This window comes from Oceanobacillus jeddahensis (assembly GCF_000750635.1).
GTDB lineage: Bacteria > Bacillota > Bacilli > Bacillales > Amphibacillaceae > Oceanobacillus > Oceanobacillus jeddahense.
The window spans coordinates 1,384,118-1,499,460 of sequence record NZ_CCDM010000001.1; the positions used below are offsets into that span (position 1 = coordinate 1,384,118).

Annotated in this window: 104 protein-coding genes and 1 pseudogene (2 of these 105 running past the window's edge); 86 read left to right on the top strand and 19 right to left on the bottom strand. The window is 38.0% G+C overall.

Translation table 11 applies throughout. The features are described from left to right. From ilvB to asnB, 15 genes are all read left to right on the top strand, one after another. Positions 1-600 carry the 3' portion of an acetolactate synthase large subunit gene (gene ilvB, locus BN986_RS06045; RefSeq protein WP_040978744.1) on the top strand. It extends 1,122 nt beyond the left edge of the window, so 600 of the gene's 1,722 nt are visible here — the last part of the coding sequence; its start codon lies beyond the left edge, outside the window; it ends in the stop codon at positions 598-600. Continuing rightward, positions 597-1,124, top strand: a complete 528-nt coding sequence (gene ilvN, locus BN986_RS06050; protein WP_040978745.1) for an acetolactate synthase small subunit — start codon at positions 597-599, stop codon at positions 1,122-1,124. Before ilvB ends, ilvN begins: the two co-directional genes overlap by 4 nt. A gap of 101 nt (positions 1,125-1,225) precedes the next feature. Next, complete coding sequence (gene ilvC, locus BN986_RS06055; RefSeq protein WP_040978746.1) at positions 1,226-2,263, top strand: ketol-acid reductoisomerase; 1,038 nt, start codon at positions 1,226-1,228, stop codon at positions 2,261-2,263. Further along, a complete protein-coding gene (locus BN986_RS06060; RefSeq protein WP_040978747.1) occupies positions 2,250-3,794 on the top strand; it encodes a 2-isopropylmalate synthase in 1,545 nt (514 codons plus the stop codon). Before ilvC ends, BN986_RS06060 begins: the two co-directional genes overlap by 14 nt. Positions 3,795-3,815: 21 nt before the next feature. Continuing rightward, positions 3,816-4,922 (top strand): 3-isopropylmalate dehydrogenase, encoded by a 1,107-nt coding sequence (gene leuB, locus BN986_RS06065; RefSeq protein WP_040978748.1) that lies wholly within the window; start codon positions 3,816-3,818, stop codon positions 4,920-4,922. Between the two features lie 51 nt (positions 4,923-4,973). Beyond that, entirely contained in the window at positions 4,974-6,380 is a 1,407-nt protein-coding gene (gene leuC / locus BN986_RS06070) for a 3-isopropylmalate dehydratase large subunit (protein WP_040978749.1), read from the top strand. Positions 6,381-6,397: 17 nt separating this feature from the next. Next, positions 6,398-6,979: a 3-isopropylmalate dehydratase small subunit gene (gene leuD / locus BN986_RS06075; RefSeq protein WP_040978750.1), complete on the top strand. Its 582-nt coding sequence runs from the start codon at positions 6,398-6,400 to the stop codon at positions 6,977-6,979. Between the two features lie 77 nt (positions 6,980-7,056). Next, complete coding sequence (gene ilvA, locus BN986_RS06080) at positions 7,057-8,073, top strand: threonine ammonia-lyase (protein ID WP_052400662.1); 1,017 nt, start codon at positions 7,057-7,059, stop codon at positions 8,071-8,073. Between the two features lie 1,000 nt (positions 8,074-9,073). Then, positions 9,074-10,081 carry an ABC transporter ATP-binding protein gene (locus BN986_RS06085; RefSeq protein ID WP_040978751.1) on the top strand — a complete coding sequence of 336 codons (1,008 nt, stop codon included), beginning with the start codon at positions 9,074-9,076 and terminating at the stop codon, positions 10,079-10,081. Next, positions 10,068-11,000, top strand: coding sequence for an ABC transporter ATP-binding protein (locus BN986_RS06090; protein WP_040978752.1), 933 nt, complete (start codon positions 10,068-10,070; stop codon positions 10,998-11,000). The genes BN986_RS06085 and BN986_RS06090 overlap by 14 nt, the downstream gene beginning before the upstream one ends. Positions 11,001-11,007: 7 nt before the next feature. Then, positions 11,008-11,970 carry an oligopeptide ABC transporter permease gene (opp4B, locus tag BN986_RS06095; RefSeq protein WP_040978753.1) on the top strand — a complete coding sequence of 321 codons (963 nt, stop codon included), beginning with the start codon at positions 11,008-11,010 and terminating at the stop codon, positions 11,968-11,970. A gap of 28 nt (positions 11,971-11,998) precedes the next feature. Then, complete coding sequence (locus BN986_RS06100) at positions 11,999-12,895, top strand: ABC transporter permease (RefSeq protein WP_040978754.1); 897 nt, start codon at positions 11,999-12,001, stop codon at positions 12,893-12,895. 107 nt (positions 12,896-13,002) lie between these two features. Further along, positions 13,003-14,829 (top strand): oligopeptide ABC transporter substrate-binding protein, encoded by a 1,827-nt coding sequence (gene opp4A, locus BN986_RS06105; protein WP_040978755.1) that lies wholly within the window; start codon positions 13,003-13,005, stop codon positions 14,827-14,829. Between the two features lie 395 nt (positions 14,830-15,224). Next, on the top strand, positions 15,225-15,905 hold the full coding sequence (rpiA, locus tag BN986_RS06110) for a ribose-5-phosphate isomerase RpiA (protein ID WP_040978756.1): 681 nt from the start codon (positions 15,225-15,227) through the stop codon (positions 15,903-15,905). Between the two features lie 282 nt (positions 15,906-16,187). Next, complete coding sequence (gene asnB, locus BN986_RS06115) at positions 16,188-18,032, top strand: asparagine synthase (glutamine-hydrolyzing) (protein WP_040978757.1); 1,845 nt, start codon at positions 16,188-16,190, stop codon at positions 18,030-18,032. A 90-nt stretch (positions 18,033-18,122) separates the two neighbouring features. Here the strand turns inward: asnB and BN986_RS26910 are convergent, their stop codons facing one another. After that, positions 18,123-18,341: a hypothetical protein gene (locus BN986_RS26910; RefSeq protein ID WP_040978758.1), complete on the bottom strand. Its 219-nt coding sequence runs from the start codon at positions 18,339-18,341 to the stop codon at positions 18,123-18,125. A gap of 399 nt (positions 18,342-18,740) precedes the next feature. Here BN986_RS26910 and ggt point away from each other — a divergent pair, with 399 nt between their 5' ends. From ggt to BN986_RS06155, 7 genes are all read left to right on the top strand, one after another. After that, the gene (ggt, locus tag BN986_RS06125; protein WP_040978759.1) at positions 18,741-20,351 is read left to right on the top strand and encodes a gamma-glutamyltransferase; all 1,611 of its coding nucleotides are present in this window, start codon (positions 18,741-18,743) and stop codon (positions 20,349-20,351) included. Positions 20,352-20,382: 31 nt separating this feature from the next. Continuing rightward, positions 20,383-20,946 carry a chromate transporter gene (locus BN986_RS06130; protein WP_040978760.1) on the top strand — a complete coding sequence of 188 codons (564 nt, stop codon included), beginning with the start codon at positions 20,383-20,385 and terminating at the stop codon, positions 20,944-20,946. After that, complete coding sequence (locus BN986_RS06135; RefSeq protein ID WP_040978761.1) at positions 20,943-21,470, top strand: chromate transporter; 528 nt, start codon at positions 20,943-20,945, stop codon at positions 21,468-21,470. Before BN986_RS06130 ends, BN986_RS06135 begins: the two co-directional genes overlap by 4 nt. Before the next feature lie 265 nt (positions 21,471-21,735). Next, on the top strand, positions 21,736-23,172 hold the full coding sequence (locus tag BN986_RS06140; RefSeq protein WP_040978762.1) for a PTS mannitol transporter subunit IIBC: 1,437 nt from the start codon (positions 21,736-21,738) through the stop codon (positions 23,170-23,172). 80 nt (positions 23,173-23,252) lie between these two features. After that, positions 23,253-25,346, top strand: a complete 2,094-nt coding sequence (locus BN986_RS06145; protein WP_040978763.1) for a BglG family transcription antiterminator — start codon at positions 23,253-23,255, stop codon at positions 25,344-25,346. Between the two features lie 121 nt (positions 25,347-25,467). Beyond that, positions 25,468-25,908 carry a PTS mannitol transporter subunit IIA gene (locus BN986_RS06150; RefSeq protein ID WP_040978764.1) on the top strand — a complete coding sequence of 147 codons (441 nt, stop codon included), beginning with the start codon at positions 25,468-25,470 and terminating at the stop codon, positions 25,906-25,908. After that, complete coding sequence (locus tag BN986_RS06155) at positions 25,908-27,056, top strand: mannitol-1-phosphate 5-dehydrogenase (RefSeq protein ID WP_040978765.1); 1,149 nt, start codon at positions 25,908-25,910, stop codon at positions 27,054-27,056. Before BN986_RS06150 ends, BN986_RS06155 begins: the two co-directional genes overlap by 1 nt. Positions 27,057-27,159: 103 nt before the next feature. Here the strand turns inward: BN986_RS06155 and BN986_RS06160 are convergent, their stop codons facing one another. Together BN986_RS06160 and BN986_RS06165 are read right to left on the bottom strand one after the other, a co-directional pair. Then, entirely contained in the window at positions 27,160-27,945 is a 786-nt protein-coding gene (locus tag BN986_RS06160) for an HAD family hydrolase (protein ID WP_040978766.1), read from the bottom strand. A gap of 137 nt (positions 27,946-28,082) precedes the next feature. Beyond that, complete coding sequence (locus BN986_RS06165) at positions 28,083-29,780, bottom strand: M3 family oligoendopeptidase (RefSeq protein WP_040978767.1); 1,698 nt, start codon at positions 29,778-29,780, stop codon at positions 28,083-28,085. 325 nt (positions 29,781-30,105) lie between these two features. Between BN986_RS06165 and BN986_RS06170 the strand changes: the two genes are divergently transcribed. Next, on the top strand, positions 30,106-30,390 hold the full coding sequence (locus BN986_RS06170; protein WP_040978768.1) for a hypothetical protein: 285 nt from the start codon (positions 30,106-30,108) through the stop codon (positions 30,388-30,390). A gap of 64 nt (positions 30,391-30,454) precedes the next feature. On the opposite strand, the gene BN986_RS06175 is transcribed toward BN986_RS06170, so the two are convergent. Continuing rightward, the gene (locus BN986_RS06175; RefSeq protein ID WP_040978770.1) at positions 30,455-31,315 is read right to left on the bottom strand and encodes a CvfB family protein; all 861 of its coding nucleotides are present in this window, start codon (positions 31,313-31,315) and stop codon (positions 30,455-30,457) included. Positions 31,316-31,843: 528 nt separating this feature from the next. Here BN986_RS06175 and BN986_RS06180 point away from each other — a divergent pair. Continuing rightward, complete coding sequence (locus BN986_RS06180; protein WP_040978771.1) at positions 31,844-32,740, top strand: AEC family transporter; 897 nt, start codon at positions 31,844-31,846, stop codon at positions 32,738-32,740. Between the two features lie 18 nt (positions 32,741-32,758). Further along, positions 32,759-33,415, top strand: a complete 657-nt coding sequence (locus tag BN986_RS06185) for an HAD family hydrolase (protein WP_040978772.1) — start codon at positions 32,759-32,761, stop codon at positions 33,413-33,415. Between the two features lie 109 nt (positions 33,416-33,524). Here BN986_RS06185 and ytaF read toward each other — a convergent pair whose 3' ends face one another. Then, positions 33,525-34,160, bottom strand: coding sequence for a sporulation membrane protein YtaF (gene ytaF, locus BN986_RS06190; RefSeq protein WP_040978774.1), 636 nt, complete (start codon positions 34,158-34,160; stop codon positions 33,525-33,527). 186 nt (positions 34,161-34,346) lie between these two features. Here ytaF and BN986_RS06195 point away from each other — a divergent pair, with 186 nt between their 5' ends. From BN986_RS06195 to BN986_RS06205, 3 genes are all read left to right on the top strand, one after another. Beyond that, positions 34,347-36,512, top strand: coding sequence for a DNA topoisomerase III (locus BN986_RS06195; protein ID WP_040978776.1), 2,166 nt, complete (start codon positions 34,347-34,349; stop codon positions 36,510-36,512). Positions 36,513-37,018: 506 nt separating this feature from the next. Next, positions 37,019-37,690: a hypothetical protein gene (locus tag BN986_RS06200; protein WP_040978778.1), complete on the top strand. Its 672-nt coding sequence runs from the start codon at positions 37,019-37,021 to the stop codon at positions 37,688-37,690. A 453-nt stretch (positions 37,691-38,143) separates the two neighbouring features. Next, the gene (locus tag BN986_RS06205; RefSeq protein ID WP_040978779.1) at positions 38,144-38,383 is read left to right on the top strand and encodes an indolepyruvate ferredoxin oxidoreductase subunit alpha; all 240 of its coding nucleotides are present in this window, start codon (positions 38,144-38,146) and stop codon (positions 38,381-38,383) included. A 180-nt stretch (positions 38,384-38,563) separates the two neighbouring features. On the opposite strand, the gene BN986_RS27320 is transcribed toward BN986_RS06205, so the two are convergent. Both BN986_RS27320 and BN986_RS06210 read right to left on the bottom strand, forming a co-directional pair. Next, the gene (locus tag BN986_RS27320; RefSeq protein WP_187378524.1) at positions 38,564-38,710 is read right to left on the bottom strand and encodes a hypothetical protein; all 147 of its coding nucleotides are present in this window, start codon (positions 38,708-38,710) and stop codon (positions 38,564-38,566) included. A gap of 126 nt (positions 38,711-38,836) precedes the next feature. Continuing rightward, complete coding sequence (locus BN986_RS06210; protein ID WP_040978780.1) at positions 38,837-40,591, bottom strand: glycoside hydrolase family 13 protein; 1,755 nt, start codon at positions 40,589-40,591, stop codon at positions 38,837-38,839. Between the two features lie 274 nt (positions 40,592-40,865). Here BN986_RS06210 and BN986_RS06215 point away from each other — a divergent pair, with 274 nt between their 5' ends. From BN986_RS06215 to BN986_RS06300, 18 genes are all read left to right on the top strand, one after another. Continuing rightward, the gene (locus BN986_RS06215; protein ID WP_040978781.1) at positions 40,866-42,134 is read left to right on the top strand and encodes a sugar ABC transporter substrate-binding protein; all 1,269 of its coding nucleotides are present in this window, start codon (positions 40,866-40,868) and stop codon (positions 42,132-42,134) included. A 65-nt stretch (positions 42,135-42,199) separates the two neighbouring features. Next, entirely contained in the window at positions 42,200-43,507 is a 1,308-nt protein-coding gene (locus BN986_RS06220; protein WP_040978782.1) for a sugar ABC transporter permease, read from the top strand. After that, positions 43,507-44,346, top strand: coding sequence for a sugar ABC transporter permease (locus BN986_RS06225; RefSeq protein WP_040978783.1), 840 nt, complete (start codon positions 43,507-43,509; stop codon positions 44,344-44,346). The genes BN986_RS06220 and BN986_RS06225 overlap by 1 nt, the downstream gene beginning before the upstream one ends. Before the next feature lie 269 nt (positions 44,347-44,615). Further along, positions 44,616-45,635, top strand: a complete 1,020-nt coding sequence (locus BN986_RS06230; RefSeq protein WP_081922155.1) for a LacI family DNA-binding transcriptional regulator — start codon at positions 44,616-44,618, stop codon at positions 45,633-45,635. A 122-nt stretch (positions 45,636-45,757) separates the two neighbouring features. Beyond that, complete coding sequence (locus BN986_RS06235; RefSeq protein ID WP_040978785.1) at positions 45,758-46,465, top strand: ThuA domain-containing protein; 708 nt, start codon at positions 45,758-45,760, stop codon at positions 46,463-46,465. A 25-nt stretch (positions 46,466-46,490) separates the two neighbouring features. Beyond that, complete coding sequence (locus BN986_RS06240) at positions 46,491-47,519, top strand: Gfo/Idh/MocA family protein (RefSeq protein ID WP_040978786.1); 1,029 nt, start codon at positions 46,491-46,493, stop codon at positions 47,517-47,519. A 6-nt stretch (positions 47,520-47,525) separates the two neighbouring features. Then, the gene (locus tag BN986_RS06245) at positions 47,526-48,560 is read left to right on the top strand and encodes a Gfo/Idh/MocA family protein (RefSeq protein WP_040978787.1); all 1,035 of its coding nucleotides are present in this window, start codon (positions 47,526-47,528) and stop codon (positions 48,558-48,560) included. Positions 48,561-48,580: 20 nt separating this feature from the next. Beyond that, the gene (locus tag BN986_RS06250; protein WP_040978788.1) at positions 48,581-49,549 is read left to right on the top strand and encodes a sugar phosphate isomerase/epimerase family protein; all 969 of its coding nucleotides are present in this window, start codon (positions 48,581-48,583) and stop codon (positions 49,547-49,549) included. 417 nt (positions 49,550-49,966) lie between these two features. Then, positions 49,967-51,622: a glycoside hydrolase family 13 protein gene (locus BN986_RS06255; protein WP_040978789.1), complete on the top strand. Its 1,656-nt coding sequence runs from the start codon at positions 49,967-49,969 to the stop codon at positions 51,620-51,622. A gap of 262 nt (positions 51,623-51,884) precedes the next feature. Continuing rightward, on the top strand, positions 51,885-52,670 hold the full coding sequence (motA, locus tag BN986_RS06260; protein ID WP_040978790.1) for a flagellar motor stator protein MotA: 786 nt from the start codon (positions 51,885-51,887) through the stop codon (positions 52,668-52,670). Further along, on the top strand, positions 52,663-53,490 hold the full coding sequence (gene motB / locus BN986_RS06265) for a flagellar motor protein MotB (protein WP_040978791.1): 828 nt from the start codon (positions 52,663-52,665) through the stop codon (positions 53,488-53,490). The genes motA and motB overlap by 8 nt, the downstream gene beginning before the upstream one ends. A gap of 17 nt (positions 53,491-53,507) precedes the next feature. Continuing rightward, complete coding sequence (locus tag BN986_RS06270; RefSeq protein ID WP_040978792.1) at positions 53,508-55,598, top strand: chemotaxis protein CheA; 2,091 nt, start codon at positions 53,508-53,510, stop codon at positions 55,596-55,598. A 29-nt stretch (positions 55,599-55,627) separates the two neighbouring features. Further along, on the top strand, positions 55,628-56,116 hold the full coding sequence (locus BN986_RS06275; RefSeq protein ID WP_040978793.1) for a chemotaxis protein CheW: 489 nt from the start codon (positions 55,628-55,630) through the stop codon (positions 56,114-56,116). Positions 56,117-56,515: 399 nt separating this feature from the next. Further along, entirely contained in the window at positions 56,516-57,253 is a 738-nt protein-coding gene (locus tag BN986_RS06280; protein ID WP_040978794.1) for a Cof-type HAD-IIB family hydrolase, read from the top strand. Between the two features lie 723 nt (positions 57,254-57,976). Further along, entirely contained in the window at positions 57,977-58,159 is a 183-nt protein-coding gene (locus BN986_RS06285) for a cold-shock protein (protein WP_040978795.1), read from the top strand. 474 nt (positions 58,160-58,633) lie between these two features. After that, entirely contained in the window at positions 58,634-60,154 is a 1,521-nt protein-coding gene (gene exaC, locus BN986_RS06290; protein WP_040978796.1) for an acetaldehyde dehydrogenase ExaC, read from the top strand. Between the two features lie 401 nt (positions 60,155-60,555). Then, entirely contained in the window at positions 60,556-60,921 is a 366-nt protein-coding gene (locus BN986_RS06295) for a DUF779 domain-containing protein (RefSeq protein WP_040978797.1), read from the top strand. Between the two features lie 198 nt (positions 60,922-61,119). Then, positions 61,120-61,572 carry an IDEAL domain-containing protein gene (locus BN986_RS06300; protein ID WP_040978798.1) on the top strand — a complete coding sequence of 151 codons (453 nt, stop codon included), beginning with the start codon at positions 61,120-61,122 and terminating at the stop codon, positions 61,570-61,572. A 135-nt stretch (positions 61,573-61,707) separates the two neighbouring features. Here BN986_RS06300 and BN986_RS06305 read toward each other — a convergent pair whose 3' ends face one another. Next, positions 61,708-63,702: a penicillin-binding transpeptidase domain-containing protein gene (locus tag BN986_RS06305; protein ID WP_040978799.1), complete on the bottom strand. Its 1,995-nt coding sequence runs from the start codon at positions 63,700-63,702 to the stop codon at positions 61,708-61,710. Between the two features lie 305 nt (positions 63,703-64,007). Next, positions 64,008-64,967, bottom strand: coding sequence for an LCP family glycopolymer transferase (locus tag BN986_RS06310; protein WP_316244920.1), 960 nt, complete (start codon positions 64,965-64,967; stop codon positions 64,008-64,010). A gap of 520 nt (positions 64,968-65,487) precedes the next feature. Here BN986_RS06310 and BN986_RS27325 point away from each other — a divergent pair. Next, positions 65,488-65,634 (top strand): hypothetical protein, encoded by a 147-nt coding sequence (locus tag BN986_RS27325; RefSeq protein ID WP_187378525.1) that lies wholly within the window; start codon positions 65,488-65,490, stop codon positions 65,632-65,634. A gap of 113 nt (positions 65,635-65,747) precedes the next feature. Here the strand turns inward: BN986_RS27325 and BN986_RS06315 are convergent, their stop codons facing one another. Beyond that, positions 65,748-66,398, bottom strand: coding sequence for a YigZ family protein (locus tag BN986_RS06315; RefSeq protein WP_040978801.1), 651 nt, complete (start codon positions 66,396-66,398; stop codon positions 65,748-65,750). Between the two features lie 215 nt (positions 66,399-66,613). On the opposite strand from BN986_RS06315, the gene BN986_RS06320 reads away from it, so the two are divergent. The 33 genes from BN986_RS06320 (at position 66,614) to BN986_RS06475 (ending at position 102,090) form a co-directional block, all read left to right on the top strand. Next, the gene (locus BN986_RS06320) at positions 66,614-67,753 is read left to right on the top strand and encodes a sensor histidine kinase (RefSeq protein WP_040978802.1); all 1,140 of its coding nucleotides are present in this window, start codon (positions 66,614-66,616) and stop codon (positions 67,751-67,753) included. A 256-nt stretch (positions 67,754-68,009) separates the two neighbouring features. Next, positions 68,010-68,702 carry a response regulator gene (locus BN986_RS06325; RefSeq protein ID WP_040978803.1) on the top strand — a complete coding sequence of 231 codons (693 nt, stop codon included), beginning with the start codon at positions 68,010-68,012 and terminating at the stop codon, positions 68,700-68,702. A gap of 403 nt (positions 68,703-69,105) precedes the next feature. Continuing rightward, a complete protein-coding gene (locus tag BN986_RS06330; protein ID WP_040978804.1) occupies positions 69,106-69,948 on the top strand; it encodes a DegV family protein in 843 nt (280 codons plus the stop codon). A gap of 359 nt (positions 69,949-70,307) precedes the next feature. Continuing rightward, positions 70,308-71,453, top strand: a complete 1,146-nt coding sequence (locus BN986_RS06335) for an ATP-dependent helicase ComFA (RefSeq protein WP_244444950.1) — start codon at positions 70,308-70,310, stop codon at positions 71,451-71,453. Continuing rightward, the gene (locus BN986_RS06340) at positions 71,450-72,127 is read left to right on the top strand and encodes a ComF family protein (protein ID WP_040978805.1); all 678 of its coding nucleotides are present in this window, start codon (positions 71,450-71,452) and stop codon (positions 72,125-72,127) included. The genes BN986_RS06335 and BN986_RS06340 overlap by 4 nt, the downstream gene beginning before the upstream one ends. Before the next feature lie 217 nt (positions 72,128-72,344). Continuing rightward, positions 72,345-72,770: a TIGR03826 family flagellar region protein gene (locus tag BN986_RS06345; RefSeq protein WP_040978806.1), complete on the top strand. Its 426-nt coding sequence runs from the start codon at positions 72,345-72,347 to the stop codon at positions 72,768-72,770. Between the two features lie 49 nt (positions 72,771-72,819). Further along, entirely contained in the window at positions 72,820-73,083 is a 264-nt protein-coding gene (gene flgM / locus BN986_RS06350; protein WP_040978807.1) for a flagellar biosynthesis anti-sigma factor FlgM, read from the top strand. A gap of 33 nt (positions 73,084-73,116) precedes the next feature. Next, a complete protein-coding gene (locus BN986_RS06355) occupies positions 73,117-73,593 on the top strand; it encodes a flagellar protein FlgN (RefSeq protein ID WP_244444969.1) in 477 nt (158 codons plus the stop codon). A gap of 18 nt (positions 73,594-73,611) precedes the next feature. Continuing rightward, positions 73,612-75,090 carry a flagellar hook-associated protein FlgK gene (gene flgK, locus BN986_RS06360; RefSeq protein ID WP_040978809.1) on the top strand — a complete coding sequence of 493 codons (1,479 nt, stop codon included), beginning with the start codon at positions 73,612-73,614 and terminating at the stop codon, positions 75,088-75,090. Between the two features lie 9 nt (positions 75,091-75,099). Next, the gene (gene flgL, locus BN986_RS06365) at positions 75,100-75,981 is read left to right on the top strand and encodes a flagellar hook-associated protein FlgL (protein WP_040978810.1); all 882 of its coding nucleotides are present in this window, start codon (positions 75,100-75,102) and stop codon (positions 75,979-75,981) included. A 159-nt stretch (positions 75,982-76,140) separates the two neighbouring features. After that, positions 76,141-76,704, top strand: a complete 564-nt coding sequence (locus BN986_RS06370; RefSeq protein WP_040978812.1) for a DUF6470 family protein — start codon at positions 76,141-76,143, stop codon at positions 76,702-76,704. A gap of 12 nt (positions 76,705-76,716) precedes the next feature. Further along, the gene (gene fliW / locus BN986_RS06375) at positions 76,717-77,163 is read left to right on the top strand and encodes a flagellar assembly protein FliW (protein WP_040978815.1); all 447 of its coding nucleotides are present in this window, start codon (positions 76,717-76,719) and stop codon (positions 77,161-77,163) included. Continuing rightward, positions 77,163-77,387 carry a carbon storage regulator CsrA gene (gene csrA, locus BN986_RS06380; protein WP_040978816.1) on the top strand — a complete coding sequence of 75 codons (225 nt, stop codon included), beginning with the start codon at positions 77,163-77,165 and terminating at the stop codon, positions 77,385-77,387. The genes fliW and csrA overlap by 1 nt, the downstream gene beginning before the upstream one ends. A gap of 156 nt (positions 77,388-77,543) precedes the next feature. Continuing rightward, positions 77,544-77,903: a flagellar protein FlaG gene (flaG, locus tag BN986_RS06385; protein WP_040978817.1), complete on the top strand. Its 360-nt coding sequence runs from the start codon at positions 77,544-77,546 to the stop codon at positions 77,901-77,903. 12 nt (positions 77,904-77,915) lie between these two features. Then, positions 77,916-79,421, top strand: a complete 1,506-nt coding sequence (gene fliD, locus BN986_RS06390) for a flagellar filament capping protein FliD (RefSeq protein ID WP_040978819.1) — start codon at positions 77,916-77,918, stop codon at positions 79,419-79,421. Between the two features lie 24 nt (positions 79,422-79,445). Beyond that, positions 79,446-79,847, top strand: coding sequence for a flagellar export chaperone FliS (gene fliS / locus BN986_RS06395; protein WP_040978820.1), 402 nt, complete (start codon positions 79,446-79,448; stop codon positions 79,845-79,847). Beyond that, a complete protein-coding gene (fliT, locus tag BN986_RS06400; protein WP_040978821.1) occupies positions 79,847-80,200 on the top strand; it encodes a flagellar protein FliT in 354 nt (117 codons plus the stop codon). The genes fliS and fliT overlap by 1 nt, the downstream gene beginning before the upstream one ends. A gap of 328 nt (positions 80,201-80,528) precedes the next feature. Beyond that, on the top strand, positions 80,529-81,083 hold the full coding sequence (gene hpf, locus BN986_RS06405; RefSeq protein WP_040978822.1) for a ribosome hibernation-promoting factor, HPF/YfiA family: 555 nt from the start codon (positions 80,529-80,531) through the stop codon (positions 81,081-81,083). A gap of 462 nt (positions 81,084-81,545) precedes the next feature. Then, positions 81,546-81,692, top strand: a complete 147-nt coding sequence (locus BN986_RS26915; protein ID WP_157037065.1) for a hypothetical protein — start codon at positions 81,546-81,548, stop codon at positions 81,690-81,692. Positions 81,693-82,622: 930 nt separating this feature from the next. Further along, positions 82,623-85,139: a preprotein translocase subunit SecA gene (secA, locus tag BN986_RS06410; protein WP_040978824.1), complete on the top strand. Its 2,517-nt coding sequence runs from the start codon at positions 82,623-82,625 to the stop codon at positions 85,137-85,139. Positions 85,140-85,248: 109 nt separating this feature from the next. Next, positions 85,249-86,350, top strand: a protein-coding gene (gene prfB, locus BN986_RS06415; RefSeq protein WP_148417072.1) for a peptide chain release factor 2 whose coding sequence is annotated in 2 segments (ribosomal slippage) — positions 85,249-85,320 and positions 85,322-86,350 — 1,101 coding nt in all. Because the reading frame shifts where the segments join, the coding sequence is not laid out codon by codon here. A gap of 99 nt (positions 86,351-86,449) precedes the next feature. After that, complete coding sequence (locus BN986_RS06420) at positions 86,450-86,767, top strand: c-type cytochrome (protein ID WP_040978825.1); 318 nt, start codon at positions 86,450-86,452, stop codon at positions 86,765-86,767. A gap of 644 nt (positions 86,768-87,411) precedes the next feature. After that, positions 87,412-88,098 carry a cell division ATP-binding protein FtsE gene (gene ftsE / locus BN986_RS06425; RefSeq protein ID WP_040978826.1) on the top strand — a complete coding sequence of 229 codons (687 nt, stop codon included), beginning with the start codon at positions 87,412-87,414 and terminating at the stop codon, positions 88,096-88,098. After that, positions 88,088-88,984 carry a permease-like cell division protein FtsX gene (gene ftsX, locus BN986_RS06430; protein WP_040978828.1) on the top strand — a complete coding sequence of 299 codons (897 nt, stop codon included), beginning with the start codon at positions 88,088-88,090 and terminating at the stop codon, positions 88,982-88,984. Before ftsE ends, ftsX begins: the two co-directional genes overlap by 11 nt. A 219-nt stretch (positions 88,985-89,203) precedes the next feature. Next, positions 89,204-90,832: a murein hydrolase activator EnvC family protein gene (locus tag BN986_RS06435; protein ID WP_074435619.1), complete on the top strand. Its 1,629-nt coding sequence runs from the start codon at positions 89,204-89,206 to the stop codon at positions 90,830-90,832. Between the two features lie 557 nt (positions 90,833-91,389). Then, positions 91,390-92,868 (top strand): S41 family peptidase, encoded by a 1,479-nt coding sequence (locus BN986_RS06440; RefSeq protein ID WP_040978829.1) that lies wholly within the window; start codon positions 91,390-91,392, stop codon positions 92,866-92,868. Between the two features lie 411 nt (positions 92,869-93,279). Further along, positions 93,280-94,479 (top strand): PDZ domain-containing protein, encoded by a 1,200-nt coding sequence (locus BN986_RS06445; protein WP_244444951.1) that lies wholly within the window; start codon positions 93,280-93,282, stop codon positions 94,477-94,479. A gap of 293 nt (positions 94,480-94,772) precedes the next feature. After that, complete coding sequence (gene uvrB / locus BN986_RS06450) at positions 94,773-96,755, top strand: excinuclease ABC subunit UvrB (RefSeq protein WP_040978832.1); 1,983 nt, start codon at positions 94,773-94,775, stop codon at positions 96,753-96,755. A gap of 6 nt (positions 96,756-96,761) precedes the next feature. Then, positions 96,762-99,635 carry an excinuclease ABC subunit UvrA gene (gene uvrA / locus BN986_RS06455; protein ID WP_040978833.1) on the top strand — a complete coding sequence of 958 codons (2,874 nt, stop codon included), beginning with the start codon at positions 96,762-96,764 and terminating at the stop codon, positions 99,633-99,635. 694 nt (positions 99,636-100,329) lie between these two features. After that, the gene (locus BN986_RS06460; RefSeq protein WP_040978834.1) at positions 100,330-100,683 is read left to right on the top strand and encodes a YojF family protein; all 354 of its coding nucleotides are present in this window, start codon (positions 100,330-100,332) and stop codon (positions 100,681-100,683) included. A 43-nt stretch (positions 100,684-100,726) separates the two neighbouring features. After that, positions 100,727-101,410, top strand: a complete 684-nt coding sequence (gene bshB2 / locus BN986_RS06465; RefSeq protein ID WP_040978835.1) for a bacillithiol biosynthesis deacetylase BshB2 — start codon at positions 100,727-100,729, stop codon at positions 101,408-101,410. Positions 101,411-101,545: 135 nt separating this feature from the next. Then, complete coding sequence (locus BN986_RS06470) at positions 101,546-101,737, top strand: PspC domain-containing protein (RefSeq protein WP_040978836.1); 192 nt, start codon at positions 101,546-101,548, stop codon at positions 101,735-101,737. Then, a complete protein-coding gene (locus BN986_RS06475; protein ID WP_040978837.1) occupies positions 101,737-102,090 on the top strand; it encodes a phage holin family protein in 354 nt (117 codons plus the stop codon). Before BN986_RS06470 ends, BN986_RS06475 begins: the two co-directional genes overlap by 1 nt. A gap of 127 nt (positions 102,091-102,217) precedes the next feature. Here the strand turns inward: BN986_RS06475 and BN986_RS06480 are convergent, their stop codons facing one another. The 3 genes from BN986_RS06480 to BN986_RS06490 form a co-directional block, all read right to left on the bottom strand. Continuing rightward, positions 102,218-102,994 (bottom strand): MerR family transcriptional regulator, encoded by a 777-nt coding sequence (locus tag BN986_RS06480; protein WP_040978838.1) that lies wholly within the window; start codon positions 102,992-102,994, stop codon positions 102,218-102,220. 589 nt (positions 102,995-103,583) lie between these two features. Continuing rightward, positions 103,584-104,117: a YolC/YozM family protein gene (locus BN986_RS06485; protein WP_040978839.1), complete on the bottom strand. Its 534-nt coding sequence runs from the start codon at positions 104,115-104,117 to the stop codon at positions 103,584-103,586. A 126-nt stretch (positions 104,118-104,243) separates the two neighbouring features. Then, entirely contained in the window at positions 104,244-104,771 is a 528-nt protein-coding gene (locus BN986_RS06490; RefSeq protein WP_040978841.1) for a YolC/YozM family protein, read from the bottom strand. Between the two features lie 223 nt (positions 104,772-104,994). On the opposite strand from BN986_RS06490, the gene BN986_RS06495 reads away from it, so the two are divergent. Together BN986_RS06495 and rpoD are read left to right on the top strand one after the other, a co-directional pair. Then, a complete protein-coding gene (locus BN986_RS06495; RefSeq protein WP_040978842.1) occupies positions 104,995-105,315 on the top strand; it encodes a hypothetical protein in 321 nt (106 codons plus the stop codon). Positions 105,316-106,101: 786 nt separating this feature from the next. Further along, positions 106,102-107,058 (top strand): annotated as a pseudogene (rpoD, locus tag BN986_RS06500) (RNA polymerase sigma factor RpoD); the annotation flags it as partial. 246 nt (positions 107,059-107,304) lie between these two features. Here rpoD and erm read toward each other — a convergent pair. The 4 genes from erm to BN986_RS06515 form a co-directional block, all read right to left on the bottom strand. Continuing rightward, positions 107,305-108,162, bottom strand: a complete 858-nt coding sequence (gene erm / locus BN986_RS06505) for a 23S ribosomal RNA methyltransferase Erm (RefSeq protein WP_040978845.1) — start codon at positions 108,160-108,162, stop codon at positions 107,305-107,307. 454 nt (positions 108,163-108,616) lie between these two features. Then, on the bottom strand, positions 108,617-108,757 hold the full coding sequence (locus BN986_RS26095; protein WP_074435620.1) for a YvrJ family protein: 141 nt from the start codon (positions 108,755-108,757) through the stop codon (positions 108,617-108,619). A gap of 121 nt (positions 108,758-108,878) precedes the next feature. Next, entirely contained in the window at positions 108,879-109,091 is a 213-nt protein-coding gene (locus BN986_RS06510; protein WP_040978846.1) for a DUF2922 domain-containing protein, read from the bottom strand. 35 nt (positions 109,092-109,126) lie between these two features. After that, the gene (locus BN986_RS06515) at positions 109,127-109,357 is read right to left on the bottom strand and encodes a DUF1659 domain-containing protein (RefSeq protein ID WP_040978847.1); all 231 of its coding nucleotides are present in this window, start codon (positions 109,355-109,357) and stop codon (positions 109,127-109,129) included. A 360-nt stretch (positions 109,358-109,717) separates the two neighbouring features. Between BN986_RS06515 and BN986_RS06520 the strand changes: the two genes are divergently transcribed. The 4 genes from BN986_RS06520 to BN986_RS28065 all read left to right on the top strand — a co-directional run bounded on the left by BN986_RS06520 (position 109,718) and on the right by BN986_RS28065 (position 113,136). Beyond that, positions 109,718-110,281, top strand: a complete 564-nt coding sequence (locus tag BN986_RS06520; protein WP_040978848.1) for an RNA polymerase sigma factor — start codon at positions 109,718-109,720, stop codon at positions 110,279-110,281. A 28-nt stretch (positions 110,282-110,309) separates the two neighbouring features. Next, complete coding sequence (locus tag BN986_RS25690; RefSeq protein WP_052400665.1) at positions 110,310-111,461, top strand: N-acetylmuramoyl-L-alanine amidase; 1,152 nt, start codon at positions 110,310-110,312, stop codon at positions 111,459-111,461. Positions 111,462-111,756: 295 nt separating this feature from the next. Continuing rightward, positions 111,757-112,542, top strand: a complete 786-nt coding sequence (locus BN986_RS06530) for a hypothetical protein (RefSeq protein WP_040978849.1) — start codon at positions 111,757-111,759, stop codon at positions 112,540-112,542. Between the two features lie 276 nt (positions 112,543-112,818). Beyond that, the gene (locus BN986_RS28065; RefSeq protein WP_040978850.1) at positions 112,819-113,136 is read left to right on the top strand and encodes a DUF3784 domain-containing protein; all 318 of its coding nucleotides are present in this window, start codon (positions 112,819-112,821) and stop codon (positions 113,134-113,136) included. A gap of 265 nt (positions 113,137-113,401) precedes the next feature. Here the strand turns inward: BN986_RS28065 and BN986_RS06540 are convergent, their stop codons facing one another. Both BN986_RS06540 and BN986_RS06545 read right to left on the bottom strand, forming a co-directional pair. Continuing rightward, positions 113,402-114,481 (bottom strand): hypothetical protein, encoded by a 1,080-nt coding sequence (locus BN986_RS06540; RefSeq protein WP_040978851.1) that lies wholly within the window; start codon positions 114,479-114,481, stop codon positions 113,402-113,404. Positions 114,482-114,989: 508 nt separating this feature from the next. Then, positions 114,990-115,343 carry the end of an ABC transporter permease gene (locus BN986_RS06545; protein WP_244444952.1) on the bottom strand. 384 nt of this gene lie beyond the right edge of the window, so the window shows 354 of its 738 coding nt (coding positions 385-738); its start codon lies beyond the right edge, outside the window; the stop codon is at positions 114,990-114,992.

Below are 115,343 nucleotides of genomic sequence, written 5' to 3' on the forward strand. Positions count from 1 at the left end.
GATCCGATTAGCCCGCAATGGCTGATTGAGCAGATTCATGAAAAATCGAATGGAGAAGCTGTTGTAACAACGGACGTTGGACAGCATCAAATGTGGGCAGCACAATTCTACACTTTTAAAAACCCGAATAAATGGGTGACTTCCGGAGGACTGGGCACGATGGGCTTTGGTTTCCCGGCGGCAATTGGTGCACAAATCGCCAAGCCAAATGAATTAGTTATATCTGTTGTAGGAGATGGCGGTTTTCAAATGACATTGCAAGAGCTGTCTATCCTGAAAACGCAAAACCTGCCAGTAAAAGTTGTTATTCTAAATAACGATGCGCTTGGAATGGTAAGGCAGTGGCAGGAAACATTTTATGAAGAACGTTATTCGCACTCCTTATTTTCAGAAAACCCTGATTTTGTGAAACTGGCGGAAAGTTATGGAATTAAAGGAATGCGTGTATCGGATGAAAAAAATGTTCCAGAAGCACTTGAGGAAGCTTTCTCACATGATGGTCCGGTAGTTATTGACTGCCGTATCGACAGAGAGACATGTGTATATCCGATGATTGCACCAGGCAAAGGGATGCACGAAATGATTGGGGTGACAAAATGAAACGGATAATCATTGCCACCGTGCAAGATCGCGGCGGCGTGTTAAATCGAATCACTGGTATGCTTCACAGGCGCCAGTTCAATATTGAAAGTATTTCCGTCGGCGCTTCAGATGTAAAAGGTATCTCCAAAATGACATTTGTTGTTGAAATTTCTGATAAGCAGAAGCTGGAGCAATTAACGAAGCAGCTGAATAAACAAATTGATGTGATTAAAGTTTTAGATGTCACAGACAAAGCAATTGTGACCAGGGAGCTCGCTTTAGTAAAAGTGGTAGCAACCAATCAGACAAGAGCTGAAATTATGACATTGATTACTGCATTCCGTGCAGATGTCATTGATATTAGTAAGGATAGTCTGATGATACAGGTTACCGGCAAGCCGGAGAAGGTCGATGCGTTGATTGGCCTGCTCAGACCTTATGGCATTAAAGACTTAACAAAAACTGGATTAACAGCATTTCCAAGGGGTTATCAACCTGAACAAGGTTTTAGTGAGCTGAACAATATTTCAGCTCATGGATAATAAAAAGAAACTTCTACGTTATTCACACTTTGCGGATAACGTAGAAATCATCACATCCTGTGAAAAATAAAAATAAACGAAGATGAGAGGGAGATTACATTATGGCAAAAGTATTGTACAACAAGGATATTAACAAAGAGGTACTAAGAGATAAAAAAATCGCAATCATTGGATATGGTTCCCAAGGTCACGCACATGCGATGAACTTAAGAGATTCCGGTTTTGATGTAGTCGTTGGTTTACGTCCTGGAAAGTCACAGCAAAAAGCGGAAGCAGATGGCTTTGAAGTATATTCAGTAGCAGAAGCAACAGCTCAGGCTGATCTAGTAATGGTATTACTTCCAGATGAATTACAACCGCAAGTATATCAAGAAAGTATTAAAGATAATTTACAAGAAGGAAATGCATTAGCATTCGCACATGGATTTAATATCCATTTTACACAAATCGTGCCTCCATCTAATGTAGATGTTTTCTTAGCAGCACCTAAAGGACCTGGTCATCTGGTACGACGTACTTTTGAAGAAGGCGCTGGCGTACCTGGATTATATGGTATTGAACAAGATTATACTGGCAACGCAAAAGATGTAGCACTTGCTTACTCTTATGGTATTGGTGCAGCAAGAGCTGGTGTATTGGAAACAAGCTTCCAGGAAGAAACAGAAACAGATCTATTTGGAGAGCAAGCTGTATTATGTGGTGGAGCTACAGCACTTGTAAAAGCCGGTTTTGAAACATTGACAGAAGCAGGCTATCAACCAGAAGTAGCATACTTTGAGTGTTTACATGAATTAAAACTGATTGTTGACCTGCTTTATGAAGGTGGATTGGAAAACATGCGTTATTCCATCTCTGATACAGCACAATGGGGAGACTTTGTATCTGGTCCACGCGTTGTAGACGAAGGAACAAAAGAACGTATGAAAGATATTCTTTCTGATATTCAAAATGGTACTTTTGCGAAAAGCTGGATCTCTGAAAACCAAACAGGCCGTCCACAGTTTAACGCAATTAACCGTCGCGAGAATCAACATCAAATCGAAGTTGTCGGAAGAGAATTACGTGCTTTAATGCCATTTGTTAAAAAACCAATTAATGATGGCGCTGAAACAGGTGAAAAGGCAAATGTCCAAAATTAAGTTTTTTGACACAACTCTTAGAGATGGGGAACAATCGCCAGGAGTTAATCTGAATAAAGAAGAAAAATTACAGATCGCCAAGCAGCTTGAAAGATATGGAATGGATCGGATTGAGGCTGGATTTCCAGCCTCCTCCAAAGGCGATTTTGAAGCTGTCCAAGCGATTGCACAAAATATAAAGCAATCCACTGTTCTTGGTTTGGCCCGTACGATTAAATCAGATATTGATGCAGTGTATGATGCGGTCAAAGATGCTGCAAAACCAGCTATCCACGTATTTCTTGCCACCTCTCCTATTCATATGGAATATAAATTAAAAAAGACACCTGCGGAAGTTGTCGAAACAGCTGTCAGCATGGTTCGTTATGCAAAGGAAAAATTCGATCATGTCGAATGGTCTGCAGAGGATGCGACACGTTCCGACAAAGCCTTTTTAGCAGAGATTATAGAAAAAGTAATCGATGCAGGAGCAACCGTTATAAACTTGCCAGACACTGTTGGATATGCAACCCCAGAGGATTATGGAAATATGTTTCGTTATATGAAGGAGCATGTACCAAACATCGATAAAGTAGAATTATCCTGTCACTGTCATAATGACCTGGGATTGGCAACAGCGAATACTCTCGCTGCGATTCAAAATGGTGTGACACAAGTGGAAGGCGCTATTAATGGAATTGGGGAGCGGGCAGGAAATGTTGCTTTAGAAGAAGTTGCCTTAGCATTACATGTACGATCTGACTATTTTTCCTATACGTCCAGCTTGAAATTTGATGAAACGAAACGCACAAGTGATCTTGTAGCAAAATTAACAGGAATGTATGTGCAGGCAAATAAAGCGATTGTAGGTAGAAATGCATTCTCTCACGAATCAGGTATTCATCAAGATGGTGTGCTGAAAAATGCAGAGACCTATGAGATTATTACACCAGCATTGGTTGGTGTTACGCCAAACACGTTATTCCTCGGCAAGCATTCCGGAAGACATGCATTTAAAGATAAAGTAAATGAATTCGGAATTGAATTGACAGACGCAGAGTTGAAAACAGCTTTTGAGCAGTTTAAACAGCTGACGGATCATAAAAAAGAAGTGACCGATGATGATATCTATGCCATTGTAATGGAAATCAAAACAGATTCCTCCAGCATTGATAAATATGAATTGATTCAATTCGGCGTATCCTATGATACAAAAGATACTCCATCTGCAACCGTTGTTTTAAAAGCTCCGAATGGGGTACATGTAGAAGCAACAGAGCAAGGAAGCGGAAGTGTAGAAGCCTTATATAAAACAATTAATTCGTTAATAGCTGAAGAAATTACATTGATAGATTATCAGTTAAACTCCGTTGGCGGAGGGAAAGATGCGTTAGCGGAAGCACATGTTCAAATTAATATCAATGAACAAATCAATAATGGCCGTGGAACTGCACAAGACGTTCTACAGGCTTCAGCAAATGCATTTGTTCAAGCAGTGAACCGTTACTATGTTCAAAAGAATGCAACTATCAAACAACTCGTTCACGAGTAATGAAGAAGAGGAGAAATAATAATGGAAAAGAAAATTGTTCTGTTACCTGGAGATGGAATTGGTAAAGAAATTATGGAGTCAGCAAAGAAAGTACTCGCTGCAATTGAAAGTGAATATCATCATCGGTTTATTCTCCAGGAGTGTGCAATTGGCGGAGATGCTCTTGACCGTTATGGTGTGCCATTGCCGGATGATACACTTCATGCATGTAACGAAGCAGATGCCGTATTGCTCGGGTCAGTGGGAGGTCCTAAATGGGATAATCAGCTCCCGGAATTCAGACCGGAAAAAGGATTACTGGGAATTCGTAAAGGTTTAGGATTATTTGCTAACCTTCGTCCTGTCAAAACATTCCCGACATTGTTACATGCTTCTCCTTTAAAAGAAGAGATTGTCAAAGACTCGGATATGATGATTGTTCGTGAACTAACAGGTGGTTTGTACTTTGGTGAACCTAGTGAACGCAGAAATAACGGGGAAGAAGTGGTAGATACACTTGCTTATTCCAGACATGAGATTGAAAGAATCGTAGAAAAAGGGTTCGAATCTGCCCAAATCCGCAATAAACATTTAACTTCTGTGGATAAAGCAAATGTATTAGAATCCAGCCGTGTTTGGAGAGAAATCGTGAATGAGAAAGCAGCAGATTATCCAGATGTTGAGGTAGAGCATTTGCTGGTAGACGCAGCTGCGATGAAATTAATTACAAATCCAAGCAGTTTTGATGTGGTAGTAACAGAGAATTTATTCGGTGATATTTTGAGTGACGAAGCTTCTGTGTTAACCGGATCCCTGGGGATGCTCCCGTCAGCAAGTGTCCGTACAGATGGTTTAGGGATGTATGAGCCGGTCCATGGTTCGGCACCTGATATTGCAGGAAAAGGAATCGCAAACCCAATTGGTATGATTCTTTCAACGGCATTAATGCTGGAATATTCTCTTGGGATGCAAGAAGAAGCAAAAGCAATCGAAGCAGCTGTAATGGACTGCTTGGAGCAAGGTTATCACACATCAGATTTAAATGTAAAAAATGGCAAACAAATGAATACAGAAGAAATAACAGAGGCGATTATTGAGAATATAACGACAAAGTGTATTTCTGATTCCATTTGTAGTTCTTATGTATAAGGAAGTTCAAATCTTAAAAGGACACTATATATCGTTTCGGAGGTGTAGAAATTGGGAAAGGCTTTGACAGCATTTGAAAAAATTTGGAATAAGCATGTTGTAAAAGAAGAGGAAGGAAAGCCGGCTCTTTTATATATTGATCAGCATCTTGTCCATGAGGTAACGTCTCCGCAGGCGTTTGAAGGTTTAAGATTGAACGGGCGAAAAGTAAGACGTCCTGATTTAACCTTTGCTACAATGGATCATAATGTTCCTACCATTAACAGGGAAAATATGAAAGACGAAATTTCCAAAAAACAAATGGAAGCTCTAAAGAAGAATTGTGCAGATTTTGGTGTGAAGCTGGCTGATATGTATCACCCCGACCAGGGAATTGTGCATGTTATCGGGCCACAATTAGGTTTAACCCAGCCGGGGAAAACCATTGTTTGTGGGGATAGCCACACATCAACACATGGAGCATTTGGAGCATTTGCGTTTGGAATTGGAACGAGTGAAGTAGAGCACGTTCTGGCAACACAGACCATCTGGCAGGATAAACCGAAAACATTGAATGTGCAAGTTGTTGGAGATTTAGGTGTGGGTGTTACAGCAAAAGATTTAATCCTTGCGATTATTGCAAAGTTTGGTGTTCGTTTTGGTACAGGGTACGTAATGGAATATACGGGAGAAGCCATTCGTAAATTAACCATGGAAGAAAGAATGACGATTTGCAATATGTCCATTGAAGCTGGAGCACGTGCCGGTCTAATCAGTCCAGATGAAACAACTGTAGAATTCCTGCGTGGCCGGGAAATGGTTCCAGAAGGAGAAGCTTTTGATGCTTTAGCAGAAGAATGGTTAGCTTTAGCAACTGATGAAGGTGCAGAATATGATCATACAGTGACCATCTATGCAGAGGAAATTGAGCCGCAAGTAAGTTGGGGGACGAATCCAGGTATGGTTGTACCCGTGAATGCTGCGACACCAACGATTGCAGATGCGGAATTTCCTGATGAAGTGGAACGTGCATTGACTTATATGGATTTGGAAGAAAATCAGCCGATCACCTCCATCGAGATTGACCACGTGTTTATTGGTTCTTGTACAAATTCCCGCTTGGGAGACCTGAAAAAAGCGTCGAAAATTGTAGAAGGCAAAAAAGTAAAAGATGGGATTAAAGCGATGGTAGTCCCTGGATCGTTCTTAGTAAAACAGCAGGCCGAGGAAATTGGTCTGGATAAGATTTTTAAAGATGCCGGGTTTGAGTGGAGAAATTCAGGTTGCAGTATGTGTCTGGGAATGAATGACGATATTGTTCCTGCTGGCGGCAGATGTGCATCGACGTCCAACCGGAACTTTGAAGGAAGACAGGGAAATGGCGCACGTACGCATCTGGTAAGTCCGGAAATGGCAGCAGCAGCGGCAATTGAAGGACGTTTTGTTGATGTGAGACAATTTGTCGGAGTACCAAGCTAAGCTAGGAGGAATTTGGGATGGAAGCTTTTAAAGAGCATAAAGGAATTGCTGCTCCATTGAATCGAAGTAACGTGGACACAGATCAGATTATTCCGAAACAATTTTTAAAACGGATTGAACGTACCGGGTTTGGTGAATTTCTATTTTTCCATTGGCGTTTTGACGATGATGGAAATTTACGAGATGACTTTGTTTTAAATCAGCCCAAATATGAAAATGCTACGGTCTTATTAGCAGGTGATAACTTCGGCTGTGGATCATCCCGTGAGCATGCGCCATGGGCATTGGAAGATTACGGGTTTAAAGTTATCATTGCCCCAGACTTCGCTGATATTTTTTATAATAATTCGTTGAAAAACGGCATATTAGTAATAAAGATGAATGAAGAGCAGGTCCAGCAGTGGATGAAAAAAGCGGAAGACGGATTAACCCTGGATGTTGATTTAGAAAAGCAGAAAATTACAGATGCAGATGGTACCGTTGTTTCATTTGATATTCCAGCTTATCATAAGGAAAAACTTCTTAACGGCTGGGATGATATTGCTTTGACATTGCTGGAAGAAGATGCGATTCAGGCATTTGAAGAAAAACGTGCTTAAAGATGATAAGCAGCTTAAATTATGAGAAAATAGAGAGATAAATAGAAAACTATAATGAAAAAGAGGACTGAAGGAGTGTGGATTCACTTGGGGATCGCTTAACTGGTGAAAAAGTATATCAAGCATGGAAGAAATTAAAGCCAATTGTTCATCAAACACCGCTGTTAACGTCACATACAACGGATGAAATCGTAGGAAAACATGTCTATTGTAAGATGGAAAATCAGCAAAAAACAGGTGCATTTAAGTTTCGGGGCGCAAGCTACAAACTCATGCAAATGACGGATGAAGAGCTGGAGAGTGGTGTGATTACCGCATCTGCCGGAAATCATGCGCAAGGAGTTGCGCATGCGGCATCCAAATTGGGTGTGAATGCAACAATATTTATGTCAGAAGGAACACCACTTGCAAAAGTCAATGCAACCAGAAATTATGGTGCAGACGTTATTCTGACAGGGGAAAGCTTTCAAGAAGCTTATCAAGCATCACTGGAACACCAGCTGAAAACCGGTGCAACCTATATTCATCCTTTTGATGATCATGATATTATGGCTGGACAGGGTACCATTGCAATGGAATTATTGCGTCAGGAAGATCGTATTGATACGATTCTAGTACCAATTGGCGGTGGAGGATTAATTAGCGGAATTGCAGTTGCTGCCAAACATATCAATCGCAACATCAAAGTGATTGGTGTACAGGCTGAAGGAGCTGCTGCTATTTATGACAGCTACCGTACCAAACAAGTGAAAAAATGGACCCATGTAGACACCATTGCAGAAGGAATTGCAGTAAAGGAGCCTGGAAAACATACATTGCCAATCATCCGGGAATATGTGGATGATATTGTCACTGTAAATGATGAGCAAATTGCTGCAGCGATTATATATATGCTTGAACGGAATAAAACATTGATGGAAGGAGCTGGGGCAGCTGCTCTGGCAGCCTTATTCGCACATCATCACCAGCTTCGTTCTAGACATTGCGGAGTCATCGTGAGTGGTGGTAACCTCGATATCGGGAACATGCAGCGAATTCAAGAGTTATCCGAAAAGTATAAACCGAAAAAAGTAAAATCATATGTCGCTTTATAAAACAAAACTTCATTTAGTGGGGGAGACCCCATTGAATGAAGTTTTATTTATTTTTAAACGAAAAGAAAAATAGAACGAGCTAATGATATAATAGTGAAAACAGATAAAATCAGTATAACAAAATAAAGGTACCCAATCTTCTTCGTATATCTTCTCCACTAATTTTAAGATTTTTTATCATCAAAGAATAAATATAAAAGAAATATATTAATTATACGAATCAAATTAACCATTTTTATCCTAATTTGAAAGAATATTTTCCTTCTTTGATTGTTAATAAATTCCATTTATAGTAATGTATAGCTAATTTATTTGATAAAACGACACATTAAAAGAGGAAAAAAATGAAAAAGATTTTAAAAATTTTTGTAGTAAATTATTGGAATAACCCCTTGGTTTTAAAGGTTTTTGGTGATGTAAAGAAAAAATGTATATAATTAGTAATATTATTTTTTCTGAAAATCTATTGATTTTAAGCGAGTTATAAACTATAATTTCGAAGTATATTAAGATTTGTTTACGATAAGTTTTCGTAGTCAAATTTTTGAAATGAAAATGCAATATTTTAGCAGAGCTAAAGAATATAGAAAATAGAATAGATTTTACTACATTAAAGCGATAAATCTCATTATTTATTTACAGACAATTTTCAGAAAAATTACAACAATTATACTTTTAACATACTACATATTGCTTTACAGGATAGAGAAAATCGCTTAATCGATGCACTAAATTTATATCATAGATGATTGCTATAAAAAAGCATTAGTGCAGATATAATTTAGTAGATGAGCTGAGCTTAGATTGAATAATGTTTGTGCGGGCACTTAATAATTTATGTAATAGTTAAAATGAATGACCGTTCATGCATTTTTTTATTCAGAAATTACTCAAATTTTTGTCATCTGAATATTCAGATGACAAAGGAGATGGTGCTGAAAGTTAAAGCTGTGATAAACGTACAACATAGAGAAAACAATTTGAGTAAGGGGGATATAGGTTGAGTAATGAACTTTTAAAGATAAAAAACCTTAAAACATCTTTTCGCATTGGAGATGAGTATTACGCAGCAGTGGATGATGTAACACTTACTTTAAATAAAAATGAAGTATTGGGAATTGTTGGAGAGTCTGGTTCGGGAAAAAGTGCTTTAGCGTTTTCTGTCATGCGTTTACACACCCGTGCGAAAATAGAAGGAGAAATCTCGTTAAATAATCAAAATATTGTTGAAATGCTACAATCAAAATTAAATAAAATACGTGGAGACGAGATGGCGATGATCTTCCAAGATCCGCTTACTGCGTTAAATCCACTCATGCCTATTGGCAAACAAATTGAAGAAAATTTATTTTTGCATAATAAGAAACTGGGACAGCAGGGCAGGAAAGAACGTACGATTGAGCTGCTTAATTTAGTCGGCATACCAAGACCAGAACGGGTTTATGAGCAATTTCCGCATGAATTATCAGGTGGAATGAGACAACGGGTTATTATTGCAATTGCAATTGCAAATGATCCACAGCTGTTGATTGCTGATGAGCCGACAACTGCTTTGGATGTGACAATTCAAGCACAAATTTTAGATTTAATTCGTGAATTGAAAAACAAGATACATGCTGGAATTATTTTGATCACCCATGATTTAGGCGTAGTCGCGGAAATGGCTGATCGTGTAGCAGTTATGTATGCAGGACAAATTGTTGAAATTGCCCCTGTAGAGAAGTTATTTGCAAATCCACTGCACCCATATACAAGATCCTTATTAAATTCGGTACCGACAGAAGGACAGGACAGGCTTCATGTGATTCAAGGGGTCGTGCCGACACTAAAAAACCTGCCAAGGACTGGCTGCCGTTTTGCAGATCGTATCCCTTGGGTTGACGTATCTGATCATGAAGACAACCCAATCTTACATGAGGTAGAATCTGGGCATTTTGTCAGGTGTACATGTTATCAGCATTTTTACTTCCCGGATAATAAGGAGGAACAGGAAAATGGCGTTTCTTGAGGTGAAAGGCTTACAAGTATACTTCCCGGTCAAGGGCGGGATTTTAAACCGGACGGTAGATCATGTGAAAGCGGTTGACGGGGTAACTTTTGAAATGGAACAAGGAAAAACTTATGGTTTAGTCGGTGAGTCCGGTTCTGGAAAATCAACCACAGGAAGGGCGATTATTGGACTGGAAGATATAACCTCTGGACAAATTTTATTTGATGGAAAAGATATTACTGATAAAAAATCAAAAAACAAAAATTTCCGAAAAGACGTACAAATGATTTTTCAAGATCCGTATTCTTCCTTAAATCCAAGAAAAAGAGTTTTGGATATTGTTGCGGAACCACTTCGGAACTTTGAAAAATTATCGAAAAAAGAAGAAAGAATACGTGTACAGGAGCTTTTAGATATCGTTAATGTAAGCCCTGACAGTATTTTTAAATATCCACATGAATTTTCTGGCGGTCAAAGACAGCGCATCGGGGTTGCCAGAGCGATTGCGTTAAAACCAAAGCTGATTATTGCAGATGAACCTGTATCTGCTTTAGACGTATCTGTGCAAGCTCAGGTGTTGAATTTCTTAAAGGAAATTCAAAGTGAACTCAACCTGACGTATTTATTTATCAGCCATGATTTAGGAATTGTAAAGCATATGTGTGACAATATTTCGATTATGTATAAAGGCAGATATGTGGAGCAGGGAAGTACTGCAGATATTTTTGAAAATCCACAGCATATTTATACAAAACGCTTAATTGCTGCAATTCCAGATATTGATCCCAAAAATCGTGAAGAGCAATTTCATTATCGGCAAAAGGTTCTGGAAGAGTATACGCAATCCTATAATGACTTTTTTGATCAGGACGGGTTAGCTTTCCAGCTGCAATCTATTTCAGACACACACCGTGTTGCTCTACCGCAGAAAGGTTGATGAATATATGTGGAAATTTACAGTCAGAAGATTATTGATTACGATTCCGCAATTGATTATTTTAAGTATTATCGTTTTTATCTTAGCTCAGATGATGCCTGGAGATGCTTTATCAGGATTAATCGATCCAAGTATTGACCCGGCTGCTATTGAACAACAGCGGGAAAGACTAGGTCTAAATAACCCATGGTACGTACAGTATGTAGATTGGGCTGGCGGTATTCTTCAAGGTGATCTTGGCCAATCATTCCGATTTAAAATGCCCGTGACAGATTTAATTGGTCAACGTATGGTAAATACAGTCCTCCTATCCGTTGTTACCCTTATCTTTACATATTTAATTGCACTTCCTTTAGGACTGCTTAGTGGACGTTTTAATGATTCGCCGCTTGATCAGGCGATTACTGGCTATACCTATATCGGCTTTGCTACGCCTTTATTTATTTTTGCTTTAGTGATGTTATGGGTGTTTGGTTATAATCTCGGCTGGTTCCCAACAAGTGGAAGTGTGTCGCCGGGGTCAGAGCCAGGAACGACAGGCTATTGGTTAAGCAAAGTGTATCACGCACTCTTACCGGGAATATCTATGGCTTTAATTCAGGTAGTTTCAACCGTTCAATATTTACGGAGTGAAATTATTGATACAAAACAAAAAGATTTTATTATTACGGCCCGTGCAAAAGGTGCAGGAGAGCAAAGAGTATATAATAAACATATTTTTAGAAACTCCTTATTGCCGATTGCTGCATTTTTTGGCTGGGAAATTACAACCTTGATCACCGGAACGGTATTTGTGGAACAGATATATGGCTACCCGGGTATGGGGCTTCTATTCTTAGAATCTATTACACAGCGGGATTTCAGTGTTGCGAACTCGCTTGTACTATTGTTTGGTTTTGCTCAAATCATGGGAGCTTTATTATCAGATATTATTTTAAGTATTGTCGATCCGCGAATTCGTATTAAGTAGAATCTTGATAACTTTGAGGTGATTACAGATGGAAACAACTGACGTGAAGGTTTTGGAACAAGCCAAAACGCCTTCAGCTGTAAGTATATTATTAAAAGAATTATACCGGGATAAACTGGCACTTGTTTCATTACTATTTTTAGTTCTTATTTCATTATTTGTATACGGTCTGTCTATATTTTTGGATCAGGACCAGATTGTTTTAGTTGATTTATTTGCCATTCATGAGCCACCTGGCGGAGATTTCATCTTAGGAACAGACTATGGTGGACGAGATGTATTTGGTCAATTGATTATTGGGACTAGAAATTCATTAACCATTGGTATTTTAGTTACAGTACTCAGTGGTGTTTTCGGAATTGCTTATGGTCTGGTATCCGGATATTTTGGAGGGCAAGTGGATAATGTAATGATGCGTATTCTTGATTTTATGAATGTATTACCATTCTTATTTATTATTATTGTTTTTGTGGTGATTGTTCCAAACTATAGTACATTAACATTTTCATTAATTATGTCCACTTTTTCCTGGATGGGCATTGCCAGGTTAATCCGCTCCAAAGCTTTACAGGAAAGTGAACTGGATTATGCACAGGCATCTAAAACATTGGGGACATCCCATTTCAGTATTATATTTAAACAGATCATGCCCAATATTATATCTTTGATCATTGTTACAATGACACTGAATTTGGCAGCAAATATTGGACTAGAGTCTGGATTATCCTTTTTAGGATTTGGATTACCAGAGAGTACACCAAGCTTGGGAACATTAATTTCCTACGCAACAAACCCGCAGACATTAGAGTTTAGATGGTGGATTTGGGTTCCGCCGGCAGTATTGATTTTATTATTGATGTTAGCTGTCCGGAATGTTGGAGAAGCATTAAAACGTGCAGCTGATGCTCGTCAAAGACGAGGGTAATTATTTTTGTTACTTTCATCAATTATTTTAAATAATTTGGTGTGGAGTATAGATAGCCGGAAAAATGGACCGGCATAATAAGCAAAATAAAAGGGGAGGTTTCAAGTATGAGAAAAGCAAGCTTATCGAAGTTATTACTAGCAATGATGCTACTGTTGTTTTTAGTGTTAGCTGCATGTAATAACGGATCAGATGATAGCGCTGAAGGTGGCGATGGCGGATCAGATGAAGGCACAGAAGAAGGAGCAGAAGAAGATGATGATGACGGTGAACCTATTGATGACTTTAACCAGGTTAAAGAAAATGCAGGGGAACCTATTGATGGAGGTACACTAAATTATGGTTTATTATCCTCTACGGTATTTGAAGGCGTTTTAAACTATAATTTCTACTCTATCAGCTCTGATGCAGATGTTATTCAATTCTTTGATGAATCATTGTTAAGTTATGATGAAAACTGGGAGTATACCCAAGATGGTGCTGCCACTTTTGAAGTAAGTGATGATGATAAAACATTTACATTTACCATTCGTGATGAAGTAAATTGGCATGACGGAGAACCGGTAACAGCTGAAGATTGGTTGTTTTCTTATGAAGTAATTGGTCACCCAGATTATACAGGTATCCGTTATGATGCAGGTTTCCGTAACATTGAAGGGATGGATGAATATCATTCTGGAGATGCAGATACGATTTCTGGTATAGAGGTTATTGATGATAAAACATTAGAAATTACGTATAAAGAAGCATGGCCGTCCTTATTAGCCGGTGCTATTTGGACATATGCGATGCCAAAGCATATTTTTGAAGATATTCCAATGGACGAAATGGAAGAATCCCCTGAAATTCGTGAAAACCCAATTGGTATGGGACCATTTATCGTAGAAACGGTTGTTCCAGGAGAATCTGTAACTTTTACAGCAAATGAAGACTATTGGAAGGGTGCTCCAAAATTAGACGGACTTACATTAAAAACTGTTAGTCCACAAACAGCAGTTCAAGCAATTGAATCAGGAGAAGTTGATATTGTAGATTTTCCGAGAGATCAATATGCAGAAGCTGTAGACTCCCTAACAAATGTGGAAGTTTTGGCAAACTATGATAATGCGTATACGTATATCGGCTTTAAATTAGGTGAATGGAATGCAGATGAAGGTCAAGTTGAAATGGATCCAGATAAAAAAATGGCTGATGTAGAGCTTAGAAGAGCGATGTGGTACGCAGTAGACAATGAAGCAGTAGCAGAGAATTTCTTTGATGGCTTGAGTTGGCCTGCAACAACATTAATCGATCCTACAAAACCAAATTATCATAATGAAGAAATAGAAACGCCTACGTTTGATCAAGATATGGCAAATCAAATTTTAGATGAAGCTGGTTATGAAGATGTAGATGGCGATGGTATGCGTGAAACGCCAGATGGAGAAGAGCTTGTCATTAATTTCGCTTCCATGGAAGGCGGAGATACGGCTGAGCCAATTGTAGATTACTATATTCAGTCTTGGGAGCAAGTAGGCTTGAATGTAGAGAAACTGGAAGGTCGTTTACATGAGGCGAATGCTTTCTATGATCGCGTTGAAGAAGATGATCCGGATATTGATATCTATCAAGGTATATGGGGTACTGGATCAGATGTTGATCCATCTGGTCTATATGGTCCAGAAGCACCTTTTAACTATCCGCGTTATCAAAGTGAAGAAAATGATCGTTTGATTGCTGAGGGTAACTCAGAAGAATCATTTGATCTTGAACACCGTCAAGCAGTATATGATGAATGGCAAGAATTAATGGTGGAGGATATTCCGGTATTCCCTACACTGTATCGTCTTTCACTTGAGGCAGTCAATGAGCGTGTAACAGATTACTCAGTGATTATAGGATGGACAGACTGGCATGAAGTAGGCGTTACGCAGGAAGATCCAGTTCTTCCATAATAAGCAATAATGAAAAAAGAATGTCTTAATAGGCATTCTTTTTTATTGCTCGAAAAGGACTGAATTTTATCCTTTTAAACGCTCTTAAAACAAGGGGAGCCCCGTGTTTTATCTATTTTAAATATCGTTTTACTCCATCTATGATTTAAAACTCATCGACCTGCTTGAGAAGCAAGTGTTTCCTGTATAGTTGATAATATCCTAATAATGCTTTTTAGTTAGCTAACGATGGATACTGGTCCTTACTTAGAATTCACACATTTGACCATTTATAAAACCTCCCATTTGCGCTATAATGGATACGGATACATAATGCAAATTTCTTAAGCTGTTACGTAAGATCCACAAAATGAACAACCTTGATATTAAAAAACTTCATTCAGGAGGCAGGCATAATGAATACGCAAGATCAATTAAAAAAAGCAGTTGGTGAAAAAGCAGCATCATTGGTTCAGGACGGAATGAAAGTAGGACTAGGTTCAGGGTCAACGGTATATTGGCTCGTTCGTGCTTTAGGGGAAAGAATGAAGCAGGAAGGGATACATATAGAAGGAATTCCGTCCTCGATCCAAACAGGGGAGTGGGCAAATGAATTCGGCGTTCCTCTCACAGACTTCGCGACAACGAAAGAGTTGGATGTAACGATTGACGGTTCAGACGAGGTAGATCCGAACTTTCAATTAATCAAAGGCGGCGGTGCAGCTTTATTTAGAGAAAAAATCATTGCGCAGGCTGCTGAAAAATTAATTATTATCGTCGATGCGTCCAAAATGGTCAAGCAGCTGGGAGCTTATGCGTTGCCGGTAGAAATTCTTCCATTTGCGTGGGAGCGTACAGCTTATGAGATAGAAAAGCTGGGCTGTGTGCCAGTGCTTCGGTTGAAGGATGGAGAGCCGCTTATAACAGATAACGGAAATTATATTGTGGACTGTCCGTTTGAAAAAATAGAAGATCCTGTTGATTTAGATCAGAAATTACAGAAAATCGTAGGCGTCATTGAAACAGGCTTGTTTATTGATATGGCTGATTCGGTAATCGTAGGCGGCTCAGAAGGTGTCACGATGAAAGAAAAATAAATAGTAAATAAAAGATCATCATTTGAGATGGTCTTTTTATTTGGGGTTAATAAAATATACATTTATTTATTGTATGAGCTCAACATTTGATGACACTTAAAAGTTGTCTGCCCGGAATAAAAGGGTTCTAAGAAAGCTGCATTTTCCTTCAAGATTCCTTCTGACAATCAAGTTTACAATCCAATAAAGGATAAGAAAAACTTCTTAAATTGTTCACGAACTGGTCCAGTATGGCATAGGCTAATGTGGAGCTGGATACATTGCCAGAGAGGATGATGACATTTGTGTGGAATTACCGGATTCATTAGCTGGGATAAACGTGCGAGTGATGATCAAGAGATATTAAAAAAGATGACAAATACATTATCTTTGCGCGGTCCAGATGCAACAGGTTATTGGCTGCAAGGTCATGTGGGATTTGGGCATACCCGTCTTTCTGTTATTGATTTAGAGGGCGGCAAGCAGCCAATGATAAAAGAAGCAGAACATAAGAAATACGTGATTTGTTATAATGGCGAGCTTTATAATACAGAAGAATTGCGTAAAAGCTTAAGGCAACGGGGATATACATTTGCAACCTCCTCGGACACAGAGGTTTTGTTAACGAGTTATATGGAGTGGAAAGAGGATTGTGTGGATCATTTGAATGGTATTTTTGCGTTTGCTATTTGGGATGATGCCGCAGAAAAACTGTTTATTGCACGTGACCGCTTAGGGGTAAAGCCGCTTTTCTATAGTGAAAAAGGAAAAACGTTTGTATTCGGCTCCGAAATAAAAGCGCTCCTTGCCCATCCGCAGGTAACCAGAAAAATTGACCGGACCGGACTTTCAGAGGTCTTTGGATTAGGACCGTCCAGAACACCTGGGCATGGATTGTTTAAGGACGTTAATGAATTGAGGGCCGGCCATGCGATGACTGTGTCAAGAGCGGGAATAAAGGTTTGGCGTTATTGGAATTTAGAAAGTAAAGAGCATAAGGATTCGTTAGAGGAGACTGCGGAAAACGTACGGACGTTATTCACCGATTCCGTTAAGAGACAGCTTGTGGCGGATGTTCCGGTATCTACTTTTTTATCAGGAGGTTTAGATTCGAGTGCTATTACAGCGATAGCAGCAAATCACTACAAAGAAAACGGATTAGGTGCTTTATCTACTTTCTCACTTGATTACCAGGGAAATAAAAAACATTTTCAGGCGAGCAAGTTTCAGCCTTCCAGTGATCAGGAATGGATAGAAAAGATGGTGGAGGCTTTTTCAACAGATCATCATGAAGAAGTTATTACAGGAATAGAGCTTGCTTCCCTGCTGAAGGAAGCTGTAGAAGTAAGAGACCAGCCTGGGCAGGCGGATATTGATTCATCCTTGTTATGGTGCTGCCGGCAAATGAAGAAGCATACGACAGTAGCATTATCCGGGGAATGTGCAGATGAGATATTTGGCGGGTATCCCTGGTTCCATGATCCAACAGCAGTGGGAGATAACTTTCCATGGATCCGTTCTTTAGATAGTAGAAGCCATTTATTGCATGATGATTGGCAACAGAAATTACAAATTGCAGATTATGTGCAAGACAGGTATCAAGCAACGATCGATGAGACACCGCGGTTGGATGGAGAAAATAAGGTGGATGCAAGACGCAGAGAATTATTTTATTTAAATATGCAATGGTTTATGTCTCAGTTGTTAGATAGAAAAGATCGAATGAGTATGGGAGCAGGGCTGGAAGTACGTGTACCATATGCAGATCATCATCTTGTGGAGTATGTCTGGAATATTCCCTGGGAAATGAAGATGGCAAATGGTAGAGAGAAAGGGATTTTACGAAAGGCAATGGAAGGCGTTCTGCCGCAAGAAGTGCTTTACCGGAAGAAGAGTCCTTATCCAAGAACGTTCCAGCCGGAATATACGGAGCAGGTATCTCAATGGATGCGGAAAATATTAACCGATTCTGAAGCAAGAATCTTTGAATTTTTGAAGAAGGATAAAGTAGAAAAAATCGTAGAAAGTACCGGAAAAGAATTCAAAGATCCGTGGTATGGCCAATTGATGCGGGGACCGCAATTAATCGCCCATCTTTGTCAGATTGATTATTGGTTACGGAAATATGATATAGAGATTAGTGAATAAACTATGCTGTTAAGATAGAAAAAAGTGCAGGAAGCAGATGTTAAGACATCTCTGTTTCCTGCGCTTTTTCTTTTTTAGCAGTATGTTCGATTAACCTGACAACATTGCTGCAATTACAACACCAATTTTAACCGTTGCCGGAATTTCTGTAGCCAATCGTCTGGTTGATTTGCGCAGAACATCCTGGAAAGTTGCCATTGTAGCTGTATTTGTTTTTGCTGGAACATATTTGGGCAGTGCCTTATTAGCACAGCTGGGACTTTTTTCGCAGAGAATTAAATCATAAAAAAAGGCTTTTCCTATGAACATTTCAGGAAAGGTTTTTTTTGCACGATAGGAAAGTATAAGAAAAACTATGTATTCACTTAAAGCCGAGTGAATACGAGTTTTTCTAATGTGATAGAAAAGTGACTATCTCCTTGTGCTCCAGTAAAGAGTTGAGTGAATACAACCCCTTTTTAAACAATTTGTAGATTAATAGGTGAAAATGTACAGATTCGTAAGAACACATACAGCTCCCTGAATAAATATGATAGACTGTAATAGAAGATATTGTTTGTTGTTATCGCAGTCCCATCCCCGCTGAATGAAGTTTCACGTTATGACAGAATATACCTTTTTTTGCAAAATACACTAAAGTAAAACGTCATTGCGTGGAGGTTTACCTTTTCATGAAGTGGCGGTAAATACTATGGAAAGGATGAGCTGATGGAGCATATACATAATAAATTTAATCCTTATGCAGTTGCAAGAGAATCCGTCTACGCCAAAAAAGGAATGGTTGCCACAACCCAGCCTTTGGCAGCGGAAGCGGGATTGGAAATCATGAAAAAGGGAGGAAATGCTATTGATGCCGCTATCGCCACAGCTGCTTGTTTAACGGTAGTAGAGCCTACATCCAACGGAATTGGTGGAGATGCGTTTGCGCTCGTGTGGATAAACGGGGAATTACACGGATTAAATGGTAGCGGAAGATCCCCTGAGCATATTTCTATACAAGCGGTAAAAGAAAAAGGATATGATGCCATTCCGAAATTTGGGTGGGTTCCTGTTACAGTACCAGGTGTGCCAAAGGCGTGGGCAGCATTGTCCAAACGTTTTGGCAAGTTATCTTTAAAAGAAACACTGAAGCCTGCCATTGATTATGCCCGTGAAGGCTTTCCAATTTCGCCAATATTGGCCCGTTTTTGGAATAAAGCCTATCAGATGTATAAAAAAGAAGAGGGCTATGATTTTGCTGCCTGGTTTGAAACCTTTGCGCCCAATGGCAGAGCTCCGAAAGTAGGAGAGATTTGGAAATCCCCTGATCATGCCGCTACGTTAGAAAAGATTGCAGAAACGGATGCATTATCTTTTTATGAAGGAGAATTGGCTGAACAAATAGCTGCAGCATCTAAAGAAGCTGGTGGATTTTTAACGAAGACAGATCTGGAAAACTATGAAACAGAATGGGTAGATCCGGTAAAAGTGAATTACCGGGGCTATGATATTTGGGAGATTCCTCCGAATGGACAAGGGATCATTGCCCTTGAAGCACTGAATATTTTAAAAGGTTATGAGTTTACCACAAAGGAATCGGTGGATACATATCATAAACAAATGGAAGCAATGAAGCTGGCTTTTGAAGATGGAAAGCTGCATATAACAGAGGAACCCCAGATGCGTTATACAACGGAGCAGCTATTGAGTGAGCAATATGCTGATGAAAGAAGAGACCTGATAGGGGAGGAAGCAATTCTTCCGGAAGCAGGCGAACCGTTTGGTAGCGGAACGGTTTATTTAGCAACAGCAGATGAAGAAGGAAATATGGTTTCCTTTATCCAGAGTAATTATATGGGCTTTGGTTCAGGTGTTGTGATTCCCGGGACAGGCATTACGATGCAAAATCGCGGTTATGATTTTTCTATGGATGAAACACATGTCAATGTATTAGCAGGTGGGAAAAAGACATATCATACGATTATTCCCGGCTTTATCACAAAAGACAATCAAGCCATTGGTCCGTTTGGCGTAATGGGCGGCTTTATGCAGCCTCAGGGCCATATGCAAATAGTTATGAATACGATCGATTTTGGGCTTCATCCGCAGGCGGCTTTAGATGCCCCAAGATGGCAATGGATGAAGAAGAAAAAAATAGAGGTAGAGAATCGATTTTCATATACAATTGCTCAAGAATTACGACAAAAAGGGCATGATATACAAATACAGCTGGAGCCGAACAGCTTTGGACGCGGTCAGATAATTTGGCGTGATCCAGAAACAGGCGTGCTTTCCGGAGGGACTGAATCCCGGGCGGATGGGCATATTGCTGTATGGTGAATGAAAAATGGTGTAGAGAAGGGTTATATTCATGAAAAAGCAGTGGGATATTTTTATTGCTTTCTTTCGAGTAGGAATGCTGGGCTTTGGCGGCGGACCAGCCTCGATTCCATTAATGCGGAAGGAAGCTGTCGAAAAATATAAATGGATGGACGAGGATGAATTCATAGATATTTTATCCATCAGTAATACGCTGCCGGGACCGATCGCTACAAAATTGGCAGGCTATATCGGTTATCGGACTTCCGGCTGGATCGGGATGTTCAATGCATTGATCGCTTCTGTTATCCCAACAGTTATCCTGGTAATTATTTTATTAAGAACCTTATCCGAGTTTCGTGAATTTGATTGGATTAAAGGCATGACAGCAGCGGTTGTCGCTGTTGTTGGAATGATGATGGCTGTCCTTACCTGGCAATTTTTATATAAAGCGGGGAAAGGGCTTGGCTGGATACGTGCAATTCTCATGCTTGCAGTGGTATTTGTCGTTTTAAATTATTTGCATATCCATCCAGGTATTGTGATCGGGATTCTCTTAATTATCGCTTTTACACTCCCGGTGAAAGACAAGAAAAAAGAAGGTGAGCGCTCATGATTTTATGGGATATTTTTGTCGCTTTCTTTATACCGGGGATTCTTGGATATGGCGGCGGACCCGCTTCCATATCATTAGTAGAAAATGAAGTAGTGCGTAATTATGGATGGATGTCTGTCCAAGAATTTGCAGAAGTTCTCGCCTTTGCTAATTCACTGCCGGGACCAATTGCAACAAAAATGGCAGGGTATGTCGGCTATGAATTAGGCGGTATAGCCGGTTCGTTTGTAGGAATATTTGCCACCGTTGCTCCTTCATTAATTTTAATGATTTTATTAGGCAGTATTTTAGTGAAATATAAAAAGTCGGAACGTGTGCACAGGTTGACGGTATTTGTACAGCCTGTTATTGCTGTATTACTCGGTGTGATCGCCTGGAATTTCTGGACAGAAGCATATGTAAGCATTGGCTTGCTGCAGACTGCCCTTATCGTTATCATTAGTTTTTACCTGATAGAAATAAAGCAGATTCATCCGGCCTTTATCATTGCTGGAGCAATGTTATACGGAGGATTTTTCTTATAAACCACTTACAAAAACATATAATGGTGCGGAGAACAGGAAAGAGACATTTTGTCAGATGAAAAGGATTTTTTATCTGGCAGATGTCTCTTTTTTGCATGACAATATATGAAGCAAATGAATACCAACCCGCTTAAATCGGAAAGATACCAAAGCAAATATTATTTTGGCAACATCCCGGTGACAAAGTTACATTTTGATTAGGTTGTTTTCCCTGGATGACTCAGAATAAAATAAAAGTAACAATTCATGAAAAGGGGTTTGACAAATGTCAAAAGAAAATAACGGCATACGTGCAAAAGTACAAAAGTTTGGCAGTAACCTCAGCGGTATGATTATGCCCAATATTGGTGCTTTTATTGCTTGGGGACTGATTACAGCTTTCTTTATTCCAGATGGCTGGACTCCAAATGAAACGATGGCAACATTAGTAGATCCAATGATTACTTATTTATTGCCATTATTGATTGGTTTCACAGGAGGGCGTATGATCTATGATATACGCGGAGGTGTTGTTGGTGCTACCGCAACCATGGGTGTCATCGTCGGAGCCGAACAGCCGATGTTCATTGGAGCCATGATCATGGGTCCGTTAGGTGGTTACTTGATAAAGAAAATGGATGATTTATTCCGGGCGAAAATTCGTCAGGGCTTTGAAATGCTGTATAATAACTTCTCAGCAGGTATTTTGGCAGCTATCCTTGCAATGATTGCTGTAGCAGGAATCGGTCCAGTTGTTTCCAGCTTAACAAATATTTTAGCAGATGGCGTAGCAGCGATTATTAGCGCAGGTTTATTGCCATTAGCCAGTATTATTATTGAACCGGCGAAAGCTCTCTTTTTAAATAATGCGATTAATCATGGTATTTTAACCCCGCTAGGGTCAGAACAGGCACTGGAAACAGGAAAATCTATTCTATTCCTTGTTGAAGCTAATCCGGGACCGGGACTTGGAATTTTGTTAGCCTTCTCGATCTTTGGAAAAGGGGTATCAAAAGCATCTGCACCAGGCGCAGCAATTATTCAATTCTTAGGCGGTATTCATGAAATTTATTTCCCTTATATTCTTATGAAGCCTACAATGATTATTGCGGTGATTTTTGGAGGAATGTCCGGAATCTTCACCCTTCAATTATTTGATGCAGGACTTCATGCGGCAGCTTCACCGGGAAGCATTTTCCCAATACTTGCGTTAACCCCAGGAAATAGCTATGTGGGAGTTATCTTAAGTATAATTATAGCTACGGCAGTATCCTTTGCCATTGGTGCGTTTATCTTAAAAACTTCAAAAGACAGCGAAGAAGACCTTGCAGCTTCTACTAAAAAGATGGAAGAGATGAAAGGGAAGAAAAGCAGTGTCAGTAGTTCATTAACAGGAGAACAGGAAAATGATGTGTTAGAAACACCTGTGAAGGATAAAACAGAAGTAAATAAAATTATTTTTGCATGTGATGCTGGAATGGGCTCCAGTGCCATGGGAGCATCTCTGCTGAAAAATAAATTTAAGAAAAGCGACATTGCGATCGATGTAACAAATAAAGCAATCAATGAAATTCCAGATGATGCTGATATTATCATCACGCAAAAAACACTGACAGAACGGGCAAAAGCAAAACGTCCAGATGCTGAACATATTTCTGTAGATAATTTCTTAAACAGTCCGCGCTATGATGAATTGGTCGAACGCTTAAAAGACGAATCATAAGATAACAGCCTTCTCCTTAAAAGGATTTTTAAAACATTCTTTTAAGGGGAAGGCTACCTGTGGAAGGGAGGTGAATGGCAATGTATCTTACAAGTCGTGAACGAAATATCTTAACTTTTTTGCTGGCATCAGAGGATGATAAAACAGTAAAACAAGTAGCAGATAAACTGAACGTCAGTACAAGAACCATTCACCGAGAATTAAAGAAACTAGAGGATGTATTAGCAGCGTATCAACTGGATTTTTATAAAAAATCAGGTTCTGGTGTAGCCATTCGTGGAGATAGCCAGAAGAAACAGCAATTAAAAGAAAAGATTGCTCAATTAGATGGAGTAGAATTATCCAGAGAAGAAAGGCAATCGATTTTATTAAATACGTTAATCCAAGTGCGAGAACCAATTAAATTATTTACCTTGGCCAGTGAGCTGAATGTAACTATTGCCACCATCTCACAAGATCTGGATGGTATTGAGGAGCGTATCCAATCATTTGATTTACAGCTTGTCCGTAAAAAAGGATATGGCGTTGAAATCCAAGGTAATGAAGTAAAAAAACGGGCTGTATTAAGTAATTTAATTTCCCGGCATATTGATTTATTTGAGTTTGTGGAAAAGATTAAAACAAAAAATAAAGAAGAAAAAGCAAAGGGAGAAACGATTTCTGATCGATTATTAGGTCTTGTGGATCCACAGAAATTAGAAAGAATAGAGGAGCAGGTTCAGGAAATTGGAAAGGAGCTCCCTTATCATTTAGCTGACAGTGCCTATGTAGGTCTTGTAGTTCATTTAGCACTTGCTATGGAAAGGCTGCAAAAAGGAGATACCATTCACTTTGATAAAGCATATAAACAAGAAATTGAAGAGAAACAGGAGTATCAAATTGCAGATAAATTAATTGAAAATCTCAGACAAACATTTTCTATCGATATTCCAGAAGATGAGATTGGCTATATCACCATGCATTTAATGGGAGCAAAGCTTAGAGAAAATCAATCTTATCTATTGGAAGAGACAAGTATAGATTTGGCACATCGGGCAAAAGAACTGATTCGTAAAGTGGGAGATCAGCTGCATATCAATTTATCAGGGAATAATCGATTTTTAAATGATTTAACCACCCATTTAAAACCAGCTATTTATCGTATAAAACAGCATATGAATATTCATAATCCAATGCTTGCAGAAATTAAACAGGATTATTTCGAGCTATTTGAGGTAATAGAAGAGTGTATGGAAGCTGTTTTTCCTGATTTGCAGATCCCGGAGGAGGAAGTTGCTTATATTGTATTGCATTTTGCCGCCACACTTTTGCAAACAGAAAAGTCTAAAGATGTTCGAGTACTCGTCATTTGTTCAACAGGCATAGGGACATCGAAAATCCTGGCAAGCAAATTGGAGCGTAAATTTCCAGAAATAGAGATAGCAAAACATCAATCTATTTTTGACCTGAATCAAGAAGAGCTTTTAGAATATGATGTGATTGTATCTACTGTTCTTTTAGAAAATTTGAATCAGAGCTATGTGCATATATCTCCCATGCTGACAGAGGAGGAAGCGGCTAAAGTAAAAACAGCCATCAGAAAAGCTGCTCTGACAAGACCAAAATCATCCGTGAAAGCAAATAAAATTATGGAAGGCGATTTTCTTGAGAATTTGCAGGAAATGCATCGTTATTCAGAAGTGATTTTACAGGTTTTAAATCGATTTAAATTATTTTATTTAAAAGATAATAAAACAGACTTTCTAGCATCGATCTGTTATCAGTTACATCACCACGGCAGTATTGAGAATCCTGAAATATTGCTCGATAAATTTATAAAAAGAGAAGCCCAGGGTGGTTTGGGAATTCCCGGTTCATCACTTGCGCTATTTCATACAAGATCAGATACAATTAACGGGCCTGGCTTTTTTATTTTTCAGTTGGCGAATAAGGAAAAATTACAGGCGATGGATGCGACAAATATGGAAGTATCGCGTATTTTAATCATGCTTGCTCCAGCATCCATGCATGAAGCAGCGTTAGATGTTTTAAGTTATCTCAGTGGTTTGATTGTTCAGGATGATCACTATCTGCAATTGCTTCAAGAAGCAGATGAAAAAGAGATTGGACAGTTTTTAACAAAGCAATTTCAATTATTTATTCAGGAAAAATTTTATCATGGGGAGAAAAGTTGATAAGTTAACTTTTCTACTATGATAGAACAGTATAAGAAAAATTAAGAAACGTCGAAGTCAGCACATCTATGTGTTAGTAAACATCAGGCGAATACAAGTTTTTTTAAAGGAGTGCATAGAAATGGCAAAAGAAATTTTAAGCGCAGAAAATATTGAGTTAGGTGTACAATTCGAATCAAAGGAAGAAGCAATTCGTTATGTTGGCGGTATTTTATTAAATAATGGCTATGTTAAAGAGAATTATATTGATAAAATGCTGGAGCGTGAAGAGATTGCGACAACCTTTATGGGCAATGCATTAGCAATTCCTCATGGTACAGAAGATGCGAAAAAAGAAGTTTTAGAAACCGGACTTACTGTTGTTACCGTTCCAAATGGGGTTGATTTTGGTGATGGAAATATAGTGAAGCTGTTAGTTGGTATTGCTGGAAAAGGCGATGAACATTTAGAAATTTTATCACAAATTGCTATCATTTGTTCGGAAGAGGAAAATGTAGAAAAACTGACGGAAGCAGCATCGAAGGAGGAAATTATGACAATTCTTAATGAGGTGAATGCATAATGAAAGCAGTTCACTTTGGTGCCGGAAATATTGGCAGAGGCTTTATTGGGCTTTTACTGGATCAATCAGGGTATGAAGTTACCTTTGTAGATGTCAATGATGAGGTTATCCATGCCATCAATCAAGACAAGACGTATCAAGTCCATTTTGCTGATGATACAAGTAAGCCTGTCACGGTGGAACATATCGCTGGTATTAACAGCATAAAAGACCCTAAAGCTGTAACCAATGCGATTGTTGAAGCGGATATTGTCACAACAGCAGTTGGACCGAACATCCTGCCTGTCATCGCAAAACCCATTGCACAAGGTCTTGCAGAAAGAATTGATTTCCAGCGGAAGCCTCTTACAATCATTGCTTGCGAAAATATGATTGGCGGGAGCACATTATTAAAAGAATATGTCTATCAGGAAATCAGTGAGGCGGACCAGGAAGGTTTTGATGGTTTATTTGGTTTTCCGGATGCTGCAGTAGACCGGATTGTTCCGAATCAAACAAATGAAAATTTACTCGATGTCCGGGTTGAACCTTATTATGAATGGGTTGTAGAAAAGACATTTATTCAAGGCGAATTACCTGATATTAAAGGGATTACCTATGTTGAAGAACTCGGTCCGTATATTGAAAGAAAGCTATTCACCGTAAATACCGGGCATGCAGCTACGGCTTATTTAGGAAGTTATTATGGTTATGAAACAATTGACCAGGCATTACAAGATAATCGGATTCTGGAAACATTAAACGGCGTGTTACAAGAATCAGGACATGCTTTAATAGATGCCTATGGATTTGATAAAAAAGCGCATGAAGCGTATATTCAAAAAATCATCGGCCGCTTTCAAAACACACATATTTCTGATGAAGTAAACCGTGTTGCAAGGGGACCGATCCGTAAACTCAGCCCGAAAGACCGCTTTGTACGTCCGGCGGGTATGTATTTGGAATTTGCTTCGGTTGCTCCTGAATATTTACCCAAAGCAATGGCCGCTGCTTTATTGTTTCAAAATAAAAGCGATGAAGAAGCCGTGAAGCTACAAAGCATGATTCAAAAAAATGGGGCAGCAGATGCTTTTGCGGAAGTGAGCGGTCTGGAGAAAGATCATCCGATAACAACAGCAGTGCTTGCAGCGTATGAAAAAATGCGCTAAGTGAGACATTATTTAACGCATTATAAGCTTTAACTGAATAGAAATTCACTTTATATTATAGAAAAGCATGGAAAACTCTTCCATGCTTTTTCTGATATATAAGTTAATTCACCAAACCAAGCTTCTTTAATCCATTAAAAATACCTGAGTCCGTTACAGGAGTGGTTTGAAAATCAGCAAATTCAACCAATCTTGGATCTGCATTTCCCATTGCAATGCCGGTGCCAACAAACTTGAGCATTTCTCTGTCATTCAATCCGTCTCCAAAAGCAATGACTTCAGAAGGCGAAATATTCAAGTGATTTAGCATTTGCTCAATGGCTACTCCTTTATTGACAGAAGCACGAAGCACATCGTAAGATTCACTATCATGCGCTACATTTACTTTGGTCAGGTGGAAGTCATCGGTAACTTCAAAATCTTTTACTTGGTCTTCCGCAACATTAATAGCGGATGCAGCAATAATTTTATCCGCGACATCCATTGTAAATGGTTTATTTTGATATAGCTGGAATACCTCATTGAAACTCTCCACATGTGGATTTGTTAAAGAAGTGAAGTAATTATTCTCTGTTGTGTAAAGGACAAGTTCGCTTTCGCTTTGTCCGGTAACGGATATTAATTTTTCGACGTCTTCTTTTTTCATGGGTGCGTTAAAAATAACATCATCTTGGTAAAGGGCGTAGGCGCCATTATAGGTAATAGAGGATGTGATCCCAAAATCAGAGGTCAGTTTTTGAATATCCACGAATGGTCTGCCTGTACATAAAAAAACTTCTAAACCTGCTTCTTTTACTTGTCGAATTGCCTCTTGAGTGGACGGTGCGTAGGTGTGGTCCGGTTGCAAAATTGTTCCATCAATATCTAAAAAAAGTGCTCGATAGGTCATTCTGATCTCCTTTTCTTCTTCTACTTAAATCTACCGTCATTTTATCATAATGTTGAAAATAAGCCTAGTAGACAGCTTTTAGAAAGTATTAAAAAAAGAGAAGCCAATTTTATCGGCTTCTCGTTGCTAAACTGGGATTACAGTCGCTGATCATCTATCTTATCCAGCCAGTCTTCTATAAAGGAAACAGCAGCTTCCACCGTTCCTTCTTCAAAAGGAGATTTAAGATCAGCTGATTGAACAAGCTCTAAAAATGGTTTGGAACCGCCCAGTTTACATAGGTCAATATAATCCTGCCATGCTTTTTCCCGATTCTCTTGTGATTTTTTCAAGAATTGGAAAGCACAAATTTGTGCAAGTGTATAATCAATATAATAAAAAGGATCTTCATAAATATGCCCTTGTTTTTGCCAGAAAGCGCCTGATTCTAGACTCTCAATACCATCATAATCACGGTGCGGTAGGTATTTCTGTTCTAACTTGCGCCAAGCCTGATTACGCTCTTCTGGTGTCCAGTCTGGATTTTCATAAACAAGATGCTGGAATTCGTCTACTGCAACACCGTATGGCAGAAATTGAATCGCGTCCGATAGATGGGCATACTTATACTTTTCAACATCCTCTTTAAAGAAATTTTCCATCCATGGATAGGTAAAGAATTCCATGCTCATGGAGTGGATTTCTGCCGATTCACTTGTCGGATTGTAATATTCCGGTACGGAGAAATGACGGCTGGAATAATCCTGAAATGCATGTCCTGCTTCATGTGTCAACACATCAATATCTCCGGATGTCCCGTTAAAATTAGAGAAAATAAATGGAGACTGGTAATCTTCAATGTACGTACAATATCCGCCGCTTTCTTTTCCTTTTTTTGCTTCTAAGTCAAGTAGCTCACGGTCCAGCATAAATTGAAAGAATTCACTAGTTTCGGAGGATAATTCATCATACATTTTCTTCCCATTTTCAATAATCCAATCTGGATTGCCTTTTGGCGTTGCATTTCCAGAGGCAAATACAAAGGCTTCATCATAAATTTTTAAAGAATCAACACCGATTCGTTTTGCCTGTTTTTCATATAGCTTCGTGGCAATAGGCACAATCACTTCTTCTACTTGTTTACGGAAGCGTGCCACCATTTCTGCATTATAATCAACGCGCTGCATACGGAGATAGCCAACTTCGACAAAGTTTTTAAACCCGAGCTTTTCAGCTATTTGATGCCGTGTTTTTACTAAATCATCGTAAATAGAATCCAATTTTTCTTTATTCTCTGCAAAAAAGCTTTGCCGTGCTTCTAAAGCTTCTTTCCGTGTTTTTCGGTCTGAGTCCTCAGCAAAAGGTCCAAGCTGGGCCAATGTATAAGATTTGCCCCGGAAATCAATATCAGCAGATGCGATTAATTTAGAATAAGCAGATGTCAATTTATTTTCAGCTTGAAGCAAAGGAATAATTTCTTTAGAAAAAGCTTTTATTTCACATTCTGCTAAATCAAATAATTGAGAACCGTATTTCTCCCGCAGCTGTGTTTCAAATGGGGACTTCAGAAGCACTTTATAAAAAGCTGTTGTTAACTCCTGAATTTCCGGTGAATGCTCATCAAAAAAATCTCTTTCATTGTGATAAAATTCATCGCGTGTATCAATGGAAGCACGAATAAACACAAGGTTTTCCATTGTTGAAAGATGACTCCTGACCTTATTAATCGTTTCTATAGCGGCAACAGCCTGCTCCACCGAAGCGGCGTTTTGAAATTGCTCGAGCTTTTGATAGAAGTCTTCTTTTACTTTCGGAAGATCCGGGCGTTCATACGTATAATTTGAGAACGTTTGCATTTGTTTTCCTCCTTATTTTCAAATTGAAGAAATATATTTCAATAATAAGTATACCTCTATTTGGAAAAATTGTATGCTTTTTCTGATAGAAAAGCAATAGTGAATGAAATGTGTAATGGGAGAGACAATAAAATACTGCTCTATTTTCATGTTTAGCGGTATAGGGATGTGACTTATCGTATGATTATGTGCGAATTAATGGTGAATATACAACCTGATGAAGTTTTCTAATGAATTATCGCTGACAGGGGAGATGTATATTGACTTTCTGATTTTTCAATTGTAGACTAAAAGTAGTATAATTAAATCATGGCGGGGTGAGGAAATGGTAGAAGCGGTTATCACATTCGGAGCTATTTTAACAGCGATTACAGCACTTATTAGTATTTTTCTTGTTAAAATGACTTCCAAAGAATCCCATGCTGGTTACTATCCAAATCTATTTTTGGCACTTGTGGGAATTTTATTAATTCTTGTAGCATCAATCGCACCAAAAGTTGATTTTGCAGGAGCCGGATTTGGTGGAATCGGAATTGCTTGTATGTTTGCAGGAGCAATCGGATTCATTATATCAGCAGTTATGGACGCATACAAAAATGCAGCAGCATAAAAAATAAAAGCAATGCCTGTGAGAAAAACGCAGACATTGCTTTTATTTTTTTATAGGGAACCAACTAATCAATTTTAATAATTTGTTCATTTTCCTGTTTGATTTTCTCTTGTTTCAGTAAAGTCCCTACTGCACGTTTGAAGGCTGCTTTACTAATTTGAAAAGTTGCCCGGATTTCTTCCGGATCGCTTTTATCATGAAAAGGAATAACTCCATCATTTGCTTCTAAATGTTCTAAAATAGCTTCTGCATCTTCTGATAAACTTTCTTGTATTAATGGACGCAGGGATACATTAATAGAACCGTCTTCTTTGACAGCAATTACTCTGCCTTCAACGACCTGCCCAACGCGGGGTTCTTCTTTTCTCTCCGTTCGATGGATAAAGCCCCGGTAACCTTCACTTGTAATAATAGCTGCACCTTCTTTATTGGTATAATACACGGTACCAATAATGGTTTGCCGGTTTAAATTATCTGGTGCTGCGAAAACGTTATTTGCAATAATATTTTCTGAGGCAGGAACTCCCAACAAGCGTCCTTTCTTATCCAGCTGTAATGTGATATATAAACGATCTCCAGAGCGTGGCCAGCTTTCCTGGAATAAAGGCAGGGAATCTTTGGAGACAAGAATATCCTTGGAGGTACCGATGTTTACAAAAACACCCAAGCGGGGAACGACACCTACAACTTCCGCCCAATCATATAATCCGAGGGTAACAGAAGGTAAATATGTAGTCGCATTTACTTGTCCTTTTTTATTTAAATAGAGAAAAACGTCAACAGATTGTTCTACCTCTAAGACTGATTCTGTTTCATTATGATGAAGCAAAACTTCTTCTCCGTAAGCAGATAAAACATATCCGGTATCTATTTTCCGTAAAACGGTCATGGCAATAATGGACCCTATTGGTAAGTTTGTCGGCATATAGATGCTCCTTTCAAAACAGTTGAAATTTGGAAAAGGGATACTCTATTTAAAGAGTACCCCTTTATGATTAAAGTAACACGTGATATTAAAATTAATTTTCATAGAAGTTCAAAAAATTTCGGCTGATGCCTCTTTTTAAACTGATAGTTAGATGAGAAGAAATGAATTCTTTTCTCATTTGAGCTATATGGTCAGTTAGATATGCTGACCAACTATCCGTATAACGCATACGGAATTGTCCGCGGTAAATATTCTAAATTAATCTTTTCTAACTTAAGCAATGCAGCCCCAAACCTTCTGCTGCATCCTTGCGACCCCTTAGTCGCGCCAGTGTGAATAAGCATTTTCAAAAAGCTTCACAGAATGCCAAATCACAGCTGTTACTGTTAACTTCATCATTATGCACGCTTTCTTTTGATTTGTCAACTTTTAATACGAAAACGTTTTTTTTGGAAATCATTCTCAAATCCGGTTGACGCCATATGATACACTTGAATTAATTGATGAAAACGTGGAGAGGTACATATGTTATTATTTATTGAAGTTATTCTACCAATTATGGCTGTATTTGCAGCCGGATTTGTTTTGCAGCGTATTCGTGTACTGGATGTAAGGTCAGTTTCTGCAGTCTGTCTGTATATTCTTTCCCCAGCGCTTGTATTTGTAACGTTATATGATGCAGAATTCGATCAAGGATTTTTAGTTATTTTAATTTTTATGTTCGTATTGTTTTATATGATGGTATTTATCAATAAAATGTTAGCAAAAATCTTTCGCTGGGATGGAAATAAAGAGAGTGCCGCCATTCTTTCAACGGGCTTTATGAACTCTGGAAACTATGGTCTTCCGGTTGTTTTATACAGTGTTGGCAGTGCTGCGGTGCCATATGCCATTTTTATCATGGTCATTCAAGCATTGCAGAATAATTTCTTTGGTGTTTATTATGCATCAAGAAGTACGAGTGGGATGAAGCGGGCATTGAAAAATATAGTAAAAATGCCGACTACCTATGCTGCGATTTTTGCATTTTTCTTTTCATTACAATCGATTGCGATACCAGACTATATTCATTCTACATTAGAAATGGTAGGTAATGCAGCTATTCCGGTGATGATGGTGATGCTGGGAATGCAGTTAGGTTCGTTAACAGCTTTAAAAATTGATTGGCAGGTTGTTCTTTCTTCTGTGACCTTAAAGATGATTGCTGCTCCAATATTCACAGCAATTTTCGTATGGATCGTTCCAGTAGATCCGTTGATTGGTACGGTTTTAATAATTATTTCTGCGATGCCAACTGCTGCAACAACGACAATGTATGCTATTGAATTTGATACAGAACCAGAGCTTGTATCGACGATTACGTTTATTTCAACAGTGGTCAGTGTCGTTACAATTACGGTTTTATTGAATATTATTACTTAAAATGGTAGGAGGAAATTTATGATTAAAGGTGTTATATTTGATTTTGACGGTCTTATTTTAGATACAGAAACAGCATGGTATCATGCTTTTAAAAAAGTGCTTCAATCGCAATTTCAATTTGAATTGCCACTTGAAGAATTTGTGAAAAGTGTTGGATCAGATGACAAACAGTTTTATCCTTATTTGCAAAAGGAATTAGGAAATCAGTTGAATATAGCAGATATACAAAATCAAGCAGCAAATCTTCATACAGAATATATTAGAAATGAAAAAGCCAGAGAAGGTGTAAATGATTATCTTCAGGCTGCAAAGGAAGCAGGATTAGCAATTGCGCTGGCAACCAGCTCACACACCTCATGGGCAACATCGCACTTAAACAATTTAAATTTGCTTTCTTATTTTGATCATGTCGTGACGAAAGATATGGTAGATAGAGTTAAACCAGCTCCTGATCTATTTTTAAAAGCACTGGAAAAACTGGAATTGGAATCTCATGAAGCAGTTGTTTTTGAGGATTCTTTAAATGGGCTGATTGCTGCTCAGGAAATAAATATTCCTACAGTGATTGTTCCTAATCCAGTTACGGCTTCTTTACCTTTTGAAAATTATCATTTAAAACTAAATTCGATGGCGGATATGCCATTACAGGAAGTAATCAAAACTTTACATAAATAAGTTTTGCTGAAGTATGTAATCATAAAAATCACCGTATAGTACTGCTGTCTATACGGTGATTTTATATGTCTCAGGTCTAAAAGATTGCGTTAATGCAACATTTAACGTCCTAAGAGCCGCTAAATATATTCCAGCACCCTAAAACAATAAGAAATACTGCTGGTAAAAAGGATAGACGCTGTAAGATAGGTATTCTCCACAAATAACTTCCGAACATAATCCCGCTAAATAAAAAGATTCCGCTCATACCAGCTGTTAATAAAGCAGTAATTAATGGGGAATATCCAAGCATGGCTGCACCAATCCCCGCTCCAAATGCATCAAGCGCTAAAGCGAATCCTAATAGAATGGATTCATTAATAGAGATAATACCGGACTTATCTAAATCAGCTTCTTTAGGACGAGTGAGTACGGTTTTCATATTCTCAAATTTAACATTGGAGGAAGGCTGTTCTCCATTTTTTTCTTCTTCTGTTTCTCTTGAACGAAACATGGAAATAAGGGAGAAGAAGCCTAAAAAGATAAGAATACCCCCACCAAGCATGCTGGCTCCTTGAGGAGAGATGAAGGAACGCAAGAAATCGCCAACCTCCATAGAGAGAAAAACAATTAGCCCAGAACAAAACATGATGATAATTAAAGAGAGAAGAGGGACTTTAATTTTTCTCATTCCATAGGTGATACCTACACTAAATCCATCCAGACTTACTGCAATAACGAGTAAAAGCATACCTGTATATATCATCGGTAACATCCTCTTTCTATCAAGTACAAGTAAAAGCTTCTAAGAAGCATGAAGCCATGTCGTTTTCATAAATTTTGTGTACGATATTCTATGTTTTTAAGGGCGAAGTGTGCCTTTGCTGAACGTATTGGAAGGAAATATGTTAAAGTAGTAACAGACTAGAAATTGATAAAATGAGGGATATAAATGAGTAAGGCAGTGGTATTAGCAGAAAAGCCGTCTGTAGGCAGAGATATAGCAAGAGTCCTTGGATGCCATAAAAAAGGAAATGGCTACCAGGAAGGGAAACAGTATATTGTGACATGGGCGCTGGGACATTTAGTTACCCTGGCAGATCCTGAAACGTATGATCCTAAGTATAAAACGTGGAACATGGAAGATTTACCGATGCTTCCGGACCATTTGAAATTGGTTGTGATGAAGAAAACTGGCAAACAATTTCAAGCGGTGAAGCAGCAAATGACACGTCAAGATGTAAGTAATATTGTTATTGCTACCGATGCAGGAAGAGAAGGAGAGCTTGTTGCCAGGTGGATTATTGAAAAAGCTCGTGTGAAGAAGCCGGTTCAACGTCTATGGATTAGTTCCGTTACGGATAAAGCAATTAAAGATGGCTTTCGGAACTTGAAGCCTGGAAATCAATATTGGAATCTGTATCAATCTGCTGTAGCCCGTTCAGAAGCAGATTGGTATGTCGGTTTAAATGCGACAAGAGCATTAACTACGAAGCATAATGCTTCCTTATCCAGCGGCCGTGTGCAGACACCAACACTTGAAATGATTGCGATGAGGGAACAAGAAATTAATCAATTCAAGCCCAAAACCTATTATCAGCTTCAAGGAAAAACAAAAGGCGGGTTTGTAGTTACGTGGAAGGATAAAAATAATCAATCCCGTATTTTTTCGAAAGAAGCAGTGGATAAATTAAAAGCAAAAGTATCGAAGGAAAAAGCATATATCCAGCATGTGGATAAAAAACATAAGAAAAAACATGCGCCGACACTGTACGATCTAACCGATCTACAGCGGGATGCCAACCGGATTTATCAATTCTCCGGGAAACAAACCTTATCTGTTCTGCAAAAATTATATGAACAGCATAAGCTTGTTACTTATCCAAGAACAGATTCCAGACATTTATCAACGGATATGGTATCGACGTTAAAAGAACGTGTGAAAGCATGTGGTGTGGATGAATATGCGAAGGCAGCGAGTAAAATCGTGAAAGAGGATTTGCGAATCAGCAAAGCAATCGTGGATAACAGTAAAGTAACCGATCACCATGCGATTATCCCTACAGAAGAATCCGTAGACTATAGTGCGCTTTCTAATCAGGAGCGGAAAATCTATCAGTTAATTGTTCAGCGTTTCTTAGGTGCGCTCTCTAAACCATATGAATACGAGCAGACAAGTATTACCGTAGAAGCTGCTGGCGAAACCTTTGAGGCAAAAGGAAATAGAGTTGTAGCTCTAGGTTGGAAGGAAATTTACCAGCATCAAGCAGATGATGAAGAGGACATTCGTTCCAATGTTCCCCAAGTAACAAAAGGGGAGGAAATTGCGCTCACCTATACAATCAAGGAAGGGCAGACAACACCGCCGGAACGATTTACGGAAGGAAGCCTTCTGCAGGCTATGGAAAATCCAACCAAATACATGGAAACGAAAAAACAAGAGCTTGTAAAAACCATGAAGCAGACAGGTGGAATTGGTACAGTTGCGACGCGTGCGGATATTATTGAAAAGCTGTTCAATAATCAGTATATGGAGTTAAAAGGAAAATATATTTATCTGACATCAACAGGCAGACAGCTGTTAGAATTAGCGCCGGAAAAATTACGTTCTCCTATCTTAACAGCGGAATGGGAACAAAAATTGGCGCAAATTGCGGAAGGTAAGCTGAAGAAAGATGTCTTTTTAAAGGAAATCAAGACGTATACCAAACAGGCTGTTCAAGAAATTAAAGCAAGTGAAGAAAAATTCAAACATGACAATATGACAGGAACAAAATGCCCGAAATGCGGCAAGCTGATGCTGGAAGTAAAAAATAAGCACGGCAAAAAGCTCGTCTGTCAGGATCGCAGCTGCGGCGGCAAAAAGAATATCGCAAAATACACGAATGCCCGCTGCCCTAACTGTCACAAGCGTTTAGAACTCCGTGGCGAGGGAGAAGGGCAGATGTTTATGTGTTCCTGCGGTCATCGTGAAAAACTCTCTACCTTCCAGGCGAGAAAAGAAAAGGAAAAGAACCAAAAGGTATCCAAAAAAGATGTAAATAAATATATGAAAAAACAGGATGATTTTAAAAATAATGCACTTGCTGATGCACTGGCGAAATTAAAAGATAAATAAAAAACAGATTATCTAAAGTCCCCGTGAAAAATGGGGACTTTTTCTTGTGAAGATGCTTAGCAAAATGATGAGAAAAGATATATCAATCAAAGCTCTATATTTGCCATTGATTCCACAAGGTTTCAAGATCATTTGAACGGTGTTTAATGAAAATGGAACAACACGTTTTTGGCGAAACTGTGGTCATGATTTCAGCTGATGAAGGCAAAGGTTGTTTACTTGTACTCAAAAGGAATGTTTACAGGCATTTTAAGAATTTCTTACTAATACAATTACAGACATGAGGGAGGTAAATTCGGTTAAGAATGTACTGGGGATTTGTTCAATAGAATTATAGGTTCTTAGATGCTACAATTTATAGAAAGTATTATATATTTATTGTCTGATTGAAATATAATGTAAGCAATTACGATATTACCTTATTTAACTAACTTTCCTTTAATAAAACAAATTATGTTAAGTTTGGATCAATTAAAAGCACAAAAAGGAAGGGAGTATCTAATTCGATGATTTCTATTTTGATGAAAATTTTACTAAAGCCTCAACCCAAGATGAATTTTGATCCGGAAGAAATTGTAGTATACAATAAATTGATTTTCAAAATGCATCAAGGGCAATTAGATCCTAAAAGTATTCCTTTCCAAAAATATAGATTTTTGCAGTATTTAGCGCTGAAAGAAGATTTTGTTTTTCATGGGTCGAATAATACAAAGATAGAAATACTTGAGCCACGGGTACAAACACTATTTAATGGTAGGTCATCTAAAGTAGTCTTTGCAACAGCAGATCCTATTTGGTCAGCGTTTTATGCGGTTTTTGATAGAAGTAAGTTAATGGGCAGTTTTAGGAATGGTTGTTTGGTTTATAAAGGTAAGAAATATCACTATTACTCATTGAACAAGTCAACTATGGAAAAAAATCCATGGACACAAGGAATGATATATATATTCAAGAAAGACAAATTCACTTTAACAGATAATAGGAGAATTTATTTTGATGAATGGGTGTGTTATGATTCTGTTAAACCAGTGAGTCAACTAGAGGTCAGTGCAGAAGATTTTGATTACATAGATAAAGTAGCTACTCATAAAAATAACGAATCATTAATCAAAACATTGCTTTTGTATAAGATGAGAACTTTACGAGCAAGGTCGAGAACGGACATGGCAGATAAATAAAATAACTTAAGATATATATAATATTCTTAAAAGAATTAAAATGGAGAATGGCTAAATTTTTTAATGACTGGATAATTATTTACGGAATGGAACAATCAAATGAGAGGTAATACTCAGAAGGGATCTCACTAAGTGAATTGGCATTTGATTTAGTAAGTATGATAATGTTAAAAGTTCAAGGAAAAGACATAAGCATTTACTATAACAAGTGCAATTAAGCTGACGGAAGCCTACCTAAGGGGAAATCATGATGTTGGAGTTGATTGAATATGGTGAGAATATAAAATTAGATGCTTTTTGCTATATTTAAGTATTTAAGATAAGTAATCAAAAGATATATGTTTACATCACAAAAAATACAAATAAATAAAGGTGAAAGAGTTTACTTCATACATGAAAAGTCTTATCATTTAGGGTGAACCATGTTAATCATGTAAGGAGGGTATTCTTTCCATGGCTTTTGTTATTCTTGATCCATGCAGAGGTGAAAAAGCAGGAGAATGCGTCAGCGTTTGCCCTGTTGATTGTATAGAAGAAGGAATCAAGCAATTTTATATTGATCCTGATATTTGCATCGATTGCGGCGCGTGTAAAGCAGTTTGTCCTGTGTCTGCAATTGAAGAGGAGTATGACTTAACTCCAGATCAAGAGAAGTATTTAGAAGAAGCAGAAGAATTTTTTGCGAATAAATAAGTACTTTCCTATTGACCGGAGTACCTCATAGAAATAGCCTGCCTGCACTTAAGTGCAGGCAGGCTATTTCTATGAGGTATGGTCGTAAAAGAGTGCTGATCCTGCCAGCTACTCAGCGGTTTTTTACCCTACAAATTCAGTCCTCTAGCCAAACCATCAATTTAGCAAGAAAGTTCATATTTATTTATCAGTTGCGTCCTCTTGAACTTCCTCAGCCAGCTTACTGGCAATCCAGCGTTTTGCTGTTTCTTCGTCAATTTCATATTCTTTGCCGGCTCGTAATAAATCACCGTGATAAGCGGTTTGTACATTCATTTTTACTTTCATATGGATGCTCCTTCAAATAAATCATTTCCTTCCATGATAGCATAATGAAAATATAATTTGTTCTTCGATTTTTGATTGCTTGGTCTAAAGGAACCCCGTTGGAAGTAATGAAGCAGATAAATTACTTTATTGCTTCAAAATAAGAAAGTCCTTTGCTGATAATTCAACTTGTATACTATTATCTTTTGTTTTTAGCTCTTTTTGATTCCATAAATCCAAAACGTAATTAGAAGAAGTACAATCCAGCGATACTTTAACTGGTTGATTTGTTGGATTAATAAAAAAGTGAACCGAAGAATCTTTAACCGTCCTCACAAAATGAAAATAATTATCGTTTTTATCTGGTTGAATAATAGATAGATTTCCTTGAGTGAATGCATCTTCAGATAACCGCAATTCAATAAATTGTTTCACGAATTGTTTCAGCGAGGTATTTTGGTCTTTTTCATCCCAAACCATACATTTCCTGCACTCAGGATCTTCTCCTCCTGTCATACCGATTTCATCGCCATAATACACACAGGGTGTTCCAGGAAAAGAAAAAAGAAGCGCGTATAAGAGGCGAACCTTTTCGATATCATCGCCACATTCTGTAAGTACTCTTGGAGTATCATGGCTACCTAGTAAATTAAAGGCAACTTCATTACTATTTTCTGTATAAGAGGCATAGGATGCAGATAATCGATTAGCAAATTGGACCGTATCTATTTTCTCTTTTGCAATATAATCTAAACTTGCTAAAGTGAATGGGTAATTCATTACTGCATCAAACTGGTCACCTTCCAGCCATGGAAGTGCATCATGCCATATTTCTCCAAGAATATATAAATCAGGTTTAATAGATTTCACCTTTTTACGAAATGCTTTCCAGAAGGCATGATCAACTTCATTAGCTACATCTAAACGCCATCCGTCAATATCAAATTCTTTAATCCAATATGATGCAACGTCTAAGAAATAATCGCGGACTTCCGGATTCTCGGTGTTTAGTTTTGGCATCGACTCAACATATGCAAATGTATCATAATTAGGCGGATAGACGTCCTTCACCGGAAACTCATGCAAATGGAACCAATCTTTATATTTTGAGTTTTCCTGATTTTTCAGAACATCCTGGAAAGGTCCGAAATACAAACCGCTATGATTGAATACTGCATCCAGCATTACTTTGATTCCTCTTTTATGACACTCATCCACTAATTTTTTAAATGTTTTTTTGTCTCCAAATTGAGGGTCAATTTCCATATAATCAATGGTGTCATATTTATGATTCGAATATGCTTTAAAAATCGGAGTCAGGTAAATACCGTTGATACCGAGATCTGTTAAATAATCTAAATTGTTTAGAATTCCTTCAAAATCACCACCAAAAAAATTATCTAACGCAGGTGCTTCACTAGCCCAAGACAACACGTTTTTGGGATCATTTTTCTTATTTCCATTTGCAAATCGATCTGGGAAAATTTGATACCATACGGTTTCTTTCACCCAATCAGGCGTTTCAAAAATATCAACCGGATTAATAAATGGAAAACAGAAATAATAGGACATATCATCGGTTACGATTTCTGGATAAAATCCTTTTTCTGTATAAATAGACGTTTCTTTCTCATTACTTATTTCAAAACCATATCTTAAGCGCCGAGTCGGAACATCCAACTCAATAAACCAATAATCAAACAGGTCATCGGAAGCACTGATAGACATTGGCTCTTTCTTATAAATCCAGTTTTTTTGCTTCCAATCGTAGGGATCGCCGTAAATTAAATTTACTTTTTGGATATCCTTTTTCTTTGTCTTTAAACGAATATGAAGTGTTTCCTCTTTATAAGCATAAGCAAAATTCCCTTTTGGTCTGTGGTAAATAGCTTCTTTTAACATGGAACTCCTCCTTAAAAATAAATAAACCCCTGTTTTCTAATTCAGAAAACAGGGGTTGTTGTAATGACAAAGCATTGCCCTCAAATTGTAAGTTGAAAATTGTAATTAAATCTATTATTTGCAAAATAATGATCAGAAGTCAAGAGAAAAATAAAATAAAAGATAATATTTTTGTAAGCCCTTGCAAAAATAAAATAAATAGATTAGAATTAATTTTAAAGTTGTTGTGCAAACGTTTGCGCAAATAACAAAATAAAAAGAGGAGTTGGGGAATATGAGAGGGGAAGTACGTTTCTTTGCATTGATTTCTTTTTTATTTATTTTGATTTTAGGGGCATGTGCACCTGATAGAGAGGAACCGGGAGAAGATAGTGCAGATGGTGAAGTAGAGAAGCCGGAAGAATTAGTAATTTGGATGAATGACCAGGATGAACAAATGGATGCGATTAACGAGATTGTAGAGAAATATGAAGAACAGGAAGGTATTTCAGTTAGGGTGGAAGGACAACCAATGGTTGAACAATTACAACAATTATCACTAGCTGGGCCTGAAGGAAATGGACCTGATTTATTCTATCAACCTCATGATCAAATTGGAAATATTGTTGCACAAGGATTAGCGGAACCTCTTGATGTTACTGATGATGAATTAAATAGATATGTAGATGCAGCAGTAGATGCTGTTACTTACACTTATGATGATGAAACAGATATATATGGACTACCTGCTGTTATTGAAACATATGGTATTTTTTATAATACAAGCATTGTGGATGAAGCACCAGAAACAATGGAAGATGTTTTAGCGATCCTTGAAGAACATACAAATGCTTCGAATGATGAATATGGATTTCTAATGAGACCAAATGATTTTTATTTTGCTTATCCATTCCTGGTTAACTATGGTGGATATATATTTGGCGGGGAAGCTGGAGACTATGATGTCACAGATGTTGGTTTAGCGAATGACGGTGCCATTGAAGGTGGAGAATTTTATCAGGAATTTTTTGGATCTGGAAAAATTCCGGCAGGTACGAATGCAGATGTCATTGATGGCTTGTTTACAGAAGGAAAAATAGGAGCAGTTATAAATGGGCCTTGGAGTATTCCAGTTTATGAAGATGCTTTAGGTGATGATTTGGAATTTGCGCCTTTTCCACAAATAAATGATGAACCAAGTGCGACATTTGTAGGGGTTAAGTCATGGATGGTTTCTTATTATTCCGAGAATAAGGATTGGGCTCAAGATTTAGCCATGTTTATTACAAATGAAGAGAATCAGCAAACTTATTATGATATTGCAGGAGAATTACCTCCGAATGAAGAGGCTTTAAATAACATTGAAGATCCGATGTATGCAGACTTTGCTGAACAAATCGAATTTGGAGTTCCGATGCCAAGTTCTCCAGAAATGGCTCAAGTGTGGGAGCCGATGCAAAATGCATTACAATTTCTAGCTGAAGGCCAAGATGCTCAAGAAGTATTAGAAGAAGCTGTAGATCAAATTAATGCTAATATACAGTCTGCAGGTGGAGGAGAATAATTAAATGGAGGAGTTTATCTCCTCTTTTTGATTGACTCATATTAAATATTAAAGGAGGAGGAAGGTTGACTACTCCAGAAAAAAAGCCAAAAAAGAATTATCAAAAACACAACCCTACTACAGCTACTATACTATCTATCTTATTTGCAGGGTTGGGTCAGTTGTATAACCGCAGATACGTTAAAGGAAGTATCTTTATTGTTATTGAAGGAGCATTTTTATTCGCATTTTTAGACGCGATAAATTATGGACTTTGGGGCTTACGTACATTAGGTACTATTCCGGGAGTCGATCATTCGATCCGGTTACTCGTACTGGGTGTACTGGCTTTAATTGTTACAGTCATAGCTATTACGCTATATGTATTTAACGTGCTGGATGCAAGAAAACAAGCTAAAAAAATAAAGCAGGGATGGGTACCTTTAAGTTTTAAACAGGTTGTAAAAGAGGTTTATAATTATTCATTTCCTTATATTATTACGTTCCCTGGCCTATTCTTAATGATTTTTGTTGTTATATTTCCATTATTATTTTCTTTGCTATTAGCATTTACAAATTATGATTTATATCATTCACCTCCACGTAACTTAGTGGATTGGGTTGGTTTGGATAATTTCAAGAATTTATTTACCGTTCCGATTTGGCAAGAAACCTTTTTCAGTGTATTCGTATGGACCATTGTTTGGACGGTGGTTGCTACAACTTTACAGATTGCCTTAGGTTTCTTTCTAGCTGTCTTAGTAAATGACGAGAGGCTAAGGTTCAAGAAATTAATTCGAACGATTTTAATTTTACCATGGGCCGTACCGGCATTTGTGACGATTCTTGTTTTTGCTGCAATGTTTAACGATGATTTTGGAGCGATTAACCGAGATATTATTATTCCTTTGTTTGGAGGGGATGGAGTAGCTTGGCTAAGTGATCCACTCTATAGTCGTATAGCTATTATTATGGTACAAACATGGCTTGGATTTCCTTTTATTTTTGCACTGTTTACAGGGATCCTGCAAAGCATTTCAAAAGATTGGTATGAAGCGGCAGATATTGATGGGGCCTCACGAATTCAAAAGTTCAAAAATATTACGTTTCCCCATGTCATGTTTGCGACCGCACCACTACTAATCATGCAATACGCTCAAAACTTTAATAATTTTAATGTCATTTATTTATTTAATGAAGGTGGACCAGCTGTTCGAGGACAGAATGCTGGCGGTACAGATATTTTAATATCTTGGGTATATAAATTAACCTTCGATACAAATAATTATTCAATGGCAGCTGTTATTTCAATTATCATGGGATTAATTGTATCTGGATTTGCTTTTTATCAATTCCGCAGAACTAGATCCTTTAAAGAAGAAGGTGATATTTAATGAATTCGAGATTGAAATCTAAATTAGAAGTAGCTGCTATTTATCTTATATTGGCCGTTGTTGCTGTTGTTATTTTTTATCCACTTCTTTGGACAATTGGTATGTCACTGAATCAGGGGACAAGTCTATATTCTTCCAGTATTATTCCGGATAATTTTTCGTTGGAGCATTATCAATGGCTATTCAGTCCAGAAAGTGATTATCTGTTATGGTATAAAAATTCATTAATTGTTGCTTTTGCCAATGCTATTGGAAGTGTTGTTTTGACAGCTTTTGTTGCTTATGCTTTTTCAAGGTTTAAATTTGTAGGACGTAAAAATGGACTATACATCTTTTTACTTTTACAAATGTTCCCTGTAATGATGGCGATGGTAGCACTATACATCTTCTTAAATATGATTGGATTATTAGATTCTTTAACAGGTTTAATATTAATTTATTTAGGAGGACAAATTCCATTTAATGCCTGGCTTGTGAAAGGGTATTTTGATACGATTCCAAAAGAGCTGGATGAAGCAGCTAAAATTGATGGAGCAGGACCAATTAGAATCTTTTGGAGTGTTCTTTTACCATTAGCAAAACCAATTCTGGCAGTGGTTGCTTTATTTAATTTTATGGCTCCATTATTTGATTTCTTACTTCCTTCTATTGTGTTATCCAGTGAAGAGAATTACACATTGGCTGTAGGGTTGTACAATTTTATTAATGATCAGTTTGCTAATAATTTCACTAGATTTGCAGCAGGCTCTGTATTAATTGCTGTACCAATTGCAACAATTTATTTATTCCTGCAAAGATTCTTAATTTCTGGTTTAGCTTCTGGTGGTACAAAAGGCTAAAATGTTGTATGCTACTTTAAATAGTTCAATGAAAGAACTCATAAGCACGATAGAAGATATAAGAAACTTACACCTACCACTGTATGGATTCTATGTTAGAAAAAATAAAATCTTGTTAGTATGTCAGTATTATTTAAAGCTGCTTTAAAAATATACTGATATACAAACAATGTTAGTGGAAGAAATACGTGCAATTTTAAAAAGGTTGAATTGGCTGGTTCTGTTTCTTCATATTTTCTTTAATTAAGTTAACTTAGAAGGTGATGGAAATAGTTACGATTAAAGATATAGCAAAAGTAACCGGCTTTTCTCCTTCAACGGTATCCCGAGTGATTGCTAATAATTCGAGGATAAGTGAGGAGACAAAAAATAAAGTAAGAGCAGCAATGGATGAATTAGGTTATCATCCTAACCTGACTGCCAGAAACTTGGTAATACAGTCAACAAAAACGATCGGCGTAATAATGCCTTCTTCAGCGGACAAGTCTTTACAAAATCCATTTTTCACGGAAGTTTTAAGAGGAATAGGTTCTTATTTTCACCAAAAACAATTTTCGATACTTTTATCATCCGGACAGACGGAACAGGAAAAGTTTGAAGAAATTGAAAGAATGGTTTTAGGAAAGTATGTGGATGGAATAATATTACTTTATTCCCGCTTAAATGATTCGGTGGTGGATTTCTTAAAAGAAAAGAATTTTCCTTTTGTTATGGTAGGAAAGCCTTCAGGGGATAAGGATGAAATTGTTCATGTAGACAATGACAATGTAAAAGCAGGAAAAGATATTACGACGTATTTAATAGAAAATGGTCACAGAAGGATTTCTTTTATCGGCGGTGCCGCTGACCTCGTTGTAACCATTTATCGACAAAAAAGCTATGAAATGGCGTTAAAGGAAGCTGATATACCTATATTGAAGGAGTATACGATCCATACAGAGTTTCTAAAGTCTGGTGGCCGGCAAGCTGTTGAACAAATTTTAGGGCTTGAACTAAAGCCGGATGCAGTTGTTGTAAGTGATGATTTAATTAGTGTAGGTGTTATTAGCATGTTGGAGGAATACGGGCTCAAAGTTCCCGAAGATATCTCTTTAGTTAGTTTCAATAACATTTATTTTTCAGAGATTATAAAACCAGCATTAACAACGGTTGATATTCAAATTTATGAGCTCGGTGTAGAATCGGCCAAAGCAATTATTCAAATGTGTACGAATCAAAAGCTAAGTAAAAAGCGAATTATTATTCCGCACCATATTGCTTACCGGGATTCTGTTTGTTTAAAGAAGTGAATAAAAAATGTTGGCAGAGCTATTACCAGCATTTTCACTTCTTTAATAAGAGTATATAAGCTAAAAAAGGAAAGTAATTATACGATCAGTCTATCAAACTAAATGAGAAAGGAAGTGCAACGATGAACATCGTAGTATGGAACGAAAACCGACACGAAAAAACAAATGAAACCGTTGCCTCCATTTATCCAAAAGGGATTCATGGAGCAATCGCCGGCTTTTTATCAGAAGCGGAACACGACGTAACAACCGCAACCTTAGACGAGCCGGAGCACGGTTTATCAGAAGAATTGTTGAACAACACAGACGTCCTTCTCTGGTGGGGACATATGGCACATGATGAAGTACAGGATGCTATTGTAGAGCGTGTGAAACAGCGTGTGTTAGAAGGCATGGGATTAATCGTTCTTCACTCCGGTCATTTCTCAAAAATCTTTCAATCTCTTATGGGAACAGGCTGTGATTTAAAATGGCGCGAATCAGATGATACAGAACGTGTCTGGAATGTCGATCCATCGCATCCGATTGCCAAAGGAATCGGGGAGTATTTTGAAATTGAAAAAGAAGAAATGTATGGAGAGCATTTTGATATTCCGGCACCAGACGAATTAATTTTTATCAGCTGGTTTACTGGTGGGGAAGTCTTCCGAAGTGGAGCGACATTCAAGCGTGGCAGAGGAAAGATATTTTATTTCCGTCCTGGTCATGAAACCTATCCGACGTATCATCAGGTGGAAGTCCAACAGGTGATTAAAAATGCTGTGGAGTGGGCGAAAAATCAGGATACGCCAAAGCATACGTATGGGAATTATCAGCCTATTGAAAAATAAATCCAGGTAGAGAGGAAGATGAAAAATGAGTTTAAAAATAGCAGTTATCGGATGTGGAAGTATCGCAAAACACCGTCATCTGCCGGAATATGCTGCCAATGACCAGGTGAAAATCACAGCAGTTTGTGATATTGTTCAGGAACGTGCAGAAGCAGCAGCGGAAAAATATCAAGCAAAAGCATATACAGATTATAAAACATTATTACAAGAAGAGAATATAGATGCTGTCAGTGTTTGTCTGCCCAATTACTTACATGCTCCGGTCAGTGTGGATGCCCTGAATGCCGGTAAACATGTCCTTTGCGAAAAACCAATGGCAACCTCTACAGAAGAAGCAGATCAGATGATTGAAGCTGCAGAACAAAATGGGAAAAAATTAATGATTGGGCATAATCAGCGCTTTGTTTCCTCGCATCAAAAGGCCAGAGAGTTGATTGCATCGGGAACAATTGGCAAGGTCTACAGCTTTCGTACAGCATTCGGGCATGGCGGTCCAGAAGGATGGAGTGCAGACGGAAAAGAAAGCTGGTTCTTTAAAAAAGGGGAAGCATTCATAGGAGCTATGGGGGACTTAGGCGTACATAAAGCAGATTTAATCCGTTATCTATTACAGGATGAGTTTGTAGAAGTTGGCGCATTTGTGGAAACAAGTGCGAAACAAAATACGGATGTAGATGATAATGCAACCCTGATTCTTAAATCAGAAAAAGGTACGATTGGCACGTTAGCAGCAAGCTGGGCTTATACTGCAAAAGAAGATAACTCCACGGTTATTTATGGGGAGAAAGCTACATTACGTTTAGAAGATGACCCAACCTATTCCTTAGTAGCCCAATATGCGAATGGCGAAACAGTAAAATATGAACTTGGTGCGATTCAGTCCAATGAGGAAGGCGGACAGACAACAACACATGTGATTGATCATTTTATTGATTCCATTTTAAATGATACTGCTCCATTAATTGATGGGATGGAAGGAAAGAAATCCCTTGCGATTATTTTAGGAGCTTTAGAATCGGTGGAAACGAAAAGAATTTATTTATTGGAGAAGTGACGCATCATGAAAAGGTTGAAAATGGGGCTGATTGGCGCGGGAGGAATTGCGGAAAACCGCCATATTCCCGCCTATCATGCGCTAAGTGAACAAGTAGAAATCACAGCAGTACAGGACGTGAATCTGGTCCGTGCGAAAGAAGTCGCAGAAAAATATGCGATTCCCAATGTATTTGAGAATTATTTAGAGTTATTGAACCATGTTGATGCTGTAACGATCTGTACACCAAATAAATTTCACGAAACCATCGCGGTTGCCGCTTTAAATCAAGGAGTTCATGTTTTATGTGAAAAACCGATGGCAATGAATGCGGATGAAGGAAAGCGGATGTTGGAAGCGGCCGAAGCAAATAACAAACGATTAATGATTGGCTATCATTATCGCTTTGTCGATTCTGTGATGCTGGCAAAAGAATCGATGCCGGAAGTAGGAACACCTATCGTTACACGTGTGCAAGCTTTGCGGCAGAGAAAAGTTCCAGGTTGGGGTGTATTTATTAACAAGGACCTTCAAGGTGGCGGAAGTTTAATTGACTGGGGATGTCATTTATTGGATACGGCACTTTGGCTTGTGGCCCCTTCCAAACCGACAGAAGTCAATGCACAAACCTATCAGTGCTTAAGCAAGCAGCCGGATCAGGTCAACGAATGGGGAAGCTATGATCATGAAGCGTTGGATGTGGATGATCATGTGAGTGCGTATATCCGTTTTGATAACGGGAGTACCTTGTTATTTGAATGTTCCTGGGCCGCCAATATTAAAGCAGATAAAACACATATTTCGATAGCTGGAGAAAATGGAGGGGTAAATGTCTTTCCTTATGAATTTTATCAGCCGAAGTATCAAAGAATGATGGAAACGAAAACAAAAACGACAGGGGATCAAGAGGAAGCCGCATTATTGCAGGCGAAGAATTTTATCGATGCCTGTTTCGGAAAAGATACACTGAAAAGCAATCCAAAGGATGCGCTTTTAGTAACGAAAGTCATCGATGCTATTTATGAAAGCAGTGAAAAAGGAAAAAGCATATTCATAGACTAGAAGACTAGAGGAGGCTAAAAATGAAACTGGGTGTATTTACGGTTTTATTTGCAGATAAAAAGTTGGAGGACATGCTGGATAATGTAAAAGATGCTGGATTGGATGCGGTGGAAATAGGAACTGGCGGTAATCCCGGAAATGCTCATTGTCAAATGGATGAGCTGCTGGAAAATAGGGAGAAACGAAAGGAATTTAAAGATAAGATAGAATCACGCGGGTTAACAATTAGTGCATTCAGCTGCCATGATAATCCGGTATCTCCAAATAAAACACAGGCGAAAGCAAGTCATGAGACATTTATTAAAACCGTACGTTTGGCAGAAATGCTGGATGTTCCAGTTGTTAATACATTTTCCGGAACACCTGGCTCCAATGAAGATTCAAAATATCCCAATTGGCCGGTAACACCCTGGCCAACGGAATACTCCGATATTTTAAAGTGGCAATGGGAAGAAAAGCTGATTCCATATTGGAAAGAGCAGGGGCAATTTGCAGAAGATCACGGCGTTAAAGTTGGATTGGAGCTGCATGCCGGTTTTCTTGTCCATACACCACATACCATGCTGAAGCTGCGGGAAGCAACCAATCATGCAATTGGTGCCAACCTTGACCCGAGTCATTTATGGTGGCAGGGTATCGATCCGGTTGCAGCAATAAAAATTCTTGGAAAAGCGGACGCCATTCATCATTTCCATGCCAAAGATACGTACATTGATCAGGACAATGTGAATATGTACGGGCTGACTGATATGCAGCCTTACGGAGAAGTACAGACACGTGCCTGGAGCTTTCGTTCTGTAGGTTATGGACATAGTATGCAAGAATGGACCAATATTGTCAGTGCGCTTCGAACATATGGCTATGACTATGTGATCAGCATCGAGCATGAAGACCCAATTATGTCTATAGAGGAAGGTTTTCATGCCGCAGTCAAGAACTTAAAGCAGGTAAATATATCAGAACCTCCGGCTGCGATGTGGTGGGCTTAAAATGCGTGTTCAAAAAGTGCGATAAATAGGGCCAAGAAGTTCAAGCCAACGCAGAAATTCGCCGTGTCATTTTTATTGGACTTTTTGAACTTCCTCTTAAAATAAAATGAACGGAAATATATTCTATGTCCCAGCATAGAATATATTTTTGTCTTTACATGATAAGGAAGAATAATAAAATACTCCTAGATCCATTTAGCTGTCCTTTCTTATCAATAGCGATTATAATAGATGTGAGTATGATTTTTCAGATGAATTCGACTTTTCTGTTTTTAAAATATTTGAGAGGATCTGGTATCTTCATATCGGGAGGTTTACCTGTTCAGTTTTTACATAGATTATATTTGCTGCTTTATCGCTCGCTTTTAAGATGAAGTGAAAAATATCCATAAATTATTCAGGGAAGGAAGTTGGAATATGAAAAAAATATGGTGGAAAGAGGCAACAGCCTATCAAATTTATCCAAGAAGCTTTATGGATTCAAATGGAGATGGGGTCGGCGATTTACAAGGTATTATTTCCAAATTGGATTATTTAAAGGATTTAGGAATCGATGTTATCTGGGTAAGTCCTGTCTATCAATCTCCCAACGATGATAACGGTTATGATATCAGTGATTATCAAGCAATTGCAGGGGAATTTGGAACCATGGCAGACTTTGATGAGCTCCTTGAAAAAGTACATCAAAAAGGGATGCGGCTGATTATGGACTTAGTTATTAATCATACTTCCGATGAACACCCTTGGTTCATCGAGTCAAGGTCGTCGAAAGATAATCCATATCGGGACTATTATATATGGCATCCTGGGAAAAAGAATGGAGAGAAGCCAAATAATTGGGAATCTATTTTTGGAGGATCCGCCTGGAAATATGATGAACAGACAAAAGAATATTTTATGCATATTTTTTCTAAGAAACAGCCCGATTTAAATTGGGAAAATGAAGCGGTCCGCATCGATTTATACAAAATGGTTAATTGGTGGCTGGATAAGGGAATTGATGGTTTTCGTGTAGATGCGATCTCACATATTAAAAAGAAGCCAGGCTTTCCGGATATGCCGAATCCGAAACAGAAAAAATATGTTCCTTCCTTTAAAGGACATATGAATCAGGACGGTATTCATGCGTTTTTACAAGAGTTTAAAAAAGCAACGCTGGATCACTATAATATTATGACCGTCGGGGAAGCGAATGGTGTGAAGCTCTCCCAGGCAGATGACTGGGTTGGTGAAGAGCGGGGCGTATTTGATATGATTTTTCAATTCGACCATCTGAATCTGTGGGGCCGTGAAACAGGTAAAGGACTTGATTTAGAAGAACTGAAGGACGTATTCACTACGTGGCAGAAAGGGCTAGAGAATGTCGGGTGGAATGCATTATTTTTAGAAAATCATGACCAGCCGCGTTCTGTTTCCAGCTGGGGAGATATAGTGCATTATCATGCAGCATCTGCAAAAGCATTTGCACTGCTCTACTTTATGATGCAGGGGACACCGTTTATTTACCAGGGCCAGGAAATAGGGATGACCAATGTTCCGTTTGAATCGATTGAGGAATATGATGCCATCGATGCTAAAAATTATTACAAGGAACAGTTGGAAAAAGGCGTTTCGGAAGAACAAATTCTAGCAACATTAGCCAAGACGAGCCGAGATCATTCCCGGACCCCCATGCAGTGGTCCAATAGAGAAAATGCCGGATTTACAACCGGTAAACCATGGATTAAAGTAAACCCGAATTATACAGCGATCAATGTAGAGGAGCAGCAGCATCGTACAGATTCTATTTTGAATTTTTATAAACGATTGATTGCCTTACGAAAGCAAGAACAAGGTCTTATTTATGGAAACTACGAGCTTGTGATAGAGAGTCATCCCGATATTTATGCTTACACGCGGACATATCAAGAAGATAAATGGCTTATTCTAGTAAATGTTTTTGGAAAAGAAACGGAATATGAATTACCAGAGAGTTTGAAGGAGAAACTATTAACATTGTTAATCAATAATTACGAAGAGGAAGTACAGGGAAAGCTTAAACCTTATCAAGCTGTTATCTATCAAGTTAACTAAAGAAAAACAGGCTATGCGTGCGATTTGTGCACGAGCCTGTTTTTCTTTGCGTGATAGAAAGTTAAAGAAACTTTGCCAAAGTTCCTCACATCCTTGTGTGAGTGTCGACATGAACAGACTTTTGTGTGAGTTTTTCTCAATGGTAATCAATCCATTGTAAAATATTTGTCAATGAATGCGAAATTAACTTTGCGATAGACTTCATAATTTATGAATTTTACCGATATTAAAAGTAGGTACAATGGAAAGCGGGAGGATACATATGGATAAATCATCAGTCATAGGGTTAATATTAGGCCTAATTGCTATTGGCGTAGGGATGGTATTAAAAGGTGCGGAACTAAGTGCTTTGCTTGAGCCGGCAGCATTTCTTATTATTTTAGTAGGTACAGCAGCAGCTGTTACCATTGCCTTTCCGGGAAGTGCGTTGAAAAAAATCCCGGCATTATTTAAAAAATTATTTTTTGAAGAGAAACAAACCGATTCGAAAGAGTTGATCACCTTATTTATGGATTGGGCAGATCAAACACGTAAAGAAGGTCTGCTTTCTTTAGAAAACCAAGTAAATGAAGTGAATGATCCCTTTCTTTCATCCGGTTTGCAATTAGCTATTGATGGACAGTCACCCGATTTTATAAAAGATGTCATGATCGAAAAAATAGAAGCCATGGAGCAGCGGCATGAAGAAGGAGCTGCTATTTTTACACAGGCTGGTACATATGCACCGACATTGGGAGTACTTGGAGCAGTAATTGGATTGATTGCAGCGCTTGCTGATATGTCCGATATTGATGCGTTGGGACATGCTATTTCTGCAGCCTTTGTTGCGACCTTGCTTGGGATTTTTACAGGTTATGTATTATGGCATCCATTTGCTAATAAACTGCGTGAAAAGTCGAAACAAGAAGTGCTGCAAAAAGAATTAATTGTTGAAGGAGTCTTATCTATTACGACAGGGGATTCCCGATTAATCGTACAGGAAAAATTAGGGTCTTTACTTTCTTCCAAAGAGCTGGCAGAACTGCAGAAGAGGGATAGCGATGGCTAGAAGAAAAAGAAAGAAAAAACAATCACATGTAGATGAGTCTTGGCTGCTTCCTTATTCTGATTTATTAACGTTATTAGTAGCGTTATTTATTGTTTTATTCGCTTCCAGTGATGTTAATGTGGAAAGATATTTCCAGCTTGCCAATGTGTTTCGTGATGAACTATCATCCGGGTCAGGAACAGGTCTCTTAGATTATGAATCAGAACCAATTCCGCCAAGTATGGAAGAAGGACGGGATGATGGGGATCATATGGAAGATGATGTAGACGATGAGGAAGGAAGCGAAGAGGAATCTTTAGATGAAGCAGATCTGGAAGGAGAACAAGAACTTCTTAGGCTCAGGCAGGTTCAGGAAGAAATTAATGTATATATAGAAGACGCGGGTCTTACAGAAGAGTTTGGAACGGAATTAACAGGAGAAGGGCTGCTTGTTACGATGCGTAATGATATCCTATTTGATTCTGGAAGCGCAGTGGTTAAAACAGAGGGAATTCAAGTTGCAGAGGATGTTTCTCAAATTTTGCATACAGAACCTCCGCATCAGGTTGTTATCAGTGGCCATGCTGACGATGTTCCGATTCATAACGCAGATTTTGATTCAAATTGGGATTTAAGTGTGACACGTGCTATGAACTTTATGCAAATTCTAATGCAAAATGAAGACCTTGATCCAACGCTATTTAGTGTGAAAGGTTATGGAGAATTTGAACCGGCTTTTCCTAATGAATCAGAAGAAGACAGGGCAAGAAATAGACGTGTAGAAGTGTTGGTTTTGCCTAATTATGAAATTAATGTGCCGGAAGAAATAAATGAGGATTAGAATAGAGGGGAAATCTTATGGATACGCAACAATATTTGGATATTTTCTTAGATGAGAGCCAAGAGCATTTACAGTCAATTAATGATTTTATATTGAAATTGGAAGAAGATACTTCTAATTTGGAGTATGTACATGAGATATTTCGCTCTGCACATACGCTGAAAGGTATGGCAGCAACAATGGGGTATGATGATATTGCCTCATTGACGCATAAAATGGAAAACGTATTGGATCTGATTCGCAATGAAGAATTGGTGACAAATACGGAAATTATAGATACGTTATTTTTAGCGATTGATGACCTGGAAGATATGGTTGACTCTGTACGGAACGGTGGAGATGGTCAAAAAGATGTCAGTGAACATGTTAAAAAGCTGGAAGCGATTGAAAAAGGAGAAACTATTTCTGAACCGGCAGCAGCTGTAGCTGTTGAGGAAGCTGAAGATATAGAAGATCATTTTAAAGCTTCTGATTTAGATGAATTTCAATTAACGGTGGTTCAGCAGGCAAAAGAACAAGGGATGGCTCCTTATGATTTAAAAGTAACGTTTGAATCAAGCTGCATTTTAAAAGGTGCCAGAGCATTTATGGTTTTTGAAGTATTGGATAATGCGGGAGAAATTATCCGTACTTCCCCAACAATTGAAGAAATTGAAGAAGGAACATTTGAATCAGGATTCACACTTTTGTTTCTGACAGACCAGGAGCCGGATGAACTTATCAAAGCGGTTAAGAATGTGTCAGAAGTCGAAACGGTTGAAGCGAATGTTATCGAAATAGATGAAAATGCGCTCCCTGATAAGGGGCAGTCAGAGAAAAAATCAACAGAGAAGGAACCTGTTCAAACAGATGAAAAGCCTGTAATTGAAAAAGTGACGGAAGTACCGGTAAAAAAATCTGAACCAAAGAAAGAAGCACCGAAAAACAAGGATACTGCTCAAAATAACGGAAAGAAAACAGCCTCTAAAAATATTCGGGTGAACCTCGATAAAATTGATAATCTCTTGAATTTATTTGAAGAGGTTGTTATCGATAGAAGCCGTTTAGAAGTGCTTGTTTTGTCAATAGATAACGGAGATTTAAGAGAGACGGTGGAACATTTAAGCAGGGTAAGTTCCGATATGCAATCTCTGATTCTTGCAATGCGAATGGTTCCAATCGAACAGGTTTTCAACCGTTTCCCTAGAATGATACGCCAATTGTCCAAAGATTTAAATAAAAAAATTGCCCTGGAAATAAAAGGGGCAGAAACAGAAGTGGACCGTACTGTAATTGATGAAATTGGTGATCCGCTTGTTCACTTAATCCGTAACTCCTGTGACCATGGAATTGAGAGTCCAGAGAAAAGAATTGCCAATAATAAGCCGGAGGAAGGGAAACTGACATTACGTGCTTATCACAGCGGAAATCATGTTTTTGTCGAAATTGAAGATGATGGGGCTGGAGTTAATAGAGAGAAAGTGTCAGAAAAAGCGATTGAAAATAATATTATTACCTCCCAAGAGGCCAAGGAACTTTCAGATGATCAAGTTGCAGCGTTAATTATGAGTTCCGGATTCAGTACAGCAGATACGATTTCTGATGTGTCAGGACGGGGAGTAGGGTTAGATGTTGTAAAAAATAAGATAGAAGCTTTAGGGGGTAAGATCTCTGTCACAACAACGACTGGTAAAGGAAGTATTTTTTCCATACAGCTCCCTTTAACGTTATCGATTATTACAACGATGCTTGTGCATATTCAGAAGGAAACCTTCGCGATTCCGTTAACTTCTATTTTAGAAACGATCATCCTTCCTAAAGAGAAGATTATGTGTGCACAAGGTGCAGATGTCATTGATTATCGAGGTAAAATTATACCTGTTTTGTTCTTAGGAAAGGTGTTAAAAGTTCCAAATTATGACACAGAAACAGATCGTTACTCTACCGTAATTATTAAAAAAGGCGATAAACTGTTAGGCCTGATTGTTGATGAATTAATTGGACAGCAGGAAGTTGTCTTAAAATCACTTGGGAATTACCTTGGAGAAGTATTTGCCGTATCAGGGGCGACTATTTTAGGTGATGGAGAAGTTGCTTTAATTATTGATCCCAATGCACTCATTGATTAAAAAGTATTTGCAGAAAAGGGGGAAAGTGAATGGATACAGATAAACATATTATATTTAGATTAAAAGAGCAGACCTTTGCTGTCCACGTTCAGCAAATTGTTTCCATAGAGCGGGCATTATCTTTAACAGAGGTGCCACGTACACCAGGTTTTTTAAAAGGTGTTACAGAGATGCGTGGTGTTATGACGCCTATTATCGATTTACGTGAACGCTTGGAGCTCGGCGGCGTTGAAATCACGGATCAAACGAGAACGCTCGTTGTGCAAGTAGAAGATATGCAAATTGGTATGGTCGTTGATCAGGCGACAGAGGTAAAGGATATACCAGCTTCCTTTATTAAACCGGCACCGAAGCTTGTCGGCGAGATCAATGATACATTTTTATTAGGTGTAGCAACAATTGATGATGAACTTATATTATTATTAGACTTAGAGCAAATCATTCAGTTCACCGAAAAGAATCAGCTGAAAGAAATAATAAACGATATTGATGAATCAGGAAAATCTATGGAAAGCTAATCTTTTAAAAACACTTAATTAGAAATATCTGATTAGGTGTTTTTGTCTATTAACGAAAAAAGAAGTATTTCCTGGGAAATATAATAGAATAATTTGTAGAAATTTATCACGGAGAACCGCCCGTAAAACCCCCGCTTCAAGATATGAGTAAAAATATATTTCTAAGCAGGAGCCAGGTCAGATGGTAACGACCAATTCGTTCGGGCAACAGGAGGACGTTTCACGTTGTAAGTGTATACTCCTTCTTATTTGAATAAAATGGAAATTAAAGCGGCAACGAAAAAACATGAAGTTTCTGCGGGAAAATATTCCTGTAGAACAAGTTTCGTTTTGTTGGTCAAAATAGAAGGATTTCCATTATACTTAAATAAGCTAACAGAGAAATGAGGAATAGAGTAAATGACAAAATCTATTAAACTAATTGCCCTGGATATGGATGGAACATTATTAAGCCCGGAACTTCATGTATCCAGGCGTAACCAAGAAGCAATTCAAGAAGCATTAAATCAAGGAATTCATGTTGTTTTAAGTACTGGACGCGGCTTTAACACCTGTTATCCATATGCAGAAGAACTTAACTTACAGTCCTTCTTGATCACAGCTAATGGTGGTGAAGTTTGGACAGTAGAAAAAGAACTGCTCCGGCGGAAACTCCTGGCTACAGATGTAGTAGAGAAACTATACCAAATCACAGAAGAGGTAGGAACACGTAAATGGATGATTTCCACAGAAAAAGTCTTTCAAGAGGATGAAGTTGTAAATATTCGTGATTACCAATGGTTAAAATTTGGTTGTGCTTCTGAAAACTTAGATAAATTGCGGGAAGTTCAGAAAAGGCTAATGGAATTTGATGAATTGGAATTAACAAACTCTCTGCCTACTAATATTGAAATCAATCCTAAAGGAGTGAGCAAAGCAAGCGCTTTGGCATTTCTCGGTGAACGTACAGGTATTTCCATGGAGGAAATCATGGCAGTAGGTGACAGCCTGAATGATATGAAAATGATTCAAGAAGCAGGTGTAGGTGTCGCTATGGACAATGCACAGGAAGTAATAAAAGAAGCAGCTAATGCTGTAACTTCCAGTAATGCAGATGATGGCGTGGGGAAAGCAATCGAAAAATTTGCTTTAAAATAATGGGTTCACGTGTGCTTACAAAAATACAACAAAGAGAAATCGGACAGTTTTACAATCAGTACTGTCCGATTTTTGTATAACTTATCATGAAAATGAAACCAAAACATAAAATAAAAAGAAGAGCATTTCACTTTTAGAGGAAGTTCAAAAAATCCAATAAAAAGGACACGGCGGAAAAAGGAACTTCTACTAAGATCGCCCACGTCCTGTGGGCAACGTAGAAGTCACCGCATCCTGCGGAAGTGCGTTGGCTTGCTTTTCCGGTGGGACTGCGATTACTCGCCCCATCAAAAGCGCTACTCATGTATGTAAAAGCACAGAGGAACTTCTGTTAAGACCGTCCACGTCCTGTGGACAACACAGAAGTCATCACATCCTGTGAAAGTCCGTTCCTCAAAGCTACGCCGCCTTGAACTTCCGACGCATAGGACGTGCTAGTGTCGGTGTTGCGACAACGCTTTTCGATGGGGTGAGTAATCGCAACCCCAGGACGTCGCGTTCTTAACCGACTTGGTCCTATTTATTGGACTTTTTGAACACGTACTTTAAAGAAATACAGTATATAGAGTTGTAAAGTGGTACAAGCTATTAATAGGAGTAAACGAATGAATTTTAGAAAATAAAGGGATTATTATTGAAAAAAGTTAGAAAAGTTGTTATGCTCAAAAGTTTCACTCTTTCAAGTTTTAGCGTATACTGTATATAAGGAAGGGAGATGCTATAATGTCTTTTTCGCGTGGACCTAAAGAACCTGTACCAGAGGTTGAAACAAACGTCTGGTCATGCACTCAAGAAGATTGTCAAGGATGGATGAGAGAATCATTTAGTTTTGAAGCTGAGCCGAGCTGCCCTTTATGCCAATCTGAAATGGCAAAAGAAGTTCGAGTAATTCCTGAATTGAAGTAAATAGTATCTCTATTATTTGCTATGATAAAACGTAATTAAGGTTCAGCTGGGCTGTTATTGCCCACTGAGCCTTAACTTAAGTTTATCACGGAGAACTGCCCAAAAAACTCCCGCCACCAAATAAAGAGAGAAAATAAATTTATTTAGGTGGGAGATAACGGGCGCTAACTCCCTGAATCACTTAGGCTTATTCAGTGGGAGAAAAGAAAATCTCCCACTGAATGAAGTTTTGTTTTATCAGGAGATATAGTGCTCTAATTTTTCTTTAAATGAATACGTCTTGTAATAAGGAAAATTACGAGCGCTTATGCTGTGAAAACCTCTGTATTTACATATGCGGAGGTTTTTACGTGTAAAAATTAAAAAGTTGAAATTATTGTAAAAGTATAATAATATTTGCTATACTATCAATAACTAATTAATATTAGTTTAACACTAAAATGTAATCGCTTACAGATAAGAGGAGGAGTTTAAATGAGGTATGCTAATCCAAATACAGAAGGTGCTATTGTAAACTATGAAAAGCGTTATGATAACTTTATTGGTGGAAAGTATCAGCCACCGATAAAAGGAAATTACTTTGAAAATACAACTCCGATTACAGGTGAAGTCTTTTGCGAGATCGCTCGATCAACAAAAGAAGATGTGGATGCGGCCATTGATGCAGCACATGAAGCGAAAGATGCATGGGGGCAAACATCTGTGGCAGAGCGAGCACTTATTTTAAATCGTATTGCGGATCGCATGGAGGAGAATTTAGAAAAATTAGCAGTAGCCGAAAGCTGGGAGAATGGAAAAGCCGTTCGTGAAACCTTAGCAGCAGATATTCCATTGGCGATTGACCATTTCCGTTATTTTGCAGGAACAATTCGCGCACAAGAAGGAACATTAAGCCAAATTGATAATGACACCGTTGCTTATCATTTTCATGAGCCGTTAGGAGTCGTCGGGCAAATTATCCCTTGGAATTTCCCGATACTAATGGCAACGTGGAAGCTTGCTCCTGCGTTGGCAGCCGGAAACTGTGTTGTACTGAAACCTGCTGAACAAACACCAGCGTCCATTCATGTCCTTTTAGATCTAATTAAGGACTTGCTGCCAGATGGTGTTTTGAATATTGTAAATGGATTTGGTGTAGAAGCAGGAAAGCCGCTTGCAACCAATAGCCGTCTTGCGAAAATCGCTTTTACAGGAGAAACAACAACTGGACGTCTTATCATGCAATATGCGTCTGAAAATATTATTCCAGTAACACTAGAATTAGGAGGGAAATCTCCAAATATATTCTTTGAAGATATTTTGGATAAAGATGATAGCTTTGTAGACAAAGCTATTGAGGGAATGGTGATGTTCGCTCTGAATCAGGGAGAAGTTTGTACATGCCCGTCCCGTGCACTTGTTCATGAATCGATTTATGACCGTTTTATGGAAAAAGCGATTGAACGTGTCAAACAAATTAAAATTGGTCATCCACTAGATACGGAAACAATGATGGGGGCGCAAGCTTCTGAAGAACAATTTGAAAAAATTAAATCTTATCTAGATATTGGGAAGCAGGAAGGTGCAGAGATTCTTGTCGGCGGAGATGTGAATGAACTTGATGGAGAACTGGCTTCAGGTTATTATGTGCAGCCAACGATTTTCAAAGGTGATAATAAGATGCGCATTTTCCAAGAGGAAATCTTTGGACCGGTACTATCGGTAACTACTTTTAAAGACAAAGAAGAGGCGATGGAAATTGCAAATGATACACTGTATGGATTAGGTTCCGGTATCTGGACACGTGATATGAATACAGCTTATCGTTTTGGACGCGGAATTCAAGCTGGACGTGTATGGACAAATTGTTATCATCAATATCCGGCACATGCAGCATTTGGAGGCTATAAAAAATCCGGAATCGGCAGAGAAAACCATCTAATGATGCTGGATCATTATCAGCAGACAAAGAACTTACTGGTTAGCTATAGTGAAGGGCCGGACGGTTTGTTTTAAACGGCAGAAAATATTGATTTATCACGGAGAACCGCCCATAAAACTCTCGGGTCCAAATAAAGAGGGAAAATAAATTTATTTAGGCGGGAGATAACGGGCGCTAACCCCCTGAATCACTTAGGTTTATTCAGTGGGAGAAAAGCAAGACCTCCCACTGAATAAAGTTTCGTTTTATAGAAAGTTAGGTTAATGTTCCCCCCGTTCCCGTAAAAACGCCGGATTCAGCACAGCCTTGTACTGCTAAGGAAGAGGGAAGATTTATGTTTTTCTAAATGAACGTAACAGTATTGGATGAGCAGGAGGAGTAGCAGGCATATCATAAATATGTATGCCTGCCATGATATTAGAAGCCATCCGATATACTGTTTTCAATGAATGATACAACGAAGGAGGTAGTTTCCATGGTAGATAGAGTTGTCGCGACACAGGATGCACAGGATTTGATGGAAAAGTTAAAAGATATTCATGGGCCGCTTATGTTCCATCAATCAGGGGGCTGCTGTGATGGAAGTTCTCCGATGTGTTATCCACTTGGAGAATTGAAAACCGGCGAATCGGATGTTTTATTAGGAAATCTGCCAGGAGATATTCCATTTTATATTTCGAAGGACCAATTTGAGTACTGGAAGCATACCCAGCTGATTATTGATGTTGTTAATGGAAGGGGAGGAATGTTTTCATTAGAAGGTCCTGAAGGAAAACGATTTTTAACTCGATCCAGGGTATTTACAGAAAAAGAAACAGAAGCATTAAACACTGGCTCGTAATGAATGCAGTCTGTCAGCAAATAAGAAAAAGCATTTATTTTCCTGTTTGCATCCGTATAACGGTTGTATTCAGCCAGATGCGTAATGAAGGTGAAGTTTTCTAAACAATTAAAATTCTTTACTTGATTTTTTAAAAAATATCCGATAGAATAAATTAACAGAAAATTTAGATGTATAATCTAAATAAGGGGGGATAATATGGTTACTGTTAAAATGTTAAAGCCTTACTATGTAAAGACAGAGGAAAAATCTATCCGGATTATTTTAGCGTATCAATATTTCTCAATTATTATGAATAAGAAAGTATATCAATTTATCCCTGTAAAATCTACGGAAGTTCGTATTAATCGCAAGACGAAAAAAATTGAGAATGTTGATGATGTCTTTGCTTTTCAAAAAGGGAAGGAAGTACTGACCATTTCCATGTCACAATTAATTTCGATTCCCGGCTTTTTAGAAATGCTTCATCGAATTGCAGAATCTTACTATCTGCCAGAGGATACAGAGGCTGTTTCAGAACAACAGCGAGCTGTAGACCAATTAATATCCGAATTAGAATATGAAAATGTAAGAAGATTAATTGATAAAGCCATTGATAATGGAGATAAAGAAACGTTTTTAGAATTAACAAATACGTTAAACGGTAATTAAACTCATCATCATTTGTACAACAGCTATTTGGTAGATAATTTTTCTGCTAGATGGCTTTTTTATTTGTTAGAGTGAAGAAAAAATAAGAAAAGAGGTTGAGCATTTATGATTGCCCAACCTCTTCTATTCAAAAGTTTAATCTTTAATTTCCATCAGGATGTCCGTTGCTTTTTCAACTCCAGAACTGCGATCATTATTTTTGGTTCCTTCTACCATAATGGCAATCATTAGATCCTGATCATCTGTTGGATAGCCGATAAACCAGCTATTTTCGTCTCCGCTGTCTTCTCCGGTTAATTTTAATTCTGCTGTTCCTGTTTTCCCCGAGATAGGAAAATCAGCTTCCTCAGCAGGTTTACCAGTTCCTTCTGTGACAACGTTTCGGAGAGAGTCTTGGATTTGCTCGGCTTGTTCTTCTGTAACTAAGTCTTCTTTCCAAAACTGGCCAGTTTCTTCATCTGTTAATAATGTCGGCTGTATCATATCTCCATCATTCAGAAAAGCGGAATAAGTGGTTGCCAGATGCAGAGCGCTCATTTCAATTTCACCTTGCCCATAGCTTGTATGTGCCAGTAAATGATTGTCGTCTAACTCGCCTGAATTAGAAATGGTTGAATCTGAAACAGGGTAGGTATATGGAAATTCTTCCCCAACCCCAAATTCATGCAAGCCTTCAACAAAAGCATCTTCGCCCATTTCTATGGCCTTCATTGCAAAGTAAATATTATCTGAACGTACTAAGGCATCATCTAAATCAACAGGTCCGTCAGAGGACGATACACGTGTTACATTGTAATCTTCCCATTGCAGCCCATCAATTTCAATGCCTTCATCGTATTCAATCGTACCGTTTTTCAGTCCGATTGCACCAGTGACTGGTTTAATAACCGAACCAGGTGCAAATGTGGAGGAAGAGCGATTCAGCATTGGCTGTAATTCATCCTCCTCCATATCTGCCCAATAATTTGAAGAGGTGCCATAGAGAATATCATTCGGGTCAAAGGACGGGCTGCTTACCAAGGCTAATGTTTCTCCTGTTTTTGGATCAATCACAGCCGCATTTCCGGGTTCTTCATCAAACCCTTGAAAAACATCATCTTGAATATTAATATCAATGGTTACCGTAACATTCTCTCCGTCTACTGCTTCTGATTCAGCTAACGTTACATTTTCTCCATCTTCTTTTGCTACTTGAATCGTTGCTCCTTTTTGACCGCGAAGCTCTTCTTCAAATAAACTTTCTAACCCGCGTGCTCCAATTCTGTCAGAAGAATCGTATTCGGTCGGGTCAAGCTCTTCCAAATCCTCTGCATTGACGGAACGGAGATAACCTACTAAGTGAGCAGTTATTTCGCCTTCTGGATAAACTCTTCCATTGGTTTCACGGTAGGAAACGCCTTCGATTGCATTTAACTCCTGCACCGTATCGGAATCATCAGGAAGGATGCTTTTTAACGGGACAAATAAATCCTCTTCCACCCATTCTGCTTCGATACTGGAATTAATAGAGTCGACAGACATTCCAAGTAAGCGGGCAATTTCTTCACGTTTAGCTTCATTTTCTCCTAATTCACTCGGGATAACCCCAAATTCGTATACCGTATCATTAATCGCTAACGGCATTTGATTTTTATCAAGAATTTCTCCCCTTTCAGGGTAATTGGTAGAAATTCGAATTTCTCCGCCATCCGCAAGGTCAGGGAAGATAAAGCCGGGATCCCAATTAATTAACCAGTTGTCATCTTCGTCTTCATTTTCGATTAAAGTCAGTTCCGCCTGATAATCGAATGAAATTTCACCTGCTATTGTGTTCATACTAACAGAGAAAGGGATCGTTGCTGCGCCATCATCATATGCATTGGCGATTTCCCTTTCTTCTAATTGCTGTATATTTATTTCAATATCAGAGGCAGAAATATCATTATATAAATCCCCTAAACGCAAAGCGGAATCTTCTTCACTATATGTATCTTTTGTTTCTTCAGAAAAAAGATTATACAGAGATTCATAGTCTCCTTCTTCTACTGCTTCTGCATATTGATTTAACGTATTTGTCGGGTCGGTTTGATCTTCAGAGCACCCGGCTAACAGGGCGATAAAAAGAATTATCCATAAACTTTTTTTCAACATTTTCTAACCCCCATTAAAAAATATCTCTTTCCGTAAAGTATACCATGTTCTAAGCGTAAAATTAGAATAATAGATAGAAAGCCATAAAATTTTAAGAATATAAGTACTACATAAAAATAAGAGATTATTAGAAAAACCGGATTTGCTCATATTTTACTAGTACATGAACGTTCCGAATTCGGCGTTCCTATTCATGTGAGAAAAAACGTCACGCTGTATATACCAGGTGACGTTTTGTTTTCCCATTAGAATCAGCTGTCTGTTTGTTTGAAATCTATAAAAAGTTCTTCCGTATTAACAATTTTTTAATCTTGTTCCATATGTTCAGTTACTGTTGATTGGATACGATTAAATTCATCATCAGGCACAACATAGTACCAAACTCCACCAATCGTTTGACCGTCTCCTTCAATTTCCATTGTTTCTACATTCTTTCTTGTTCCGCTGTAATCCGTAAATAATGTTTGCAATCGTTTCATATCTAAATCCGTTTGAACATTATTTCCTAAGATGTCCAGGATATTGCCTGCTTTTGTAATGCTTGAAAAGCTGGCTGCTTCATCCATTGCAGCAACAATAACATCTCGTTGACGTTCATTTCTTCCCATATCACCGCGGCTATCTTCTTTTCGCATACGGATATAAGAAAGGGCTTCTTCTCCATTTAAATTGACATTTCCTTCATTAAAATCATGTCCATCTTGAGAAAAAGCTGTGCTGTTTTGAACAGTGACTCCACCTAAAGCGTCAATACCTTGCTGGAAACCTTCCATATTTACACGTACATAAGAATGAATTGGCAAATCAAAAGCTTCTTCCACTGTTTCCACAGATAATTCTGTACCGCCTCCTGTTTGGGCAGCTTCACCGAATGCATAAGCATGGTTGATTTTGTCCATTCCCCGGTCTGGGATATTCACATAAGTATCACGAGGAATGCTTAACATAAGCATGGAATCTGTTCTAGGATTTAAGGAGAGCAGGATCATCGTATCTGAACGACCAACATCTCCTTCACGCTCATCTACGCCCAGCAATAGAATATTAACAGCATCTGAATCATTGTACAGACGATTAATTTCATCTTGGCGCTCCGGATCATTATCTCTTTCTAAAGGACTATGCATGGATTCTACAACATTACCAATCTGGTTCCAAATAAAGAAAGCTCCGCCACCAATTACTAAAATGAAAAACAAGATTATTCCACCAACAATAAATGGCCATTTTTTTCTTTTGCGATTTCTATTATCTAATCTAGACACCAATATATTCTCCTCTATTCTTTCCTTAATTTAAACAAATTTTTACTAATTGTCAGGAAAAATAAATCTGTAATAGATTATATCGAAATTTAGGGTAATCGTCTATGCTAAAAACAAATTTTATCATACAACTTCTTCCCATAATAACTGTTTTTGAGTCAACCTAAAAGCCGTACTCATTGTTTCCTAATTTTAATGATAAGAAGACAAAGGGAAGCAAATACAATACAATGGTGTTAAAAGTTATAGGTATATAGTTTTAGAAAAGAGTAGAATTTTTAATTGCAGCTATTAATCCATTAATTTAGCTTATAAGTTAAAAAATTTAGCAAAAAAAGTAGACAAGAATTATATTTTTATATAAAATTACGTTTAATGAGAAATGTCATCGTAGAGTGCAACATTACATATTTGTATTGTAAAGTAAAGAAGTAACGATTTTGTTGAAGGAACCATGATTTTAGTAGATATTTAAGGAAGAACAGATATTTCAAGAAAAATATTTAAAGGCGGTAGATGAATGGGCAGAGAGCAAGAACAGTATCAAAAAATCTTAAAAAGAGTCATTCATGATACGGAAAATCAAAAAGTAAACTCAATGGATGAAATCATCCAATTACTTATTAAAGAATTATCGTTAAACACAAATATAAAAAGAAGTTATTAAATAAGAGCTCTGTTAGATTATCGAACAATCTGGCAGAGCTTTTTTTCTTGGAGGAGGAAGAATAAGAAAAACAATCGACTTGCTCATTCTGCAGCGAATCGATTGTTTTTCTATCAAGAGGGTGTATCTTCCACTTCTATTTCGACATATTTTTGATCAAGTAGTTCGAGTTTTGCTTGAGCATTTGTCAATTCTGTGATCCACTCTTGAAAAGCATCTGTTTCTTCTGTTTTGACATAAATCCTAAATGCTACATTTTCAAGATACTGCATATCCTCTAAAATATATTTTGATTGCTGGCGTACCTCATTTTCTAATTTACCGAGTAACGTGTATTCCACCGTTACAGAAACTCCTTGCATTAATTCTCTGCGTACGATCCCGGTCGTTTTAATTCCCTGTGTAGTTGCTGACCCATAAGCGCGGATAAGCCCGCCAGCTCCAAGTTTAATTCCTCCAAAATATCTGGTTACGACAACAGCCGTATCTTTTAACCCTTTTTTCTTTAATACTTCTAACATCGGAACACCAGCAGTTCCACTTGGTTCCCCATCGTCATTCGCTTTTTGAATATGATCTGTTTCGCCGATCATATATGCAGAACAATTATGTGTCGCATCCCGATGCTTTTTCTTGATAGACTGAATAAATTCCTGAGCCTCTTCTTCTGATTCTACTCGTTTAACATTTGCAATAAAACGTGACTTTTGAATGGTAATTTCATCTGTTCCTTGCTGTTTTACGGTATAATAATTTGATAACATGATTTTTCACCTCATTAAAAATAACTATTATGCACATATAGGGCTTTAATCACTGGACCGCCAGTGTATTACCCATGCTATTTGTCAGGGATTTATAAAGATATAATATAAAAATGACAGGATCATAAGCAATAATAATGAAATTAATTTGAAAATAACCTTATAAAACGAAAGAAAGTTACGAATAATTATAACATAGGTTGGTGAGTTTTCTGATGACATTAAGATTAAGTAGTCAAGCAATAGATCAGATTGTAGAAAATGTATTACAAATGATTGATCAAAGCAAGGATGAAGTTTTTGAAATTACGGAAGAAGGTAGAAAAGAGTATGAATACCTTTCTGAGGAATTAGAATCAACCAAAAAGAAAGTCAAAGAGTATATTCAAAAAGGAGATAAGTTAGAAAGGGAAGTCAAAAGCCATCGTAAACAGCTTGCTCTAGTCAGCAAAGATTTTAAGAAATACTCTGAAGACGAAGTACGTACGGTTTATGAAAAAACACATGATCTTCAAACGAGATTAGTCATCATGCGTGAAGAGGAAAAACTGTTAAGACAACGGCGTGATGAAATAGAAATAAGACTGACAAATCTTACACATATATTAGAACGTGGAGAAGACCTTGTGGCTAAAATGACGATCATCTTTAGTTTTATGAAGGATGATATGAAACAAATAAATGAAATGATTGAAGATGCTAGAGAAAAACAAGCATTTGGTCTGAAAATCATTGAAGCGCAGGAAGAGGAAAGAAAAAAACTTTCCCGGGAAATTCATGATGGCCCAGCTCAGATGCTGGCTAATGTCTTATTACGTTCAGATATACTTGATTATGTTGTGAAAAAAGGGTCCCCGGAAGAAGTCTCTAAAGAAATTAAGTCATTGCGGAAAAATGTCCGTTCCTCTCTACAGGAAGTTCGGAGAATTATCTATGACTTGCGACCAATGGCCCTGGATGATTTAGGACTTATTCCAACAATCCGAAAATATGCGGATAGAGTCACAGAATACCATAATATTCATGTAGAATTTATCGTGTTCGGAGAAGAAAAAAGGTTAGATACGAAATATGAGGTTGCGTTATTCCGGCTAATGCAGGAGGCGACACAGAATGTTATTAAGCATAGTGAAGCAACGGAAATTAAGGTCAAATTAGAAATTATAAAAGATAGATTAATCTTGGTTATAGCCGATAATGGGAAAGGGTTTAACCCGAATGAAAAAGATGATAATTCTTTTGGCTTAATAGGGATGAAAGAGCGCGTTGAGATGCTTGACGGTAAATTAGAAATTTTTACGGGAGAAGGAAAAGGAACAACAGTTACAATTAATGTTCCATATTCGCTAAGTTAAGTATATAATGAAAAAGAGAGACTGTAGAAAAAGGGGTCTTTTTGTAGGAAAATATAAAGTGTCTTATCTTTTTTTATGATGGCGTTGCCCGTAAATTAAGTCTTTTATTATAATAAATAGACTGAGCTGAAATGAGACAACAATATTGATATGTACTACAATAGACTTATTTATTAGAGAAAACTATCTATCTATTAATGATTTAGAAAATATCACGTTTCAATTAGTACCATTTAGTAGAAAAGGAGATATATATATGGATACACAAAAAGAAGTAAATATCGTATTAATTGATGACCACAAACTGTTTCGGGAAGGTGTAAAACGGATTTTAGAATTTGATCCGGCATTTAAAGTGGTTGCAGAAGGAGATGACGGATCTGATGCAGCTAATATTGTGAGAGATAACAATCCGGATGTCGTATTAATGGATATTAATATGCCCAAAATTAACGGGGTACAAGCAACTGCAGATTTACTAAGACAATTTCCAAATACAAAAATCATCATTCTCTCTATCCATGATGATGAAAATTATGTTACACACGCATTAAAAACGGGGGCACAAGGTTATCTGTTAAAAGAGATGGATGCAGAGGCACTTGTGGAAGCAATTAAAGTAGTAAGTGAAGGCGGCTCTTATTTACATCCGCGTATTACACATAATTTAGTAAAAGAGTATCGTCGTTTAGCACGAGAAAATACTTCCAGTTTGGCAAATAGAAATGTCGAGCATCGTAAACCGCTTCATTTATTAACGAGGCGCGAATGTCAGGTGCTTCAGCTATTGGCAGAAGGGAAAAGTAACCGTGCCGTAGCAGAATCTCTTTACATTAGTGAAAAAACAGTGAAAAACCATGTTAGTAATATTCTTCAGAAGATGAATGTGAATGATCGTACGCAAGCTGTGGTATGTGCAATTCGAAAAGGCTGGGTAGAAGTTGTTTAATAAGTAAAGAAAATGAGCGTCCTGATTTTACTCTATTAGGACGCTTTTTGGCATGATTGAAAACTACGATGGATACGATCCCCTGGTATATCATATGACGTGACTAATCTTATAACATGTTAAATATCCGCTATATGTAAAAGAAGGGAAGTATAAACTCCAATGTTGTCAGGTTAAGGAATTTTCTTAAATTTAATTCAGATAGTAATAAAACTATCTAGCGTAGTGTTTTTCCGCAGCGGTCAATTAACCTGACAACATTAGTATAACCTCTTCTCCCACCTGCGAGAAAGCATTCGATTTTTAGTAAAGTTTCGTGTAGAATAATGTCAAGTAACTACTTTTACATGAGTACACAGAAATAAGACAGCAAAGTACCAGAAAAGAAAAGGGGTAATTGCCTATGAAAGTTGCTGTTATGACAGATAGTACAGCATATATTACGCCAGAAGAACGTGAAAAATATAATATTCATATGGTTCCGTTGAGTGTCAATTTTCAGGATGGGTCCTATCGCGAGGAATTAGATATTACCACGGAAGAATTTTATCAGAAGCTTGCAAATGCTAAAGAATTACCAAGCACGTCACAGCCATCTGTCGGTGAGATTACGAAAAAATTAGAAGCTTTAGAAGAAGACTATGACGCCGTTATTACGGTTCATTTATCGAGCGGAATAAGCGGCACCTATCAGACAATGGTAAGTACAGGTGAAATGGTCGACGGAATCGATGTATATGGCTATGATTCGGAAATCAGCTGTATGCTCCAAGGTTTTTACGTGCTTGAAGCTGCGGCAATGGCTCAGGACGGAGCAGATGCAGAAACTATTATAGCGAGAATGGATGACATGAAAAAATCAGCCCGTGCTTATTTTATGGTAGATGATTTAACCAATCTCCAAAAAGGCGGAAGATTATCGAATGCACAAGCAATATTAGGAAGCCTGTTACAAATCAAACCGATCCTTCATTTTGAAGATAAGCTGATCGTTCCTTTTGAAAAAATTCGCACGAAGAAAAAAGCGATATCCCGCATCCTTGGCATGTTAGAAGAGGAAGTTCATGCAGAGAAGGAACTGCGCGTTGTGTTTATACATGGCAATGATCGTCCTTATGCAGAAAAACTCGAAGCAGACTTTAAAGAAAAGCATCCAGAAATCGAAACATCTATCAGTTATTTTGGACCTGTTATTGGTACACATCTTGGACAAGGAGCTATCGGCGTTGCTTGGTACGAAAAATAAAATAAAACTTCATTCAGCAGCAGAAAAGCTTACTGAATGAAGTTTTCTACTAAACAGATACTTTTCCCCTATTCTACGGAGGTGTTAGATCACATATGGATAAACAGATGCCGCTATCCCCGGAGCTCCTCGCTCAAGCTTTATCCGGTAAACGATTACTGGAAGAAGAAATCCCAATCCCTCAAACATGCTTTCAGGTACTCTGTTCCACAAAACAAGTCATCCCAATCCCTGCAATAGAAAAGAAAAAAGGATCTGCCCAATGTATTCGCTGTGGGAATACAGCCTTGCATTATTTTTCCGAATATCCCTGTGGAATATGTCAGAAAATCCATTTATATTGCCGGAATTGTATCCAAATGGGAAGAATCAGCGAATGCAAGCCGTTGTATATATGGAATGGCGCAAAAGCACGCTGGCCGGAGCATGTTAATCCGTTAACCTGGGAAGGACAATTAACAACGGCTCAAAGTAATGCTGCGGCGCACCTGGAGCAAGCCGTTAACGAAAAAATTCCGTCCTATCTGTGCTGGGCCGTCGCCGGCGCCGGTAAAACAGAAATGCTGTTCCCGGCAATTACTGCGGCATTGAAGCGCGGGGACCGTGTTGCATTAGCTTCTCCCCGTGTCGATGTTATCCGGGAGTTACTCCCCAGAATGAACCAGGCCTTTCAAAACATATCCATAGAAGCTCTTTATGGAGGAAGTGAGCATCGTACGGGTAAATCACAATTGATTTTAGCGACCACGCATCAATTAATGCGTTATTACCAGGCGTTTGATGTATTGATTATTGATGAGGTGGATGCTTTTCCTTATTATTTAGATAAAAGTCTGATGTACGCTGCCAAGCAAGCTGTTAAGAAGCAGGCTACAACGTTATACCTCACCGCGACCCCTCGTAAAAATTTTAGACTGCAAATGAAGCTTGGAAAATTGCCCCATGTTTTTGTACCCTTACGTTATCATGGACATTCTTTACCTGTTCCAACATTTACATTTTCCTTTTACCTTACCAGCCGGCTCGCAAATAAAAAACTTCCCAAAGCCTTGTTAAAATGGCTTATTCAAAGAGAAAATCCGAAGCGGCAGCTGCTTCTTTTTGTACCGGAAATCGCCATGGCTAAAGAATTAAAGGAAGTTATTTCTAATGCCTTGCTTGCAGCAAAGGCGATTGCAGCTCCGGAAGAACTGGAAGTTGTTTTTGCGGCAGACCAGAATAGAGAAGAAAAAATCAACCAATTCCGGGAGAAGAAATTACATGCCTTAATGACGACAACGATTTTGGAAAGGGGAGTGACCTTTCCTTCTGTAGATGTTGCTGTGTTATCGGCTGGACATGAAGTATTTAATGAAGCAGCACTGGTTCAAATTGCCGGACGTGCTGGAAGAAGTGCAGATGATCCTTCAGGAGAGGTGATTTTTTTCCATGATGGGAAAACAGATGCCATGGAAAAAGCCAGGCAAATGATTTTAGAAATGAATGCAAGGGGGAGAAAACGTTGAATGTTTGTTTATACTGCTACAAACAGTTAGAAAAGCCCTTAACCTGGTCAAATTGGCTGACAGTAGAAAAAAGTCCGGTGTTATGTTCATCCTGTGCGGATAAATTAGAAATCATTTCAGGAGAAAGATGTGAGGGATGCAGCCGGGAATGGAGCGGGAAAATGTGTTTGGATTGTCAACAATGGAGAGAGCTGGGGGACAACATTGAAAAGAATTATTCTATTTTCCGTTATAATGACTCGATACGCGAAATGATTTCGCAATGGAAATTTCGGGGAGATTATATATTAAGGGAAATCTTCCGAAGCGACTTAAAAAAAGCTTTCGAAACACAATTCGCAGAGAAGCATTCTGCGATAGCAATTGTACCGGTTCCATTAAGTGAAAAAAGAATGCAAGAGCGTGGGTTTAATCAGTCGCAGGCTCTTGCAGAAATGCTGGATACACCTGTAAAGCAAGTGCTAGCCAGGAGAAGCGGTGAAAAGCAGGCCATTAATGATCGTAAAACACGTTTAAAAAGAGATAATCCCTTTTACATCACAGAGCCATTACATCAGACTGCTCTGATTGTGGACGATATTTATACAACAGGCACAACAGTACGGCAGGCAGCGCAGCAGCTAAAGCTTCACGGCTGTCCAGCTGTGTATGCTTTAACGGTAGCAAGAAGTTAGAAGAGCAGATTTAAATCAGATAAAAATAGGACCACTCCCATAACGGGTAAGTCATTTGTTATAATAAACTTAGTGTAAACATAAAATAAATCTTTTTTACTATTAACAAAAGCTGCGATAGTGACGATGATAGAAATAGGCAGAAGCATTCCATGAAAATATCATAAAATGAAATATTCCTTCCTGGCAATACGTAAAGCAGAGAGGAGAAACGTCAATGGGAGAACTGGCAAACTGCGAACGTTGTAACCGTGTGTTTGTGAAGCAATTTAGAGAAATATGTAACGAGTGTTATAAAAAAGAAGAAGAAGATTTTAGAACGGTATATAACTTTTTAAGAAAACGGGAAAATAGGATGGCTACAATTGGGCAGATTGTAGAAGCGACAGCTGTGGATGAAAGTCTTCTTCATAAATTTATCCGTGAAAAAAGACTTCAACCTTCCAACTTCCCAAATTTATCTTATCCTTGTGAAAGGTGTCAGCGGCCGATTACAGAAGGCAGTCTATGCACCTCATGTCAAACAGAGTTAAAGGAAGATCTGGTGCAGCATGATGCAGTGGAGTCCATTCAAGAAAAAGTATCCAAAGAAGAGAGAGAAACAACGTATTATGCAAAAGGGGAATGGAAACAGGATGAATAGATCATGATCAAACAAAACAAATTACGCATTACTGGAAGGGGTGCAGAAAATGAAAATACATGGACCAAATCCAACCAATTTTAACCCATACAAGCAAGTATTTAAGGATAAGCAGGCGGCAGAGTCTGCAGCTTCCAAGAAAGACAGTATTGAAATATCCAATGAAGCGAAGAAGCTGCAGAAGCAGGAACAGCCCAATGAAGCACGTGCAGCGTATGTGAATGAAATAAAGCAGAAGATCGAGAACAATCAATATGAAATAAATTACGACAAGGTTGCCCGGAAGATGCATGATTTTTGGACTGGCAAGTAAGGCAACACAGTCGAAGGAGGAAAATGTGTGAGTATGAAGCTGATTCACGCAATAAATGATTTAACGGCAACGCATAAACATCTGCTTGGATTATCAAAACAAAAAACAGAAGCATTAACAAATAATAAATTAGACGAATTTCAGGCATTACTTTTAGAAGAACAGAAGCTGATTCGTCAGCTGGAAAAGCAAGAGAAGAAAAGACAGGAAGTCGTCGAAGCGTGGAATGAAGAGCAGGAATATTCGGTGGACTCCTTGACCATTACAGAGATTCTTCAACGATTGGATGGAGAAGAACAGAAAATGGCAGAAGATGCAGCGATTACGCTGACGAATACGATTACGGAATTAAAAAGGCAGGAACAATTAAACAAAGCATTACTGGAAGAATCAATGAAGTTTGTACAGCTTTCAATGGAATTGGTTAATCCGTCCATAAAATCGATGAATTACGGAGCAGCCTCTTCAGATAAGCTGTCGGGCCGTTCTTTGTTTGATTCGAAAGCGTAGAAAAGGAGAGAGGACGCAATGAGCACGTTTCGAGGATTAGAAATGTCACGTCAAGCACTGAGTACACAGCAAAGTGCTTTATATACAACCGGCCATAATATTTCCAACGCTAATACACCTGGATACTCCAGACAACGCGTTAATATGCAAGCGATGAATGCTTATCCATCACCGGGAATGAACAGCCCGCAACTTCCCGGTCAATTGGGGACTGGAGTAGAGGCCGGCTCGGTTCAGCGTATCCGTAACCAATTTTTAGATACACAATTCCGTTCAGAGAATGCTTCTGTAGGCTATTGGGCTCAACGGACAGAGGCCCTTTCAAGAATGGAAAACCTATTAAATGAGCCGAGTGATTCAGGCATCGAATCGGCTATAAGTGATTTTTGGAGTGCGTTGAAAGGAGCAGCTACCAATCCGGAGCAAAATGGGGAGCGTGCGGTTATATTAAGTAGAGGAGAAGCGCTGGCAGATACGTTCAATCATCTGTCGTCTTCAATGAACACGATTCGATCCGATTTACAAACGGAAACAGAGAATACCATTGATCAAGCAAACAGCATGATTGAAAACTTGAGAGATATTAATTCCCAGATTAAGAAGCTCGAAACACATGGCTATAGTGCCAATGATTTATATGATAAACGTGATAATATTTTAGATGATTTATCAGAAATTGTGAATATCGATGTGACGTATAATAAAGACCACATTCCTGATGGGAAGCAGGGAGACGGTGTCGCGACGGTAAATATCATTATTGAAGAAGGTGAACCAGTAAATATTGTTAATGGGGTAACAGGAGACATTGCAAAAATAGAGAAGCCTACATACACAGACCCTGATGAATATAATGGAATGAAATTCTTTGAAAGCATCTCTGTAGGCGATGTGGATATTACTTCTTCTAAGGGAACCCTACAAAGTTATGTGCATGCCTCTGGCTATGTAGAAGATGGAGAGATAAAAGGAGATTTTCCAGAAGTGCTTGAAAAACTGGATAATATGGCATATGCGATTGTATCCAGCTTCAATGAACTTCATCAAGATGGTGATTCCGGGTTGCCGTTTTTTGAAGAATTATCGGGGGCCCCTGGGGCTGCCGGAAAAATGGCAGTTGCACTAAAAGATCATTCTGATGTTAATGTGTCAAAGGATGGAAATGCAGGAAATGGCGACTTGGCAGATGATTTAGCTGCTATTTTTACAAGTGTCAATGACGAACTAGATGGGGTTTCTGTGAATGGTTATCTGGAATCACTCATTGGTGAAGTGGGGGTTAACGCTAGTCATGCTAATACAATGCTAGAGAGCACCGCAACTTTACAACATCAGGTGAATAATCAGCGTCAATCGATCAGCGCTGTTTCTTTAGATGAAGAAATGACAAATATGATTAAATTCCAGCATGCTTATAATGCTGCTGCCCGCGGTATGACAGCGATGGATGAATTAATAGATACCGTTATCAACCGAATGGGACTAGTAGGAAGGTAGGTTAGAAAAATGCGTGTAACTCAAAGTATGCTTTCTAATAACTTATTACGTAATTTAACACATAACAGTACACAAATGAATAAATACATGGATCAGTTGTACACTGGGAAAAAAATATCCAAACCTTCTGATGATCCAATGGTTGCGATGAAGGGGGTTTCGTATCGTTCTGAGTTAGCAAGAATTGAACAATTTGAACGAAATACGTCGGAAACAAATAGCAGGCTGGAGAATACGGATGCTGCTATTGATCAGGCGAACCATGCGATGCAACGATTAAAAGAGTTAGCAGTAAAGGCGAGTAATGGTCCCAATAGTAGTGATGAATATCAGAGTATTATAGAAGAAGCAAAGCAATTGCAGGAGCATCTTGTGGATATTGCGAACACAAGTGTGAATGGAAAATATATTTTTAATGGAACCAACTCAGATATAGCACCAGTAACTATAGATGAAAATGGTGAAGTGGCTGCCAATTTTACCGATGATGATGTGCTGATTGAAGTTTCAAGTGGCGTCACTGTAAAAACAAATATGAATGGGTCTACTGTTTTTGGTGAAGATGGTGAACTATTTAATACAGTGGGTAAATTCATTGAGAATCTGGAAATGGAAGAAAATATTGAGGAGAGTATTGGTGAATTAGATACTTCCATTGAAGGTATTTTAGATTCACGTGCAGAAATTGGAGCTCGTATGAACCGCGTAGAGCTTGTTGAAAACCGCTTAGCTGACCAAAAAATCGTAACAACTAAGACGTTATCTGACAATGAAGATGTTGACTTTGCGGAGGCAATTACAAATCTGATTACGCAAGAGAGCTTGCATCGGGCTGCACTTTCAGCAGGTTCCCGGATTATTCAGCCTTCTTTAGTTGACTTTTTACGATAATAATAAAACGTACCTGTTCTATTTTAGAGTGTCCGATATAATTTCGGCTTTAAGTGTTCGTTCACGTAAAAGTTATATTTTCTTATCGATCAAACACCCTGCCCATTATTTTGTTTGGAGCGGGGTGTTTTTAACAAAAGCGATGGAGAGGGAATAAAGATGGAGATTCCACAAATTAGAATGCATTCACAGCAGGCAAAAATACAAATACAAACAGAACCGGCACAATTACATATATCACAGCCACCTGGTGATTTAACGATCAGACAACCCAATGCAGAAATTTCCATGCATACAAGACAAGGAAAACTAACCATTGATCAGAGTCAAGCATGGGAGGATATGAATTTATTAAGCGCAAAAAAAAGTATCGCCAGAAATGCACAGGCTGGAGAACAGGCAGCTATGCAAGGTATTGCTAGAAGAGCACGTCAAGGGAATGCATTCATGCGAATTGAAAATAGAACAGATCCTATCAAGACACAAGCGATAGAAAATGCGTTTTCCGAGCAAAAACGATTGGGACTTGCATTTATACCTTCTACCTTTGCTGTCAAGACTTCCTATGAACCGGCAGAATTAGATATTCAAGTTCAAACACATCAGCCGATAATCGAAGGAAGAGTCAATAGTCCAATCATGCAATATACACCTGGAAGCATAGAAACCTCTCTCGCTCAGCGTCCAGAGTTAACAATAGAAGTAGTCAATACAAAAATATAAGGAGTGTGCACCATGAAGATGACATCTGCATACTTAGGTGAAATCGAAGTTGATGAATCAAAAATAATTACATTTCCATCCGGAATCCCCGGATTTTCAGAGTCCAAACAATTTGTGTTGCTGGAATTTCCTGATAATCAGATGTTTCATATTTTACAATCGGTGGATGATACGCAATTAGCTTTTATCATTACCGATCCTTATTATCTGTATCAGGATTATGTATTTGAACTGGAGCCCTCTACCATTGAACTCTTAAATATACAAGACCGCAACGATGTGGCTATCTACACGATTGTCACTGTAAATAAACCTTTTACGGACAGTACCATTAACCTGAAAGCGCCTATTGTGATCCACGTCAAAGAGAATTTGGCAAAACAGGTCGTCCTTCAAACAGATGATTATTCTTCTAGAATGCCAATTAACCGACCTTCTCGTGAAAAGGAGGAAAAATAATGCTTGTACTTTCCAGAAAAAGAAATGAAGCGATTCAAATAGGTGACGATATTGAGGTAGAAGTCATTGCGATTGAAGGAGATCAAGTCAAGTTGGGTATTCGTGCTCCAAAGTCTGTAGATATCTATCGACAGGAAATTTATGTAGATATTAAAAATCAAAATAATCAGGCAGCACAGATTGATCAAAATCTCTTTGATTTCTTAAAAGGTGAGAAACTGTAATTTAATAGTATCCAGTTTTTGGTCGGGAATTATTTATTCTTTCTTAAACTATGGAGATAAAGTTAGTAATAATGTTTTTAAATATTGCTTTTACCCCTTTATATTTTTCGAAAGAAGCCGATATAAAAGATAAACAGTAAGGAGTTGTGTAACCTAATGGTTGTAAATAAAACTGGAGTTCAGGATACTTCATTTATCCCTCATCCCATTAAGGCTGTTACATCATCCGCTGCGATATCATCTGAAGCAAACGAAAAAGAAACAGCGAAGACAGAAGAGAACAAAGCAGTGAGCAAAGCACAAGTAGAGCAAGTTATTGAAAAAATGAATGGCTTTTTAGAGCCAATCCGAAGAAATGTAAAGTTTGAAATGCACGATAAATTAGAAAAATATTATGTTACTGTTGTTGATGCAGATAAAGATGAAGTTATACGTGAAATTCCTCCAAAGAAATTGTTAGATATGTATGCAGAAATGGCCGATTTTATGGGCCTGTTAATCAATAAAAAGATATAGAGGTGAATAAACATGCGAATCGGCGGATTGGCAAGTGGAATTGATACGGAATCCATGATTAGAGATTTAATGAATGCAGAGAGAATGCCGCTTGATAAATTACATCAAGATCGAACAAAATTAGAATGGAAACGAGATGCTTTTCGAGATGTGAATAAAATGTTGGCCGATTTTGATACAAATATGATTTTTAATATGAAAATGAGTGCTACTTTTAATACGAAAATTATTTCCTCCACACAGGAAGATGCGGTTGTTGCCACAGGGAATAGTGGCTCGAATAGCGGGACGTACCGGATTAATGTAAGTCAATTGGCTAGCTCTGCGATTAATGTTGGAGAAGATGGAGTAGATTTTGCTACGGATCAGACTTTAAACGAAGCAGGAATTACTGGTTCTATTTCATTTAGAACATATGGAAAAGATAGTTCATATGGGGAAGACGGTAATAATTACAGAGATCATGTATATGAAATACGAGAGGATGATAAACTGTCTGATGTTATCAGACGAATTAATGACGATGCGAACAGTCCAGTTCGTATGACTTATGATGAAAATTCAAATAAAGTTATTTTAGAAGCGACACGAACAGGAGTATATAATGAAGGTGGAGCGGAAATTGATTTTGGCTCTGATGAAAGTGGCTTTTTTAATAGTTTAGGCCTCGATATGGAAACTGAACAAGGTGCTCAAAACGCTATATTCACCTATAATGGCGCTTATACAGTAAATACCCAGGACAATCATTATCAGCTTAATGGCGTCACCTTCCAATTTTTAAATGAGACGGAAGGCGAGGCAACTTTGAACGTAGCCAACGATATTGACCATACCGTTGATAAAATTAAAGAATTTATCGAAGCCTATAATGAAATTGTTGATACAATAAACGGGTCTCAACGTGAAGAGGTTTTTCGTGATTATCCACCGTTAACAGATGAACAGAAATCAGATATGTCTGAGCGTGAAATTGAATTATGGGAAGAAAAAGCAAAAAGTGGAATGCTCCGAGGGGAATCGTTCCTATCTACTGGATTATCCAATATGCGTCAAAGTTGGTATGGAACCGTTCAAAATGATGGAGCATTTACTTCATTAACGGAACTTGGTATTGAAACGACAGCTGACTATATGGACGGTGGGAAACTAGTTATCAAGGATGAATCAAAACTTCGTGATGCGCTTGCCGAAGACCCAGAAAGTGTAGAAAAGCTTTTTTCGAACAGTTCAGAAGGAGAGGGCAGAGGAATAATCGATCGTCTGGAAGATGCTGTAGAGGGGACAATTAGTCAAATTAACCGGCGTGCTGGAAGATCAACGGATGTTTCTCTGGATGGTTATGCACTAGGAAAGCGCATGGAGGACATTAATAGCCGGATTGAGACGTTTGAACGTCGTTTAGAAACTGTAGAAGCGCGGTATTGGAATCAATTTTCAGAGATGGAGCGTGCCATTTCCATGATGAATCAGCAATCTGAAATGCTGATGTCGAATTTTGGTTCTGGAATGGTATAATAATAAAGAGAGGGTGGACCTGATATGAGCAGTAATAAAGCATATCAAACCTATCAAAACAACGCTGTCAATACAGCATCAGGCGGCGAACTGACGTTGATGCTCTACAACGGCTGTATTAAATTTATAAAACAAGCAATGAAAGAGATAGAAAATAAAGATTTTGCAGCAAAAAATACGAATATCCAAAAAGCACAGAAAATCATTAATGAGCTCATGGTAACGCTGGATATGAAAATGGATATTTCTCATCAAATGATGCCTTTATACGACTATATGCATAATCTGCTAACTGAAGCGAATATAAAAAATGATACGGAAAAATTAGAAGAAGCACTTGGCTACGCAGAAGAATTTCGCGATGTTTGGAAGCAGGTCATTTTAAAGGACCGTCAGCAGAAATATAGTCAAGGTGCTACCATCTGATGAACCGTATCGTACCTATCTACCAACTAACAGAAAGCATGTTGCAGCTATTATCGCAGGAGATTGATTCGCATAATCGTGAAGAGGTAATTGATATATTTCAAAAAAAAATGGAAGAAAGAGGTCAGCTGCTGGAAGCAATAGCCCCTCCATATACACAGGATGAAGACAAGCTTGGTAAAGCAGTTGTCCAAATGAATCAAGACATTGAGCAAAAAATTAAATATATATTTTTTGCACTAAAGAATGAGATGAAACAGGTGCAGCAGCAAAAGAAATCCACAACAAGCTATTCGAATCCATATAAGAATATACAAAGCATGGATGGCATGTTCTTAGATCAAAAAAAATAGGGGCTTGGTTTCTAAAAAAGGTAGTCAGTATTTTGAAAATGCTGATTATCTTTTTGCACGTTAAGAAAGCAAAAACCCTTTTAAGCTCCCTTTGCCGAATCCCACATTTTCTTTATGGTAGATTAACTTTCCTTATATATAATAGAATGTAAAGTACCTTGTCAGCTGATTCGAATTTTGTCAAAAAAATTATCCATTATAATCCCTGCATATAAGGGATTTAAGTAATGAAATAGAAAACGTTTACGAAAAATAATGGTTTAGACAAGAGAAGTTTGTGAAATAGTGCTATAATATAAATATAAAAGTAAAGAAGGAGGACACTTACATGAAGTTTAATATTAGAGGCGAAAATATTGAGGTTACAAACGCTATTCGAGAGTATGTTGAGAAGAAGATCAGCAAATTGGAAAGATACTTTGATTCCGCTCCGACTAGCGATGTGCATGTAAATCTAAGTGTCTATAATGATGAGCAGCGCATTGAGGTCACTATCCCAATGACAAATCTCTTACTGCGGGCAGAGGTACAGCATATTGACTTATATGCAGCAGTTGACTTGGCCGTAGATAAATTAGAAAGACAAATTCGAAAACATAAAACGAAAATTAATCGTAAATTTAGACAAAATGGTGCTCCTAAGCATGCTTTTGCTGAATTAGAAAAAGAAGCAAAACAAGCATCTGAAGAAAGTGAAAATCAAATAGAACTTGTACGTACAAAACGTTTTAATTTAAAACCAATGGATTCTGAAGAAGCTATCTTGCAAATGGACATGCTGGGACATAGTTTCTTCGTATTTACAAATGATCAATCTGGAGAAACCAATGTGGTTTATAAACGCCGCGATGGGAAATATGGTTTAATTGAGCCACATGTTTAAATTTTAATAGAAAAATATATTAAGAGATATAAGAGAGTATGCTGCTTCAAACTTTTGAGGCAGCATACTATTTTTATTCATGAAGGTGTGAGCAATGATGCACTCTACAAGTTTTGGCAGTAAGAAAGTTTAAACTTTCTTACTGCATAAGTGTAACTAACTAAGATTGTCACCTAAAGGCTTGGTGGCAACCAAGATTTCTAACATGTTGCATGGTAGCAAGGGGATAGACATACAGTGGATTCGATAAAATACACATGCATTAATGGATTTTGTCGAAAAAAACATTATATTTCATTTTTTCCTTTTATTCTTAAAATGAAAATCGGTTTTTATATACTGAAAATTCGATTTACTGTTGGAGGAAATCAAATTTTGGCGATTTAAAAATGAATTTTGCTGATTCGTGGAAAAAGAAAGAACGTGGTATAAATAAATTAAGAATGAAAAGGAGGTAGTCTCATGCAGTATAGGAATCAGCGATTGTTAAATGAATTGGAACAACGGGTGAAACAGCAAGAGCAAACGATCCAGCAACTATTACGTTTTGTAGCCAACCTCAATAGAAATGTTGCACACCTATCCTCTGAACAAAAAGAAAAATTATAATAGTAGTATAACTATCATTTGTACTACTCTTCGTAAAACTCCCTCGCAATACTGCCTCATTTAGGACTGGAATAGTTGTTTCAGTTCTTTTTTTCTGTATCAGGGAGAACAGTGTCACTAACTCAACCTTTACACTTAAGAATAAGTATATATATCTTGCTGTTTCAGGAATATCGTGTTCTTCATTATTGTGCTTGCTTTTGGTTAAATATTCGGCCATTTTGGAATTGGTGATTGTGCATAGCGCCGCTCCGTCCAACCACTCCGCTTTAATAGGATTCTACTGCGAATGAAAGAGATAACATCCTGTTGGGTTGGACGAAATAGCAGCTTTTGCCTGAACAACCAATCATGGCAGCATGGATAGTTAACATCAGGAATAGCTTTCATGCACAGAAAATAAACTTGGCGGAACATTTTACCATGCAGCATAAAAAATATATTCTATCTGATCGAACATAAATTTGGCGAGCTATTTTCCACGTATAGAACACCTTACCAGCGGAGGCGGACCGTTTTGACTCCTGTGAGATCAGCACGCTCTTCAGCTTCTATTCTTTGTCAAGGAAGTTATCAAAAGAACAATCAACTCCTGTCTCTAAGGATAGACCAAGCTAAATAATTTCTGTCAAAGTCTGCGGTTGATAAAGCAAGTTCATTTTGTACTAGTCAGGATCTTTTGCAGAGAACCAATTATTTGAAAACTTAAAGGACACATTGACAGAATGGGAGCGGACAATGTAAGTTGTCATAACGGTTTAGGAAGTGTTATGATTACTTATATTGACCATTGTCTATATAACATGATAAATTGAACAACTATGATATTATAACTAGTAAACAATGGTGAAAAATATATATGAATTACACGATAACGTGTGATGCGATAGATTAGCAATAAAAGTTTCAATTAACTGAGGAGCGTTCATTATGGCAGGATTTTTAACAAAGATTTTTGGTGATGGAAATCAAAAACAAGTGAAGCGTATCGAAAAACAGGTGGACAAAATTGAAGCATTAGAGCCTGAAATAGAGAAGCTTTCGGATAACGAATTACAGATGAAAACAGATGAATTTAAAGAACGGATTGCAAATGGAGAGAAATTGGACGACCTTCTTGTGGAAACATATGCGGTTGTCCGTGAAGCTTCAAAACGTGTGCTGGGGATGCGCCCGTTTCGTACACAACTAGTAGGGGCAGTAGCTCTGCATAATGGAAATATATCTGAAATGAAAACAGGGGAAGGTAAAACGTTGGCTTCAACAATGCCAGCGTATCTTAATGCGCTTTCTGGTGAAGGCGTGCATATTATTACGGTTAATGATTATTTAGCAGACCGTGATGCGAAAGAAAATGGAGAGCTGTTTGCCTTTTTAGGCTTAACAGTCGGTTTAAACCATAATGGTCTCCCTAAGGAAGATAAGCGTAAAGCGTATCAAGCAGACATCACATACGGAACAAATAATGAATTTGGTTTTGATTATTTAAGAGATAATATGGTGTTGTATAAAGAGCAGATGGTACAACGTCCATTGAATTATGCCATTATCGATGAGGTGGACTCGATTTTAATTGATGAAGCCCGTACCCCATTGATTATTTCTGGATCAGCCAAAAAATCTGCATCACTTTATCAGCAGGCAGACCGGTTTGTACGTACATTGCAGCAAGAAACAGATTATACTTTTGATGAAAAATCAAAGGCAGTACAATTGACGGAACAAGGAATTGATAAAGCAGAGAAATTTTTCAGTATTGAAAACTTATTTGATTTATCCCATGTTTCCTTGACCCACCATATCAATCAGGCTTTAAAAGCACATGTATCGATGCATAAAGATACAGATTACATGGTAGAAGAAGGCGAAGTCATTATTATTGACCAGTTTACTGGACGTAAAATGAAGGGCCGCCGATATAGTGACGGTTTGCACCAGGCTATTGAAGCAAAGGAAAATTTACAGATTCAAAATGAAAGTATGACCCTTGCTTCGATTACTTTCCAAAACTATTTCCGGATGTATAAAAAGCTATCCGGTATGACAGGTACAGCTAAAACAGAGGAAGAAGAGTTCAGAAGCATCTATAATATGGATGTTATAGCGATTCCTACGAATCAACCAGTTCAAAGAGATGATCGGGCAGACCAAATTTATAAAACAATGGAAGGTAAATTTAAATCTGTTGTAGATAATATTAAAGAGCGTCATGAAACTGGTCAGCCTGTATTGGTTGGTACGGTAGCGGTAGAAACTTCCGAACTGATTTCACAGATGTTAAAACGGGCGGGAGTAAAGCATGAAGTATTAAATGCGAAAAACCACTTTCGTGAAGCTGAAATTATCGAAAGTGCCGGTCAAAAAGGTGCTGTAACGATTGCAACCAATATGGCTGGACGCGGTACAGACATCAAGCTGGGTGATGGTGTCAAAGAGCTGGGCGGTTTGGCCGTAGTCGGTACAGAACGACATGAATCACGCCGGATTGATAATCAGCTCCGTGGTCGTTCAGGACGTCAAGGAGATCCTGGTATATCCCAATTCTTCTTATCCATGGAAGATGAGCTTATGCGTCGCTTTGGGTCAGATAATTTAAGAAACATGATGGAAAGACTTGGCATGGATGATACGCAGCCAATTGAAAGCAAAATGGTTTCCCGTGCAGTTGAATCAGCTCAAAAACGAGTCGAAGGAAATAACTACGATGCCCGTAAAACAGTTCTGTCCTATGATGATGTACTTCGCGAGCAACGTGAGATTATTTATAAGCAACGTTTCGATGTCATTGATTCGGACGGCAACTTGCGTGAGATTATTATAAATATGATTCAATCTACTGTAGAAAGAATTGTCGCAACACATACGCAGGATAATGATGAAGACAATTGGAATTTAGATGCTATTGTTGAATATGTGGAAGGTAATTTATTAAACCAAGGCGATGTTACAAAGTCTGAGTTCAAGGATAAAGAAGCAGATGAAATAACAGACGTTATCATGGAAAAAGTGAACCGCCGTTATGATGCGAAAGAGGAAGAACTTACACCTGAGCAATTTGCTGAGTTTGAAAAAGTTATTTTATTACGTACCGTAGATACGAAATGGATGGATCATATTGATCAAATGGATCAGCTGCGCCAAGGTATTCATTTACGTGCATATGGACAGAACGATCCATTGCGTGAATATCAAATGGAAGGCTTCACTATGTTTGAAGATATGATTGCAAGCATTGAAGAAGAAGTATCCAGATACGTTATGAAGGCACAAATTCAGGACAATTTACAGCGGCAGGAAGTTGTAAAAAATACTCAAGCTGTTTCCGGCGGTGGAGAAGGCCAAAAGAAAAAATCAAGAAAACCGGTTGTGAAAAACAATACGGTAGGACGAAACGATCCATGTCCATGCGGCAGCGGGAAAAAATATAAAAATTGCCATGGGAAATAATAATTTGAATGGACCAGTCTTTATTCATTTTTAAGATGAATAAAGACAAAAGGCGGTCGATTCTTAACCCACCTTGGTAAGGAAAAGTTTTATTAGGAGGAATCAGTTGATGGAATTAAGCGAAATCAAACAAGAACTGGAAAAAATAACTTCACGTGTTGAAGAATTCAGGGGGTCTCTTTGACCTCGAACAGAAGAAAGCGCGGATTGCTGAACTAGAAGCAATGATGGCGGATCCTTCCTTTTGGGATGATCAGAATCAAGCGCAAACGGTTATTCAGGAATCGAATGGATTAAAGAGTTATGTTGATTCTTTTGAAGAAATCGAAGAAACATTAGATAATCTGGAAGTTTCTTATGAGCTGGTTAAAGAGGAAAATGACCAAGAGTTATTTGAAGACCTGCAGTCAGAGCTGAAAGATTTTAAAGAAAAAGTAAATAAATTTGAATTACAACTCTTATTGAGCGAACCTTATGATGCGAATAATGCTATTTTAGAGCTGCATCCAGGGGCAGGTGGTACAGAATCACAAGACTGGGCAAGTATGCTGTTGCGGATGTATCAACGCTGGGCGGAGAGTCATTCATTTTCTGTAGAGACGATTGACTATCTCCCCGGAGATGAAGCCGGTGTGAAAAGTGTGACGCTATTAATTAAAGGGCATAATGTCTATGGATATTTAAAAGCGGAAAAAGGAGTTCATCGTCTTGTCCGGATCTCTCCTTTTGATTCGTCAGGGAGAAGGCATACATCCTTTGTATCCTGTGATGTAACTCCAGAGTTAAGTGATGATGTTGATATTGATGTAAAAACGGAAGATTTAAAAATAGATACGTATCGTGCTAGCGGTGCTGGTGGACAGCATGTTAATACAACAGATTCAGCTGTCCGGATTACGCATCTACCTACGAATATCATCGTTACCTGTCAAAATGAACGTTCACAGATCAAAAACCGGGAACAAGCGATGAAAATGCTAAAGTCAAAGCTATACCAATTAGAAATCGAAAAGCAGCAACAAGAATTAGCTGAAATTCGCGGTGAACAAATGGAAATCGGCTGGGGAAGCCAGATTCGTTCTTATGTTTTCCACCCGTACTCCATGGTGAAGGATCATCGGACAGATGTAGAAACAGGGAATACTCAAGCTGTTATGGACGGCGCTTTAGATATGTTTATTGACGGTTATCTCCGTTCGCAAATGAAATAGAGTAGAGTAAAAATGTCCTTTTTTGTTCAAAATGATCTATGTAGAAGGAAACTTGAGCGGATATACTAATAGTAGCAATTAGTAAGGAGGGTGCAGACGATGAAAAAAGGGTTAGCCGCCCTGTTCTTAGGTATGATTTTCATTCTTGGAGCTTGCGGTAATGCAGACGATAGCAGCAATGGGTCGGAGGAAGAAAAACTGGAAGCTGGTGAGGAAGTGTATCGAGATAACTGCCTTGCTTGTCATGGTGCTGATCTTTCTGGAAATGGCGGTCCGGAGCTGATTGATATCGGATCGAAATATTCTCAGGAGCAAATTGAGGATATCGTTCAAGAAGGTATTGACAGCATGCCGCCACAAACGCAAGTAGAAGGAGAAGACTTAGAAGAGTTATCTTCCTGGTTGATCGAACAATAGTAATTGATGACAGACGTTTGCTTTATCGTGAATGTCTGTCATCTCTTCTTATGTTATTTAGAATTAGTGTTTTCAAAGCAGCGATATTTACTTTCGGATAGGTTTATTTTCATAGTACTTTTTCTCTGAGGTATACATACGAATTTAGCTTTATGTGTTAAACATCAGGCAGAAATAATCGCCAAATTAACTTTCTTCATGAAATACGCTCTACTCCCCCGACCTTCAGATCATTCCAAAAATGATTACTTTATATGAAACTTCTTTTTCCCGTTAGCTTTAAAAACAAAACATTTTCAAATCGTAAAAGTAAAAATTTGTCGATGATAAGGTGATCTGCGGATCCGTTTCATGGCAAGCTTGATCGGTCTTTATTTCTGATTATTACAAGAGTTGTCGAATTGAAATAAAAATGTAATACGATTTTTTCATCATAAAATACAGAGAGATGTTATAATTATTTTTGGTCGTTTAAATCTATTTAAATGAATTCTAATAACATGAAAAAGATAGAGATAAAAAAATAATCGAAGTATAAATAGATAAGTACTGCGAAATATGTATTTTTTTGGCAGTGCATTAGACATATAACAGTAGCGGTTAATGACAAAAATGGAAATAATTTATTAATAGGTGGTCATGAAATGATAACAATGGAGAATGTATCCAAAACATATAGTAATGGTGTGACAGCACTGAACGATATTAATATACATATCGATCGTGGTGAATTTGTTTATCTTGTCGGGCCAAGTGGTGCTGGTAAATCGTCATTTATTCGTTTGATTTACCGTGAAGCAAAGCCGACAAAAGGTAAAATAGTTATTAATGGACGAGAATTAAGTAAAATAAAGGAAAGACATATCCCTTACTTACGACGTGATATAGGGGTAGTTTTTCAGGATTTTAAACTTCTACAAAAATTGACAGTCTATGAAAATGTAGCGTTTGCTTTAGAAGTAATCGAAACATCGCCAAAAAGTATTAAACGCAGAGTTGCAGAAGTTTTGCAGCTTGTTGGATTAGAGGATAAAGCAAAAATGCTCCCAAATGAATTATCAGGTGGAGAACAGCAGCGTGTAGCAATTGCGCGGGCTATTGTAAATAATCCTAAGGTTGTAATTGCTGATGAACCGACAGGAAACCTGGACCCGGATACTTCATGGGGAATTATGGAAGTTTTGGAAGATGTTAATTCAAAAGGTACAACTGTTATCATGGCAACTCACAGTAAACATATTGTTAATACAATTAAACGCCGTGTCATTGCAATTGAAGATGGAAATGTTGTACGAGATCAACAGCGGGGTGACTACGGTTATGAAGTTTAGAACATTGTTAAGACATCTACGTGAAGGTATGAAGAACATATTCCGGAATGGCTGGATGACCTTTGCTTCCATTGCAGCAGTAACGACGACTTTAATTCTTGTTGCCGTATTTTTAGCTCTTGTTCTGAACCTTGATCAGATGGCAAGAAATATCGAGCAGGATGTGCAAATCAGTACGTTAATTGATTTGACAGCAGAAGAGGATGAAATTGTCGAACTGGGTGAAGAAATAGAACAAATAGATGGTGTTGCAGAGGTTCAATTCTCTTCTAATGATAATGAATTAGAAAGTTTAATTGATAGTATGGGAGACGAAGGACAAGCATGGATCATGCTTGAGCAGGATAATCCACTGAACCACGTATATATAGTGGAAGCTGCTGTTCCAGAGGAAACAGAGGCTGTAGCTGATCAAATCAGTGAATTAGACAGCGTAGAAGATGTATTATATGGACAAGAAGTTGTTGAACGACTTTTCCAATTTACGAATTATGCAAGAGCAATCGGGCTAGTGTTAATCGTAGCACTTGTATTTACAGCTATATTCTTAATTTCAAATACAATCAAGATAACCATTATCGCGAGAAGTACCGAAATTGGTATTCAGAAATTAGTAGGAGCAACGAATTCCTTTATTCGCTGGCCATTCTTTGTAGAAGGAGCATTATTAGGAATACTAGGTTCCATCACCCCTATAGCGGTTATCGTGGGAGGTTACTATTATATTTATCATAATTTACCATCTATAATGGAAAATTTCCGATTTATAGACCTCTTGCCATTTAATCCATTTGCATGGCAACTATCAGGAATGGTCCTTCTGATAGGAGCAGTAATTGGAGTATGGGGAAGTGTAATGAGTGTACGTAAATTCTTGAAAGTCTAAAGTGAAATCTTATAGCCAGTTATACTGTGATTAAAAAATAGATAAAGATTATTTTCCATACGTTGGAACAAATAAGAAAACTCGCATTTGCTGCAGGCGCAGTGAATACGAGTTTTCTAAAATAAAATAGTCAGCTGAATGTAGCAACAGTGGTATATTTCAGTTGACTTTTTAAATATTTTCTTTAAAGCAGAAACAAAATGGAGAGGGGAACAACATATGAGAAACTTGAGAGCATTTGCTTCAATCAGCTTGGCTACATTGCTCGCAATAACAGCACCAATACATTCTGTTTCAGCAGAGTCTGTAAAAGATGTAGAAGATGAAATTAATGAACTGGAACAAGAAAAATCTGATCTAGAAACGGAAAAAGAGGAAGCAAAGCAGAAACAAGATGAATCAGAGGAAAAGCTGGAATCCAATCAGCAAGAGCAGAATGAAGTGGAAAGCGAAATTTCATCCATAGATGAAGATCTGAATCAGACACAATCTGACATCGCTGATAAGGAAAGTGAAATAGAAGAAACAAATCAAGAAATTGAAAGTCTGACAAATGAAATTGAAGAGTTATCTAATCGCATCGAAGAATTGGAAGAAGACATAGAGGAATTAGAAGAGCGTATTGAAGAGAGAGATGCACTCATTAAAAATCGTCTTCGCAGTATTCAACAGAATGGTGGAGAGATTCAATACTTAGAAGTTATTTTTGGGGCGCAAAATTTCAGTGAATTTGTATCTCGCAGCACGGCAGTTAATAAAGTAATGGATTCAGATAGATCCATTTTGGAAGAACAAGCGAACGATAAGGAACAATTAGAAGATGACAAAGAAGAAATGGAAGCAAGTAAAGTAACTGTTGAGGAAAATAAGGTTGCTGTAGAAGAAAATAAAGCGACACTTGAAGACCAGCACGACGAGTTACTTGCACTTCAAGATCAACTGGATGATCAAATATCTGATAAAGAAACGCTATTAGCTGATTTGGAAATCGAGTATGATGAAATGGAAGAAGTTAAATTATCAGCAGAAGAGGAACAGCAGCTGATTGATGCACAGGCAGAAGCAAAACAAACTGCACTAGACTCGGCGCAAAGTAAAAAAGAGGAAATAGAGCAGAAGGAAGCAGAAGAAAGAGCACGTGCTGAGGCAGAAGCGGAGGAAGAGCGTAAGGCAGAAGAAGAACGTCAAGCAGCAGCTGAAGAAGAAGAACGACAAGCTGAGGCAGAAGCGGAAGAAGAGCGTCAAGCGAAATCAGAAACACAAGAAGAAACAGAGCAACAAGAAAGTGAAGAGCAGGAAGAAGATAACCAGTCAGCAGAGGAAGAATCAGAAAACGAGGATACCTCTAATGAAAATGAAGAAGAAAGTGAAGAGGACATACAGGTAGCCAGCAGTGCTTCTGGAGAAGTAAAATCCCAAGAGTCTGCACCAAGCAATAGTTCTGGTTTTATTCGACCAACTTCTGGTCCAACAACTTCTCCTTTCGATCCGAATCGGGTTCATCCAATCCATGGAGATGTTAGACCGCATAATGGAATTGATTTTGGACAAGCTGGAGAAGCTGATAAAGTGATTCGCTCTGCAGCAGACGGCGTAGTTGCTTTCACCGGTTCAATGAGCGGCTATGGCAATACAGTAATGGTTACCCATAATATAAATGGTCAGGAATATACGACCTTGTATGCGCATTTGGATAGTTATACGGTATCTAGTGGGCAAACTGTAAGTCAGGGAGATCAAATCGCAGTAATGGGGAATACTGGAGGCTCTACTGGTGTCCACCTGCATTTTGAAGTTCACCCTGGAGGTTATAAGAACCCTGTTGATCCAGCTGGTTATATTAATTAATCCCGTACAAAAGCAATAGAATAAAACAGAAATCTATTAAATAAGAATCCGAACTAATAATCCATTTTCTTTTACTTAGAATTTGAATTAGTTCGGATTTCTTGTTAATTGATAATATAGTAGATTGATATTATTCATATGTATTTCAAAAGAAGACGTCTTAATAATGTTTAGTTTGTGTTTAAAATTATAGTCATTCACTTCATAACATGATATGCTTTCTTTATTAGAAAAAATGTTGTGTCTATTCGAAAGGTATTTTTGTTTAAAATAGCAAAATATAGTTTTCATCCGCATGTTAACGAGGTTCAGATTTTCTAAATTTATCACGGAGAACCGCCCGTAAAACTCCCGCCTCAAAATAAAGAGTAAGAATGAATTTATATAGGCGGGAAATAACGGGCGCTTCCTCCCTGAATCACTCAACTAATCATTCAGTGGGAGAAGGGCGTAAACCCCACTGAATGAAGTTTCGTTTTATCTGCTGTATTATAACGATATATGAAATTAACTTTAAAGGCAGAAAGAAGCTTTTGAAGCAATAAAGAGGTGTAGAAATGAAGCTTAATCAAACAAAAATCATATTGATATTTATAGGTGCATTACTTATTGGCGTCTTGGGCGGTTATGGTGGAGTGAAGTTAGCCCAGAATTCAGAGGATAACTCAACGCTGGAAATAACGAACTCCGAGAACGGCACATTGAGTAATGACAGTGAAGAATCAGATGCTGAATTACCGGCAGATTTAAATAAGATTTCACAAACCTTTGATATGATTCAATCAAACTATATTGAAGATATTGATGATCAAGAGCTGGTGGAGGGAGCTATAGAAGGGATGCTTTCTACACTGGATGATCCGCATACATCTTACTTAGATAGTGAAATGATGGAGCAGTTCAATGAGCAGATTGAGTCGTCCTTTGAAGGAATTGGTGCAGAGGTCAGTGAAGTAGAGGGATATATTACGATTATGTCGCCAATGAAAGACTCGCCTGCAGAAAAAGCAGGGCTGCGTCCAAATGATCAAGTGTTAAGCGTGGATGGAGAGAGCTTGGAAGGGTTAAATGTAAACGAAGCCGTCGCTAAAATTCGTGGGGAAAAAGGAACCGATGTTGTGTTAGAAATACAACGTTCAGGTACTTCTGATCCATTTGAAGTAACCATTCAACGGGATACGATCCCAGTAGAAACGGTATATAGTGAAGTGCATTCAGAAGACGGTAACGACACAGGGGTTATTCAAATTACCAATTTCTCTGAGCATACAGGTGAAGAATTTGAAGAGCAGTTGACAGAATTAGAAAATCAAGGTATTGATGGCCTGGTTATTGATGTTCGTGGAAATCCTGGCGGGTTGTTAGATGTTGCGGAAGAAATATTACAGCAATTTGTTCCAAGTGATATGCCTTATCTGCAAATCGAGGATGCTGATGGTAATGCAGAAGAATATGTATCCGATTTGGATGAGGAGAAAGAGTATCCAATCAGCGTGCTAATTGATGAAGGTAGTGCTTCGGCTTCTGAAATTATCGCTGTCGCTATGAAAGAGCTCGATTACGATATTGTTGGTGAAACAAGCTTCGGAAAAGGTACGGTCCAGCAGGCTATGCCGCTCGGAGATGACAGTTCCATTAAAATGACCACTTTTAAATGGTTATCTCCTAATGGTGTTTGGATTGATGGAGAAGGAGTAGAGCCGACAATCGAGCAAAGACAGGAGGATTATTATTACTCTACCCCAATACAGGTGGAAGATGATGATCCGCTCACTTTTGACCATACAAGTGAAGCTGTGGCTAACATGCAAGTGATGTTATCTGGACTAGGATATGACACTGGAAGAACAGATGGTTACTTTAGTGAAGAAACCGAAAGTGCTGTAGAAGACTTTCAGGAAGATAATGACTTAGAAGCAACCGGTGAAGTAGACGAAGAAACTGGCGGTTTAATTGAAACCCAGGTTGTTGAAAAAATTCGTGATGGAGAAGATGACACACAGCTGGAGCGCTCTTTAGAAGAGCTTTATCAATGATTAAACGAAGCATGATGTAGCAGTTTTTATTTCCACTCTGCTAAATCATGCATAAGTAAATCAGGCAATGAAGTGATTGTTTTCTCCAATAAATATGCAAAAGTTGATCATAAGTTAAACGAATCGGGCCGTAACTGGCTGCCCTATCTCCCACTTCGAATTTTCGATTCTTCTCCATTCTTGAAGTGGGAGTCTTATAGTCAGTTGCACTGCGATAAAGAGAACTTTGAACACGTAATATAAGAGGTTTGTTCATTCATCAAACGGTGATGAATGAACAAATTTTCTCTGTACATACAAGCGTATCACTGCAATACAGGCAGTCTTATGTCTTTTTGACCCGATCTTGGCAGATTATCTTTAAACGATTGTTTTTCTACACAAATTGTATTAGTAAAGAAGGTGATATTGGTGGAAGCATGGCTTATTGAACTGGCAAAAGGTATAGGTAAGTTTTTTCTAAACCCGGCATTATATTGGTTTTTATTTATATTAACGGTGGCCAGTTATTTTCGAATTAAGCGGGAACGGTATGACTTTGGGATTAAAATATTTCCGAAGTTTATTGAATGGCATCGTACATGGCTTGTCTCATTAATCAGCGGCATTCTTATATCTGCCGTTATCATTAGTGTTGGCATGGTATTTTCGTATGAAACACTGCTGGTCTTAGCACTCAGCTTTGTTATATTAAGTATCAGTACGCGTTTTACATTATTGTCTCCAAGTTATACATTAGGGCTGACATTTCTAATTTTATTTTTTGCGCCTTACCTGATTGACATGCAAAATATCATTGATTATTCCTTACTCTATGAACGCAGTCTCCCGGCTTTAGCAGTATTAGCAGGATTACTTCTTTTTGTAGAGTCGTTATTGGTTAAACGTACGGAAAAACAAGATGTATTTCCAAGAATAGAATTAAGTGATCGCGGTGTCTGGGTGGGAGAACAGCAAATAAAACGTTTGACAGTTGTCCCGATGCTGATGCTCGTGCCGGAAGGGTTAATCACATCTTTTGCGCCGTGGTGGCCATATTTATCGATTGGAGAGACTAGTTTAGGTCTCGTGCTTATACCTTTCTTACTTGGTTTTCACTATAAAGCAAAAGGACATTTTCACCAGGACGCTATTTATAAACTGGCAAAGGCAAATACATTTTTAGCAATCGGTATTTTACTTATTGCTGTCGGTGGAGTTTTCGTACCATACCTTTCCTTAGCTGCAATTATCTTAGCGATTATCGGAAAAGAATATTTAAATTATCGCTATAGAGAAGGTGACCGTTTACGCCGTCCTTATTACCAGCCTCATTTAAAGGGCTTGAGGGTTATTGGCATTTTACCAGAAAGTCCAGCAGACCGGTTAGAGATAGAAGTTGGTGAGATCATTTACCGGGTAGATGGAAGAAATGTCCTGACCAGCCAAGCTTTTTATGAAGCACTACAAGGGAGCGGTGCTTATATTAAAATGGAAGTTTTAAATCATGATGAAGAGGTACGGTTTGTACAATGTTCCCTTTATGAAGGGGAGCACCATTCTCTAGGCTTTCAATTTGCGGAAGAACCTTTTAAGGCGAGACGGGAAAGAAGAGATAATAATGTATCTTAACGAGGATGTAAAAATGTCTTTTTTATCACGGACTTTTTGAATACGCACTTTAATATAAGAATGCTTGGATCGAGTTGTAGCAATCGATCCAAGCATTCTTATTTCCTTATAGAAAGAAAGGAAGATTTAACAGTTGACAAAAAGGCTATAATGGAACTAGAGTGTTATTTTATTAATCATAAACAATATAAGAAAATATATATAATTTCTTAAAAAGCATATCGAATACTTGTTCGTTTTTTAAGAAAAGGATATAATAGAAAATAGTTATTGTATGGAACGGAGGAAATAGGATGAAGGAGCAATTTGAATTAGTTTCTGCTTATGAACCAGCGGGCGATCAGCCGGCGGCCATTGAAGAAATTGTGGGAAAAGTCCTTGCCGGCCAGCATCATCAGACGTTACTCGGAGCAACCGGAACGGGGAAAACATTTACGATGTCCAATGTTGTTAAAGAAATTAACCGGCCGACCCTTGTTATTGCACATAATAAGACGCTGGCAGGACAGCTTTATAGTGAGTTTAAAGAATTCTTTCCAAACAATGCGGTAGAGTATTTTGTAAGCTATTATGATTATTATCAGCCGGAAGCTTATGTGCCTTCTACCGACACGTTTATTGAAAAAGATGCAAGTATTAATGATGAAATTGATAAATTGCGCCACTCTGCTACATCCGCACTTTTTGAACGAAGCGATGTATTGATTGTAGCAAGTGTATCGTGTATTTACGGTTTAGGTAATCCGGAAGAATATAAGAGCCAGGTGCTTTCGCTAAGACTTGGTATGGAAAAAGAAAGAGACCAGCTTTTGCGGGAATTAGTAGATATTCAATATGCAAGAAATGATATTAATTTTCAGCGCGGGACATTTCGTGTGCGCGGGGACTCCGTGGAAATTATTCCTGCATCTCATGAGGAACACTGTATTCGGGTAGAGTTTTTCGGAGATGAGATCGACCGGATTCGTGAAGTGGATGCCTTAACTGGTGAAATTATTGGGGACAGGGAGCATGTAGCTATTTTTCCGGCCTCTCACTTTGTGACCCGTGAAGAAAAAATGAAAATTGCAATTAAAAATATTGAAAAAGAATTAGAAGAACGGTTAAAAGAATTAAATGATGCCGGAAAGCTGCTGGAAGCCCAGCGTCTGGAACAGCGCACGAATTATGATTTAGAAATGATGCGGGAAATGGGCTTTTGTTCCGGGATTGAAAACTATTCGCGCCCGTTAACATTACGGGAAGCGGGAGCAACACCATATACCTTACTGGATTTCTTCCCGGAAGACTTTTTAGTAATTATTGATGAATCCCATGTAACGCTGCCACAGATTCGCGGTATGTATAATGGGGACCAGGCCCGGAAACAAGTATTGGTTGACCATGGCTTTCGTTTGCCTTCTGCAATGGATAACCGTCCATTACGTTTTGAAGAATTTGAAGAAAAAACAAATCAACTGGTTTATGTTTCAGCAACACCGGGGCCATATGAATTAGAGCATTCGCCAGAAATGACAGAGCAAATCATCCGGCCAACTGGTTTACTGGACCCAGAGGTGGAAGTACGCCCAATTGAAGGACAGATCGATGATTTAATAGGTGAAATTAATAAGCGGACAAAACGCAATGAACGTGTATTAATCACGACGTTAACGAAAAAAATGTCAGAGGACTTAACCGATTATTTAAAAGAAATCGGAATCAAGGTTGCTTACCTGCACTCGGAAATTAAAACCTTAGAGCGGATCGAAGTTATTCGGGATCTGCGTGTCGGAAAATACGATGTGCTTGTCGGGATTAACCTGCTCCGGGAAGGGCTGGATATTCCGGAAGTATCTCTGGTTTCCATCTTAGATGCAGATAAAGAAGGCTTCCTGCGTTCAGAACGTTCCTTAATTCAAACAATGGGGCGTGCTGCACGTAACGAGCAAGGTAAAGTAATTATGTATGCTGACAAAATGACCGATTCCATGCAAAAAGCGATTGAAGAAACAGAGCGGCGCCGTACTGTTCAGCAGGAGTATAATGCAGAACATGGGATTACTCCGCAGACCATCCGTAAAGAAGTACGGGATGTTATTCAGGCTACAATTGCTGCCGAAACACCGGAAACATATGAATCGGAAGCAAAACAAGTGAAGGAAATGACGAAGAAAGAAAAACAAAAAGTCATTGAGAATATGGAAAAAGAAATGAAGCAAGCAGCTAAAAATCTAGACTTCGAGAAAGCAGCAGAATTAAGAGATGTTCTCTTGGAGCTAAAAGCGGAAGGATGAGTTTAGATGCCAAGCAAATCTATAAAAATTCAAGGTGCCAGAGCACATAATTTAAAAAATATAGATGTTGAAATTCCTAAAAATAAATTAGTTGTTCTTACAGGGCTTTCTGGTTCCGGGAAATCATCCCTCGCCTTTGATACGGTGTATGCAGAAGGACAACGCAGATATGTCGAGTCTTTATCTGCCTATGCCAGACAATTTTTAGGGCAAATGGATAAGCCGGATGTCGATGTGATTGAAGGGTTATCGCCGGCCATTTCAATTGATCAAAAAACAACGAGTAAAAATCCAAGATCCACTGTGGGAACCGTAACAGAGATTTATGATTATCTGCGTTTATTATTTGCTCGCGTAGGGAAACCAACCTGCCCCAATCATGGTATTGAAATCAGTTCACAAACTGTCCAGCAGATGGTTGACCGGGTGCTGGAGTATCCGGAAAGAACAAAACTGCAAATTTTAGCCCCTGTCGTATCAGGCAGAAAAGGAGAACACGTTAAAGTATTAGAAGACTTGAAAAAACAAGGTTATGTACGTATCCGCGTGGATGGAGACATGATGGAGGTTACGGACGATATTAACCTGGAAAAAAATAAAAAACACTCGATCGAAGTGGTTATCGATCGTATTGTTGTTAAAAGTGGCGTAGAAAGCCGCTTGAGTGATTCGTTGGAAGCAGCGCTAAAATTAGGAGACGGGAATGCGATTGTCGATGTGATTGACGATGAAGAACTACTGTTCAGTGAAAATCATGCTTGTCCGATTTGCGGTTTTTCCATCGGGAAATTAGAGCCCCGTTTATTCTCGTTTAACAGTCCGTTTGGTGCTTGTACAAGCTGTGATGGATTAGGAACGAAGCTGGAAGTTGATATTGAACTGGTTATTCCGGATTGGGATAAGACGTTAAATGAACATGCGATTGCCCCTTGGGAACCAATCAGTTCACAGTATTATCCGCAGCTTTTGAAAAGCGTCTGCGATCATTATGCTATTCCAATGGATATTCCGGTGAAAGATATTCCTAAGGAACAAATGGACAAAATATTATATGGAAGCGGAAAAGAAAAAATTCATTTTTACTATGAGAATGATTTTGGCAGCGCACGTACAAAAGATGTTGCTTTTGAAGGTGTTCTAAAGAATGTGGAACGCAGATATAGAGAAACTTCTTCTGATTTTATACGTGAAACATTAGAAAAATATATGGCACAGAAAAATTGCCCGACTTGTAAAGGAAACCGTCTAAACAAAGAAGCACTTGCTGTATTAATTGACGGAAAACATATCAGCCATGTGACGGATTTTTCCATTTTGGAATCCAAGGATTTCTTTAACCAGCTTGAATTAAGTGACAAAGACCGTCAGATCGCACGCTTGATTTTAAGAGAGATTGATAATCGGCTATCCTTTTTAAATAATGTCGGTTTGGACTACTTAACGTTATCACGTTCGGCAGGAACGCTTTCCGGCGGAGAGGCACAGCGGATTCGTCTGGCGACACAAATCGGTTCTGCGTTAACAGGTGTTCTTTATGTGCTGGATGAACCTTCTATTGGACTGCATCAGCGCGATAATGACCGCCTGATTGAAACGCTCAAGCAGATGCGTGATCTGGATAATACGTTAATTGTTGTGGAGCATGATGAAGACACGATGCTTGCAGCAGATTGGCTGATTGATATTGGTCCCGGTGCCGGGGAGCATGGCGGAGAGATCGTTGCCAGTGATACACCGGAGAATGTGAAAACAAACGAACATTCCTTAACTGGGCGTTATTTATCTGGAAAAGAATTTATTCCTGTACCGGCAAAACGTAAAAAAGCGGATAAGCGCAAAATAAAAGTTACCGGCGCATCGGAAAATAATTTGAAAAACGTATCAGCTGAAATTCCAATCGGTTTGATGACCGTTGTCACAGGTGTTTCCGGCTCCGGTAAAAGTACGCTGGTAAATGAGATTATCTACAAATCTTTAGCAAAAGAATTATATAAAGGAAAAGTAAAGCCGGGGAAATATCGAAGTATTAAAGGAATCGAGCATATTGAAAAAGTGATTGATATTGACCAGTCTCCAATTGGAAGAACACCGCGTTCCAATCCGGCTACCTATACGGGTGTATTTGACGATATTCGTGATGTGTTTGCACAGACAAATGAAGCGAAAGTGCGGGGCTATAAAAAAGGGCGCTTCAGCTTTAATGTGAAGGGCGGCCGTTGTGAAGCCTGCCGTGGAGATGGCATTATCAAGATTGAAATGCATTTTCTGCCCGATGTGTATGTGCCTTGTGAGGTTTGTGATGGAGCGCGTTATAACCGGGAAACGCTGGAAGTAAAATATAAAGGCAAAAGTATATCCGATGTGCTGGAGATGCGTATTGAAGAAGCGCTGGACTTTTTCTCCGCTATTCCAAAAATTAAACGGAAGCTGCAAACCATCTATGATGTCGGCTTAGGGTATATTAAATTAGGTCAACCGGCAACTACCTTATCCGGCGGGGAAGCACAGCGTGTGAAATTGGCGAGTGAACTGCATAAACGTTCAAACGGAAAGACGTTTTATATTCTGGATGAGCCGACAACAGGCCTTCATTCTGCTGATATTCGCCGTTTGCTGGACGTCTTGCAGCGCCTTGTAGATAATGGTGATTCTGTTTTAATTATCGAACATAACTTAGATGTGATTAAAAGTGCAGATCATATTATTGATTTAGGTCCAGAAGGCGGAGACCGCGGCGGACAGATTATTGCAAAGGGAACGCCGGAGAAAATCGCCGAACAGGCAGATGTTTCTTATACAGGGAAATACCTTGGGCCTGTGTTAGAGCGGGATAAAGCACGTATGAATGACATGCTGAAAGAGAAAGTCAGCAGTAAATAAAGAAAACCGGTCCATCTTTAGAGTAAGATTTTGCTCTTTAGGTGGACTTTATTTTGGCAGTTAAAAAAGTATAAACTTATTTCCTGCATAAGTGCAACGGTTTTGATGGGGCGAGTAATCGCAGCAATGTTGTCATGTTAATGAACTTTCTTAAATTTAATACAGATAGCAAAAAATCTATCTAGCGACGGTTTTGATGGGACGAGTAATCGCAGTCCCAGAGGAAAAACATGGAGACTCCTGTGGGAAAGCGCAGTGGGAAGACCCCGCAGAAAAAAAGCGAACTTCTTTTTTTCGAGGAGGCTGAGCTCAAGCCCGCGGAAAGCGTAGTGTTTTTCCGTAGCGGTCGATTAACCTGACAACATTGGTAATCGCAGTCCCAGTCCCAACTAAGGTTGTCACCTAAAGGCTTGGTGACAATCAAATTTTCTAATGACGGAATAACAAACTTTAAAAATATACGCAGATAAACATTTTTTAGAGCAAATCATAATGGTTCTACAGGAAAAATAGTTTATTTCATTAAACGATTGTAACCCAATCAGAATACTGTGTTATAATAGAACTTGAAAATATGACGAATGTAATTTCAAAATAATCTTCTTTAAAGCGCCGTTTTGTATAAATAAGCTATCTAATTGACGATTTGTCCACATTTCGATAGAGTTAAAGAATAAGAAGTGGAGGTTGAAACATGAAGCCGATAGAAATTGAAAAAGTTCAGCAGGCGCTGGACAGTTACTTAAATAAAGAAGTGTATGTTCATTTGGAAACAACAAATGGAGCTTATGCGAATCATTTAGACGCCAATGCCTATACCGTTGGTGCATATATACGTAATGCAAAAGTAACCTATAAACAGGCAAAGATTATAGGAGAAGGAAATTCCTATCGTGTCGGTTTGAAAATGGAGCTTGGCTGGATTTATGCAGAAGGGCTGACGGACTGGACGATTTATCAGGAAGACCAATTGCTTTTGGCTGGTCATGACAGAGAAGGCCGGTTAATGGTGGCGTTAGAGATTAGTGAGACACCTTTTCATCAATAAAAACGAAGGATATAGCTTGATTTTAGAAAGATAGGTGAACGTAATGGAGAAACATGTTGTAGTTATTTATCCGCATCCGGATGATGAAGCATTTGGTGCATCTGGATCGGTCGCACAGTTTCGAAGAGAGGGTGTGCCGGTAACATATTTATGTGGAACGTTAGGACAAATGGGGAGAAACATGGGAAATCCGACATTTGCAAATCGGGAATCCTTGCCTGAAATTCGTAAAAAAGAGTTGAAACAGGCATGTGAAACATTAGATATGGAATTGAAAATGCTCGGATACCGGGATAAAACGATTGAATTTGAAGATAAACAAGAGGTAGCCGATCATTTAAGAAGTTATTTAGAAGAAATCAAACCTTCTCTTGTGATTACACACTATCCCGGCTATGCCGTACATCCAGATCATAATGCGCTGGGGGCTGCTGCAATTCAGGCAGTAGAAGATATGAATCCGGAAGAAAGACCGAAAGTTTGGGCGCAAGCTTTTTCAAATGGTCATGAAGAAGATTTAGGAAGTCCTGATATTATCAATGATGTTCATGATACCTTTGATAAAAAGCTGCAAACAGTTTTATCTCACGACTCACAGGTGGCAGGTATGTTTGGCTGGTTTAAAAAGATGGATGAGATCGATGAAGAATTGAAAAATGAATTGATTGAACATCAGGCAATGGAACGTTTTTATACTTGGGATTTTGAAAAGAGCAGCTCCAAATAATTGTTTTGTTTAAAAAGCATAAGTAGCGGGAAAATAGAAATGAAACTTTTTCATTTCTATTTTCGTATGAAAAGATAGAAGCACACATATCCATGAATAAATAGATGCAAAACAATTACCTGAGGAGGTACTTTCATGAAAAAATTATATCGTTCTGAAACCAATAAAATACTTGCCGGTGTCCTGGGCGGATTAGGAGAGTATTTAAATGTGGATCCGACACTGCTCCGGATTATCTTCTTAATCCTGCTTATCCCAAGCTTTTCTACATTAGCCATTGTTTATATCATTGCTGCATTTATTATGCCTAGAGGAGACGTGTATTAATGTTACTTCGGGGGATTATTTCATTAGTCTTAAATGCTGTCGCGTTGATAGCAGTTGCCCAGATTTTTGATTCTTTTCATCTTGACGGGTTCGGTACAGCGCTGTTAGCGAGCTTGATTTTAGCTATCCTGAATATTTTTGTGAAGCCGATTTTAGTTATTCTAACATTGCCGATTACGGTGATTACATTTGGATTGTTTTTAATTGTTGTTAATGCGATTATATTGATGATTACGCAGGCGCTTATCGGATCTGACTTTGTTATTGACGGGTTTGGTACAGCATTTATTGCATCGATTGTGATTTCATTGATTTCCATGATTTTAAACAGTGTTGTCCGGGATATGCGGTAAAAGGAAAGGGTCAGGTTATTGCCTGGCTTTTTCCTTTTTTAAGTATAAGGATTTAAAGAAAAAAGCCCTGTCAGCTCTAATATTTTTTAATTAAAAGCGACTAAAGCTTCGGACTTTTTTCATCCCATTATTTTTCCTCGTTCTCTTTATACTGCTGCTCCATCGCTTTAGCGATTTCCTCCATATAAGCTTCTTCCTCTTTGGACCAGAAAGTTGGAGCTACAAAATCATCCGTCGCTTCAGCAGATTCTAATTGTTCCTCCCATTTATCGATATTTTTGGTAATGAGATCCTCCGGGACGATTTTCATAAACAAATCATTGATATTTAAAAACACCTGTTGCGCTTCTGGGGCATGGGGAGGAACGTTTTCTCGCATCAGCCTCTTTACTTCCGCCAAGATAGACAGCCATTCTCTATCTAATTTTTCACGTTCTTCCTTTGGTATATCTGTGAAAAGTGATGCAAAATCATCTGGAAAATGCTCCTGCATCCACGCCTTTTGTTCTTCTTCAAATTCCATTCCGTGAAGCAACGAGGTGAGAACAGTCCAATCTAATGGGAAGTTATCATCTAAAAGCGCTTGCACATGATCAATAGCTGCAATGGCACGGTCTAATTCTTCACGGTTATGCACCAATACTTTTCTTTGAACAGGAAGAGAATCAGCGAAATTGTCTAACGTGACTTCTTCTTTATCCAGCATTTCTTTGATCTCCTGAAGCGAGTAACCAATAAACTTTAATGATTGAATCCGCTGTAAGGTCGCGAGTTCTTCCAATCCGTAAAAACGATGACCACTCTCATTTCTTTTGCTTGGATAAAGAATCCCGAGTTCTTCATAAAAACGCAGCGTCCGTGTTGAAAATCCGGTTTTTGCACCAAATTCTCCGATGGTATACATCTGAATCAGCTCCTTTACAGATAAGTATAACGGTTTCCGTAACGTGAAGTGCAAGAGGAAAAACATAGGTGTTTGTCAGAACCGGGTGCAGGGAACATTTTTAATAGCAGCATGAAAGGAACGGATAAAAAGGATGTGAAAGGGCAGGGAAGATTAATGAAAAACTATTTATTTTTGGTCATGCTTTCATTATTATTTATAAATTTGGTCAATTAGTTATCCAGTCTTCTTTGAGTTATATTGTTTGAGTTTAGGGGAGGCAAGGGATTATTACGTTTCAGCTTGCCCTGTGGAACGGATAGGCATGCAGCGTTATCTAAGATAGATTGACAACAAATTAATCTTTTAGAGCCACATTGTCTCATACGTGGATCTATATTTAATTATTTGAAAAGAGAAGCAATAATATGGTGATTACGCCAAGTTACTTACCGTCATGGTTTCTTTTAATCATTATTGGTGCCGACGTTGGTTTCTGTTTCTCAAGCTTTTCACATATTTTAAAGATAAATCCAACATACAATCAAAAGGATTCACGAAGTATGTTTATGAATTAAAATGATAAATAGATCCCCCATCTAAAACAAATTTACTCTCCTGTATCAATTTCAACATTTATAAATTGGTCCATTATTTCCTCTAATTCCTCTTTATCGACATTAGGTGCGTCCCGTATATGGAATGTAACACCAGGATTATTTTGATCCATATTTGTATCGAAAGTAATATTATCGTCCATATCATTTTCGCTTAAGTAATCCCGGATGATGCTGTCAATATCCCCTTCTAACTTTTCTAATCTTGCTTCTTCCGCCGATGTCTGTTCAATTTCTAAATCATATTCATCTGTTAAATCGTATTGATCCATTTTAGCTGCAATATCAGAATGGAACGCCTCCATATTAACGGTATCACTATTAATTTCAAAAAATAAATTACCGTCGTTCTTGCCTCGAGTCCTGCCACCTATAGAAGCACGTAAGTCATAGTTCTCATTTGCATATTCAAGTATTTCTGACAACGCGTCATCCTCTTCTTTTTCTTCTTCAAAAAAGTCATTTGAAAATATAGCGATAAGTATAATAAAAACAACAACCCCTGAAAGTAAAATTATCTTTTTCATTATAGAACCTCTCTCTTCATTTCTCTATAAAAATACTTAACCGACTGTCTAAAATGTAAGTGTTCACCTTAAGAAGGACTTTGTTAGTTGCCCGTAAATGTGTAAAAGGAAGAGGGGGAAATGAACTTATTCCTCAACCTCAATTTCAACATCTAAAAAATGTTCCATTAATTCTTCTAACTCCACTTTATCAAAATTAGAATCGTCAGGCACGGATAGATTAATGTTTACGTTTTCATCAATCGTTGCTTCATAACCAATATCATCGCCCATCCCGTTCTCTTTTAAATAATCATTAACTATCTCGATCATCGTTGATTCATACCTTTCCAATGTTTCTTCTTCCGAGGTCGTCTGTTCAATTTCTATGGTATATTTATCCGCTAAATCATATTCCTTCAATTTATCCAGTATATCTGAATGAAATTTATTAATGTCAACTGTATCACTATTGACATCAAAAAATAGCACGGATTCTCCATTTTCTTCAGATATAGCTGCCGTATATACCACGTAATAATCAACTGCATAATCCAGTATTTCTTCCCTGACAAGTTCTTCTTCATCTCTATCTTCTACAGGAAAAATATCGGAGAATACAGCAATGAGTATAATAAAAACAAGAATTCCTGAAAATATAATTATTTTTTTCATAGTATCTAGAACCTTTCTTATTTCATTTCTTTAAATAAATAGTAACAAGGAAATAGTAGACTGTCTAAAATGTAAATGTTCATATAAAGTGGTGTTTTGTTATAATTTAGGTAGAGCCTTGAGCAGTAGGGCGAGAGGAATAGATCCATCGTTGAATTATCAGTTACCAGCCAAATCAAGCCATCCTTTCTTTTATGAAAAGATGACGAATGGAGGATAACGAATGAACGTGAAGAAAAATTATGGATTTTGGTCCATGTTATCAAGCATAATGGGTTTGATCCTTTTAATAGCTTCTTATGCAGTTGCTCCTGACGAACCGCAAGGAATGGTCACAATTGGAATACTGGTTATCTTTGTCACGGCAATTTTATTTTTGGTTTTAGGGATGATTGGAAGCACGCGTGCGATGAAGCAGCAGGAAAAGGGAAGAAAAAAATATGTCGGTATTTTCCTGCCCGTTCTGATTCTCTTATTTGTTGTATTGGTTCCCATTCTTATGGCAATAGGGTTTATATTAAATGATAACTCTTCATTGAAATGAGAGAAGCGTTCTTTAGCTCTCTCTCATTCAGGAGAACAGTAGACCTCCTGAAAACATTGCTATAATACTAAGAACTGCCAGCACAATGAGTATGATCAGTAATATGTTTTTCACTTTTTTAGACATGATTCTTCCCCTTAAAGGTTTTAAAGTTGAAGGACTTCATTCATAATTCCTATTTTAACAATCTTTTTTGATATGTGAAGTACAACCTTTATTATCTCCGTTCTCCAATTATCACGGAGAACCAATCGCCCGTAAAACTTCCGCCTCCAAATAAAGAAGGAACTTACATTTATTTAGATGGAAGATAACGGGTGCTAATTCCCTGAATCACTCAACTAATCATTCAGTGGGAGAAGGGCGCTAACTCCCACTGAATGAAGTTTCGTTTTATCGTAAAATAGTATTTTCCTTTGAATACGAACTTGTTGACGATAAAAAACCTCCTGTGATACCCTTTTTTAGAACGAATGTTCAGTATTGATGTATAATTATTTTTTATTCAATCTTTAGCATGTGGAATAAAGCTTCTATGTTGTTTGAAAAGTAAGCTTTATTCCCTAATTTTCGAATGGAAATTCAGTTAGCACTGGAAAAATCAATAGATTGTGAACAGCCCAGGCTAAAACAAGTATTAAAATATAAATGTTAACTATCCTAATCATGAAAATATGGTTTTAGTGTATGTATCTAAAAACGTATGCCGAGCGGCTCCGGATGCAATATATAAGGGGAGGGAGAACGATGGCTGAGCAAGATTTATTTAACATAAAAGAAACAGATCAAACATTGAATCAAGCTGAAAAAAATGAGGGTGATGTAATGAGTTCTTCTGCGGATGAGGTTAAAGACAGCGATAAAATAAATAATGAAATAGATTTAAAACATAATAGTTCCCTTTCAGGAATCAAGGTAAACGATCCAGTACGTATGTATTTAACAGAAATTGGAGATAATGAGCTGCTTTCATCTTCAGAAGAAATTAGACTTGGCGAACTTATTGAAGCTGGAGATCAAGAGGCAAAGGAAAAGCTAATTGAGGCAAATCTTCGTCTTGTGGTTAGCATTGCTAAGCGTTATATAGGACGGGGAGTATCTTTTTTAGATTTGATCCAAGAAGGAAACATGGGGCTTTTTAAAGCTGCTGAAAAGTATGATTATCGAAAAGGGTTTAAATTCAGTACGTATGCAACTTGGTGGATAAGGCAAGCAGTCACTCGTGCCATCGCTGATCATGGCCGTACCATCCGAATTCCAGTTCATATGGTGGAGACGATGAATAAACTAATCCAAATTCAACGTTCGCTATTGCAGGATTTAGGCCGTGAACCAACAGTTAAAGAAATTAGTGAAGATATGGAGTTAAGTACAGAGAAGGTAAAAGAAATTTCAAAAATTATTCAGGAACCTATCTCTTTGGAAACACCTATTGGTGATGAGGATAATTCCTATTTAGGCGACTTTATTGAGGATAAAGAATCGGTATCTCCTTCTGATTACGCTACGATTGAATCATTAAAAGCACAGCTGGAAGAACTATTAGATACACTTTCTGTGCGGGAAGAAAATATTCTTCGTCTTCGATTTGGTTTACATGATGGAAAGTCAAGAAAGCTGGAAGAATTAGGAGAAATATTCGGCATTACTAGAGAACGTGTCCGTCAAATTGAATCGAAAGCTTTGCGTAAATTAAGGCATCCGAGTCGTAGTAATTTATTGAGAGATTTTATGGAAGAATGAGACGAATTGATATAAAGTGAAACTTCCTTTAGTGGGGGCGGGCTTTCATCCCCCACTGAAATGATAAAGGAACAAAGGCTAAGTTCGCGATGTCGTGGGGTTGGGGCTGGGACTGCGATTACTCGCCCCACCGAAGAGCTTTTGCGATTACTCACCCCATCGAAAAGCGTTGTCGCAACACCTTTATGACCTACATCCTGTAGGCTGGAACGAATCGGGCAGTTATTGGCTGTTGGATCTCCTACTTCAAAAATAGGTTAATTTATTTTTTTTAATCGTCTGCCATCTAAATTTTGGAACATGCTGTTTCATTGTTTCAAATATAATTCCCCATTGCTGTTCAGACAAATTCGCAACTGTCACCTCATTCTTTATGCGAAGCCCTCTTTTTAAATGCTTTAGTTGAGGTGGGGTAAATATACCTTTTAATGCTAACTCAATAGGCAATTGAGGATTTTTAAGTGCGTAATCGACCAAACCCCAAAAGATTAAATAATCGTTATAAGGTACAATCGGTTGAGCCTTTCGATCTATTGTAATCATTGCAGAATCTACTCTTGGCGGTGGAGAGAAATTCTTTCTTGAGATCTCTTTAACATATCTTATATCAAACCACATTCTCCAAGCAATTACATATGGATCTTTCACAAAATTTGACGTGAATCTTTTGGCTGCTCCTTTTTCCATTACAATAACTCCTCTTTGAAAACCACTTGAAGGTTTATTAAGAAGCATTTTCATAATCGGTGTTGTAATAGCATATGGAATATTCGAAACAACTACAAAAGGCTCTCGGGGTAACGATACCTTTAGGATGTCTTGTTGGATGACCACGGTGTTTTTCATTTCAAGTTGTTGTAATTTCCTTATAAACTTTTGGTCGTATTCAACAGCGAGAATCTTTCTTGCTTGATTATTTAAAATGTTAGTAAGTGCTCCTTTACCAGCACCCAATTCTAATACAAGATCACTCTCTAAAATGTAAGCATTGTTTACAATGTCCTTGGCTATTCGTTTGTTATGCAGCAAATGTTGTCCGCTATAGTTTGGGAAGTTTCCATCAATGGTTTTTGTATATTTATGTTTGTTTCTTCTTTTTGTCATTATTTAAGCAATCCTTTCTTCAAATAATTGATTTTTCGGCTCTGGACGCGAAAAAAGCCACAGAAATAGACATCTGTGGCTTCCGGTAAACGGAATCAATTATTTAGAAGTAAGACAGAAAGACATGGTGACGCAGTAGAAAGCTATACGTCATAAAATAAGCTTTCCTGTAAAAAGCGAAATCATTTCTCATAAAAACATTAAAAGGGAAGGATGCATAATCACCCTTCCACTTACTAACAACATATTTTAATATAGATTGTTAAATAAAATGGACAGACTTATCCCGTTTACTCTGTAAGCGAAAACAACAGAGCCTTCGAACGTATTAAATTAACTGTTCAAAGCACGGTAAGTCTTGATTGCTCCCATAATATTTAACAACCCTCCTTCATTTAATTATAACTATATACATTATTTACTGTAGCATTAGTTATAGATAATTTCAATGTTTCTAATCTATCTTCTTAGGAAAGGAAATCGAGTAGATGGACTCAATTAACTGATTCAGTTTTCCTTCAATCCGGTGTAATAAATAAAATGTCACCGCAACTGGAAAACCAAAATCCGCTAAAAGAGAAATCCATGCTTCCATAGGAATTCACCACCTTTGATTGAATAAACAAATTTGAAAAGAACAAGCTTTAATCAATTGTATAAAAGACAATGCCGTGAGGAGAGCTTCCTCACGGTCAATGTCTTATTCGACAGAAGGATTATAATTCTATATCTTCTACAATACGTTCGACGATGCGGGCGCTGTGTATTTCAGTCAGTTCGCCGCCTGTGGAGTAAAGTGCACTTTCCTGAAGGATCGTGTCCATTGCTTCCTGAATGGTTTCAGGATCAACTGGTTCGACAGGATGATCCAACGTATAAGTTACAATACGGTTTTGTTCATTCAGAAATTTTAATTCCAGTTTTCGCATGCTTTTTCACCTCCTTTCTTCTCTGGTTTCAACGATTAGGCTTCTTCTTCATAAATGTCTGAAGCATCTCGACGCGTGATCGCGTAGAGCGTATGCTGTTGAACAGATGCAAATGCGTGTGCTGTCTGCAAAAGCTGTTCAGCAGTAGCTTCAGGTTTAACATTGCTGAATCGTTTTTGCTTAAAGACAAACTCTCCGGTCATTGGATCAATGCCTTCATTTAGCGTTAGCTGCAAAACGGATTCCGTTAATTCTGCGACTGCCATGGTTTATCACCTCCTCTCACCCCTATAGTCGTTTCCGGTTTCAAAAAAGGGGCATGTTTAAAATTAATTTATTTTATATCCGGAAAATAACACGTAATAAGGAAAGTGAAAGCTTCTAAAAAGCGCTATATAACGTTTTTACGTACATATTTGCAGAATTTGTTGATATTTGTCTACAAAAAAATGTAAAAATTGAAAATTATCCTAGTAAAAGTCTCTTAAATCAGGTTAGCAGGTCAAAAATAATAGGGAAAATTGACTAAAATATATCTTTTCTGATCCTAAAGTCTATTTTGCAATATGACAAAACTTTTATATTCTGTTAAATTTATATTAGTCCAAAAGAAGGAGGAATTATAAATGAGCGAAAAGAAATGGGAATTGGAAGATTTTATCGAACAGAATCAACGAAGAGTGTACTATCAGATGGCAAGGCTGCAAATTGATGAAGAAAAAGAAGAGTATTTTCAAGAGGGGTTAGTAGCAATGTGGAGAGCGTATGAAAACTATAAACCAGATAAAGGACCCTTAGCTACGTACATGAATTTTCAAATTCGTAATCGTATCGTTGATGTATTTCGAAAAGCCATGGTAGAAAAAAAGTATCTGGAGCAGGCCGGTCATGAGCGAAATGTGGAAATAAAATCCGGAAACTACAGCCAGGTCAATGGAAAGAAAACTTCGATGGAAGTTGACGGGGGAGGCGATCCACAGGAAATGATAGATCAATCAAATGAAAACGTTTTCCTTAAATTTACAGCATTGTTGACGGAAAAGCAAAAAGTCTGGTTCCGCGGTGCCATTATTGAAGGGTTATCCAATCAGGAAATTGCGGACCGGGAAGAAGTAAGCCTGGAAGCAGTAAAAAGCTGGGCGAAAGGTGTAAAAAAGAAGCTTCGTAAAAAGGATTGGGATGGAGACTGAAAAGCATAACAAATAAGGGGGCATTACGGTGGTACAAATAAAAGAACAATTAATTCATGATACGTCCTTTAAGTATGGTAAAAATAATAAGAAAAGGTACATCACAATCCATGAAACCGATAATGTAAATCATGGTGCAGGAGCACAAAATCATGCCAATTTACAAACTAACGGAAATTCCCGGGAGGCTGCATGGCATTGGCAGGTAGATGACAAGATGGCAATTAAGTCTTTTGACCATCGTTTTCAATTGTGGGGTGCGGGAGATGGACGAGGAAATGGAAACCTTCATTCCATACAGATAGAAATATGTGTCAACGCAGACAGTGACTATAAAAAAGCCATTGAAAATACGGCTGACTTAGTCAAAGACATTATGAGGGACGAAGGTATTTCATCATCACAGGTGAATCAGCATAATAGGTGGAGCGGAAAACATTGTCCCAGAAAATTAAGGGATGGAATGCATGGTGTAACATGGAGTCAATTTAAAAAGATGATTGGGAAAGCATCCAGTAATCATTCCATATCAAAACCTGCTAAAAAGAATAACAGCAGCAATTGGACGAAGGTAACTGGAAACTGGACCGGTCAAACATTAGGAAATGGAGAATATGGTGAGCCTGTTAAGCAGCTGCAAACAAAGCTGGCAAATCATAATCCACCATTTTATCCAAATAAAGGCGCTGAAAATCATGGCATTGATAGCTATTATGGGAAGGACACAGAGAATGCGGTCACACGTTTTCAATCGTATTATGGTTTAACTACAGACGGATTAGCAGGTAAGCAAGTTTATCATCAGTTAATTAACCCTTCAACAAGTATCTCATCATCTGACAGCGAAAAGTCAATTTCCCAATTAGTAAAAGAAACAAAAGCAGGAAAGCATGGAAATGGAGAAGCCCGTAAAAAGTCTCTTGGAAGTAATTATCAAGCTGTGATGGATGTGATTAATGGTGAAATATCATCCATTAACTCAAAATCTAATACGATAAGAGAAGGCAGCAAAGTATCTGCCAACCGTTTATATACCACATCCAGCAGTACGGAAAATGTACGTCTTTCCAGTATTTCCGGGATTGTGGACACCGTTAATGATTCCTGGCGTAATGAGATTCGTTTAAAAGATGAAAATGGCCAATATATTGGTTTTGCACGCAGGCAGGATTTACAATAATTGAGAGGAGCTGCCGCAAAATACATAGTCCCCATTTTACGGCAGCCCTTGTTAGGAAGTTATTTCATTTGGGTGTTTTTCCAAAAAGTATAGCAAGATAGGTTGAAAATCAGGAGTAATCAATCAAACATAAGGGTATTTAGGTTACTGTAAATTGCTTTTACAAACATCTAAAGAAATGATATAAAATGAATGGAAAAGAAGATAGAATAGTATTTTCAAAGGTTAAAGTGGTTAATTATTTCGAAATGAAAATATTATTGGGGTGGCTTTATTGTAATAAGGAGGAACGATTGTGCATATTATTCTTACTATTATACTAGGGTATAGTTTCATCAATATTTTCGAAACCATATATTATCTGAACTATGAGGAAACTTATTTAGGAACGAATTTAATATGGAGCTGGGCTTTACATATCAGTTGTGTCTTATTTTTAATTGCTTATTTTATTTTTAGAAAATACAATCAAAATAAATATATTAACATAGCCAATGAGACGATAGAAGAAGATGAAATCAACCCAGGTGAATTTTATTATCAGCTGCCAATCGTTACACTCATGGAGAAAATGCCGATTAAAGTGCTTGGCCAAAACAATGCTGCGTTTGAACTTTATTTTAATTCAACATTACATCGTACTTTTTTTATGCTGGGTTTGTTTAGCGCACCGCCTGGTTTAAAACTGTCCTCTAACGAAAATACGATTATTTTAAAAAGTAAAAAATGGCTGCGTTATGAATATACAGTCTACGTTAATGGGGATTATCATGGAGAGTTTAATGCTAAAAGGCTGGTAAAAGAGCGGGGAGTAAAGAACTACATTCACTTTGATTATCACTACAATAATTGTGTTTATAATCTGACTAATGATTATTTTGATATGACTACTTACATCAAAGATGATCAAGATACTTTATTATTTGGAGAAAGAACCTATTTTAATTTATTATCTAAAGATGAAAAAACAGGAAGAAGGGGCGAGAAACATAAAATAAAAATGGATCATAAACAAAATCAGTCATTCCAAGAAGTATTATTAGCATTATATATTACTGCTTTAAATATACGTAATCACTAATAGAAACGTGCTTTACATTTCTAATTATTATGACCGCAGACGCGTTTATGAACATTCTTTTCTTTGGAAACAAAGTTTATCCTTTCATTTATATTAACTGTCGTTGAATTTGTATTTCAAGATAAAAATGATTCATAGATTTAGGGATTTTGTAGGTTAAACCTGATTTTTGAAGTATTTCAAAGCTTTCCAGAAATACGACCATCTTTTCACCGTACTTTCAACATTCAGCAGTTTTACTAAGTTATAAGTCAATTTTAAAGGGTGTTAATATTCATGGAATTATTTTTAACTATTATAGTCCTTGTATTTTTGTTCGTAAGTTCAATCCTAGTTTATCTAGGAAAAGGTGATTTCTTGATAGCGGGAATAAATATGATGCCTAAAGAAGAAAGAAAAAAGATAAATATGAATTATTTACGGAAGTATCTGGGGAAGATGACATTCTGGATTAGTGTGGGTCTGTTATTAATTGCGATTTACGAGTTTTATTATGACAATAAAATATTATTATTTATAGGTTTGGGGTTTATCATTATACTAACACCGATCGTACTTATAAAAATATTTAATTATAAAAGTTTCCAAAAGTGAGTAACTCAACATTTAAATATAAAATTGTATTATATCATGTATTGTCTATCATTTAGAAAACCATAATAGATTCAAAAATGACTAAACGGCTCAGTCCTTTGAAATATAGATTTCAAGCTGTTTAAGTGATTCTTTTCGGCGTTTGTTTGAGTGGAAGGTGAGTACACAAGAATTATTGCTTTCTTTTCATAGGACTAACTGCTGCACAAATCGTTACCTTGTTGTGCAGCAGCCTTTTTATTGTAGCAGTTTACCATTTTCCGCTTTAAACATTACGGCGTTTTTTACCCCAAATAATACCGCCAATGACAAGTGCCAGTATCACGATCCCAATAACTGTCCAACCAATAGGGGACATAAATCCTCCATTTGTATTGGAATCACTTACAGCACTTTCCGTTTCTTCCCCATCTGTTGTTTCGTCTGCGTTATCATTGTAGTCTGTATTTTCCGTTTCTTCATCTGTTCCGCTGTCATTAGAATCATTATTCTCAGCCGCTCCATTATTTTCTGTATCCTCAGAGGAATCGTCATTATCTGATTCATTTTGATCTTCATCAGATTCTGTACCATTTTCTTGGTCATCATCTTCATTCCAAACGTTTAAATCCTCTGGAACTTCCGTTTCAATTACAGCAGTTACGCCTAAAGCTGTGATGTATATATTGACTTTTTCACCTGGCTGCGGATAATCAAACGCATCAGCATCCATTTGTTCTTCATAGACCTCTTCTGAAGGAGCAAGTAAAGCAGTGTAACTTGTTGAATCCATATGTTCCATTTGGGTATTCTCATTAATCGTTTTTCCTTCACGTGCGTAATAAATCTGACCGTCTACATCGCCAATGGTGCTTAAATCAAATCGTATACTGTCATTACTATCTGGCCAGTCTACGGATGTTCCTTCTTCAATAACTTCTTCAACCGAACTCGTATCAGCACGGCTCTCTATCACTTCTTTTCCTTCTTCTGCCGGTTGTACTTCAATGGTTCGTTCTTGAGGTTCTTTACCATCCTCCCCAAAACGGAAAAGGATTTCATCTCCAGCTTCCAAATCTGCCATTAGTATTTCCATAGAAAATTGCCCATCTTCATTCACATAAGGATGGACTACATTTTCTAGCCCAGGCACTTCTACTCCCAACATAAATTTGGGATTAATCGTACCATTGTAAATAATGGTGTTTTCATGAATATCCGGCAGTTCCAAATTTTCCTCTACTTCTTCATTATCAACACTCCCATCGAAATCAGCTATTGCCACCACTTTCATAGCTCCAAGAGGACTGACTAATAATAAAGTTCCAATCACTAAAAGGAATCCTACCTTTTGTTTGAAATGCATGTAATTCTCCTTTCAAATTTTGTTTGAATTTGAGAGAAATGATTTGATTCAATATTTTCCATGGATAAGTTGAAGGATAAAAAATGCGGTGTAATATAATCGTGAAGTAGTTACTCTAATGGTTAATTTTTAAGCAGGTTTGCCTACCTATTATACTTTCTTGGGAATATTTGCTGTTCTTCTCTTTAGAAAACGATTACCCTTTTCCATTCTTGCTAAAACCTGGATGGTTTTTTGAAGCTGCTGCATAAAACGAAACTACACGCAGTGGGAGTTTTCGACACACAACTCTTTACGCTAGAGCGAGTAATCGCAATGGTTTTCGGTGGGGTGAGTAATCGCAGCCCCAGCCTCAGTCCCAACCCCAGGACGTCGCGAACTTAGTCTGCTTCTTTTCTCCGTGATAAGAGATAGAAAAGAGATGCTGTTGCACAGTTTAGTTCTTCATTGTGCAACAGCACCAGTAGAATTTTGGTAATGTGCTTTTCATGGAAGCTGTCAGATGCAATTAATACGTATCCCGCTTCGAAAAATTCCATAAACCATATAGGAGTAAAGCGAAGAATGTTCCAATAACTAATGAATAAAACAACCAATAAGATTGAATAGGTGATTCATCTTCAGGAGACATAGCCAGCATAGGCTGTGTCCAAGGATAAATCTGTCCTAAGGATGTGCTGGCGACAATAATAGCTGGAAGAGTAAAAACAATACTAACAGCTAATGGTACGCCAAATGTTTTAGAGCTTATAGATATAGTTAGCTGTAACAGAATCAATGGTAAACAAGCAAGAATACCTCTAACTATAAATTCTACTATTGTAAATAGCGGCAGACTGCCTTCGATTCCATTTATATATCC

Excerpts from the sequence above, each read along its gene's own strand:
- ytaF (WP_040978774.1), bottom strand. The coding sequence starts at position 34,160 with ATGATATATACAGGTATGCTTTTACTCGTTATTGCAGTAAGTCTGGAT.
- BN986_RS06460 (WP_040978834.1), top strand. The coding sequence starts at position 100,330 with ATGAAGCCGATAGAAATTGAAAAAGTTCAGCAGGCGCTGGACAGTTAC.
- BN986_RS06100 (WP_040978754.1), top strand. The coding sequence starts at position 11,999 with ATGGAAACAACTGACGTGAAGGTTTTGGAACAAGCCAAAACGCCTTCA.
- BN986_RS26095 (WP_074435620.1), bottom strand. The coding sequence starts at position 108,757 with ATGGAAGCATGGATTTCTCTTTTAGCGGATTTTGGTTTTCCAGTTGCG.
- BN986_RS28065 (WP_040978850.1), top strand. The coding sequence starts at position 112,819 with ATGGAATTATTTTTAACTATTATAGTCCTTGTATTTTTGTTCGTAAGT.
- BN986_RS06485 (WP_040978839.1), bottom strand. The coding sequence starts at position 104,117 with ATGAAAAAGATAATTTTACTTTCAGGGGTTGTTGTTTTTATTATACTT.
- BN986_RS06370 (WP_040978812.1), top strand. The coding sequence starts at position 76,141 with ATGGAGATTCCACAAATTAGAATGCATTCACAGCAGGCAAAAATACAA.
- BN986_RS06155 (WP_040978765.1), top strand. The coding sequence starts at position 25,908 with ATGAAAGCAGTTCACTTTGGTGCCGGAAATATTGGCAGAGGCTTTATT.
- BN986_RS06495 (WP_040978842.1), top strand. The coding sequence starts at position 104,995 with ATGAACGTGAAGAAAAATTATGGATTTTGGTCCATGTTATCAAGCATA.
- fliS (WP_040978820.1), top strand. The coding sequence starts at position 79,446 with ATGAGCAGTAATAAAGCATATCAAACCTATCAAAACAACGCTGTCAAT.
- BN986_RS06510 (WP_040978846.1), bottom strand. The coding sequence starts at position 109,091 with ATGCGAAAACTGGAATTAAAATTTCTGAATGAACAAAACCGTATTGTA.
- uvrB (WP_040978832.1), top strand. The coding sequence starts at position 94,773 with ATGAAGGAGCAATTTGAATTAGTTTCTGCTTATGAACCAGCGGGCGAT.
- leuD (WP_040978750.1), top strand. The coding sequence starts at position 6,398 with ATGGAAGCTTTTAAAGAGCATAAAGGAATTGCTGCTCCATTGAATCGA.
- erm (WP_040978845.1), bottom strand. The coding sequence starts at position 108,162 with ATGACAAAAAGAAGAAACAAACATAAATATACAAAAACCATTGATGGA.
- BN986_RS06240 (WP_040978786.1), top strand. The coding sequence starts at position 46,491 with ATGAGTTTAAAAATAGCAGTTATCGGATGTGGAAGTATCGCAAAACAC.
- BN986_RS06195 (WP_040978776.1), top strand. The coding sequence starts at position 34,347 with ATGAGTAAGGCAGTGGTATTAGCAGAAAAGCCGTCTGTAGGCAGAGAT.
- BN986_RS06480 (WP_040978838.1), bottom strand. The coding sequence starts at position 102,994 with ATGTATACCATCGGAGAATTTGGTGCAAAAACCGGATTTTCAACACGG.
- opp4B (WP_040978753.1), top strand. The coding sequence starts at position 11,008 with ATGTGGAAATTTACAGTCAGAAGATTATTGATTACGATTCCGCAATTG.
- BN986_RS06180 (WP_040978771.1), top strand. The coding sequence starts at position 31,844 with ATGTTATTATTTATTGAAGTTATTCTACCAATTATGGCTGTATTTGCA.
- BN986_RS06285 (WP_040978795.1), top strand. The coding sequence starts at position 57,977 with ATGTCTTTTTCGCGTGGACCTAAAGAACCTGTACCAGAGGTTGAAACA.
- BN986_RS06225 (WP_040978783.1), top strand. The coding sequence starts at position 43,507 with ATGAATTCGAGATTGAAATCTAAATTAGAAGTAGCTGCTATTTATCTT.
- BN986_RS06270 (WP_040978792.1), top strand. The coding sequence starts at position 53,508 with ATGGATACGCAACAATATTTGGATATTTTCTTAGATGAGAGCCAAGAG.
- ilvN (WP_040978745.1), top strand. The coding sequence starts at position 597 with ATGAAACGGATAATCATTGCCACCGTGCAAGATCGCGGCGGCGTGTTA.
- fliD (WP_040978819.1), top strand. The coding sequence starts at position 77,916 with ATGCGAATCGGCGGATTGGCAAGTGGAATTGATACGGAATCCATGATT.
- BN986_RS06315 (WP_040978801.1), bottom strand. The coding sequence starts at position 66,398 with ATGTTATCAAATTATTATACCGTAAAACAGCAAGGAACAGATGAAATT.
- BN986_RS06140 (WP_040978762.1), top strand. The coding sequence starts at position 21,736 with ATGTCAAAAGAAAATAACGGCATACGTGCAAAAGTACAAAAGTTTGGC.
- BN986_RS06205 (WP_040978779.1), top strand. The coding sequence starts at position 38,144 with ATGGCTTTTGTTATTCTTGATCCATGCAGAGGTGAAAAAGCAGGAGAA.
- BN986_RS06440 (WP_040978829.1), top strand. The coding sequence starts at position 91,390 with ATGAAGCTTAATCAAACAAAAATCATATTGATATTTATAGGTGCATTA.
- BN986_RS06300 (WP_040978798.1), top strand. The coding sequence starts at position 61,120 with ATGGTTACTGTTAAAATGTTAAAGCCTTACTATGTAAAGACAGAGGAA.
- BN986_RS06215 (WP_040978781.1), top strand. The coding sequence starts at position 40,866 with ATGAGAGGGGAAGTACGTTTCTTTGCATTGATTTCTTTTTTATTTATT.
- leuB (WP_040978748.1), top strand. The coding sequence starts at position 3,816 with ATGGAAAAGAAAATTGTTCTGTTACCTGGAGATGGAATTGGTAAAGAA.
- BN986_RS06325 (WP_040978803.1), top strand. The coding sequence starts at position 68,010 with ATGGATACACAAAAAGAAGTAAATATCGTATTAATTGATGACCACAAA.
- BN986_RS06210 (WP_040978780.1), bottom strand. The coding sequence starts at position 40,591 with ATGTTAAAAGAAGCTATTTACCACAGACCAAAAGGGAATTTTGCTTAT.
- BN986_RS27325 (WP_187378525.1), top strand. The coding sequence starts at position 65,488 with ATGGGCAGAGAGCAAGAACAGTATCAAAAAATCTTAAAAAGAGTCATT.
- BN986_RS06130 (WP_040978760.1), top strand. The coding sequence starts at position 20,383 with ATGAAAAAGCAGTGGGATATTTTTATTGCTTTCTTTCGAGTAGGAATG.
- bshB2 (WP_040978835.1), top strand. The coding sequence starts at position 100,727 with ATGGAGAAACATGTTGTAGTTATTTATCCGCATCCGGATGATGAAGCA.
- BN986_RS06475 (WP_040978837.1), top strand. The coding sequence starts at position 101,737 with ATGTTACTTCGGGGGATTATTTCATTAGTCTTAAATGCTGTCGCGTTG.
- BN986_RS06520 (WP_040978848.1), top strand. The coding sequence starts at position 109,718 with ATGAGCGAAAAGAAATGGGAATTGGAAGATTTTATCGAACAGAATCAA.
- flgL (WP_040978810.1), top strand. The coding sequence starts at position 75,100 with ATGCGTGTAACTCAAAGTATGCTTTCTAATAACTTATTACGTAATTTA.
- motB (WP_040978791.1), top strand. The coding sequence starts at position 52,663 with ATGGCTAGAAGAAAAAGAAAGAAAAAACAATCACATGTAGATGAGTCT.
- BN986_RS06145 (WP_040978763.1), top strand. The coding sequence starts at position 23,253 with ATGTATCTTACAAGTCGTGAACGAAATATCTTAACTTTTTTGCTGGCA.
- BN986_RS06150 (WP_040978764.1), top strand. The coding sequence starts at position 25,468 with ATGGCAAAAGAAATTTTAAGCGCAGAAAATATTGAGTTAGGTGTACAA.
- BN986_RS06420 (WP_040978825.1), top strand. The coding sequence starts at position 86,450 with ATGAAAAAAGGGTTAGCCGCCCTGTTCTTAGGTATGATTTTCATTCTT.
- BN986_RS06275 (WP_040978793.1), top strand. The coding sequence starts at position 55,628 with ATGGATACAGATAAACATATTATATTTAGATTAAAAGAGCAGACCTTT.
- BN986_RS06355 (WP_244444969.1), top strand. The coding sequence starts at position 73,117 with ATGAAGCTGATTCACGCAATAAATGATTTAACGGCAACGCATAAACAT.
- BN986_RS06435 (WP_074435619.1), top strand. The coding sequence starts at position 89,204 with ATGAGAAACTTGAGAGCATTTGCTTCAATCAGCTTGGCTACATTGCTC.
- exaC (WP_040978796.1), top strand. The coding sequence starts at position 58,634 with ATGAGGTATGCTAATCCAAATACAGAAGGTGCTATTGTAAACTATGAA.
- flgK (WP_040978809.1), top strand. The coding sequence starts at position 73,612 with ATGAGCACGTTTCGAGGATTAGAAATGTCACGTCAAGCACTGAGTACA.
- ilvC (WP_040978746.1), top strand. The coding sequence starts at position 1,226 with ATGGCAAAAGTATTGTACAACAAGGATATTAACAAAGAGGTACTAAGA.
- BN986_RS06185 (WP_040978772.1), top strand. The coding sequence starts at position 32,759 with ATGATTAAAGGTGTTATATTTGATTTTGACGGTCTTATTTTAGATACA.
- BN986_RS06160 (WP_040978766.1), bottom strand. The coding sequence starts at position 27,945 with ATGACCTATCGAGCACTTTTTTTAGATATTGATGGAACAATTTTGCAA.
- BN986_RS06490 (WP_040978841.1), bottom strand. The coding sequence starts at position 104,771 with ATGAAAAAAATAATTATATTTTCAGGAATTCTTGTTTTTATTATACTC.
- flaG (WP_040978817.1), top strand. The coding sequence starts at position 77,544 with ATGGTTGTAAATAAAACTGGAGTTCAGGATACTTCATTTATCCCTCAT.
- uvrA (WP_040978833.1), top strand. The coding sequence starts at position 96,762 with ATGCCAAGCAAATCTATAAAAATTCAAGGTGCCAGAGCACATAATTTA.
- BN986_RS06305 (WP_040978799.1), bottom strand. The coding sequence starts at position 63,702 with ATGTTGAAAAAAAGTTTATGGATAATTCTTTTTATCGCCCTGTTAGCC.
- BN986_RS27320 (WP_187378524.1), bottom strand. The coding sequence starts at position 38,710 with ATGAAAGTAAAAATGAATGTACAAACCGCTTATCACGGTGATTTATTA.
- csrA (WP_040978816.1), top strand. The coding sequence starts at position 77,163 with ATGCTTGTACTTTCCAGAAAAAGAAATGAAGCGATTCAAATAGGTGAC.
- BN986_RS06295 (WP_040978797.1), top strand. The coding sequence starts at position 60,556 with ATGGTAGATAGAGTTGTCGCGACACAGGATGCACAGGATTTGATGGAA.
- BN986_RS06235 (WP_040978785.1), top strand. The coding sequence starts at position 45,758 with ATGAACATCGTAGTATGGAACGAAAACCGACACGAAAAAACAAATGAA.
- BN986_RS06320 (WP_040978802.1), top strand. The coding sequence starts at position 66,614 with ATGACATTAAGATTAAGTAGTCAAGCAATAGATCAGATTGTAGAAAAT.
- BN986_RS06540 (WP_040978851.1), bottom strand. The coding sequence starts at position 114,481 with ATGCATTTCAAACAAAAGGTAGGATTCCTTTTAGTGATTGGAACTTTA.
- BN986_RS26915 (WP_157037065.1), top strand. The coding sequence starts at position 81,546 with ATGCAGTATAGGAATCAGCGATTGTTAAATGAATTGGAACAACGGGTG.
- motA (WP_040978790.1), top strand. The coding sequence starts at position 51,885 with ATGGATAAATCATCAGTCATAGGGTTAATATTAGGCCTAATTGCTATT.
- hpf (WP_040978822.1), top strand. The coding sequence starts at position 80,529 with ATGAAGTTTAATATTAGAGGCGAAAATATTGAGGTTACAAACGCTATT.
- fliW (WP_040978815.1), top strand. The coding sequence starts at position 76,717 with ATGAAGATGACATCTGCATACTTAGGTGAAATCGAAGTTGATGAATCA.
- BN986_RS06175 (WP_040978770.1), bottom strand. The coding sequence starts at position 31,315 with ATGCCGACAAACTTACCAATAGGGTCCATTATTGCCATGACCGTTTTA.
- BN986_RS06515 (WP_040978847.1), bottom strand. The coding sequence starts at position 109,357 with ATGGCAGTCGCAGAATTAACGGAATCCGTTTTGCAGCTAACGCTAAAT.
- BN986_RS06335 (WP_244444950.1), top strand. The coding sequence starts at position 70,308 with ATGGGAAGAATCAGCGAATGCAAGCCGTTGTATATATGGAATGGCGCA.
- opp4A (WP_040978755.1), top strand. The coding sequence starts at position 13,003 with ATGAGAAAAGCAAGCTTATCGAAGTTATTACTAGCAATGATGCTACTG.
- ftsX (WP_040978828.1), top strand. The coding sequence starts at position 88,088 with ATGAAGTTTAGAACATTGTTAAGACATCTACGTGAAGGTATGAAGAAC.
- BN986_RS06470 (WP_040978836.1), top strand. The coding sequence starts at position 101,546 with ATGAAAAAATTATATCGTTCTGAAACCAATAAAATACTTGCCGGTGTC.
- BN986_RS06135 (WP_040978761.1), top strand. The coding sequence starts at position 20,943 with ATGATTTTATGGGATATTTTTGTCGCTTTCTTTATACCGGGGATTCTT.
- BN986_RS06250 (WP_040978788.1), top strand. The coding sequence starts at position 48,581 with ATGAAACTGGGTGTATTTACGGTTTTATTTGCAGATAAAAAGTTGGAG.
- BN986_RS06330 (WP_040978804.1), top strand. The coding sequence starts at position 69,106 with ATGAAAGTTGCTGTTATGACAGATAGTACAGCATATATTACGCCAGAA.
- BN986_RS06200 (WP_040978778.1), top strand. The coding sequence starts at position 37,019 with ATGATTTCTATTTTGATGAAAATTTTACTAAAGCCTCAACCCAAGATG.
- fliT (WP_040978821.1), top strand. The coding sequence starts at position 79,847 with ATGAACCGTATCGTACCTATCTACCAACTAACAGAAAGCATGTTGCAG.
- BN986_RS06245 (WP_040978787.1), top strand. The coding sequence starts at position 47,526 with ATGAAAAGGTTGAAAATGGGGCTGATTGGCGCGGGAGGAATTGCGGAA.
- BN986_RS06060 (WP_040978747.1), top strand. The coding sequence starts at position 2,250 with ATGTCCAAAATTAAGTTTTTTGACACAACTCTTAGAGATGGGGAACAA.
- BN986_RS06255 (WP_040978789.1), top strand. The coding sequence starts at position 49,967 with ATGAAAAAAATATGGTGGAAAGAGGCAACAGCCTATCAAATTTATCCA.
- BN986_RS06170 (WP_040978768.1), top strand. The coding sequence starts at position 30,106 with ATGGTAGAAGCGGTTATCACATTCGGAGCTATTTTAACAGCGATTACA.
- ftsE (WP_040978826.1), top strand. The coding sequence starts at position 87,412 with ATGATAACAATGGAGAATGTATCCAAAACATATAGTAATGGTGTGACA.
- BN986_RS06345 (WP_040978806.1), top strand. The coding sequence starts at position 72,345 with ATGGGAGAACTGGCAAACTGCGAACGTTGTAACCGTGTGTTTGTGAAG.
- rpiA (WP_040978756.1), top strand. The coding sequence starts at position 15,225 with ATGAATACGCAAGATCAATTAAAAAAAGCAGTTGGTGAAAAAGCAGCA.
- BN986_RS26910 (WP_040978758.1), bottom strand. The coding sequence starts at position 18,341 with ATGTTCATAGGAAAAGCCTTTTTTTATGATTTAATTCTCTGCGAAAAA.
- flgM (WP_040978807.1), top strand. The coding sequence starts at position 72,820 with ATGAAAATACATGGACCAAATCCAACCAATTTTAACCCATACAAGCAA.
- BN986_RS06090 (WP_040978752.1), top strand. The coding sequence starts at position 10,068 with ATGGCGTTTCTTGAGGTGAAAGGCTTACAAGTATACTTCCCGGTCAAG.
- BN986_RS06165 (WP_040978767.1), bottom strand. The coding sequence starts at position 29,780 with ATGCAAACGTTCTCAAATTATACGTATGAACGCCCGGATCTTCCGAAA.
- secA (WP_040978824.1), top strand. The coding sequence starts at position 82,623 with ATGGCAGGATTTTTAACAAAGATTTTTGGTGATGGAAATCAAAAACAA.
- ggt (WP_040978759.1), top strand. The coding sequence starts at position 18,741 with ATGGAGCATATACATAATAAATTTAATCCTTATGCAGTTGCAAGAGAA.
- BN986_RS06280 (WP_040978794.1), top strand. The coding sequence starts at position 56,516 with ATGACAAAATCTATTAAACTAATTGCCCTGGATATGGATGGAACATTA.